Source organism: Shewanella marina JCM 15074 (assembly GCF_000614975.1).
Lineage (GTDB): Bacteria > Pseudomonadota > Gammaproteobacteria > Enterobacterales > Shewanellaceae > Shewanella > Shewanella marina.
This window is the reverse complement of the sequence record NZ_BALM01000002.1, coordinates 1-115,343: the sequence shown is the minus strand read 5'-3', so window position 1 is coordinate 115,343 and position 115,343 is coordinate 1. Positions and strand designations below refer to the sequence as shown.

The window sequence follows — 115,343 nt, the reverse complement described above, 5'->3', positions numbered from 1 at the left end:
AAAGTCGAATTGAGGTCGTCCTATGGGCGGTTGATAATAAAATAACCTTATAAATTAAAGCTAGATTAATCCTTTTCTAAAAAATTATTAGCAATGGCTTCTTGTAATAACGTTTGCTTTCTTTCAGCCCGAATAGCAAAGTACATTACGATCATACAGCTTGCTAATACACCATATAGCAACATAAAACAGGCACTATAAACACCAATAACATCAACTGCGATACCAAATAAAATTGGCAAGGTGCAACCACCTAATGCGCCTACAGCAGCTACAACCCCACCGACACTGCCCATGTGATGTGGATAATAATCATAAATCGTTTTATAAATACTGGCACGGCCAAATCCTTGAGCCAGTCCAATAATCAAGATTAACAATGTGAAAAACCATACATTAACGTTAATCGCAACCGTGACATCTTTATTCACACCATGAACGGTCATCGTCGTTGGCGGATAACTCAAAAAAAATAAACAAACTAAGCAGATCCCAAAAGCACTCCAATTAACGGCTCTAGCCCCATAATTATCAGCAAACCAACCACCAACAGCACGTGCAATGCTTGAGCTAGTTACAAATAATAAAGTTAAGGTTAAAGCTTGAGTTAATGGCAATTGATATGCTGTCATATAATATTGAGGCAGCCATAAAAGTAATGCTAAAAAACTACCAAAAACAAAGTAATAATAAAGCCCAAATCGCCACACTTGTAGATGTTTCAATGGTTTTAAATAATACTCAAGATGTTCTTTTTGCTGCTTTTCTTTATAAAAAGAATTAACTTCAGGTGCGAATAATCGAAATAAAATAGCAATTGCAATCATTCCTCCCCCATAAAATGAACCTATCCACTGCCAGCCGAAGTGCTCAACAATAATTGGAACGAGTACTAAAGTAATAGCTGCACCAGCATTACCCGCACCAAATATCCCTAAGGCTACTCCTTGTTTTTTGGTTTCAAACCAATCGGTAACATAGCGAATACCTATAGTAAACGCGACACCCGAGAATCCAAGTAAGAAACCTGTAACGATATATCCGTTATAACTATCGACATAAAATAGATAAAAAAGAGGTGGGACAGTAAATAACATTTGCCAAAATAAAAAAGAACGGCATGATACTTTTTCAGCTAAAAATCCAACCGGTATTCTTAAAATAGCACCTGTAAATATTGGGGCAGCCAGTAACATACCAAACTCGGTTGTAGTTAAGTTTAGCTGCTCCTTTAATTCTATTCCTAAAATTGAATACAAAGTCCAAACAGAAAAACATGCGGCAAAAGCCAACGTTGCCATAGTAAGAGCCAAATATGAGTTACGCTGCTGAATATTCATTCTTACTCCATTTTAATAGGCCATTAAATGACCTATTTAGAGTAACGAATAATCACAAAAGGATATATCTATATTTCCTTAATCTTAATTATTCCCTGTAAACTTATCTGCGCGATTAAAATAACCGTGTTATTAAAATGACTATAATTTAATAAGCCTTATAAATTAATATCAACACGTCTATTTTGCTGACGCCCCTGTGCAGTGGAGTTCGTGTCTATCGGTTGTAACTCGCCATAACTCTGCGTCTTAATTTGAGTAGGCTCTAATTGCTGCTGAGTCATATAAGTTGCTGATTGCTCAGCCCGTTGCAAGCCTAATACCTGATTATAAGCTTTACGACCTTGTGCATCGGTATGGCCCGCTAATGTAATCACTTGTGGCTGCTGTTTAAGCTGCTGCACTATCTTATCTAAAATAGTCTTTGATTCAGGCGTTAATTCACTGCTATCAAAATTAAAATAGACTCGGGCCAATAGCGCTTTATCCGCTTTCGTCGTGATGAGATTACGGCTGTTAAGGTATTCCATACAATCAAGATCTGTGGCTGACAGTTGCGCTAAGCGTAATAGCGCTTGCTTGACTTGTTCATTATCCACTGTTTGATTAATCTGCAAATAACCATCACGATGATTGGCAATCGCAACCACGTCACCAATTTTTACCGTTTGTTGTAAGTTGTAATCTTGACCCGCACAGAAGGTTTCAATCTGCTGATTAACATCGGCGGCCATCGCGCTATTCACCATCCCCAAGAGCGAGAATAACGCTGCACATAGGCCTGTGGTATTGCTCATTTTATTATTCATTATTTTCAACCTTAATGCTCTAAATGGCGGTAGTGTAAGGTGCTTACGCCTGATGCTGCGCCGTGTTCGTTGTCGAGTTCAAGTAGTGTTTTTATTTGTTTAATAAGTTTATCGAGTGCATCTTTATCATCACTTTCCAATGAAGGAGGATTGACATCATCGTCTAATTCATCATCAAGTTCAGCAAACAAAAATTTTTCATCAAGTTTTTTACCATTCAACTGATAGCCAGCACATTGGTGAATAGCTAAAACACCCAGTTCATCATCGTCATCTTTTTCATATTCCATATCGATACCAACTAACCCGATATGAAGTTGTCCCTCACCAAATTGTTTACGTAAGTTAGAACATAAACCCGCTTCGACTAAATCATAAAAAGCGCAGGCGTTTTGGCTTTCGTCATCATCACGACTCTTATCTTCACCACAGTCATCCTCATCGCCGTCATAATCTTCATCTAATACCATTAGAATCAATTTCACCCGCTCAGAGTCATGACTATCATGTAACATTTGTGCGCCACGAATTAAGCCTTGGTATGCCGCACTGCCCCCTTGTGGCCACATCTCATCAAGTTTGTCGAGCTTCTGTTCTGTAGTTAACCCTTGGTCTAAATCTAAGGTATAGAAGTTAGCACCATAATGATATTCGTGATCATCATCATCACCATCGTCGTCATCTTTATCATCATCACAACGCACATAACCATCTTTAATAACTAAGTCATGGTAATGCTCATCATCACCATATTCATGATCTTCATCGGGCTGACGACAAAAGTTCAAGTATTGACGTTTATCTAATGGATATAAGGCTTTATCTTGTTCATAACTAATCGGTCCAACAATATTAGTTAAATCTGAACCACCTGCCACGTCCAATAAGTGAAATGAAGATTGGTGCTCGGTTAAATAATCGAGATTAGAAATATCAATAGAGGCCGTTACACCAAAATCAATAAAAATACGATCATCAATAAATCCAACATCTTCACTATCTGAATTTTTAGGAAATAGGCCTGATAATTCGTGAGTATTTCCTGCTCGATTATCTCTTTCAGCAAATTCATCAAATTTTAACGCCATTCGAATAAATTTAGCTTCATTTTGATCACCAACAGGGCACTCTCCGCCATCTGCACAGGTTTTTAAACTTGCATAAGATTGATCTGACCAAGCTTGCCAATCGACATCGGCATATTTTAATCCTGAAGCTTTATTAACAACGTCGTTATAAGATAAATAAGTTGGGCACCAAGCTTTATTCGTACTTTCATTTAGCTCACGCACACGTAAGTTAAATGGTACAATTCCTATTTGCGGTAACTCATTTACCACATCACCATTATCGTCTTTCGCTAAACCTTCAACGATATAACGAATTGCCTCTTTTAGAACGTCAATTTCATGCTCATCTTTTTCAGTCCATATATCATCTTCATCAGCCATTGAACTGGAAAAGTCAGCCACAAAAACTAAATCTAAATTTTCTAAGCCATAATGATAATTTCGAGCAATCGCTTTATTAGCAACAGTCACTTGCTCTTCAAAGCTCGGGATCAATGAGCTAGAGAGCCAAGAGAGATGATTGGTATTTGCGACTACCTTGTACTGTACAAATTGCTTATCTCGAGTAATAGCCACTTCTACATTATCAACGGCAGCACCTTGTTGTTGCGGCATATAATGCTGTACATAAGCCCTTGCTAACTTATTACTGTCACCTTGACCGCCACCCACTGAAGCCACAGCCAATGCAGCAGCCTCACTGGCATCAGCTAATCGATTCTGCTGTTGTACATAACGTGTTCCCTCTAATGCTAAAAATACCGTGCCAAATAGAGGCACTAATAACATTGCGGTATAGATGGCTGCTGCGCCACGTTGTTTACGATAACTTTTCATATTAACGGCCCACCATTACAGCAGATGAAGCAATGGTATGCTTATCATCTAAGTTAATTAAACGGCTAAACCAAGAATCGATTTGGTAACATAAACTCACTTGATAAAGAGTATATTCAGACTCTTCAAGATTATTAGGTAACAAAGGAGAATCTGTTTTTAATTTATCATCTGATAGACAACTTAATAATCCAAACTCAACTAAACTTGGATTATTTCTCATTGCACTATTACTTAATGACTCAATCCTAATGCCATAATTGACAGGCTTTTCGTTTGATGAATTAAGTAATCTATCAGCCATGATCTGCATGTCTTTCAAATCATTATCATCAACCTGAAATCGAATAATTTGATGTTTATCTTCATCAATATCAATATAAAAACGGCTTCGCTCTTTAAGCACATTCACTAATGAATAGCTGGCACGCTGTAAGTTAGATTGATGAAAAAGTTGCATGGCAATATCGGCCATAAAAACGATCACGAAGCTAAAAAAAATCAGCACAAATGATAACTCAACTACAAACGATCCTTGTTGTCGCTTTTTCATAATGAGTCCCATCCTTGTTGTTCTTGAACGGCTAATATCTTACGGGTAATTTGATGTTGCCCTATTCCAGTAAAAGCCATGAGAGGCTGGTAATCATAAGTCAAAGTATATTGGGCAAATACACTTTTATCGGCACTGTCACTACAGATACTTTGCTTGCTTTTTACGTCGTCATAACTCTCGAAATAACAGATATCTAAATGAAATAGCTCAGGGTCAATCGCAAGATAACGCCACAGTTGTCCTTGTTGCTTAAACATGTCTGTTAAGCGATCGTTATAATTAACATTACTACCTTCGCCATAGTGCCAATGTACTTTGGTATCACGCGCTGATTCACTAATCGCAGTATTGGTTAAGTTAACCAAATAGATATAACGGCACAGTTCAAACGCGCCAAAACTGACAATAAACAAGATAAAACTGGCCAGTGCAAATTCAACGGTAAATACGCCACCCTGTTTAGATTTGTTCATGATCCACATCCTGTTGCTGATTTGGCACTGGCACATTCCTTGTCAGTGCGGCTTGTAATTGCTCAAGTTGTTGTGCACTTAATTGGCGCCCTAATATGTGCTGCGCCAATTGCTGGTTACCTTGCTTTAATAATGCAATCGCTAAATTAACCTTAATTTTTTCAAGCTTAGGCTGTTGTAAATACAAGGGATAAAGTAAATCAACCGCCACTTGATCTTCGCCCTGCGCGATATACATAACCGCCAGATTATTTTTAACACCAATTTCATCATGTCCCAGTAATCGAGCCTGATTAAATGCTTGTTTAGCAAGTTGATAATCTTGATTATAGGTATATGCAATCCCTAACTTAATAAACAAATCTGAATGCTTATAACCTAATTGTTGTGCCTGCTTTAAGTCAGCGATCGCCTGCTGATAGTGACCACTTTCGCTGGCAATATTAGCCGCTAAGTAATATAACTTGGCGTTTTGATAGTGCTGCTGTTGTAACTGCTCAACATAAAACTGGGCAGATTCAATATCATTGGCTAACCAATAAGACTCCGCTAAATTAAGCATAATCAATGGGTCATTAGCAGATACTTGCAGCGCCTGTTTGTAATGCTTGATTAAGGCGGGGTAATTTTTAATGGCTTTTAAATCTTCCGCAGCCAGCTGATTATTGGGCAAATTTGTGGTGCATGCCGATAACAACAGACAGCCGACTAAACAGGTTAACCGAGTACATTGCGCTACATAATGACGTATCATTGCACACCTCCCACAGAGAGCTGCATAATTCCGGGGCCAAGAATCAACACCACAATGGGCATTAAAATAAATAAAATCAGTGGCACACTCATTTTTGCCGATAACTTACCCATTTTTTCTTCTGCTTCAAGTAGTTGCATCTTTCTCATATCTTTCGCTAATGAACTTAATACATTGGAAATTGAAGTCCCGTATTGCAAATTCTGAATCAAGGTTAATACAAAGCTACGCACTTCTGGCGTAGGCAAGCGTTCACTTAAATTCATTAATGCTTTTTCAAGCCCTTTAACATGAGCATTAGTCGCTGTCTTGCGGATCTGGAAACAAAGATCTTTATCAAATGGCTCAAGCTCTTTGCCAAGGTAAGTTAACGATGCTTCTAGTGTCATGCCGGTTTGCACACAAACTGCCATCATATCCAGCATATAAGGCAGTTGCCGCGAAACTTTAGTAATTAAGGCGCGTTTACGAAGATCTAACAATATGTTCGGCACAATAATAATCGCCACTAAACTGGCACTGGCGACACACACTTTGATCAATGGCGTTAAATTTGACAACACCACCGCAAGGGCCATTACGGTAATCAATCCAAACTTAATGACGAGGTAGTAACGTGCAATAGGAAAATTATAAAAACCCGCCTCGGCAAACTGTTGTGCAAATTCTTGTTGGTGTTTATCCCCAACCTGATTAATCAAAGTTTGCAATCGAGATAATGGCCGCTCTTTTTCAATATTAAGGTAATGCTTAATTTGGGCTTTTATTGCCTGCTGTCGATACCATAGGGTTAATTGCCAAGCTATCAGCCCACTTAACAACACCAATAAAATAGTTAATATGCTCAGTAACATTAGCGAACACCTCGCATCAGAAACGCAATAATCGATAAGCCAAATAACTCACTGCCGATGACGTAATAAAGCAGATAACGGCCATCGGGATCATGCAGCACAAACTCAATATTACCAGGGCTGATATAGCTGATAATGATCATAAAAATTAACGGTAACGCCGCCACAATTTTGGCCGACATACGAGCCTCAGAGGTCATAGACTCTTTCTTTTTCTCTAACGTTCGACTATCAACCAATATTCGAATTAATCGTGCCAGCACCGACTTTAATTGACCACCTCGAGCCATATTGGCGCGAATAGTCACCACAAAGAAAATAAATGCAGGATAGGGATACTGTTCAATGGCACGATTAAAGACTTGTTCAGGTGGCTCACCTAATTTTAAGTGTTCACCCATTTTTTTAAACAATTGCCCAACCGGATTGTCCATGCTGCGCCCCACGTAACTGATGGATTGCATAATACTTTCACCCGCCGTAACGGCACTCATCATAATATTAAGTGCATCAGGAAAGGTTTTTTCAAATTCATTGCGGCGTTTATTCACCAACCATAGCCAGCTCCATAAACAGCCAAAAACGGTAGCAATAATGGGTAACCACAAACTATTAAAGCCTAGGTACTGATTATTAACATAAACGGCAATTGAAAATAGCGACACCATAAATAGCGCAATTTTAAGCAATGCCCGATCACCTAACATCGACAAGCCAGGCGCTAATGCATGAAAAATCCGCTGCCGCCAGCCAAGTTTGTGTAGCGACCGTATATTAAGGGCTTGTGCATTATTAATGGTTTCAACCTTTTCTGGTTTAGCCAAAAAATGCATTTTTAGATTTTGCTGCTTATAACGATACAACAATGCCGCAACGCCAAACAGCAATAGTGAAATCGAAATATAGAGGCTCATCATATTCCCCTAAAAGCGACGGCTAACTCATCCTGTAAGCCATAATAAGCAGCGCGCTTCATTAAAATAGAGCGCTGCATAATTCCCGGTGAAGTAAATTCTCCAACCACTTTTTCTTGCTGGTTACCCTCACGACTCACAAATCTAAACAACTCTTCGAGAACAACGTTGTCACCCTCTAACCCCATTACTTCAGCAATACTCACAATTTTACGCGAACCATCACGTTGGCGGTTAACCTGTACAATCAGATGAATCGCACTGACAATACCGCGGCGAATGGCATATAACGGCTGATTTAAATTTGCCATCATCACCATCGACTCAATACGGGCAATCGCATCGCGAGGGCTATTAGCATGCAAGGTGGTCATCGAGCCATCATGGCCCGTATTCATCGCCTGCAACATTTCAAACGCTTCACTACCACGACACTCACCCACAATAATGCGATCAGGCCGCATCCGCAGTGAGTTAATCACTAAGTCACGTTGGGTCACTTTTCCTGTACTTTCAACGCTCTCAGGTCGAGTTTCTAAGCGCACTACATGCGGTTGTTGTAATCGCAATTCAGCCGCATCTTCAATGGTGATAATACGTTCATCTTGACCAATATAATTTGATAGCGCATTCAGTAAGGTGGTTTTACCTGAACCCGTGCCACCAGCAATCACAATATTTAACCGGCAACGGGCGGCAATCATCAATACTCGCGCCATGCTCATCGATAAACTGTCGTACTTAACTAAATCTTCAAAACTGATTTTTTGCTGTCTAAACTTACGAATAGAGATAGTGGTACCATCAATAGCAATCGGATTAATTACAATATTGACACGGCTACCATCTTCTAATCGTGCATCCACCATAGGTGACGATTCATCCACTCGACGCCCCACGCGGCTAGCGATTCGCTGCGCAATTTCAAAGAGTTGTTGTTCGTTAATAAACACCAGTTCTGAACGGTGAATTTTACCCAACCGTTCATAATAGATTTGGCTACAACCGTTGACCATAATATCGGTAATAGTGTCATCTTCAATTAAGGGTTGCAGAGGCCCTAGCCCCGTTAACTCATCGACCAGGTTTTTAACTAACGTATTTCGCACCATGGTGGGTACGGTATGGCGATAATTCTTGGTTAATACCGATAAGGCGCTGTGCAACTGTTGCTCCAGTTGCTCCCGGCTCATATTGACAATTTCAGGCGCATCCAGTACTTCAAAAATCTTATTTCGAAATGAGAGATACAGCTCTTTATTATTATTGATCATCGAAATAACCCCTTAAGCTTATTTAGCACAGATGGGGCTTGCATTAATGTTTTACCATGCACTAATAACGCTAAATCATTAAATGCAGCCGAGGCAATGGTCTTTACTTTATGCAATCGTTGCCCTTGCAGTAATAATGATGAACAGCGGTTGTCAAAATTAAGGCTGACATCTATATTTTGCTCTAGGTGAGTTTCCACTTCCGCTTGCGTCAGTGAGAATGCCTCTTTAGGGCGATGATAATTAAGAAATAATAAAATGCGGGTTTCTTGCTGATGTTCAAGATTATAACTTTTAATTTGATCCATAAACTGTCTAGCTGCGCGCACTGATGCTACGGTAGGTTCAAGCACTAACACTAAAATATCAAAGGGTTCAACCAGTTGCTCGATATCGACATTGGTACTGATCGCAGCAGAAAAGTCTTCAATAATAAAATTAGCGTTATAAAGCAAAATTGCACTGACACTGCGACTATAACTTAATAAGGTATCTTGAGAATCTTTTCCTTCAACCGCTAATAAACGTAAATGTTTAGTTATATCTATTAGATAATCATTGGCGCTAACCGCATCCATATCATAAAGATGTTGTGCTAAATTAATGCTATTTTGTTTCACCAAGTTTTTATGACCAAGCATAATATCAACACTGCTATAGTGATATTGATGATCCACTAAAATGGTTTCAGCACCACCATCCGCCAAACAAGCAGCAAGCTCAACCCCGACTAATGTCGCGCCAACGCCACCTTTAGTACCAATCACCGCAACTCGTTTGGCCTTTCTATTTTTAAGTACCCCAGAGAAGCGTTGCTGATTGCTGTGTACATGCTTTAAAAAGTCAGTCAGTTCGCTTTTATTTAATGGCCATAATAGATAGTAAAAACCCATATCTTTTAAGGCTCGCATGGTGCTAATAGTGTCTTCTTGGCCGATAATGACGATGCCTTTATGATTTGGCAACTCATGTGCAAACTGCTTCACATCTTCAACAATATCATGGGATTGATTCATCTCAATCACAATAATCTGCTGCAGCTCAGTATCTGCTACCTTAGGGTTTTTGCCATAAGTTTTGAGACTATTAGGTGTTTGCCACCCCTCAAATCGGAATACTTCCAATATCAGTTGTTGGCATTGCTCCGTTTGATAAAAGAGCGAGCATCCACTTGGCCCTTCATTTTTACGGCTTTCATCAGTCTGCTGAGTAATTGCTTGTGCGAGATCAAACATAATCAATACGCCCTATTTAATTAGATTCTTTGGATTATTAACTTGCTTTAATCGCATCGACTCAACGGCGCAGCCCACACGCAATGGCTGACTGTCAAATAGATAGTCTGGACACTTTTCAGTAACCAGTTTATAAACATCAACATTAATACTTAATAACGCATTGAGTTGAGTGACCTGTTGCAGCTGTACTTTACGGCTAACAACGCCTTGTTGTTGCAGCGTTGCCTGCAGTAATTGCGCCGCTTTTTTGCCGGCGCTATTTTTGTAAGATAGCTGCCACTGAGTCGCCGCCATATCGTGATTAAATTGCGCTAACACTCGCTTAAATTGTTGCTGTAATTGCTGTGGATTATGCTTTTTTTGCTCAATCACAAACTGATGCTGCTCTTGGTAAACAAAGGCTTCAACACCACGATGGCTCATTTTAGAGTCAGCGCAAGCCGCCACAGTCAAACAAGCCAATATGATAATTAGGTGACGGATCATTGGATGAATCCCCCATTGTTAATAAACTCAATCACCATCGGGTCATCCGTCTTATAAGCACCATGTTTTGGCGTAATATGAAACAGTCGCTCTAAGGTGGTCGTTTTATGAATTTGCGGTAATCGCACTTCAGTGGGTTTAATCGGTTTAATCAGATTCACAGTCGCTACAATAATCAGCTCAGATTTGTTACGAATGGTGGTCGACTTTCTAAATGCCGCACCAAAATAGGGAATATCCCCAAGCAGTGGGATCTTACTAATTTGCTCCATATCTTCACTGTTCATCAAGCCACCCAACATAAAGCTGTCACCATCTCTTAGCTGAATAGTGGTCATCGCGCGGCGTGACGTTAACTGCGGCACTTCAATACCCGCAGCTTTAATGTATTTTTCAACGCTACTAACTTCAGGTGCCAATTGCAGCTGAATTTTATCGTTTTCAAGCACTTTGGCCGATAGCTCTAACTTAATACCAAACTCTTTAAAACTGATGTTGGTATTATTATCACTGGTGGTCACCACTGGTACTTCACCGCCCACTAAAAAACTGGCTGACTCACCTGACATCACGGTTAAATTAGGTTCAGCTAATACCTGCGCGATATTATCTTTACCAATCGCACTAATCACGGTAGTAATATCTTTGGCTTTAAACTCTAAAAAGGAAAACTCACCGACACTGTTGCCCGCAGACCAGTCCATGCCAATCGTTTCATTAAACTCTTGGCTCACTTGTGCCACCGATATTTTAACGTTAACCTGCTGAATTTTATGTAGTGTCAAGCCTTCAACAATGCCTTCCCAAGTATAGTTATTACTAAAGGTTGCCCAGCTTGCTTGTTCAAACCCTTCGGTTTCAAACGTATGTTCTGAAGTTTCTTCAAAACGCTCAACCGGCTCACGCTGTAATAGCGTTGCCACCATACGGTAAATATCATCACGCTGCTTTTCGGTATGCACCATGCCATTAACCGCCACCTGTTCACCTACCGCAGTTAACTCAATATTTAATTGAGGATAATGCAACTTTAATTGGCGTCTCACTTGCGACAAATTAAGATCCACATAAACCTGTTGGCTTAATAACACATGGTGATCCTTGTTATAAACAATCACTTTGGCTTGCCCAATAGCATTGGCAAATAACACCAATTTGTTATCCGTCACCACTTTATAATCAGCAATACTGGGATTACTGATAAAAATGGTGCCTATTTCATCATTAAACTCTAAGGTAATAGCATCATTTAACGTAACAAAACGTTCACCATCAGTGGCATGCGCAGTCGTCAGGCTCATGATGAACATCACCAATAAACCATAAAAGCCGCAACTTAATTTACGATTCAGGATATTCATTAGAACAGTACCTCGTTATAACTGGCTTGTTTGGCACCGCGTAGTTCAACAATACCTGAGTAGTTTTCAATAATATCGCTCATTTTAACCGCGGGCCGACGACCATAAGCTTGACTAGGGTAGATCTCTAAATAAATCGTACGCTGAGCCAATGACAGTTTGGCAATATCATCAGGTTTGATTTCAATCACAATCGTAGTTTCATGATTATTTTCTTTGGCTTGCTTAGCCTTAGTTTCTGTTTTAGTTAATTGACCTATCGTTGAAGCATCAATAGACACCACCCGAATATGCTGCATTAACAACGAAGCTTTTACCCCTTTAAACTGAGTAATGGCTTTACCTGGATTAGCTAAGCTTTGCTTGGGTGACGTCACCGCCATAATGTCAATTCGATCGCCGGGCTGAATATAATTATTAATCAGGTTTTTAGTGGCAATAGTTAGCGGGTAAAGTACGCGCTCTGGCCGAGTTAAAAACTTAACGTAACTGGCATCACTTGGACTGATTTGGTGCTCGCTAAAGACCAGCTCACCGGTTTTAATATCGCTGGTGAGCAATACTGTCGGGTCGAAATCCAATTTCACATCACGCTTGACGCCAAGTGAAAATGCCTGCTCAGCCTCAACTAACTCTCGGCTTAGTTTATCCAAACTAATGGGTTCACCACGGCGTAAATCTTGTTTGGCCCGCCATACAGTAAAGGATTGTTGCTTTTTAGCTAATATCGGGCTGGACTGCACTGGTGTTTGCAGCTGAGGTGTTGGCGTATTACTGGACAGTAATGTATCCGCAATACCATAGATGCCTATTAATACCGCGACAAACGCAATAATAAAAATAACTTTAGGATTCATGATTAATTCTACTTATAGCGTAATTAACTAAATAAGCACTTAATGACTAAGACTCATATTGAACGCAGCAATATTAAAACGGATAATATTAAGTGTCCGCAATATGACTCATTAGTAATAAGCAGCTAAAATCGGTATATAAAAACCAAATGAGATGGCAACGCCATAAGGTAAACCTCGATGTTGCCTTTTTCTGTTTCGGTTTATCACATAATCTTTAACAAGATAGATAATGGCTAATACACCACCAATCATAGCGGTAAGAAATAAAGGAAGGAGTAATTGTGACGGTACTAAGGTAATAGCTAATGCGCTTGCTAATTTGCCATCACCGGCTGCCATAATATTAAACTTAAACAACAGCAAACTGACACCCAGTACCATTAAACTGCTACACAATCCCTGTAATAACTGACCAGCTCCATATTGGTTAATGCTGATTAATAGCGATGTGAGTAACACCATCGCTACTAATCGATTGGGAATTCGTCGATAACGAGTGTCCCAATAGCTTATAGTTAGGGTTAATATAAATAATAAAATTAGCCCTAACATTTATTTAATCACTAGTCATCGTTAGGCTTTGCACCTGCAAGATCAGTAGCAATATTTGAAAATAATCCTGCTAAACGATCTACCAATGATACACCGGTGTCTGTGCCTGTATATACGAAAACAGCAGACAACATCGCCGCCATTGCCACTGCAATTAAACCGTATTCGATTGCCGTTACACCGCGCTCGTCATTTTTGTAGGTGGCTAGAAAAGCCATCGCTTGAGAATATAATTTGATCATGATTGAGTTCCTTCTTAACAAACCATTAAATAAGATGAATTATTTTTAACCTTCACCATTATGGTAATCAAACGCACTCAAATAAAATATATTTATTTACAATCACAATGATATATTTACTGATTCGTAGAATAAAATCACATTTTCTATTTTTAAAAATTCATGAAACAATATTTTAATTAGCTTAATTAACTTAGTTTCATGCACCTTGCAGGCCTTTATTAGCCTTGTTTATGGAATTATTAAATGCAATATTGCATTAAACAGTTAATGCAATATATAAAACACGCAAAAGCTCAACTATATATTGTCACTATAGAAAAACCATGTACAGCATATTTGGCATTAAATTGAATACTTTATATTACTAATTAACATTATAATGAAAATATATATTACATCACCACACTTAATTTAAATTATTAATAATGTAGCATGAGTTAATATAAAGCTAATGTAAGCCAATAGACCAATTTGAATTTTAGATGAGATAAGCTATAACTAGACGTAGCGATAACACGACTGGAGTTAATATGAGATATGCACTGATAACACTCGGGGTAGTCAGCACACTTGCGCTGACTAGCTGTGCCCAGACAGAAAAAACGACGGTTCCACAAAATTTTCTGACCTATGATGGTAATGTTGCAATTGTTTGGCAAACCCCCGCTAAATACAGTGATATTGAAGCAACGGTAGGATTACAATCTAAATTCGAAAAGTACCTATTTTCAGAACTAACAGACGAATTAGGTCAAATGGCTAATAAATCATTAGCCAATGATCAACAACTGGATCTATTGGTGACTAATGTCGACTTAGCGGGTGATGTGCAACCCACCTTTGGTGGTGCTGTTGATGATGTCCGTATTGTGAGTGACCTCTACCCGCCAAAGATCAGTTTTGAATATGTGTTACGTCAAAATGGTAAAGTAATTAAATCTGGTACAGAAAAGCTAAATAATATGAGCTTCTTATTTGGTATTCAGCCTATTACTAATCAGCCATTCCCCTATGAGCGCGATCTGCTAACTAAGTGGTTTAAACAAACCATCAAACCTGCACTCAAGTAACCAGATAAATATGCATCAGTTTGATTCTATCAAGCTGTTGCGTTATTTAATTCATGTTCAAGTAACCACTTCTTGCGAGCCAGTCCACCAGCATAGCCCACCAACTTACCATCCTTACCGATCACCCGATGACATGGAATAATAATCGCAATTCGATTATGGCCATTCGCAGAAGCAACCGCACGCACGGCCTTAGGGTTACCGATGGCTTCTGCTTGCTGTAAATAACTACGGGTATCGCCATAACCAATGGTTTGCAATATTTGCCACACTTTGTTTTGAAACTCGGTTCCCGGTGTATGAAGTGGCACATCAAAGGCTATTCTATCGCCAGCAAAATACTGCGCTAACTGTTGCTTTGCCTGAATAATATGCGCATTCTCCCCAGTGATAATGCGGGCCTTTAATCTTTTTTGTAAATCGCTAAATTCAGTTTCTAGCATCCGTCTATCAACAAATTCCAGTAAACATACGCCTTGTTCTGTGGCACAAATATACATGGGGCCAATCGGCGTGGTTAACCGACTCATATAAATAATATCTTGTTGTTTACTCATACTGGGACTTTGTCCTATTAACTTTTTAAAAGTGTAGTTAAATCCGCTTAACGAATCATACCCTGCGTCAAAAGCAGCATTGGTTGCAGTTTGATGCTGTTGTAACTCTTGATAAGCAATATTGATACGATACATACGCGCAAAAGTTTGAAATGTCATTTGATAATGATGTTTAAACCAACGTCTAATTTGCTCAGGTTGTAAACCTTGCTGTCGTAACTGAGCATCTGTCACCTTTTGTTTAGGCGATGCGCGAACAAGTGCAATAGCTTGTTCGATATAGTGCGGTGCACTCGCAGCATTTTCTGTAGGCCGGCACACCTTACATGGCCTAAAGCCTGCGTCTAATGCATCTTTAAATTGCGAGTAAAACACCACATTTTGCGGCATAGGTTTACGAGCACGGCAAGTAGCAATACAAAAAATCCCTGTCGTTTTAACCCCAACAAAAAAACTGCCAACATATTGTGGATCTCGTTGCAGTAATGCTTGGTAGTAGCTATCTATTAATTGAGCATCTAAGATTTGCACGCTAGCTCCGTAATCAATAATAATTAATCACTCACTAACATAGTTATCATTAAAAAGAGTCGCAACCGAAAATTTGACAACCATTTTTTCAATCGGCTTTAATCAGTAACGTGCGTGTACATAAATAACGCTTTTAAATAAAAACAGTGATCTATATTCAAACTTTAGTAATTATAAATTCCAATACATTTTGTTACATGAGTTAATGCTTTTGCTGTCTGATTAACCTAAGTGTTATTACATGAAAAAAGAACAACTTGGCCTTATAGGATTAGGCTTTACCATTTTAGGCTGCATTCCTGACAATGCAGTACAATCTAAAATTGTGTTTGATCAAGTTTATCAATATTGTTTAATGGATTTTAACGGAGAAAGGCTCAAATATAGTCCCAAGTTTGATGCAGCAACATCATCAACACTCATTGCAAACCAACAACAATTTGTGGTCATTGATAGTTTTAATATTGTCGACACTAAAGTCGTCGGTGACACTGCACAAGTCACAGTTGATTATTCAGTAGTAGGTCAAATGACAGGCATGCAGTATCAAACATCAGAAGTTGAGCATCAGTTTATTACGTTTAATTTAACGCACACAGAACGCGGTTGGGAAATCATCGACCCACAACTTCCACCGCATGTGTCACTGACTAAAACCAATATCCTTTTGTTATAGCCAATCGGCAATTGAATCTTGTACCGCAAGATTCAATTGGCTTAAATCGCAATAAGCTGGTTACTGCAACAAACCACACAAACTGACAATACTAATTGAGAAATATAATCCCCAGATATAATGCCAATACCCTTGAGGGTCTTGTTTGTTTTGTTCACTAGCAGCAAATATTCGCCATACCGCAAATAAACTAAAATACAAAGCAATAAATAAGGTAATACTAAATGCATACATATACTGCATCTGTTCAAATGCACAGATCACAAAGACAATTGCAGCTAATAGCATAAAGAGACCTTGCATGGTACATGCACCAAGCACCAGTGCAGGTTGTCTACCTAAAGTTTGCTGAATGGATTTATATTCATAGAAATATAGTATTGCGGCGGTTAGCGCAGCACATGCTGCAATCATAAAATAAATATTCATTAAACCTCTTAACTTATTAATTTGAAATTAATTAACTGATTAAATTAAGACAATATTTATTACTGGCTAATATACTTTCATGGTCGCCATTGACCAATAATCTAAGCGAGCTTGAGGATCAGTGATACTGGTTTTACAACTGTCTTTGTAGCGCGCCATCAAATGCCCTAAATCTTTGGCATTTTTCATGGTCGCAATTTGCGCTTGTTTGGCTTGTGCTAATGACTCGGTAAGATTGCTATCTGGTTGATATTGCTGCGCGAGTTCCAGTGCTTTATCAGCATCTTGACTCAAACGTTGTGCTACATTTTTCATTTGTGGGGCATCAAGTTGGCTTAATGCTTGTGAGGTGATTTGGTAGTAAGCACTACAATTTAAAAGTTCATTGACGAATTTATCCGTTGCCTCATTGGCGTAACATAATGGTGTAGTCACCACCACGAACAATGCTGCACTAACTTGTTTAATCATAATCACTTATCCTTACCATTAATGTAAAGATAAGTGTAGATGATTTAACCAATTATGTAACCAGCCATTGCTAATTTAGCTATTCATTAAGCGCTGTTTTAGGTGAGCTTTGACTTCAGGCCATTCAGATTCAATTATTGAATATACAACGGTGTCACGTACTGTGCCGTCATTTAATATACGATGATTACGCAACACGCCATCTTGTTGTGCCCCGAGCCTGCTAATAGCCTCTCTGGCGGCTTCATTATTCCAATGAGTACGATATTCAACGGCCATGACATCTAAGGTTTCAAAAGCATAACTTAACAATAATAATGAAGTTTCAACATTTAGTCCTTTGCGCTGTGCACTTTTAGCATACCAAGTGTAACCAATCTCTAGACGTCGATGCTCTTGTTCCCAATTACAGATACGAGTGGTGCCAACAATAATGCCAGAACTGCGTTCACGCACAACAAAGGCTAACCCTTCTCCCCTATCCTCTTGGTGCAACGCATCACAGATATAATTTTTCATATCTGATGGTCGCGGTATATTGGTATACCACAAGTGCCATAACTCACCATCAGCAACAGCTAATGATAATGCCGCGACATGTTCTAATGTTAATGGCTCTAACACCACTAAATCACCCGGGATACAGCCATCAATATCGGTCAACATTGTATATTTCCTCAACTAGGCAGGTTGCTTTAGGTATTATAAGTATCGAATCTGTTGTGTAATATCTTTGCTTGCTTTGATTGGTGCTGATATAACCTGCGTTCCTAAATATAAAAATCCAACAATATGCTCATTAGATTCAAGCCCTAATGCTTGCTTTACATCATCATTAAAGGCATAACTGCCACTGCGCCACACGGCACCTAACCCTTGTGCAAACGCAGCTTGCTGCATCGCCATTGCGGCACACCCCGCGGTAATCACTTGTTCTATTTCAGGCACTTTATTATGTTTAATCGGTTTGGCACTGATCACAATAACCATTGGCGCACGATGGGGTAATTGCGCAGCTCTGTTAATCACTTCATCTGGTTGACCTTCACGTTTAGCCGCTAATGCAAAAATTTCACCTAATTTAGTGAGTCCCTCTTGCTCAGCGACAATGAATTGATAAGGCTGTAAGCCTAAATGATCGGGAACTCGCGCAGCCGCAGCAAAAATGATATCAAGCTGTTCAGCTGATGGTGCAGGTGCTTGTAATCTTGGACATGATTGTCGATTTAATAATAACGCTACAGCATCCATAAATCGTCCTTATTTATCAACATTGCTATAATGTTGATAACTATATGATCTTTTAGCTAATTAGAACAATAAAAAATAGCAATAAAAAAGGCTCAATATTAGATTGAGCCAATTTAGAAATTCGAACAACTAGCTTTTTATATGTTTACGCGCAATCCAATAATCGATACTAAAGTAACGGCCACCACCATACATAAACAACACCAGTAACATCACAAAATAGGTGATTGAAAACTCGATACCATTATTAAGAATCACAAAATTACCAGAGCTTGTTAACCAATCATAATTACCGTATTGCGCTAAAATTTGTTTCGCCGTCGCCAATTTCTCGGCGGCCTCACTAACACGCTCATTGGCTAACCATGAGCTATTATCCGCAATCGCTAACCAACCATTAGGCCAATGTACTGCAAATGCTGCAACCAACATGGTGATCATCATTGGAATAGCGACCAAGCGAGTCGCAAGTCCTAGTAGCAAGAGAATCGCGCCAAAAAGCTCGGTTCCTGTTGCCAAAGCAGCCATTACTTCAGGGAAAGGTAAACCTAAGCCCCATTCTGAGTTACCAAACCATGCCACAATATCTTCAAAATTGGTCAATTTATTGTAACCTGCTTGCAGTAGCACGGGAGCAAGATAAATTCGGATTGCTAACGGCGCCAAACCATCAAGCTGAGAAAGTTTCGCCACAAGTTTAAAGTAAATAGTACTGATTGACATACAGCATCCTTTATCATCGTTATGTAAATGTTAACAATTAAGACCTGAGTGTGTTCGAGTTTCTTTCAGTCTTGTTGACTTAATTCGTCTAAATCTGTAATTAACTCATTGAGCTTTTGATTAAAATATTGCAATTGCTTTGCACTAAAACTACGGCGTAACTGAATTAACATCTCGCCAAATAACAAACTATTATTCACTAGCTGTTGTTGATATTCAGCGGGTCTAAGTCGCTCTGGTTCTGTCATTAACAGTGTTAATCGCTGTTCTAATAACGCTTTATTATCGCGTTCTTCTAACGCAAACTGCATCTGCCTTACCCACTCTTGTCGGTAATTCAGCCACATCGCCAATGTAGAGACTTTTACTCGATTATAATTAGCAATGATGGCGATTTGCTCGTCCGATACTGAACCAGTCCAATCTTCTAGCTGCTGCTGAATATTATCATTGGCGTCTTCAATCAACTCTTGTTCAGACTTAGGCTCATATTCTTCAACAAGTTCTTGCTGATCTTGATTTAACTTCATCATGATTTGTGACACTTGCGGATCTGAATATGACACGGCCATTGGCAGCAGCTTAGGCAGGCCATATTGAAATAATCGATACCAGTGTGCTTTGGCATCAACAACATGTTGTGACCACATTTCGGCAGAAAGGGTTTGTTGGTTTATTTCGGTGGAAAAACGACGCAGATGTTCGACATACAAAGGTAACTCATGCTGCTTATGCCAAATGAGAAATTCAGTCAGCATCTCTTCAAATTGTTGCTCTTGTTGTGAGTTTAGCTCGACATATTCAGCCATCTCCCACTCAATAGCCCAATCAAGAAAATAATAACTCCATTTAGTTGAGCAGCCCGCTAACATAAGAAAACAACAACCAATAATTAGCTTGCGCATGATTCAACCTTTAAATAACCTATAAAAGTAAAATCAAAGCACATTAACTATTTATTTTCAACTTTAACAAATAATTATCAAACCATTGCAAAAAATCATCAGCTTGCTTTGGCGGACATGCAGCAGCCATTTGCAACGCCCAACAACAACAAAAATACCAATAACAATCGATAGCCGAAGTTAACTGAGCACCACTGTTTGGCGTTAAGTTTGGATGTGACATAAGATAGTTTTCAATCAACCACTGCTGTTGATTAGTGCTTAATTGATGGCTGCAAAGAACCACTGCCAACTCATAAAGTGGATGCGATGCACAAGCATATTCAAAATCGATACAATAGAGTTGTTGTTTACTAAATAACAAATTGTTGCTGTTTAAATCGCGATGACAATATTGCGGTTTGATTAAGCAAGCTTGCAGCCCAGTTAAACCAGCACGTACCTGAGCATCTAGCTCTTGCAACTCTTGATAAGCATGTTGCCAGCGGGAATGCTGATTAAGCACGGCCAGACGCTGTAACTGTTGTTGATATGCTTGAAACTGGCCGAACATGCTAAACACATTATCCGGCAGTGGTAGTTGCTGTAATTTTAGCAACAAATCTAATAATAATCGCTCAGCACCAGGCCAATAATATGGCTCTTGCGACTCACAATTAAGCTTTTTCCAAGGTCGGGTTTGTTTAATAAAACGGCTCACATAATAGTGTTGATGTTCACTCACCCAAACTAATTTAGGTGCAATGCCAACTTGCTCTGCTAATAGCCAATTAGCCACCTCACTGGGCCGATTGCAAATAGTATTACTCGCATCACTATTATGCCGAACAGCCCACCGGCCCTTACGGGTTTCAACCATATAATTATGATTACTTAAGCCGCCAGACATTAACGAAATATCAAGCACCGCCCCCAGTTTTGCCGGAGCAATGGCTTTTGCGAGAGCTTGTTTTTTATAAGCCGTTAATGACATGGTTAATCCTGTATTGCGATTTGATTATCTTGTTGTTGCTCCATATGGCTACGCCATAAGAAATACCCTGCTACGGCCATCCCTACATAAAAAACAAACAAAATAGAGGTTAAAAACAGGCCTTTACTAAAATATAGATAAATTGAAATAAGATCTATCACAACCCAATAAAACCAATTCTCAAGGACTTTTTTTGCCACTAAATACGTCGTCATTACCGCAAAACAACTGGTCGCCGCATCTAAATAGGGGAACGAAGCATGGGTATGATTAGCCATAAAATAGCCCACCGCCAAGGCAATCACAGCGGTCACCACACAGAGCAATAAATGTCGTTGCCATGACCATGAAATGATTTCAACACCATGATGTTGTTTACCACCTCGCGTCCACATCCAAAAACCATAAATCGCCATCACCATATAATATACATTTAGCAATGACTCCATGAGTAGAGCGACATTCCAAAATAAAACAGTATAAATAGCAGTGCTAAATAAAGCTGCAGGCCAACACCAAATACTGGCTTTCATTGCTAGCCACAAATACGCGATAGCCAAAATCACAGCAACAATTTCCCATAGGGTCATTATTGCAATTTCACCAAAAGCACTGTCGACAGTGCCATTTAATAACAGCCAAAAATCAGTCATGAATACCTATACCTGCTGGGCTTAGACTTGATGGATATAATCTAAATCAAGCTCGCGCCCAATAAATTTACAGACAAACACAGCTCGGCCCCATTTTTCATAACCGGCTTTCATCTCTGTCGCAAGCATTGCCATCACTTGATCATAATCGCCGCTCACTTGAGTTGACATCGCATTGGTCACACGTTTGATTTCAGGGTATGCATCTAATCTGGCAATAAACCAATCAATCGGCTCAATATAATCGGTTTTTAACGGATACATACTAATATCTACAGTTAATTTCATCACATTACCTCAGTGCAATTACACAATATGTTTGCCCCATTCCAACTGTTCATCACAACAGCGAGTTTGGGGCGCTAAAAATTATCGCTGGATTAAAAATCGATACTTAACGTCATACCAAACTGGCGTGGATCGCCAAAACGAATATATTGTTTATCCGCCCAATCGATATCGGGTTCGTTGCCAAAATAGAAACCACGTACTCCATAGTGTTTATCAAATAAGTTTCGGCCCCATAAATAAGCAGACCAACGCTCAGTTTCATAACCTAGTTTGGCATTAAATATAGTGTATGACGATGATTGTGAATCATTACTGTCTGAATAGTAAAACGCCGATTTGCCTGCCCCACTCATATTAATAAACCAACCGGAATCAGTCACATAGGTCGTACCTAAACTGTAACTCCAACGTGGTGAATGAGCGAGTTTACGGCCAGATAAATCGATAAAGCCGCCATATTTATCTTGATAGATATAATCACCATAGGCGGTTTCTAACCAGCCTAAGCTACCATACACTTTTAAATTACTATTAAGCTGCCATTGACCATCAATTTCAGCGCCATAATTATGTGAGCTGCCCGCATTCTCGGTATAAAGAATAAACTTTTGAGGCTCAACGGGATCTTGAGTGGATGCTGCCACTTGCTGATCTTGACGCTGCATAAAAAATACCGCCAAGTTAGTCTGAGCATCACCGCCTAACCATGATGATTTTAAACCAATTTCATAGTTATATAATATTTCAGTGTCATACTCTTTCTTATCGCTTAACTCTGTCGGCAGTGACATATTAAAGCCACCCGCTTTATAACCGCGAGCAACACGAATATAGCCCTGCTGTTCAGTGCTAAATTGTTTTGCTAAAGCAATATGACCGCCCCACATATTTTCACTCGGGTCAAAATGATCACCTGCGCTATCTCGATATTCACTTTCACGTTGCTCAAATCGTATGCCAATGGATAAACTAAAATCATGGCCTAAATCACTGTCTAATTGACCAAATACAGCATAGTTTTCAGCTTCATACTTAGCCTCTAACTCATCTGGCCAAGCGTTATACAGCTCGATGGTGTGATTGTCTTCGGTCAGTTTCATGGCATAAATCCCGACCAACCAATCAGTTGAGTCATGCCATATTTTGCCATTTTCATCAGAACTTAAACGCAGCTCTTGTGACAGGGTTTGACGATCACCACGTTTATTCCATGTATAGTCATATTCACAAGGTTCAGCGCCACATAATTTACCCGCCCAATAATCTGGATTAGACCAGTCGCCATCATAGCCATGATGATGTTCGGTCTTAGCAATAGACGTTAAAGACGTTAAGTTAGCGCCATCTATGCCCTGATAACTGACTTTTAAACCCGCACCACTGGTACGTTGGCTATCCTTACCGGGTTCATCTGTTGTGGTTTCAAAACCATTATTATCTAATGTCCATGCATCGTAGCCATTATTGAAATCGGCATGTAACAACGTTAAATCGAATTGTAAATCGTCGCTTGCCAACCAACGAAGCTTAGCGCGTAGTGATAGCTCATCTCGCTCATTAGTATCATCACGATTTAAATAGATATTGTCACGATAACCGTTTTGATTATGTTGCTCTAATGCCACTCGGTATAACAAATTACCAGAGTCAGTTAAAGGACCAGAGCTATAACCGCTAAAGGTCGTCAATTGATCATTACCGACACTGACCTTACCGCCATGTTCAAAATATTCAGTTGGATCGTTACTTTTAAGATAGATAACCCCAGCAAGTGCATTGGCACCAAAACGGGTTCCCTGTGGGCCTCTTAAAACTTCAGCTTGTTGTAAATCATACATGCTGGCAACCATGCCTAGACCAGATAAATCAATATCATCAAAGATATAACCGACTGATGAGTTAGGCGCGCCAAGATATTGTTCTTGCTCACCCACACCACGAATTTGAAAATACTTGGGACGAGAACTGCCACCAGACCAATTTAAATTGGCAAATGAATTGAGAATATCTTCAAAATGTTGCGCCCCTTCATCTTTAATCTGCTGTGCATCAATCACAGAGACACTGGTTGGGGTTTGCGCTAAGGTGGTTTCTCTAAAATCAGAAGTCACCGTAATCACTTCAATATCTTGTTTATCGTCAGCAACAGCTAACATGGGGGTAAATAAGAGCACGGATGAGACTGCGTGAGCAATCGTTGAACGGGTAAAAAGCATATGTTGGACCTCAAATATAATTTTGAGATCCGGCATGATTAGCGAAAAAGAATTGCGCGAATGTTATACCACTTCATTAAAGATGTAACTGATACTAAGCTACTTTATGAAATTGGTACCAAGCCCATTCCTACGCCGGTATTAGCCGGATCAGGTTCTAAGGGTTCGTCAGACGACATCTCAGTCAGTTGCTTAAAATAAGCAAAAGACACCCCTTGGCGGCGCTCATTATAACTAAAATTCAACAAGATAAAACAATATTCATAATAAAAACGCTAATAGTCCTTATTCGATGAGCCATTAGTGTATTTTAAGACATAAAAAACACCACAGAAGGTGGTGTTTATCAAAGCTATTTCAGATTTTACGGTTAATGTTATTCGGAAAAGACTTCACGCACATAGACATCAAAACGATTTGCCATGGCATTAGGCGCAACCGCCATCACTTGTTTACGTTCTTTACCAAATAATGTTGCAGCAACCCATGGACTTGAGTCTTCATCAATGACATAGCCATTAACGTCATACCAAGTAAATTTGTATTGCAGGTTAATTTGAGTTGAATCTTTATTGATTAATAACGCAGAGCCTTGTAAAAAGCCGCCCACAGAACGAGTTTGTACCTGTTCAACAGCAACATCACGCGCCAATGACTTATTATCAACACGAACATCACCAGCCGAAGTGACCGAAATACCACCACTATGGGGAGCACAGGCGGAAAGTGCAACTACTGCTAACATTGCCAACCACTGTTTCATTTTCCTCTCCTTTTTAAATACCACTGCTCAAAAAACTAGCACATTACTCGAGTGTAGGCTATTCAATTAAAAAGTGAGCTCTGGCCGTTGCAATCAATAAATGTCACTCGTTTGCCAACAATTGATGTTCACGTTGGCGACCCGTCGTCCTTGGCGAGTGATTTTACATTCCACAAAACTGTCTTTATGGTAACCCGCCCTTAAATAATCAATCGCAAAATCAACAATTTTAGGCACAGAGTCAGTCTGCATTAATACCATTAATTGTACAATTGCTGACATCTCCATAAACCCAGCAATCACTCCACCATGAATAGCAGGTAACACAGGATTACCAATATTGTTGGGATTCGCGGGTAACTTAAACACCAGTTCATCACCAAAGCTTTCAACTTGCATACCAATAAACTTAGCATATGGCACATGCTGTAATAACCCTGAAAAGTCATTATCAGACTTAGCTTGCTTAATCAGTTGCTTTACTGAAACTGCGGTTGTCATGATTGTTGTCCATCCTTAGCACTCGCTTGAGTATCAACTTGACCAAGTAAAGCTTGTCTAAACTCATCCCCCACCATTTCAGCACTAATTCGCATGAAAGTAGCAACTGCATGGGCAATCGGTTGTTCTACGTCATCTTGATATGCTAATGCCCGTACAAAAGCGATGTTAGAGGTCAGCTTGTAGCATTCAGCTAATCCATAAATGGGCTTGTGCGGTTCAGCTGGTCGCATATAGTCCACACGCAAATCAAGAGTAGGCGAAATCTCTAACGATTGAAATTGCTCAAAAATAGCACAAACAACAGCGCAGCCACAGGCAGTGTCAATCAAGGTTGTGATCACCCCACCGTGCACCACTCCAGTATCGGGATAGCCCACCAAATCAGTACTATAAGGTAGCTTTAATTCAACTTTGTTGGTCTCAATATGGTGTACGGTTAAGCCTAACCGTTGACAATGCGCCAACTGCCCAATAAAACGTGTGGCTAAATCAGGTAAGTCTATTTGCGCTGTTATTGGCATATCTATTTACTCAATAATGGGCCTAAATTATGGCCACCAACAAGGTGCATATGAATATGGAACACCACTTGGCCAGCATCTTGGTTACAGTTCATTATTAGGCGATAACCATCTTCTGCAATGCCTTCTTGTTTAGCGATTTTGGCCGCAACTGTCATCATTCGGCCTAGCGCAGCTTCATCAGAGGCTTTAACATCATTAAGAGTTGGAATTAACTGGTTTGGAATGATTAAGATATGCGTAGGTGCTTGCGGTGAAATATCACGAAATGCGGTCACGAGTTCATCTTGAAACACGATATCAGCAGGTATTTCGCGTCGAATAATTTTACTAAAAATGGTTTCTTCAGCCATGATAAATTCCTTAATATTTAACTAACCTGTCATCTACTTCAGTAATAACCCATTCAAAAAAGACTGTTTTAAATAGGTTTAGTATCTAAGTTCAGGTTAACGACTTAGCAACAAAAAATGATGACGTATATCATAGGCGGCAATAGCTCACTGAGCTAGTAAATTTTGAGCTTAATGGTGCTTTATAAAATAACTATATTAATAATTTTATATGCACTATCTACTTGATGAAACAGTGCTTATTTGGCAGCATAAAGTATCTGCAGTATTTGCGCTTTATATCAGGACTCAAGATGATCCATTATCAGATCTGCCCTATCGATCCTAACGCCCACCTTTTTGATGTCACTATGCATATCCCGAATCCACAACCGATGCAGCAATTACATCTGCCTGCATGGTTGCCTGGTAGCTATATGATTAGAGACTTTGCTAAACATATTATTAGCTTACAAGTTAAATCAGCCAAGGTGAAGCCATTGAGTTATTACAACTTGATAAGCAAACATGGCAAGTCCAGAACCAAGATAATCATGGTTTAGTTATTCGTTATCAAGTATATGCATGGGATTTATCAGTCCGCAGTGCTCACCTTGATAGCACTCATGGTTTCTTCAACGGTAGCAGCGTATTTTTAGCCGCTAAAGGAAAAGAGCAAGATAATCACCAAGTCGACATCATCGAACCTAAAAACCCTGCTTTATCGACATGGCGCGTCGCCACTACATTACCAAGGCTAACAGGCGAACAATATGGATTTGGCCAGTTTAATGCTGATAATTATGCTGAACTGATTGATCACCCAGTCGAAATGGGCGAATTTACCCTCGCCCACTTTAGTGCCGGTGGTGTACCACATGATGTAGTCTTAACCGGTCGCCACTTCGCTAATATGGAGAGACTTTGCCAAGATTTACAGAAAATTTGTGAATACCAAATTAATCTCTTTGGTGGCAAAGCACCGTTCGAACGCTATTTATTTCTAACTACGGTACTGGATAATGGCTTTGGTGGCTTAGAGCATCGTAGCTCAACAGCATTAATGTGTGGCCGTAATGATTTACCCACCAGCATAGATATGCCATTAAATGATCATTACCGTACTTATCTTTCTTTATGTAGTCATGAGTATTTTCATAGTTGGAATGTAAAACGCATTAAGCCCGCTTGCTTTACCCCTTATCAATTAGATAAAGAAACTTATACTCGTCAGCTATGGGCTTATGAAGGCATTACTTCATATTATGACGACCTACTCACCTACCGTAGTGGCGTTGTTGATAACCAAAATTATCTTGATATGTTAAGCCAAACCATGACCCGAGTGTATCGCGGTCAAGGACGCTTTAAACAAAGCCTGAAAGACTCTAGCTTTAATGCTTGGACCAAGTTTTATCAACAAGATGAAAATGCCGCTAATGCCATTGTAAGCTACTACACTAAAGGTGCGCTATTTGCACTATTTTTGGATTTAACCATGCGTCTTGATAGCCACGGACAACTCAGTCTTGATGATGTGATGCAAGTGCTTTGGCAAGAACACGGTGAAACTGAAATAGGCACAAATGAACAGAGTCACCAAGAAATAGCAGAGCGCTTACTAGGCCGAGACATGAGCGAAGAATTCAGTTACTTATCTCGTACTGATGATATCCCGCTTGCGCCTCTATTAGAACGCTTTGGCGTTGAACTCATTTACCGTAGTTCAACTGGCGTCAGTGATGTTGGGGGCAAAGTATCACAAGTTGGTATATGGATTTGGTGCTAAATTTAAAGCAGCGCCTTTAGGCGTTCAAATCGTTTCAGTTAACCATGGTAGTCCAGCTCATTATGCAGGATTAAGTGCTGGCGATATCTTAATTGCAGTTGATAACCTGCAAGCCACAATGCAACTTGAAAAACAGTTAGAACATTATCAATTAGGTGATTTACTCAACCTGCATTGGTTTAGACGCGATATATTAATGCAAGGTCAATTGCAAATTAATGCAGCAGAACTGGATACCATTCAACTCGCCTTAACTGACGAGTTAAAAGCCAAAGCTTGGTTGCATCAATAGCTATCTGACAAAATCAGCAATACTACAAAACTTCAAAGGCCACATAATGTGGCCTTTTACTATCTCAATTCATACTCAGAAGAATGCTAATTTACTGCTGCACTTCGTGCAAATTAACTTGTGCCCATGCAATCGCTTGACCACGGCTAGATACCCCTATTTTTCTAAAGGCCCTATACAGGTGAGTTTTAATGGTGCTTTCACTGACAAATAGTTGATTTGCAATATCAAGGTTAGTGCTTCCTGTGAGCAAGGCTTGCAGCACTTCACGCTCTCGAATCGTTAATTGATCAGAGTCGTCTTGTTCTTCATGGCGCAAACGCGCATCAATTAAACATTGTGGGATAACTTGATTGCCCTTTAACACTTCCACTAATCCTAAGCCTAGCTCGTCGATACTGGTGTTATGCAAAAACACACCGATCGTACTGCTATTATCCAGTAAGAAATTAGCTTCAATTTTTTGAGGGAAGTGAATGTAAACGACTTGGACACCGCGATGCTCTCTTTCTAAGTATCGCTGTAGTTGATAAGCACGCTGCATATCAACAGAGGCTAAATCAATAATGACCATTGAGAATGGTTTATCAAGCATGGTATCTGCTAATTTATCAGGTTCAACGCCTGATAGCTTAACCAAAAACTCTTGTGGCCAACGGCTATCAAGTAAGTCAACCAATAGCTGAGATCGAGACACTACCATCCAATGTATTATTTTAAACATCAAGCTCACTCCTTGAGATGACTTTTTATTCCATTAAACCTTATTAATGACACTGTTACGGTTTAAAGATTAACCGATAATAGCAACATTGCAATCATATTTAGTCATCTTTATGCTTTTTTACTATAAGTAATCCCATAATAAAAAAAACATCAACCAAAGGTAGTATCGGCACCAATAACAGAATACTTTAGCCTTATTTACGGCAATTTAAGTATAAAAATTCAAAAAATATTATCCCCTCAACGGTTGTCACTAAAAATCCCCTTATTTACCTCAAAAAATCGATACAAAACAAATAAAAATAAGCTGTACATCAACAATGACTGAATTAATAAACACATTTTACTGCGATTAAAAGTCATCAAATGGCTCGCTCCGAATAACGTTATTATCAATAATCATAAATCTTAGATAGGCAATATCTATATCCTTAACGATAAAAGACAGAGTAACAACACTAATCATCCCGCTATTTTCACTTGTTAATCTTACCTATTAGCAAATATCCAATATGTATAGAATTTCTCGCATTGTGCAATTTGCAAATTGCAAAACGCTCATAAGTACACATTGTAATTGACTGATATTAAACGATTAAATTCATGGCACGGCTTATGCTTTAACTATATAGAATCTATCAACTTAGGGCGTGTATATGATGAAACCAGTAATCACATTTGGATTGTCACTTCTAATATCGAATATCGCGATTGCAGGGCCTTTCCCTTCGTGTCCGACCGAAGCTTACTTAATCCAAACACCATCAAGCACCCCTAAAGCTTATGGTGTTAATCTTGCGACAGGTAGTTACACCATTCTTTCAAATGATATGGGCACCAGTAAATCATTTAATGGCGTGGGTTATAACTATCACGACAATTATATTTATGGCTGGGATTACCAAGCGGGCACTTTGGCACAAGTTGGTGATGATTACCAAATTACCCCTCTAACCGTCAGCAAAGACAGTGCATCTGCCAGTGCTGGTAATTTCTATGTTGGTGACGTTGCCGTCACAGAAAATGCTTGGTATGGCTATAGAAAACGTAAAGGTTTATTCAAAATTGAGCTGAATGACTTAAACCAACTTTCAATGGTAAAAGTCCCCGGTAGTACAGCCAATGCTTCATACAACATTACCGACATGGCCTTCCACCCAACCGATGGTTATTTATATGCAGTCACTAATGGTTCAACAGGTAAATTACTGCGAATAGACCCAAGTAATGGTAAAGCGACGAGCTTAGGAACGGTTATCCAATCCAGTGGTTCACCAAGACAGAACTTTGTATTTGGTGCACAGTTTTATGATGCCAGCGGTAACTTTTATATGAGCAACAATACCAGTGGCTCGATTTATAAAGTTAAAGTCTCAGAAGCGACATCTGCAGAATTGTTCTCATATGGTCCGTCATCATCAAGTAACGATGGCGCGCGTTGTGCATTAGCCGCAATTCCTGTTGGTGATAATATTGATTTCGGTGATGCACCGGACAGTTACGGAACCTTAATGGACAGTAATGGTGCCAGACACTCGATTACAGAAAACTTTCGTCTAGGTTTGCTAATCGATAACGAATCAGATGGTCAAGCCTATCCTCTCAGTGATGATGCATCAGATAACAATGATGATGATGATGGTATAACGACCCCGACAGGATTTGAAATCGGCGAAACAGCCATTGTATTAGCAACTGTTACCGACCCTTCTGGTGAGGAAAGCTACATTAATGCTTGGTTCGACTGGGATCAAGATGGCAAGTTTTCAATTGAAGAACAAGCACTACTTGCAGAACCTGTTACTGACGGATTAAACACACTCAATATTGATGTACCAAGCTGGGCAACCGAAGGGACAACATGGGCACGCTATCGTCTTAGTAAACAAGCTGATTTAAGTGCCACCGGCGGAATGAATGGGGGGAAGTCGAAGATTATCAGGTTACCTTAACGGAAACGGGTGTTACCGTAAATTACTATCCATCATCATCAGATTACACCACCATTGCATATGAGGATCTCTACCCTGACCTTGGTGATTTCGATATGAATGATGTCATCATGAATTTGCGAATAGCCGAGTTTGTAAAAGATGGTTCAGTGCGCAGAGTGTCCATAGAAGCTAAGCTCGCTGCAATGGGCGCTTATTACCAAAACGGTTTTGGTATTCAACTGCAAGGCGTACCTAGTGACCAAATTAAATCAGACTCCATCAGTTGGAGTTTAGATAGCATCACCCAAACCGATGCGGTTCAAGAAGATAATCAAACGAACGCCGTCTTTATTCTAAGTAATGACGTATCAAGTCAGGTGACTCTACTGCAAGGTTGTAGCTACCTACGTACCGAGCAAGGTTGTGATTCAAACTACCGTACTACTTGGCAGCTATCATTCGCATTTGAAAACCCAATTGCGCAAGCTGATATGCCCGCACCACCATATGATCCATTTATCTTTGCAACGCCATACACTAAACACGGTACTGCAGCTAAAAATGTGGTTGGTGAGCATCCAGGTCGTCAGCTAGAGATCCACCTTAAAAACCAAGCACCGACAGATGCATTTAACACGGCTTACTTTGGCGCAAGAGAAGATGCATCGGATCCCGGTAACAATCAATATTTCATGAATAATAACGGCATGTCATGGGCAATTGAAATCCCAAGCTCATGGAAACATCCTAAAGAGTTAAAACGTTTAGATAATGCCTACCCTCAGTTTGTTAATTTCGCGGCTGATGCCACAGGTAACACTAATAATAATTGGTACGAAACATCAGTCACAGAACTCATCTTTGATAACTAGGGGGAGAATCAATATGACTCACTTAACTTATAAGCAATATCTAGCAATAGCACTAACTAGCCTCTTTATTTATGGCTGTGGCGGAGGCGACGACGAAGAAAGTGCCTACGTACCGCCAACACCGGAGGTAACGCCGCCACCTGTCAGTGAAGACCCAACCAGTTTAGATGACTTAATCGTTGCACCGGAAAACAAACTGGACGCAATTTACATGCTCAACATTGATATAGATTTGAGCCTTGAACAAAGAGCTTATTTTTCACTCTGCGATGACTTTAGTTCGCAACAAGATAGTTATACGGTCAACTATGATTCATGTTTATTTAGAGGTCCATTAGATCAAGGTTATCTCAATACAGATATTAAGATTGCCAACCATCAAACCTCATTAATTGGTGTAGTTTGGTTCTATGATGGCCAAGATCCTGTCTACCAGACGTGGCAACCAACAAACAGTGGCGCCCCTATTTTTAAGATGCGCTAATCCAATAAGGTACAAATACGATTAAATTAGCAGTTCCGTTCCAAAGCCAACCCCTTATGCCCAGTTCGCCTGCGTCCCTCTGCAGCACTGGGCAATTTTTTGCTCTCACAAATCAACCGCAAACAAAGCAACGCTTAGCGTCAAACTCATTAAGAATCATTAAGATGTTAATTGATGTGACCACTGCGCTAATACCGCGTCATAGCGATTAGCGGCAGTAGTACGAATAGCCATTGGAAGTTGTAATGAAGGGCGCGCTAATTGCGTCACTTGTTTATATTGTAATAGTCGAGTTATCGCAGTGACGAGTTCAGCGACTGAATTGGCATTGATTAATTGCAATAACGCTTTTTGGTTATTGGGTAACATCGACTGCATAGGTAACAGTTGTTCGGTTAAACCATCAATATTGGTCGCGATAATCGCTTTACCTGCAACCAAAGCCTCTTGGCAAACTAAACCAAATGGCTCCCACCTTGATGGAATAACAACCACATCAGAGTGTGCCAATAACGGCTCAATTAATTGTAACTCACCAATTAATTCAACATGTACTGACGATTGTGCCAATTGTCCCAAATAACTGGCTTGGGCTCCTGCCCCTGCTAATTTGCATTGCACCTGATCAGGTGAAAATTGGGCAATAGCTTGCAATAAAAGATCGAAGCCTTTTTGTTGATGTAAACGACCATAAGCACCAATCATCAAGGGTTTGGTTAATGTTCTTGGCGCAAGTTCAAGTAGCGTATCAAGCTGTTTAGCCTGACCCACATTAATCAACTTAGCAGAATGTTGAGGGAATAACTGTTGAAGCCATTGTTGCTGCGCAGATGATACAGTGAAAACCTTATCCATCATGCTATACGTCAATGCTAGCATACGATAAAAACGTGTTGGTTGGCTAACGCATTGGCTGACAAAGGCTTGGCAATAATGATGCTCTTGATAAATAAAAACACAGTTTGGATGACGTAATTTTAACGCTGCAAATAAAGGTAATTTAGACCATGAACTCGCAATATGAATACAGATAACATCTGCATCATATTTAGGCACAAGCAATTGATGCGGATCTAATTGCTCAATGGTCATTTGACAAAGTTGAGGATCAAAGGCCACCAGCAAATCCTGTAGTGCTAAATTAACGCCACCAAGCTCCGTTCTTCAACTAAATGAACAACTTTTAGCGCCATATGACTCCACAGATATAATTACAATAACTTAAGCCTAGGAAATATAAACAAAAACGCCAGCATTTTGCTGGCGTTTTTTATAAATCAATTGTAATTACTTACGGCCGTCATCATGACAGTTATCACAAGTTGGTTTGTCACCTACGTTCATCTCATGAACAACATGACAGTCACTACAGTTCAGCATACCATCATGAGCTTTATGCGTTTCACTCATTTCGGCTAAAGAGCCATGACAGCTTTGACACTGCTCATTCTCATATGCACTATCTGCAGATGGTTCACCATTAGCATGACAGCTTTCACATTCACCCATTTCAGCGTGGAAATCGGCTAATACCTGTGGCTCCGCAAATGCAGTAGGCTAAACGCCAATACCGCAAAAGTTGCACCAAATAATGCACTCAGTAATTTATTGCTCACGATAAAAAATCCTCAAAAATAAAGCAATATAGAAGGTAAGTGTTGGGGGGGGTAACTTCCTATTACTTTATTGTCACAATATAAATTTATTTATTGTTGAACAAACTGAGGATGATTTAACTTTTATCCTAAAAGATAATTCAAACCTAATACAGTTTGTCATTTTTTACTTTCTAATAATAACAGTTTGCATTTCTGCAGAATGTGAGCAAACTCATGCAAATGCAACTAACTGATAACAAGCAGTCGCTTTTATTGATACATGCAGTAACAACTATTAAATCTATTGGTATAATGAAACACAAAAAAAGCGGCCTAAGCCGCTTTTTTCAGTTACAACAGAGTATTAGCTGTTACGTAATGCATCAATACGCTTTTCTAATGGTGGATGACTCATCAATAACTCGGTCATTGAACGCTTACCATTAATACCAAATGCAGACATAGATGCCGGCATCGCTTCCATCTCTGGACCTTGGCGTAAACGCTCAAGCGCAGCAATCATCTTCTCTTTACCAGCTAGACGCGCACCGCCTTCATCAGCACGGTATTCGCGAATGCGAGAGTAGTAAGCAACAATCATAGAAGCCAAAATACCAAATAACATATCCAGTACGAATACAACGCCCATATAAGCAAATGTACCTAGACCTTCACCCTCTTCATCATTGCTTGAAATAAAGTTATCAATAAAACCTGCAACAACACGGGCAGCAAAGATCACGAAGGTATTCACTACACCTTGAATTAAGGTTAAAGTCACCATATCGCCATTAGCAACATGACTAACTTCGTGCGCTAATACCGCTTCAATTTCATCCGGTGTCATGCCGTATAATAGGCCGCTACTTACAGCAACCAATGAATTATTCTTACTTGGGCCTGTCGCAAAAGCATTTAGTTCTGGAGATTGATAAATCGCCACTTCCGGCATAGCGATACCAGCTTGTTGAGCCTGACGCGCAACCGTATCAACTAACCAACGCTCCATACCGTCACGAGGTTGAACAATCACCTCACAACCCATAGTCTTTTTAGCCATCCATTTAGAGATAGCCAAACTAATGAATGAACCACCAAAACCAAAAATAGCGGCAAACACTAGCAATCCGCCCATCGTTGAAGTATTGACTCCAAGAATAGACATCACAATTGACGCAACAAGCAATACTGCAAGGTTGGTTGCAATCAATAAAAATACACGCTTCATTTCAGCTCCTATTAGCAAATTCGCGTACCGTAAATACGGCATAAAGACATAATATGTCCGAAAAAGGCAATTTCAAGGGTATTTAGATTATTTTTTCTCAATAAAGCCTTTAGCAAACGTCATTCTATAAAGGGATTATTAAGGCAAACTTAAAAAGACTAAACTTGAGTTAGCTCGTATCTATTCATTTCATAATTTTGATAATATAGTTTCAGACAGTCCAAATTAAGGATAAACAATGACTATAAATGCTTTATTACTGAGCAGCTCTCGTGAAGGAGATACCCCTTATCTTTCCCATGCGATTCCATTAATCGCCCCGCTCACCTCCCATGCCAAAAAATGGCTCTTTATTCCTTATGCGGGAATTGGTACTCACTATGACAACTATCTTGATATGGTGGTTGCAGCGCTAGCAGAATTAGAATTGGATATCTCAAGTATCCACCAGCATCCAGATCCACAGCAAGCAATTAAAGATGCCGATGGCATTATGGTAGGCGGTGGTAATACCTTCCATTTACTGCACCAGTTATACCATTACAATTTGATTAATTTAATTAAAGATGAAGTGAGTAATGGCAAGCCTTATATCGGCTGGAGCGCGGGCTCAAATATTACCGGACTCACCATCCGTACCACTAATGATATGCCGATCATTGAGCCCCCATCGTTTAATGCCTTAGCATTAGTCCCGTTCCAATTGAACCCACATTACAGCAACTTTAAAGTGGCGGGACATAATGGCGAAACACGTGCACAACGGTTATTGGAATTTACCCGCGTTGATCCGAAAACCCCAGTCATTGCCATTCAAGAAGGAAGCGCACTGTGGCGCCAAGGTGAAACACTAACCTTATTAGGTAATAAACCAGCTTATCTATTTGAAGGCGGCACTCAAGAGTTGCCTATCCCAGTTAATAGTGACTTATCGCATTTTTTAAAGCGCTAATGAACCAACTTTGCGAGCAAGACTTCTAGGTCTTGCTCGCAATTGATAAGCCTAACCATCAATCAACCGCAATATCTAATTGATATTGCACCTCAATGTTCCGCCGAGCAAACGCCCTTGGTAACAAGACTCGTAATTGATAATCGCCACTCTCGCTGATGGTGATTTGTTGTCCATTTTGTAAATCAAGATTAATCGGCGAAAATAAAATTACATCTAACTTATCGCTATTAATATAAATCGTTAACTTATCACCTTGCTTTAACTTTAAGGGATATTGATCATACTGATAGCCTAATATCGTACCTTGATGATGTTGCTCATTTAGTTTCGATTTACCAGCTAAGCTGCAACCACTTAAGATGAATAAACTCATCAGCAACACTATTACATTTTTCAAATTTATACCCGATTACATTATTCTGCCGATTCATATGATAATTCATCATATATAGATACTAAACTTAGCACTAATTTATATTTAGCCGACTAAAAAATACAGGAGGTACTAGCTCATGGACGGACCTAGGTTGAATAATGCAAGAGCAATGCTCGAGCTGCCAATACAGAGCTTGTCTACCATGCTATGAATTATCACCTTCTGATGTCATGCCAATTTAAAACCATAAAAAAGGAGCTTTCGCTCCTTTTATGAATCATCCTTCAGTTCGCGTTAAGCAAAACCTAAGTAATGAGCGCCTACTACGGCGATGCTTGATAATACAAATAGCATGACTAAGAATGGCCATACGAATTTGATCCAGCGTCCCCAGTCAACACGGCACACACCTAATGTTGCCATTAATGAAGCCGATGTTGGCACCAAAATATTGGTAAAACCATCACCTAATTGGAACGCTAACACCGCAACTTGACGCGTTACGCCAACAATATCAGCTAATGGTGCCATTAGCGGCATGGTCAGTGCAGCTTGGCCTGAACCAGAGGTCACAAAGAAGTTAAAGGTACCTTGGAACACCAACATAAACCATGCAGAGAACCACGCTGGCAAACTGCCTATTAAGTTACCCGCACTGTGCAGCACGGTATTTAATACACTAGGCTCAGTCGCAGAACTGCCGCCTAACACCAATAAAATACCCGAAGCACAGCCCACTAAAATCGCCGGTTCAATCATGGTGGCAGCGCCTTGTTTAAACTGCTGCGCCACTTTATTTACCGTCATGCCATTGAGTCTAAAAATAACAGCAATGACACCCACCACTAAGCCCATAGTAAAGAATTGGCTCGCTATTTCAGGAATAAACCATGCATGTTCAATTACCCCCCAAATCACCCAAGCAATAGTGGCGGTAATGGTCAGCAATACCAAAATATCCCCTAGATTAAAGCGACTTTTAATATCACTGTCGGTTTGTTTATCTCGGAAATAGGCATCGCTGTCATAGCTGTATGATAGTTTTGGATTGCGATGGATTTTTTGCGCATAATGCATGGTAAATGCAATACCTACTAAGGTGAACATTGCCCATAATGCACCACGTACGCCAGCACCAGAAAGAACGGGGACGCCAGCAATACCTTGTGCAATCGCCACACTAAATGGATTCATCCACGAACTGGCAAAACCGACTTGAGTGGCGACATAAGTTACCATTACCGTGGTAATGCCGTCATAACCTAAGCGGATCATTAACGGACAGATAATCATTGCAAAGGCAATCGCCTCTTCACCCATGCCAAATACAGCGCCGCCTAATGAAAACAGGGCAAAAATAGCAGGGATAAACATTTTCTCATTGCCACGGGTTTTGTCGATTAAGCGTAAGATACCGTTATCAATCGTCCCTGTTGCCATCACAATACCAAATGAGCCACCAATCACTAGCATGAACATAATCACACCAATGGCACTGCCCCATTTAGAGCCGGAGACTAAGCCTTCAAATGCAAAATTAAGAAAGCCAACATCACCACCGCCAGCAAATAGGCTAATGGGTTCAATCACTGATTCGCCATTTTCGTCCACTTTAAATTCGAATGAACTTGGATCGACCACGGCACGTGTTTTTTCAACACCATCCGCTAAATAGGTTACATCTTGGGTTTGGAATGAACCAACAGGAACAAGATAGGTCATGACCGCTGCGAGCAGCGCCACAAAAAAGATAATGACGAGAGTATCGGGCATCTGCCAAGTAGTCGACTTAGCTTGCGCCTCAGGAGGTGATGTATTTTCTACTTCAAGTTGTTGAGAGCTCAAGTTTACTTACTCATTGTTATTATTAGTTTGAGTAATATAAACCAAAGTTTACAAATTGCCATATTGTAACAACCAAACAAGCAACATTTTTGAGAGATTGCGCATAAAAACGCAATCTCTCTGACTAAATAGTTAATTTTTACGTTGGCACAGATAAGCCATATACATGGCTAGCCCAGACAATACCAAGCTGGCACGATTGGATGCACATTAAATGGCAGTGGTTTCACAAACTGTAACCCTAAATAACTCAATAAACCAACAAGCATCGCAATAAACGCCATATTGCCGCTGATTTTAGGCCAAAATAGACCCGCAATAATCGGCCAAAGGAATACGGCTTGTAGTGCCCCAAAAGCCGCTAAATTAAGCCATACAATCATTTTAGGGGGTGAAACCGCCCACCATGCAGCAGCAGCGCAAATAATCACCATAGCCACTCGAGTTAATAGCAGTTGACGATTACCATCTAAATCAGGTTTTACCCGCACTACGGCATCGCGCACCATGGTCACAGCAGATTGTAATAACATAGAATCCACCGATGACATCACCGCAGCAATGGGTGCGGCCAGTAGCAGACCGGCCACCCAAGGCGAAAACAAACCGCTAATAAGGGTTGGCATAATATTGTCTGGTACATCAAGATTAGGATATAAACCACGGCCAAAGAAGCCACATAAATGCGGCACTAAGGTCATGACCAGACTAATCAATGTGCCCCAAATAATGCCACGTCTTAATGCTTGTGGGTTTTTCACTGCAAATAAGCGCACTACCGTATGAGGTAATCCAAGCGTTCCGAAACAGATAAGCACCCAAAATGACAGCATCATTGGCCAACCAAGTTGTTGTTCTACGCCCATGGGGGAAAGCAAGTTCGGTGATTGTTGTTTGATATTGGCCATCAACTGACCAAAATCACCCTGTGCCAAAATAGTCACTAATAGCGTAACGACACCAATTAACATCACCACACCTTGTACGGCATCTGTAGTCGTCACAGCTCTAAAGCCACCGGTTAAGGTATACCCTAATACCGTTAACACAAATATCGCCAGACCAATCTCATAACTGATGCCACTGACCCCAGCAAAAAGACGGGCACCACCAATAAATTGCACCGTAATCATGCGATAAAGCCACAAACAAGACAAACAATAGCTAACATGCTTAAACCTTGATGGTTAAAGCGATGATCTAGCCACTCAATTAAAGTCGCATGTTGCTCTTTTAAGGCTAAAAATTTTGGCCCTAACAGGCCCAAGGTTAACATTGCTACGGGGACTTGGATTACAGCAAGCCACACCCAACCTAAACCAATATGATAAGCCGCACCTGGGCCACCAATAAATGAACTGGCACTGGTATAGGTTGCCACTAACGTTAATGCCAGTAATGGCCCGTTTAAGAAACGGCCACCAATAAAGAATCGCTTGGCTTTGTCCTCATGCATGCCGCCAGAAATCCTATTTCCAATAAAACGGCTGATGACTAAACTGAGTAATAAGTATAAGACGACAGGAATAATACTGCTCATAACACTTTCTTTTTAAACAAAATAAACAACACAACGACTAAAGAGATAGGCGCAGCAATAATTGAAAACCAAAACCATAACGGTAGGTAATAAAAAGTCTGTTGATCATTAAATAGAATGGGGCCAGCACCCCACATGATAAAATAACCAAGTGTGAGTATTAACGTCACTTTTGCTAGCTGGGACATAGGCTGATGTCTAAATTTAAAAATGAGGGCGATTCTATGCAAAAAAGGCGCTGCTGACCAGTTTAATCTCGTCCAACCTCTACGGTTAACTATACTGTTTATGCATTTATAACTGTAAAACCATAAAACAGGCTGTAAATACCGCAAGAATAATCCGCAATTATGTTAAGTTACCGACCCACTAACTAATTGTTAATAGCCTTGTTTTATATAAGGTCAAAATGCATACCAATTATCTGTTTTTTTATATAAAAATTTGCTTTTGATAAGTGGATCACAAAAAATTTGTTTTTCTGAGCGTAGAGCATCACAAATTGATGCTCTATTAAGTTAATTATGTTATATTTATTTGGTAAATTGGTCTTACCAATTTGAATTGAGGATATATGAAGCACACCTATATACCTGGTAAAGATGAAGCGTTAGAAGTTTCTATCGCCATAATGCAACAACGATTAAACAAGCTTGGCTTTGATATTGAAGAGGCATCTTGGTTAAATCCTGTCCCTTATGTTTGGTCAGTACATATCCGTGATCGGAATTGTCCTGCCTGTTTTACTAATGGTAAAGGCGCCAGTAAACAAGCGGCTCTTGCAAGCGCATTAGGTGAGTTCTTTGAACGTCTTGCCTGTAACTATTTCTTTGCTGATTTTTACATGGGCGAAGAGATTGCAAATGGCGAGTTTGTGCATTATCCCAATGAAAAATGGTTTGCTATTGACGGTGACAAGCACCCTGCTGGTTTGATGAATGCTGAACTTTGGGATCACTATGATCCAGAAGGTGAAGTGACACTTAACCAATTAGTTGACATGCAATCAGGTAATCCTGAGCGTGGCGTATGCGCCCTGCCTTTTACTCGTCAAAGCGATCAACAACTGACTTATATTCCAATGAATATCATTGGTAACTTATATGTAAGTAATGGTATGAGCGCAGGTAATACTGCAACTGAAGCTCGCACCCAAGCCTTATCTGAATGTTTCGAGCGTTACGTTAAAAACCGTATTATCGCCGAAAGCATCTCATTGCCTGAAATTCCAAACGAAGTTATTGCTCGTTTTCCCCATATTGTTTCAGCCATTGATGAGTTAGAAAAGCAAGGCTTCCCGATCACGTGTTTTGATGCATCGCTAGGCGGTGATTACCCTGTGATTTGTGTGACTTTATTTAATCCTGATAACGGTGGTTGTTTTGCGTCATTTGGTGCACATCCTCGTTTTGAAGTGGCTTTAGAGCGTACCGTTACTGAATTATTACAAGGTCGCAGCTTAAAAGACCTTGATATCTTCCCTAGCCCATCATTCAATAATGATGAAGTGGCTGAGCACACTAACCTAGAGACTCATTTTATTGACTCATCAGGATTAGTGTCTTGGGATCTATTTAAAACAGATGCTGATTATGATTTTGTTGATTGGAACTTTGAAGGTACCACTGAGCAAGAATATCAACATCTGCTTGAGCAATTTCATGCACTAGGTGCTGAAGTTTACATTGCTGATTATGCACATTTAGAAACTTACGCTTGTCGTGTATTGGTGCCTGGTTTTTCAGAAATCTATCCGATTTATGAATTAACTTGGGTTAACAATAACCGTGCGATGGGGTTACGTAGCTTACTTGAGCAATGGTTAACTCAAGGCAACAACATCTTATTTGCACAGCAGATTATTGCTGAAATTAGCCAGTTAGATGTAGATGAATTCCAGCCATTAGATCAACTGCTTGGTCTAGCGGTTGATGCCAATTCACCATGGTCAACATTACGTGTGGGTGAACTACTTTGTTTGCTGAATCTGAGTGTCGGTGAACATGAAGAAGCGTTTGAATGGGCACAATGGACCGTTGATTTTAATGCGGGTGCAATAAGTAAAGAACAGCAACAACGACTACGTTTTTATCGTGCAGTATTAGCATTATTACAGCTGTCATTGGATGGCACCAATAACGCTCAATACTTACCACAATTAACGCGTATGTTTACCGCGACTGATCTTGAGCTAGCACAAAACCATTTAGCTGGAAAGCTACATGGTTACGATTTAATTAATGTAATTAACTTACAAGACTTTAAAAAACACCGTGCATTAGTAAACGCCTACAAAAAATTACAAAATGCTAAGCAAAGCTATAACGGATGGTTAATTTAAGTTAATTTTGAGCGTGATGTTAATGTTAAAAACATGAGCTAGATCATGAAATAAAATTACACATTACCTATACTGATTGAAAATTAAGAGCCCCTAATTTAACACCCCCTAAAGTTGGGGGCTCGCCTCAAATTCAATAGGCAAAGCCGTACAGATAGAAAAATATGAATACACACTCAGAGTCACTTTTAGCGTTATCACCAGCAGAAACAGCCAAAAAGGTTGAAGATGTTGCGGTAGAAAAAATCAATCGCAATAAGCTATCTACTTTTATGTTAGCTGTAACAGCTGGTATTTTTATTGGTATTGCTTTCGTATTTTACGTTGTTGCTACCTCTGGCGCACATGGCATGTTGCCATACGGATTAACTAAACTGATTGGCGGTTTATGTTTCAGTTTAGGATTAATGTTAGTAGTGATTCTAGGCGGTGAATTATTCACCTCTACCGTACTAACTATTACCGCTCGCGCAAGTAAGCGTATTAGCACTAAACAATTATTAGGTAACTGGGCACTGGTTTATTTTGGCAACTTTGTAGGCGCCATGATTCTAGTCGCATTAATGATTACCGCTAAACATTATATGTCAGGCCACGGTGTTTTTGGCCTAGGTTACATGACTACGGCACAAGCAAAGTTACACCATACATTTAGCCAAGCATTCGCGTTAGGCATCATGTGTAATATTTTAGTGTGTTTGGCCGTTTGGATGAGCTATGCAGCTCGTACCGTAACCGATAAGTTACTTGCTGTTGTATTACCTGTAGCCATGTTTGTTGCGGCAGGTTTTGAACACTGTATTGCCAATATGTTCCTTATTCCAATGGCAATCGTAACCAAGAATGTTGCAGGTCCAGAATTCTGGACTAGCATTGGTGCCAACCCAAGTCAGTTTGCTGACCTGAATTGGCAACAATTTATATTCCATAATCTTGTTCCAGTCACCTTAGGTAATATCGTGGGCGGAGCAATATTTATAGGACTTACCTATTGGTTTGTTTTCCGTCGCCCTTCTCTAAGCCGCGGCTAAAACAGAACCAGTAATCTTATTTTTCAACAAGAAGGTATTAGTACTATGACCGACAAAACTGAATTATTTGCAAGCGCTTGGGAAGGCTTTACTTCTGGCGATTGGAAATCTGAAGTCAATGTACGCGACTTTATCCAAAAGAACTACACTCCGTATGAAGGCGACGAGTCTTTCCTAGCTGGCGCAACCGAAGCTACAGATAAGCTTTGGGACAAAGTTATGGAAGGTATCAAGCTAGAGAACAGCACTCACGCTCCAGTTGATTTTGATACTGATAAAGTATCAACTATCACTTCTCACCCAGCTGGCTACATCATTGAAGACCTAGAAACTATCGTTGGTCTACAAACTGATGCACCTCTAAAGCGTGCGCTTATCCCTAACGGCGGTATCCGCATGATCGAGGGTTCTTGCAAAGCGTACAACCGCACTCTAGACCCACAAATCGACTACATCTACTCTGAGCTTCGTAAGACTCACAACCAAGGTGTATTCGACATCTATACTCCAGAAATTATGGCTTGCCGTAAGTCTGGCGTATTAACTGGTTTACCAGATGCATACGGCCGTGGTCGTATCATTGGTGACTACCGTCGTATCGCGCTATACGGTATCGATTTCCTAATGGCTGACAAGTACGCTCAATTCGGTTCGCTACAGAAGCGTTTCGAAGAAGGTGAAGACTTAACAGCAACAATGCAACTTCGTGAAGAAATTGCAGAGCAACACCGTGCTCTAGGTCAAATCAAGAAGATGGCAGCATCTTATGGTTTCGACATCTCTGGCCCTGCTAAGACAGCTCAAGAAGCTATCCAGTGGACTTACTTCGGCTACCTAGCTGCAGTTAAGAGCCAAAACGGTGCGGCAATGTCTCTAGGTCGTACTTCTACATTCCTAGACATCTTCATCGAACGTGATCTTAAGAGTGGCCTAATCACTGAGCAACAAGCTCAGGAAATGGTTGACCACTTCGTAATGAAGCTACGTATGGTTCGTTTCCTACGTACTCCTGAATACGATGAGTTATTCTCTGGTGACCCAATCTGGGCTACAGAGTCTATCGCTGGTATGGGTCTAGACGGTCGTACTCTTGTAAGTAAGAGCTCTTTCCGTTTCCTAAATACTCTTTACACCATGGGTCCTAGCCCAGAGCCAAACATCACTGTACTTTGGTCTGAGCAACTACCTTCTGGCTTCAAGAAGTATGCAGCTAAAGTGTCTATCGACACTAGCTCAATCCAATACGAAAACGACGACCTAATGCGTCCTGACATGACTTCTGACGACTATGCTATCGCTTGTTGCGTAAGCCCAATGGTTGTTGGTAAGCAAATGCAGTTCTTCGGTGCTCGTGCTAACCTAGCAAAAACTATGCTTTATGCAATCAACGGTGGTGTTGATGAAAAGTCTAAAGCACAAGTTGGTCCTAAGTTCGACGCAATTACTGATGACGTATTAAACTACGACGACGTAATGGCTCGCCTAGACAACATGATGGATTGGTTAGCTACACAATATGTGTCTGCACTAAACGCTATCCACTACATGCACGACAAGTACAGCTACGAAGCTTCTCTAATGGCACTTCATGATCGTGACGTTAAGCGTACTATGGCTTGTGGTATTGCGGGTCTTTCTATCGCTGCTGACTCACTATCTGCTATCAAGTTCGGTACTGTTAAGCCAGTTCGTGATGAGAACGGTATTGCTGTAGACTTCGAAATCTCTGGTGAATATCCTAAGTTCGGTAACAACGATGCACGTGTAGATGATATCGCATGTGACCTAGTTGAGCGCTTCATGAACAAGATCCGTCACATGAAGATGTACCGCAACGCTATTCCTACTCAGTCAATCTTAACTATTACTTCTAACGTAGTATATGGTAAGAAGACTGGTACTACTCCAGATGGTCGTGCTGCAGGCGCTCCATTCGCACCAGGTGCTAACCCAATGCACGGTCGCGATGAGAACGGTGCTGTTGCATCATTAACTTCTGTTGCTAAACTTCCATTTGCTCACGCACAAGACGGTATCTCTTATACTTTCTCTATCGTGCCTAACGCACTTGGTAAAGATGAAGAAGGTCGTCGTGCTAACCTAGCAGCACTTATGGACGGTTACTTCTCTCACACTGAAGGTCATGAGGGTGGTCAACACCTAAACGTTAACGTGATGAACCGTGAAATGTTGGAAGATGCTGTTAAGCACCCAGAAAACTACCCACAGTTAACTATCCGTGTATCTGGTTATGCAGTGCGTTTCAACTCACTAACTCCAGAACAGCAACGTGACGTTATCACACGTACTTTCACTAAGAGCATGTAAGCTTAATTAGTTGAGTCTATATTGGCGGTAACCTTTGGTTACCGCCTTTTTCAGGAGTAATATATGGCAATCACAGGTCGTGTTCATTCAACCGAATCTTTTGGTACAGTTGATGGTCCAGGCATTCGCTTTATCACCTTTATGCAAGGGTGCTTAATGCGTTGTCAATATTGTCATAACCGCGACACTTGGGATCTTGATGGCGGAAAAGAAGTTACTGTTGATGAGTTAATGAAACAAATCATCAGTTATCGTCCTTTTCTTAAAGCAAGCGGCGGTGGTGTAACAGCCAGCGGTGGTGAAGCAATCTTACAAGCTGATTTCGTAGCTGAACTATTTAAAGCCTGTAAAGCACAAGGTATCCATACTTGCTTAGATACAAATGGTTTTGTTAGAAAATACAATCCCATTATTGACGTTTTACTTGATAATACAGATTTGGTATTACTTGATATCAAACAGATGAATGATGCTAAACACATCGATTTAACTAAAGTGAGCAATCAACGTGTACTACAATTTGCAGAGTATCTTGCAAAACGTAATCAAAAAACGTGGATCCGTTATGTTGTAGTTGGTGGTTTTACTGATGATATCGCTTCAGCACAAAAATTAGCTGAGTTCATCAAACCTATGACCAACGTTGAAAAAGTAGAATTATTGCCTTACCACGAATTAGGTAAGCATAAGTGGGAAACGCTAGGTGAAGAGTATAAACTCAGTCATATCTCACCACCAAGCCGTGAAACCATGGAACAAATTAAACAGGTTTTCACTGATATGGGTATCAAAGCAGGCTATTAGCCTAAGCAATGACTACACTATAGTTCATCCCAAAAGCTTGCTTCGAGTTTCTCGAATGCAAGTTTTAGTATTTGTGCCATATCGCCATAGCAGGCTTTGGCACCTAAAGGGCGACAATAAACACCTGCGCTGCTCAATTGTTCAGCTAGTTTATTACCCCAATCAAAGAGCGTTAAAGGTAATGGATGTTGGCTACGCCAGCCCAACCAATATAGCCCCTGTAAAGGCAAGCTAATAAAAAAACAAGCTAATGTAATCGCTTGTGGCAACACATTGAGACCATTTAGCCAAAGTTGACTGGCAGCCGCCAAAATGGCCACTAACGGGCAACTAAAAAGAGCAATACGAGTCGCGCGAATAACGCGATATTCGGTAAAATAAAAACTGAGTTTTTTATCCATTGGCCAAGTTTTCATATAACGATAACCAATGGCGAATGTTTTAAAAAATGAAAGGTTCAACTGCAATACCTTGAACTAAAAACGCTAGGCTTTAACGATAGCATATTGATGTCTCCTGCGACATATAGCGATCGCTAAATCGTAACGTTTTGCTCTAAAGAGCACTTTTTCGAGCTTATGTTTACCCAACTAAGCTCACAATCAGTAACGACAACCATTTCATAAATGGCAGAAGGTTTTATCATGTCTAACAATCTAGTATTGGTACTTAACTGTGGCAGTTCTTCATTAAAGTTTGCAATCATTGACGCTGCAACAGGTGAAGACTTTGTTTCAGGTTTAGCTGAATGCTTCGGTCTAGAAGACTCACGCATCAAGTGGAAAGCAAACGGTGAGAAATTCTCAGCTGATCTAGGTGCATTTACTGCCCACCGTGAAGCGGTTGAGTACATCGTAAACAACATCCTAGCTGATCACCCAGAATTAGCTGCTAAGATCCAAGCTGTTGGTCACCGTATCGTTCACGGTGGTGAGAAATATACTCAATCTATGATCATCGATGACGCTGTACTACAAGGCATCGAAGACAGCGCAGTATTCGCTCCACTACACAACCCAGCTCACCTAATCGGTATTCGTGCTGCTATGGCATCATTCCCAGAGCTACCACAGGTTGCTGTATTCGATACTGCATTCCACCAGACTATGCCTGAGCATGCTTATATCTATGCGCTTCCATACAAGCTATACCGTGAACACGGTATCCGTCGCTATGGCGCTCACGGTACTAGCCACCTATTCGTTAGCCGTGAAGCTGCAAAAGTATTAAACAAAGATCTATCTGACACTAACGTAATCTGTGCTCACCTAGGTAACGGCGCTTCAGTTTCTGCTGTTAAAGGCGGCAAGTGTGTTGATACTTCTATGGGTCTTACTCCACTTGAAGGCCTAGTAATGGGTACTCGTTGTGGTGATATGGATCCATCAATCGTGTACCACCTAATTCACCAATTAGGTTACACAGCTGACGAAGTTAACAACCTAATGAACAAGCAATCTGGTTTACTAGGTATTTCTGAGCTTACTAACGACTGTCGTGGTATCGAAGAAGGTTACGCTGAAGGTCATAAAGGCGCTACGCTAGCATTAGACGTATTCTGCTACCGTCTAGCTAAGTACATCGCTTCTTACACTGTTGCTTTAGGTCGTTTAGACGCAGTTGTATTCACTGGCGGTATCGGTGAAAACTCTGACCTAATCCGTGCTAAAGTACTTAACATGCTTGAAATCTTCAAGTTTGAAGTTGATGCAGAGCGTAACGCTGCTGCTCGCTTCGGTAACGGCGGTATCATCACTGCTGACAACAGCCCTGTTGCTGTTGTAATTCCTACTAACGAAGAGTGGGTAATTGCTGAAGATTCAATGAAGTTAATCACTAAGTAATTAGTGGATAAACCGCCTAGTCTGCTAGGCGGTTTATTTTTGCGATGCGACTATCGTCGTATTTGTTGGAAAAACCATCGTATTTAAGAGGTTTTTATGTCTCGCAACATTATGTTAGTGCCTATTGGTACTGGAGTTGGTCTAACTTCAGTTAGCCTTGGTATGGTACGTGCTCTTGAGCGTCGTGGCGTTAAAGTTCAATTCTTTAAGCCTATTTCTCAGCTTCGTCCAAATGATATTGGCCCTGAGCGTTCAACCACTATTTTAAGCAAATCTCCAACAGTTAATCCGCTTGAACCATTTGACATGGAACATGCTGAAGCATTAATTCGTGGCGATCAAACTGACGTGTTAATGGAGCAAATCATTGCTCGTACTGCTGAAGTTGCAGATAACACTGAAACCTTAATTGTTGAAGGTCTAGTGCCTACTCGCAGCCACCCATTTGCTGACGATGTAAACTATGCCATTGCTAAAGCATTAGATGCTGACGTGATTTTCGTTGCTACCCCAGGTTCAGACTCATCAACTAGCTTGATGAACCGTCTTGAGATTGCACACAACTCTTGGGGTGGCCACAAAAATAAACGTTTGATCGGCGCGATCATCAACAAAATTGGTGCGCCAGTTGATAACGAAGGTCGTACTCGTCCTGATTTATCTGAAATGTTTGATCACCAAAACATTCAGCATGCTAACACAACTGGCATGTTCCAATTACCAGCTAAGAGCCCACTACGTATTCTTGGTAGCATTCCATACAATGTTGACCTAGTGGCACCTCGTGCATCTGATCTTGCTAAGCACTTAAGTGCTCGTATCATCAGCGCTGGTGAAATGAACTCTCGTCGTCTACGTAAAGTGACTTTCTGTGCTCGTAGCTTACCTAACATGGTAAACCACCTACAGACTGATTCTTTATTGGTGACTTCTGGTGATCGTTCAGACGTTATCGTTTCAGCTTGTTTAGCTGCAATGAATGGCGTAAAAATTGGTGCATTACTACTAACAGGTAGTTATGAGCCAGAGCCAGAAATCATGAAGCTTTGTGAACAAGCTTTTGACACTGGCCTACCTGTATTCTTAATCGATACTAATACTTGGCAGACTTCATTAAATATCCAGCGTTTCGACCACGAAGTGCCAGTTGATGATGCTGTACGTATTGAACTTGTTCAAGAATATGTTGCAGGTCATATCGAGAAGACTTGGGTTGAGAGTGTGACTCAAAACCTACCTCGTGAACACCGTCTATCGCCACCAGCATTCCGTTACAAGCTAACTGAACTTGCTCGTGCTGCACACAAGACTGTGGTATTACCTGAAGGTGAAGAGCCTCGTACTATTAAAGCGGCTGCTATCTGTGCTGAGCGCGGTATTGCTCGCTGTGTATTATTAGGTAACCCTGATGATATCCAACGTATTGCAGAGCAAGAAGGCGTTGTTTTAGGCGCTGGTATCGACATCATCAACCCTGATGAAGTTCGTGATCGTTATGTTGCTCCAATGGTTGAGCTACGTAAAGGTAAGGGTCTAACTGAAGTTGTTGCTCGTGAGCAGTTACAAGACAACATGGTACTAGGTACTATGATGGTTGCTCAGGGTGAAGTAGATGGTATCGTATCAGGCGCGGTTAACACCACGGCTAATACTATCCGTCCTCCACTTCAGTTAATCAAAACTGCACCAGGTTCAAACATTGTATCTTCAATCTTCTTTATGTTGATGCCAGATCAAGTACTTGTTTATGGTGACTGTGCGATTAACCCAGATCCAACGGCTGAACAATTAGCTGAGATTGCTATTCAATCTGCTGAATCAGCACAAGCATTTGGTATCGACCCTCGCGTTGCGATGATCAGCTACTCAACTGGTACTTCAGGTGCTGGTAGTGATGTTGAAAAAGTACGTGAAGCAACTCGTATTGCGAAAGAAAGACGTCCAGATCTAATGATCGACGGTCCTCTACAGTATGATGCTGCGGTAATGCCTAACGTTGCACGTTCTAAAGCGCCGAACAGCCCTGTTGCGGGTCAAGCAACTGTATTCGTATTCCCAGATCTAAACACTGGTAATACAACATACAAAGCGGTACAGCGTAGTGCGGACCTAATCAGTATTGGTCCTATGCTACAAGGTATGCGTAAGCCAGTTAACGACCTATCTCGTGGTGCGTTAGTTGACGATATCGTATACACAATCGCGCTTACTGCGATTCAAGCAACTCAACAATAATCATTATTGATTGAGCTAAAAAGCACTGACTTGTCAGTGCTTTTTTTATACTTGTAATTCCCTACCACTTGACGCTTTTCCCTTTAACAGTGTCGCGGCTTGAATGTCTTTAATTGCCAAAAAAGTGCATGTTTGGATTGTAATTGGTATCAAATACTAGCGATGAGGGTAAGCGAATGGCAAAAGACAATCTGCAATCTCGCGCAGGCTCGGCGAGACATAACACAAGTGTTGACCAATCTGACCGACGAGTCCCTATCAATCTTCGACAATCGGGCCCTACCCCCGTTGAGATGCTAATTTCAACCCGTGTTAGAAAATCACCCTATTGGCACCTATCAGTTGAAGCTGGTTGTTGGCGTGCCACTGTTTATAATCGAATTTATCATCCACGAGGCTATATCCGCCCAGAAGATGGCGGCGCATGGTGGAATATAATGCTCTCGTTAATCATGTCACCATGTGGAATGTTGCGGTAGAGCGGCAAATACAAGTCAAAGGACCAGATGCGGAAAAATTAGTCGATTATGTCATCACCCGAGATGCCAGTTTAATTAAACCCATGCACGGTAAATACGTGATCTTATGTAATGAAGATGGCGGTATTCTGAATGATCCGGTATTACTGCGCCCCGCAGAAGATGAGTTTTGGTTTTCAATTTCAGATAGCGATATCGAATGGTGGATTCGAGGCGTCAATATTGGCAAAAAATTTGATGTTACGATTGCTGAAATTGATGTGGCTCCAGTACAGATCCAAGGCCCAAAATCTGAAGCATTAATGCGCGATCTCTTTGGTGAGGAAGTGAGTCATATCCCCTATTACGGTTTAATGAACGCTCAACTAGATGGTGCTGACGTTCTCATTTCGCAAACTGGATTTACCGGAGAGAAAGGCTACGAAATCTATTGTAAAGACGCAACGCTGAATGCAGAAAAAGTCTGGTATGGTGTGCTAGAAGCGGGTAAAGCACATAATCTGATGGTTATAGCTCCAGCACACCACCGCCGTATTGCAGCGGGTATATTATCTTGGGGGCAAGATATTGATCAGGAAGTATCACCATTTCAATGTAACCTCGCTTACCAAGTACCACGTAATAAGCAAGGTGATTATATCGGTAAAACTGCACTAGAAGATGCTAGAGCTAAAATCGATGCAAATAACTCACCTTATAAACTCGGCATGGTTGGTTTAGTTTTTGGTGGAGAACAAATTACAGATTATGCGAATGACTTTTGGCTAGTCCATAGTTCAGATGGAAATAATGCTCTTGGATATATCACCTCCCCTTGGTATAGCCCAGAACTGCAAACCAATATTGCATTAGCTCACGTTCCATGGGATATGCGCAGTGTTGGTACTAAGTTCAAAATCAGTTTACCTGAAGAATATGGCGGCCAAATGGTTGATGCTGAAGTGGTTAGCGTACCATTCCGACCTTCTGTAAACCCTAATTCACGTGAAGTTGCCAAATCTAAAGGCAGTGACTACGTCGCATAACATCTGCGCAGTGACAGACTAACGATGCTCTAGTTCAAAACTAGGGCGTCGACATTCCTTAACATGTTTATAAGAGGTAGATAGATGAATGAATCTGCCACTGATTTCAAAATTTCAGGTTTGATAGAAACAGCGTCAATTGAAGCTACGCCTACACAAATAGCAAAATTTACCACTAGACCACAATGGTTAAACCCAGCCACAAAGGTCTATGTGCCATTTCTACCAAACAGTAATTTTGAACATACAATACAAGCCTGTAAAACATTAAGCTCATGGGGAATGGAAGCGGTGCCTCACTTACCCGCGAGAGCTATTCCCTCTATCACAGTGTTACATCAATGGTGTGAAGCCATTGTCACCAACAATATAAATCAATTGCTATTAATTGCTGGCGATATCAAATCACCCGCTGGCTCAATTACGGACACCTTAGCGGTTCTTGATTCAGGTGTGCTCGAACAATACCCAATAACAAGTATTGGCGTCGCAGGTCACCCAGAAGGACACCCTATTGCCAATCAGCAAACATTACAGCGTGCTTTAGCAAAGAAAATCGACTATACGCAGAAGTCAGGTATAAAACTATGGGTGGTCACTCAATTTAGTTTTGAAGCTCAAACCGTTATAAATTGGCTTAATGAATACCGCCCCATATTGGCAAATACTCCGGTTATTGCAGGGATAGCAGGACCAACAAAACTCAAAAACCTACTGGTTTACGCTAACCAATGTGGTGTGATGGCCTCGGCTCAAATGCTAACAAAACATATGTCTGCAATGCGGCTATTGCGACCTTGGCTTCCCGATACGTTATTAACGGAATTAGGACAATTTAAAGCGTCGCAACCACACACTAATTTAGCCGGTATCCATCTGTTCCCTTTCGGTGGATTGCAGCAATCAGCCAATTGGTTAACAGACCATACAAATCAGTCAAACGGCTGAATTTTGGTTGTTTTTCATTCTAAAATAGCGCTGAAGAAAGGAAGTAATATTGAGGGGTGTTTTTTAACCAACGATTAAAAACACTAATAATCAATAGATTAGAGAGTAAAGAAGAATTAGTTAACATACTTATCCACAGTTTTTGTGGATAAACATTCAAAACTAGTCTATTAGATATCCCAAAAATTTGAGCTGCTGTCAATTACTTTTTAGCACTAATTCAGTATTTTTAATCTTCTTGCTTAAAATCAGTAAAATAGCGATAATTATTAACATCTATTTATCATAGTGTTAAACAAAAATGAGAGTACTATATTTATTTTTATTCGCTTTACTAACAGGATGTGGTGACGGAGATGATAAATTATCCCCAGAACAAGTGACCCTCAACTTCTTTAACGCCGTCTATGTTGATCGGGATGTCAATAAAGCCAAGCAATTTGTCAATAAGCCTATGAAAGAGCTTATTAACCATTATTACATTGCGTCATCAGTACAACGCCAACTCGTTGGTGTATCAATGACTAATGCTAAATTTGAAATACTTGAAGTCGATATCGACTTCCTGCGTAAATTTGCTTCAGATGTCACCATCTTAGTCAAAATGGAAGGCATGAAAGGCAGTCAAAAGTGGATTGATGATAGAACCATTACCCTAGAAAAAACAGATGGCCAATGGTTAGTCGCCAAAATTAGCGCTGATTATAAAACTAATTGACTCTCCCGCTCCTTATCTCAATTTAGACTAACAAAAAAGAGCAACCCAAGGTTGCTCTTTTATTTTCTCTCAACACAAGTGATTAGTCTTGCTCTGAGTCATCATCCATAGGGAAAGGTAAATTTTCTTTAACGTCATCTTTCAGCTGATAATATGCATCTTGATATTCATTTGTTTCCATAATGACTCCACATAACACGTTGGTACAGAGATTAACCTTATACTGGTAATGCTCAATAATGATAGGTTTACCCTAATCCAGTAATTATACGAGCTCATAGCAATAAATTACAGAATACTTTCAGTTTTGTATGTCCAAAAAATGAAAAACAATATCTTAGTTTCAGTACAAGTACAGATTCTGTAATAAATTACATAAAACATCCCAACATTGATACCACGATCAACCGAGTGTTTTATTATCGAAAGTCTAATGAGCTGATGAGATTTTAAGTGAAATACTCTCGTCCAAATCACAGCAAAAGGTATGTGATATGTACTGTAACGACAGGTTGTTTTAGATAGATAAAGAGACGAAATGTGGTACCACTAAAAAGGCCACATATGCGGCCTTTTACCATACAAATGCTCAACTATTACGATAAAGCAATACTTTCAATGATTTCTGTTCATCAATATCTTTATACACTGGCGGATTATCTAAGCGTTCAATAAAGGTCAATTGCGGCACTTCAGTCGCAACTTGAGCCATTAAGAAATCACAATCCAGCTCAGGTGCATTTAAACAAAGTAGGACATCCCCCCCCTGCGCAACTAGCTCAGGTAAACGACGAATTAAACGCTCGTAGTCTTTGGTCGCAACAAAGCTGCCTTTTTGATTACTTGGCGGATCTGCAATCACTAAATCATAAGGCCCCATTTTTTTAAGTTTGCCCCATGATTTAAAAATATCATGCCCTAAAAATCGTGCGCCACTATTAAATTGGTTTGCCACATGATTCTGCTTACCAATCGCTAACGCACCTTTACTCATATCAATATTGACCACTTCATCAGCGCCGCCCTGCAATGCTGCAACAGAAAAGCCACAGGTATAAGCAAACATGTTTAACACTTTCTTGTGTTGAGTATGTTCACGTACCCATTGACGCCCATTGCGCATATCAAGGAACAAGCCATGATTTTGGCCACGCATTAAATGCACGATAAAGTTAGCCCCATTCTCTGACACAATGTGAGGTTCAGGCACATGACCAGCAATTAGCTCTGTTAACGTTTGACCACCACTACGGTATTGGTAAACCAAATTTAAGGGTTTATCACTGTGTTGCTGCTGCCACCACGTACTGATCTGTGTAATACAGTTTTCGCGCTCACTATCATCGAGCTCTTTAAAAGAAGTTAATAATAAAACCGGTTCAAACCAATCAACACAAATATGCTCCGCACCAGCAAAACAGCCTCCACGACCGTGAAATAAGCGTTGGCATTGATCTTCTAACTGCCATTGTTCAATATTGCTAAAAATAGTCGTCATTTACATTCTCTATTACTGCGTTGCTCAACGCCTTATGCGCGTATCATATCATGCTATTTCACACTAATTGGTTATGATATAAGCGATTGTCCATAAATGATTTGTCATATTGCAGATTTCTAGATTAGAGTTATTAGCAACTGAGTCGTTACTAAAGGAACTGGTTAATATGGATCCCTCAATAGCAATAATTCGTGTCAAGAATCTACGCCTTCGTACCTATATTGGCATTAAAGAAGATGAAATTAATAATAAACAGGATGTGATTATTAATTTAGTGATTCATTACTGTGCTGAATCAGCACGTAATAGCGATAATATGGATGATGCGCTTAATTACCGTACTATCACTAAAAAGATTATTCATCTCGTTGAGAATAACCGCTTCTCATTGTTAGAGCATTTCACCAATGAGGTTTTGGTCATTGCAAGTGAACACCCTTGGGTTAAATTTGCCAGCGCCGAAATAGATAAACCTCATGCACTTAGATTTGCAGACTCAGTCTCTTTACAGCTCTGTTATCAAAAGCCTGAGTAATCGTGTTGGACTATAATAATACCCAAACTATTTGGGTATTAATCCATATGGGGTACGATGATGAAAATTCTTATTACAGGTGCGACAGGCTTTATCGGCCAGCAACTCATCACACAACTGAAACAACATCAATTACTAATCCTGACTAGGAATATTAGCAAAGCCACTCAACTACTTGGAGCTCAACACCAGTATATTGAACAGCTAAATCATCTCAACCAATTAAATGATATTGATGTCGTCATTAACCTTGCAGGCGAGCCGATTGTAGGTAAGCGTTGGAGTGACAAGCAAAAGCAATTACTTGAGCAAAGCCGTTTTCAAATCACCAACCAATTAAGCCAACTAATTCAACAAAGTGTAACGCCGCCGCACACTTTTATTAGTGGCTCAGCTATCGGCTACTATGGCATGCGACGGGATACTCAAATCCTTGATGAAGATTCTGCTGCAATCAATGACTTCAGCCATCAGCTTTGCCGACAATGGGAACAATTAGCCTTAACCAGTCAAACAGAACAAACTCGAGTTGTCATTATTCGTATTGGTATTGTATTAGGTAAAAATGGCGGTGCCTTAGCAAAAATGCTACCCGCATTTAAGATGGCTGCAGGCGGTAAAATTGCATCAGGTCAACAAGGATTCAGTTGGATCCATCAGCAAGATTTAATCGATATTATACTTTTTTTGATTAACCACCCTACCTGTCAGGGCATTTATAATGCCACGGCACCAAAGCCTGTAAGCAATCAGGCTTTCAGTCAAACACTCGCCCAAGTATTACACCGGCCTGCTGTTGTTCCGATGCCAGAATTTGTGCTTAATTTAGCGATGGGAGAAATGGCTCAATTATTAACGAAGGGACAATATGTTTACCCTAAACATATTCTACAAGCAGGCTTTAATTTCAAATTTCATCAATTAAAACCTGCTTTAGAACAACTCTTATGCTAATGATTTTGCAGCAATTCCTTACATGATAGCGTCAATAGTTGCCAGCATTTTACAAATCCAAGACTGGCAACGATGATGGCTCCAAGCAATGGCGCTAAAATCCACCATGGCCAATGCCAATTCACTACCAGCTCAAATATCTGAGTTTTTAGCAAGTACAGAGCAAATTCAGCCACAATTACGGCTAAAAGCCCTGCTATCGCGCCCAACAAAGCAAACTCATAAGCCGTTGCTCGTTTTAATAAACTCGCTGTTGCACCAAATGTCCGTAATACGGCTAACTCTCGTCGTCTAACCGCCATTCCCGCTTCTGTTTGTGCAATCATCACCAAACTGCTTGCTAATAACACCAACACCATCACTAAGGTTAATGCCACTGAAACTTGATCAACAATCTGCTTAAGTTGGGTAACAATAGCGCCAACATCAATGACGGATACCGTAGGAAATTGCTTAATTAAATCAACCACCAGATCTTTTTGGCTGTTATCCAAATAAAAGCTAGCCATAGAGGTATAGGCAAAAGGTGCTAAAGTTTGTTGATTAAAAATAAAGAAGAAATTAGGTTGTAGGCTCTCCCATTGTACCTGTCGAATACTATCAACTACGACAGTCACAGCTTGCTGATCAATCACAAAGGTTAAGCTATCGCCTAATTCAAGATCCAAACGTTCCGCGACACCAGACTCTACGGAAACACTGTTGGCTGACGGATTAAATTGCCCCTGAGTAATCGCATTATTAGCGGGTAATTTATCATGCCAAGTTAGGTTGAGTTCGCGTGAAATCCCGACTCGACCTTGATCCCCCTGCTTTTCTTGTTCAGCTGATATCAATTGTTCACCATTAATCATGCTTAAGCGTGCACGGATCACCGGATAAATATCAGTTGATTGAATTTGATGCTGATTAAAAAATTGCGTTATGGATGATAATTCGGAGGGAGCAATATTCACTAAAAAGTAATTAGGTGACTTTTCAGGTAATTGTGCCTGCCATTCATTTAATAGATCTTGTCTCAACGCAAAAATCGTTAGTAACAGAACTAATGCACTACTAAAACCAACCAGTTGAATGGCATTTTGACGAGAACGACGTCTTAACCCTGCTAATGCTAATTGTAATGGGGTCGCTGTACGTAGACCAATCCCCTTACTGGCATTAATCATAAAGTAGCCAACAATTGCCAGCAGCAATGCCATCAACACCACCGCCGCAATAACAATCACCGTCAGCTTAAGCGATCCGGAATAGAGATACCCTAAAATAGACATCGCCAATAAACTCAGTAACACATGCAACCATGATCCCAATGTCACACCTTGCAAATCACGGTTAATTACCCGTAATGGCGGAATCGATAATAGTTTAAGTAGCGGATATGCAGAAAACATAATGGCACTAATGATCCCTGTTGCGATACCCAATAAAATTGGCCGTAACATTGGCGCAGGATATTGCTGCATCTCAATCGGCAATAGAAAACTCAGACCAAAATCTAAACACACCCCGCCTAATAAGCCGAATAACACACCAACGAATGTCACTAAACCTAAATGCAGCGCAAATATCTGTCTAATTTGTTTAGCTGATGCGCCAAAGGTTTTGAGCATAGCAACCACATCATAATGACGCTCGCTATAACGCTGCGCAGCAATACCTATCGCCGCACAAGCCAATGCAATACCTAATAGACTGGCTAATAACAGGAACTGTTCTGCACGGTTAATAGCATTCGCAATCGGCGTATCACCAGATTGCGGTGAAGTCCAACGTTGGGTGGTCGTTAACAATGGCTTTATGGTCTGCTCAAATTGCGCCATATCAGCATTTGCACCAACAAAGTGATACAGGTAAGTGACACGAGAACCAGGCTGAATAATCTCAGTTTTAGCGACATCATCAAGACGCATCAACACCAGTGGTGAAGAGGCAAATGGATTAAAACCGCCATCAGGTAAACGGGCTAAAGACTCTGCTAACTTAAATTGAGCCATGCCCAATTCAACCGATTCTGTTGGCCCAAGTAGGCTCACCAAACGAGGTTCAAACCATAATGAATTAGCCGCAGGAATCGTATCAACAGGTCCCGAGGTTAACTCAATTTGCCCTTTTAATGGGTATCCAGTCTCAACGGCTCTCACTGTCACCAGTTGCAATTTGTCATTAGCAAAAAGCATCGAATTAAATTGTAAATTACTGACATATTGGATATTAGCTGCGTCAGCTTTAGCTAGAATCGTAGGATCGATTGCTTGCGGTGAAGATAAAACTCTATCTGCAGCAATAAACTTAGTCGCCTCACCAGCAATCGCATTTTGCATGCGGCCACTGACACTCGCAAGCCCTGTTACCGACAACACAGCTAAGGTAATGGCTAAAATAATGAGTAACAGTTGCCCTTGTTGCAACTCTCTTACAAATAATCGCCAACCGATTGCTGCAGTCATTGAACAGGCTCCTTAGCAACATCTATTACGGTTTCACTTAACTCACCAGCATTCATCACCAATTGTCGCTGACATAAATGCGCTAACTCATTATCATGCGTGACCAAAATTAAAGTTGTATGCTGCTCGGCATTCAGCTCAAACAACATATCGGCAATCATAGTACCATTAGCATGATCCAAGTTACCTGTTGGCTCATCGGCAAATAATACTTTGGGGTTAGCAATAAATGCTCTCGCAATCGCAACCCGCTGCTGTTCACCACCAGAAAGCTGGCTCGGTAAATGTGACAAACGATGGCTTAAACCTACTTTATCTAGCATGGCTAATGCTTTTTGTTTCGCATCTGCAATCCCCGCTAACTCTGCAGGTAACATCACATTTTCTAAAGCGGTTAGCGTTTCAACCAGCATAAAGGATTGAAAGATAAAACTAAGTTTCTGCTTACGAATATCCGCTTTTTGTTCTTCGCTTAATCCAGTTAACGACACACCATCAAGTAGAATCTCTCCTGAGGTAGGCGAGTCTAATGCTGCCAGCAAACCTAATAAGGTCGACTTGCCAGAACCAGAAGGCCCTAATATCGCAACAGTTTCACCAGACTTGACTTCTAAGTTAATGCCCTTGAGGATAGTCAACTGGCCTGCTTGGGTACTTACTGTTTTGGTTAAATTGGAGACAACAATGGCGCTAGCACTATTCATAAAATCCCTATCATATTTAAGTAAACTGACATTAGTGACATTTACCTTGGCAATGCTTACGCTCGCGAATGCCAAAGCGGATACTGTATTAATCTATGGTGATAGTTTAAGCGCAAGTTATGGAATGCCCCAAGCCCAAGGTTGGGTAAATTTGTTGCAAAAGATGTTACCGCAACATCAAATTATCAATGCATCCGTCAGTGGTGAGACAACTGCTGGTGGTTTACAACGTTTACCCGCGCTATTAAACGACATCAAACCAGACCTTATTTTTATTGAATTAGGCGGTAATGATGGCCTACGCGGTTTCCCCATCAAACAATTGACACAAAATGTAACATCCATGGTTCAGCTCGCCCAAGCAAGTGGTACAAAAGTGTTATTGAGTGAAGTCATGGTGCCCCCTAATTATGGCCCCCGTTATGCTAAGCAGTTTAATCAGGTATTTCAAAAGATTAGCGATAAAGAATCGGTTATTTTGGTGCCATTTTTTATGACACAAATAGCCACTAATTCGAGTCTAATGCAAGCTGATGGCATCCATCCAAATACTGATGCGCAGGCACATATTCAACGTTTTATGCAGCCATGGATAGTGAATAATCTCAATTAATTAGCGATATACAATTTGTTAATCTAGTCACAAGCCATTAGAATACGCCGCTTTTTAATCGTCCCGATATTAGGAAGCTTGTATGACTCAGGGCAAACTCTCTTTATTTAGCATCACGCCTATTGCTAGCGCTATTTTAGGCTTATCACTGTCTTTTAATGCTTTAGCAAACACCAATCAACCAGACGCTATGGCTGGTATGACTTTGCCACAAGATAATAAATATGATTGGTTGCAGCTAACGTCATTAGAAGTCCTTAAGGGCGAACTTAAAAATTTGTATGATGACAAATTAGAGTTTGATAGTGATAACCTTGATACCATCTCAATCGATTGGGAAGACATCAAACAACTTAAAACAGCACAACCCGTAAGTATTGGTTTTACTGATTTAAGCACTAAAACAGGGATATTGGTTGTTAAAGACGGTCAAGCATTCTTAGATGGTCAAGCATTTGATCCTAAAAATATTATGACCATCATTCTGGCGAACAAAAAGAAGCTAACTACTGGTCAAATAAGATTACGCTGGGTGCTAACTTTAGAAGTGGTAACACAGATCAAATTGATTATAGTGCTATTAGCCATAACACTCGACGTACTACAGAATCACGTTTTAACTTAGATTATTTAGGTAACTACACCAAAACAGATAATCAAAGTACAACGAATAATCATCGTATTAACAGTAACTTCGACTGGTTTATCTCAAAGCAATTCTATTTGCGTCCTATTTTTGCTGAAGTTTATATCGATCCTTTTTTAAACTTAGATTATAAAGCCACGCTAGGTTCTGGTTTGGGTTATAACATTATCGATACCTCAAAAACTGAATGGAGCATCAGTGGTGGTCCTGCTTATACTTACAGCAAATATAAACAAGTAGAGCAAGATCAACGTCAATCTGATGGTAGTGCTTCATTTGTACTTGAAACCAGTTATGAGACTGAGATTAATAAAACAATTGATTTCAACACAAAATATCGTGGTCAATTTGCAAGTAGTGATGCCGGCGGATATAGCATCATGCAATCGCTTCATTCGAAGTAGAGTTAACTGACATTTTTGATTTAGATCTATCGTTTGTTTGGGATCACACCAATAGCCCACAAGCTAATTCACAAGGCTTGATTCCCGAACAAAATGACTATCAATTTATTGTAGGTTTTGGCATCGATTTATAATGCCCTAGCCTTTGCTCCAGCTAATTTAATCAACAAAAATTAGCTGGAAATTATTTACATAAAAATATCAAAACCTTGTTTGCGCGCAACATTTTTGCAGCATTTTTAAGTTAGAGTCTTTAAAAGAGATTAATTACTTACAAGGAGCGAGTAATGTCTGTTAGTCATCAACAGAAAGTCTATCTGCCACAGGATGCTAGAACCAATCAATATATTTGTGCTGAATTAAAAATCACTGACGAACTGATTAATCAGTATGAAGATATCAATCAATGCTATCGTCAATTAGCTAATCAAGTTTTTGAACTCGCAGAGCAACTTAATCTAACCAACTTACACGTTATCGCTAATGATAAAGTGCCCGTAGTTCGCTTTCATACTGAAGCTTATTGCATTCAATCAATTCGCAAAATCATCTTCTTTTACAATGCCAAGTATCACCAAGCTCAAAACTTATTTTTCACCCCAGATTACCGCGCTAAAAAAGTCAGATTACTGTTTTTAGCAACAGGTGAAGATATTCGTATGAACTCGGCAGCATTTCACGGCAAAGTACAAACGCTGGTTGATAAATTAAGTCAAACCATCCCAGATGACGTCACCATTAAGATCCGTGACCATCAACATATTACCTATGATCTATTTGCTAAAAGCAAAGGCAATAAAGCTAGCCACAGCTACAAACTACGTGGCGTGATCCCTCGTTATAAAGCCAGAGAATGTGAGTTACCAGACACCATTAATGCAATTAACTTCGTAGTCGCAAGCTTACCGATTAGTCGTCATTTGAAACAACTCCATACGCCCAAAGGTACTTATAACTACCAAGAGCTATATCAGTTTTTACAAGATAAGTTCACCACTGCGGCTGACATTCACCATTTTAATCGCATCGCCATGGTAGCCAATGGTCGCGTACCATTGGTACGTAACAGTAAGTTTGAAAAACCTAATAATAATGAGAATATTGATCTATTAGGATTTAAACCTAACGTCACTACACCGCAAATTATCAGCCTATGGCAGCCTGATAATTTAGTTGAATCGGCTTACTTCGTTATTGTTGCAGGCGATGAAAACTGCTCAAGTGAAGGCTATGGTCGCTTTATGAACCGTGTTGAAACCATGCTAAAGAGCTTTGCTAAAGAGATAGGTATGGATAAGGCGCATGAAGATTTAATGATCCGCTTCCACCAGCATCTAAGCTATCCAAAATAAATCCATCAGTCATAAAAAAGCCAGTAAAATGCCGCTCACTTAAGGTGAACGGCATTATTATTTTGGCATATCGTTAAGGCCTAGGTTTTACTGTTCTATCAGCGATATCAAGTTAACCAACAAAATCTTTCATTGGGCTATCATTACAAGTCGCCATATCAACAAGTCACCATACAGTGGACTTCAAGGCTGACTTGCGTTTACGCATAGTTTTCAATCAGAGAATATGCTTCATCAATTAGCTCAAGAGGGCGTAAATCAGCCAAATGTTCAATATCATTAGGCTTCCAATCATTGATGATATTAAGGGCTTGAGAAACGTTAATAAAAAATCAGAGTGTTAAAAACATCCGAATGTTGCCATCTTATAAAGATCAGTCAACGGCTAAATGATTGGCATTAGAACCTTAGAGTTCCTTTTAATACAGCTCCCTTTTTACAATAAAGTATAAAATTCAACCAACCAAACAATCACTTAGCTAGATTATTGATAAACAGTTGAATATTTAAGTATTTACTGATAATACTGTATAAATCAACAGCCATTTATCATTTTTTATTTATAGAGTTTAGCTTGTGGCCAATTTTTCGACTCACTTTACTGTTGCTGCAGTCACCTCAGGCCTTGCTGCCACAGCCCTCTTATCTGCACATCATATTTTACCCATTACCGCATTATGGTTAACCTTTATTGGCACCATGGGCGGATTATTACCCGATATCGACTCTGATCATTCAACCTCAATGAAAACCCTGTTTAATGTATTGGCGGGATTTTGCTGCTTTGTCGTCGTGTGTCATTTTTATACAAAAGTCACTATGGTCGAGCTTATCTGCTATTTAATTGCCACCTTTAGCTTTGTACGATTGGTGGTGAAGTCATGGTTTCAGGTGCTCACGGTGCACAGAGGCAGCTGCCATTCAATCGCTTTTGTTAGTCTACTTGGCATGATTACTGTGTGTATTAGTCATATTCTTGGCTATCAAGCAACAACGTCTTGGCTCACTGGCGGCTTTGTACTACTTGGCGGGCTAGTTCATCTTTTACTCGATGAAATTTATAGTGTCGACCTTTCTAATAAAAAGATTAAATCCTCATTTGGTACCGCACTAAAACCGATTTCACTGACCTATCCAGTGATCAGTTTTGCACAAGTGGTCGCGATTGTGGCACTCATTAGTTTTGCGCCTCAAATCCACTCTACCGTACAATTACTATCACATTGGCAACAGTTTCAATTCAAACCACATTGGCTGACACTGCATAATATTGAACGCTGGAGCGACAACTTAATCAAGTCAGCCGCTACAACCTTACAGGGTCAGCCGAACCACCTTTAGATAGACTTGTTGCCTGCAAATGATGACGCTGGATCTGCGTCATCATATAATCAAAAAAAGGATTCCATTTCTGCCTTAACATATCGTCAGCATGAACACTAAATATGCCTTTCTCCCCTAGCGCTGTCGCAATCCCTATCTGAATATGATCAACATCAGCAACTTGACCGCCATACAAGGGATCATCAATAGGGAAAGGCAAAGCAACATGGGATAGAGAATAAACATTCGCAGGCCATTTCAGATCTAATGCTTGCGCTCTATTACCTCGACTAAAAGCAAATGGCTTCGCTTGTACCGTTCGGGTTTTAGGTGAAACATTTTCAATTAGTACCCCTTTAAACTGATATTTCTTATCAGTTAACACCGGAATAAATTGAGTGATCGGATCATGACCGACCAGATCTTGATTAATCCAAGTCCGATTAATATCAAACAACACCAACTTATGTTTTTCATTTAAATGCGCATATAACCCATCCACTACGGCAATACTGGATACCGTCGCATCAGCCATAGATTGAAATGTTAATAATGGTGGAATGCGCTGCATCTGCCTTGCCGATAAAACGCTCAGCAATTGTTGATTTTCAGCCGCTAATTGATAAACCACATCGCCAGCATTGACAGCAAAACTGATATATTTAAATGGATCATACTCCATTTTGATACTGTTCCACTGCAGCTTATCCAGCCCTAATACACTACCAATACGAGATTGCCATTTCGCCCCAACAGCAATAGGAGGTAACCCCACGGCAGGTGAAATAAAACTCATGGCAGTAAAATCAGTAGGCCTATGTTGAGTGATATTAATAAGCTCATGATTAAGTGCTAATGCAGCACCTGTAGAATACCCCACAACAAATAGTGGTTTACCTGCTAATTGCTGCTTCATATGCCGAACGGTTAATCTGACTGCAGCAGTCAAATCTTGTGGTTCTAGCGATAATAAACCAGCCGGGATAGAGCCATGCCCCGGTAGTCTTAAGCCAACAATATAGGCATTTTTCGGCAATTGCTGCGCAATATTAGACATCGCATAGGGAGAGTCAGACATGCCATGCAATAACAGCACACCATATTCAGCATTATTGGGCGTTATCTCAAATGTTCGGTTCCAGTTCAGTGACCATATTGTAGGGTCCGATAAACTGCCATGATTATAGCGATTGATCGATTGCGGTGTTTTGGCTTGGCCTGCTTGATAGACGAGTTGTTCAAACTCATCAAATAACAGTGTTTCTTTGGCGATATAATCCTGAAAGTTGTTAACACCATTATCGGCTTTAAATTGATGTTGTAACTCTGAGGTATGCCATATTGCGAGATCGGTGCGGGAATTTAATAACCACACAGCAACAAGTAGCAGTGTAATAACGACACCACTGACACCGTAAATCAGTGCCAGTAGTATATGTTTTGATGGCGTTCCAATCCTTGTTCGCATTTTGCTCCCTGCAGAATGCAACGACTGATATTATCGTCGCAATAATTTAGTCATAAATCGTCACAATAGGCTGACGCTTATGTTGAGTTCGTTTGTAAATCGCAATAAGGCGTTCACTGACATAATCATCGACTACTTTGCCTTCAAGAAAGTCATCAATTTGATCATAGGTTAATCCAAGTGCGACTTCATCTTCAAGACCTGGCTTATCGTCTTCTAAATCAGCCGTAGGTGCTTTATGAACTAATATACTTGGTGCATCTAAAAATGCGCCTAACTGACGCACTTGACGCTTGTTTAAGCCAAATAATGGTGCAAAGTCACAGGCACCGTCACCCCATTTGGTAAAGAAACCAGTAATATTTTCAGCACTATGATCAGTTCCGGCAACTAAACCCCCCACAAGACCTGCCACTTCATATTGCGCAATCATTCGCATTCTGGCTTTAACATTGCCTTTAACAAAATCACTATTAATTGAATCAGGTACGCTAATATCTGCGTGTGTTAGAGCCTGACTCACTTGGTTGTGTATGCCTGTCACACCCGCTTCAATATTGATCGTGACCAACTTTGATGGCTGGATAAATTGGCAAGCTAACTGTGCTTCGTCTTCATCTTGCTGCACGCCATACGGCAGTCTAACTGCGATAAATTGATATTGTTTATCTGGGTATTGTTGATTTAACTGTTCAACGGCAAGCTGACATAAGCGACCGGTTACTGATGAATCAACCCCACCACTAATACCTAATACGATACTGTTACTATGCGACTCAAGAAGTTTAGTTTTAATAAAAGCAATACGTCGCTCTGCTTCATAAGCAGGCTCAATCGCCTTTAATACTTTCATTTCTCGTAATATCTGTCCTTTCACAATATTCTCCTAAACATACCTTACTAATTGCTTGATAGAAGTTATCAATCTAATGCGTGGCAGTTTAACAATAGTAAAGTGGTGCGCCCAGTTAAGATTTGATAATCATCACATAGTTTTAATCTAACTAGCTACTTTTGTAAGCATATGCCGTACCATATTTCAGTCATAGCTTATTAAGGTGAAGAAAATGTGGTGGCGTTATCTAATTATTTGTTTAGCTTGCTTACTTATCGGCGCACATTTTTTGCGCTTTAATCAACTCATATTTTGTGGCTTATCCGTTATCGCCCCCGTATTACTCGTGATCCGTCATAAAATCAGCTTTGCCATCTTGAAATATGGATTAGTCGTCGCTGCATTTGGTATTTGGGGGCTGAGTAGCTATCAATTCATGAGCTTTAGAATTGAGGCTGACCAACCATGGATACGACTCGCTTTAATCATGACCATGGTAATACTCTTTACGCTTTGGTCTGCATGGCAAGTACAAGTAATCGGTGAAAAAAAACTTACTTTAACTGACCGTAAAGCTGTTCTGCACGATTAAACATCAACCATGATGTGGCGATATATTTATCGCCACTTAGCGGCACATTGCCACGATGACTATGAGTAAAACCGGCGGGAGCAATCACCATGGTTCCCTGCTTAGGCTGGATCTTACGCTGTTGATAATAAAACTCCGTTTCACCACCTTGCTCAACATCATTTAAATAGACCATATAAAGCAATACTCGATGCAATGCTTCATTATTGGGTTGCTGAGGAAATTGCTCAGAATGCCAATGTGGATAGCCTCCCACACTTTGCTGATAATGTTGTAAGTTTATATTACCGCTACGGTAAAGGTACTTAACTAATGCTGCGGCTTTTTGAGTACCATGTTCTTGATAGTTATCTGGATTTAAAATAATCGTATTGCCTTGACCATCATCCACTCCAACCGATACCGCCCCCATTAGCGTTAACGCATATTTATTAAAATAATCCACCATATTGGTAAAACATTGCTGCAGTAATTGGTTTTTTAAAGGCGTTAACTCAACGTGGGCATCTAACATAATATCAATGCTATTTTTTTTGGCAGGATCCACACCATTCCCAGTTTGACCGGGTTGGCGAGCGGGATGAGTATTTAAGGTATTAATAAGTTGCTGACAGAACTCAGCAGACAAGGTATTAGGGTAAACTTCAATAAAATCCATTTCTCAGTCCAAAAAATAAGCGATTATTTTATGCTTACATATTTGGACTGAAAAATCATTAGTTGCGTTAATGTACTCGTCGAACTACAACCATCCTTTACGCTTAAAGAACAAATAGGTACCTACCGCACTACCAATCATCATCACAATCGCCATAGGATAACCATAATGCCAATCTAACTCCGGCATATATTTAAAGTTCATACCATAGCCACTGGCAATCACGGTCGGTGGCAGGAACATTACCGCAGCAACCGAGAAAATTTTAATGATTTTATTTTGCTGTAATCCGGTAAAACCCATTGCAGCATCAAGTAAGAAGTTTAATTTATCAAAAATAAACTGACTGTGTGGCATCAAAGATTCAATATCCGAAAGCATTTCACGCAGATCTTTTAAATCTTCTTCAGTTAACTGACCACGATAATAGCGCTGCATATAACGTAAAGAACGTTGCGTATCGAGCAAACTTAATCGAATTTTACCGTTCGAGTCTTCCTGAATCGTAATTAACTTGAATACATCATCAAGTTCACTACTTTCAAATACTTGCTGACCAACCTCTTCAAGTACGGTATACACGTCCTCAATCAAGTCAGATAAATAATCGACTTTTAAATTAAAAAGCTCTAAAAACAGTGCTTGCGGTGTAGTGACTTCAATGCGCCCTAAACGTAAGTAGTTTCGTAATAGGCGAATAAGTCCCACATCTTCTTCACGAATCGTCAGCAAAAAATTGGCACGTAAGTTAAATGATACGTTAACGCCTCTAACTTCCTGCCCTACTCGCTGCGGAAACAATGAGTTAATATGCAAACCGTCACTATTTTGATAAAAACGTGCCGATGCCTCAATCTCATTAATATCTTCTTCGTCAGGTACTTCTTCAACAGAAAATGAACTTAACCAATCACGCTCTTCATCATCTGGTTTATATAAATCCAACCAGATGGTCCCTCGGGGAAGAGTATCCTGTATATTCAGTTCAGTTATCGTAAGCTTACGATCTTCTATAACATATGCAGTAATCATTCTTCCTCCCAAAATCAAATAAGATTTCGCCTGTTTTATCGGTAGGATGCTAAAATTTGTGGCTAGTTTACCTGAACACTCAGTAATGAACAGAGTAAATGCGATCTAACGTTCAAATAACACGCTATTTTGCAATCATAATCCGCTCTTCAGACGAGAGCCTGATCTGAATACCGTCAATCGTGGTAATTTGATCCGCTAATATATCTTTTTTACGAACTTGGTAAACTTCAGCAACATCGGTAATCGGGTTGATAATACTGACTTGCACAACTTTATTATTGTCATACCAATTCCAACCAAATGCAGTCAGACCGATAAGTAAAAACAAAATCATCACAGCAGTAAAAATATAGCGGCGTAGCATGAGCTGACCTAATGACTGAGTAGTCACTTGTTTTGTTGATGTCGGCGCGGCATTACCTCTTTTAAACAAAAAAAAGCTAATCACCATAACCAGCAAAGTAACAACTATTTTAGTTAACACAGAAAACGCTCTAAAGTGATGAATATTCAAATTATATCATTCATCTTAGCATTAAGCGTACTGCCTCAGCTAACCAAGCCTTAATTTTGCGAACTCGGTATTAATTAGCTCGCTTGTTGAAGCGATTTAGTTTGCCAATGGGTAGAACTAACTACATTAGTACATGGCATTTGATGCGCTAAAAAATCAAGCTGGCCCATGCTGAGTAATTGACGCCCAACATCTTTACCAGCCAAATAATCATGCTCTAATTCTAAATCAGAGCTACCAATCAGCTTACTGGCCAAATTAACCTTAGGGAAAATCTGAATAATCTCAACGTCTTCTGGTGGATTTTCGATAAACCGCAGCGAACGACGATACACATTCTCGTGATGTACATAGTAATTAACCGCCTTAACGCATTGCTTACGGCTACGTAACCAAGATCTAAGTCGATGAAGCCACGGAGTCATCGCCTGCGAACCTTCAGGAATCGTCCGGATCACAACAATTTTTTTAGCTCCACGATTATAAGCTTCCTCAACCGGCAGTGGCGCTGACAAGCCACCATCAACATGATAATCACCCGCAATATTAACGCCTTTTTTATATAAAAAAGGTAATGCACTTGAGGCTTTCAATAAGGTTAACCAGTTATCATTGTTAGGACGGAAAAAATGCGCTTTATAATCGGTCACATTCGTTGTCGTAAATAACAGATCACGATCCTGAATCGCATTAATACCAGCTTTAACATTTAGCTGATATTTGGATTGTTTTACTTGATTAAAAAACCAATCAAGATCAACAGTATGACCACCAATAAATGAGCGTTTTAAATTAAAGAAGTGCTTATCTTGTGACAGCTCCATAATCGATTTATGGGCAAAACCCGCTTGCTTAGTCACATAGCTTGAAAGGTTTTGAGCCCCCGCAGAGGTGCCAATCAAAATTTCGAATGGATTAAAATTTACATCTAACCAGCTATCGAGTACACCCGCAGTAAAAATACCGCGTTGGCCACCACCTTCAGCAACTAAAGCAGTACCTTTAATTACAGAGGAATAGCGAGGGTCAACAGATGGTGTAGCAACAATGCTCATTAATAAGAGTTCCGGCTGAAGTAAAATTCGAGCCGCTACTCTAAAGTTTTTGTATCAAAATGTATAATTAGAAAAAGTAATCATAACGATAGAAAAACTTTATATTGCTTAAATATTCAACTTAGCTTCAATTTTATTGATGATAAACTCAAGTAAAATTGAATCAAAAAAAATTAAATTATTATTTTTCAACTAGATAAGATGTAACAGTAACAAGATAAATCCAAATTAACGATTAAAACTTAATTGTTCTATCAGATTAAACTTAGTTAATTTGCTCATTTTCGATTAAAAGTTTGAAGCAACCAATCACATAATTGAAATTTATATGCTTGCTAAATAGACCAAATAGCTATATCTCGCCATTACTCAACTTATTATACTAATTTACAAATATGCCAAGAACTTCTCATTGCTCCACCAAAAGGTTTGGGGAGCTAATAAGCATAAAACCTCAATATTTCAACCAATAACCATAATTCTAACGTACTACTTTTTGCGATTAATAGTGCCTATATGCACAAAAAGGATTTTTATGTTCTCAAGGATTGAGCTAACGACATCATTACAACATTGCAAATTCATTTTAGTGACGCTTTTGGCACTACTACTTAGCGCTTGTGACAGTCGCGGTTTTACCGAACAACCACTCAGCCGTGACGCTAAATTGCACATTATCCCCATTACCCAAGTTGATGGTACTCCAAATATTCTGACCCAAATCGGATTACCATTTCAATTTATTGCCGTAGATGAGATAGATGGCGAATACCGAGATGTATCCAATCAAGTCACTTGGCATTCATCCCAACCAAGCATAGCGACTATTGCTCAAACTCAAGCTGTTGGTATCACTAAGGGGGTGACCTTAATCCATGCTCAAATGGGTAAACGCATGAGTAATCAAGTCGAACTTACCGTCAAAGATGAGCCAATGTTGGTATTACAGATCAACACTAACGAAGATGATCATCCAATTGGTACCTTATACAATCAATTACCTGCAGGTGCTAAACAAAATCTCAAGGCTATTGCAACCTATGCCGACCGCACCAGTTTTGACGTCAGCCAGCAAGTTGAGTGGTTCTCAAGCGATAACGATATTCTTCAAGTGACTGATGCGACGGCGAATATGCTTGCGAAAGGTAATACTAATGTACACGCAACTTATTTAGGTTATGAAAGTAATACTCTACCCTTCATCGTCACCGATGCCACGCTTGAATTTTTAAAAGTCAGTCCGGCGATAGCATCAACTGCCGCACACAGTCATCAACAATTCACAGCAATCGCTACCTATTCCGATTACACCAGTCAAGATGTGACCTCGCATGTGACTTGGCACAGTACAAATACTGACATCGCCAGCATTATGCAAGGTGAAGCAGAAGCCTTAATGCCGGGATCTGCGCAAATTACTGCGTCATTGCAAACGATGACCAGTACAGCTGCAAATTTAACCGTCACAGACGCAAAATTGATTAAGCTGCAAATCACACCAACGGAACCAGAACTTAACTTAGGTGATGAACTCTTTTATAAAGTCAAAGCCATTTATGACGATGGTTCAACCGACGATATTAGCGACCATGTGTTATGGAAAAGCAGTAATAGTGATGTTAGCAAGGTTGTCGCCGCTTATGCTAAAGCCACAGCAGCAGGTCAAACCCAAATTAAAGCGCATTTTAATGGTATTGAAAGTAACACCTCAACATTAACTGTATCCGACCATCAATTAGTCTCATTACAATTGACGCCATCATTAGTGGAACTGGCACAAGGTACTCAAACAGAGCTTAAAGTTATCGCCACCTATGATGATGAGGCCACGTTAGATATTACCGACAAAGTGACGTGGCAAACTCATGATCCCGAAGTTGCGTTAATTAATCACGGTCATGTCTCCGCACTCAACGTTGGTCATGCCACTATTCATGCGGTATTTAATGAAATTGAAAGTAATGATGCGCAAATTACGGTTATCGACTCGACTGTTACAGCATTGCAAATTACCCCAGCAATTGAAACCGTTCCCATTAATAGCGCCGTTAATTATGTCGCCCAAGCTACCTTTAGTGACGGCAATATTACCACGACTCAAGATGTCTCTCATTTAGTTGCATGGAAAAGTTTGCATCATGATATTGCCACCCTTGCCCACGGTTCTGCTGTCGGCGTCAAACAAGGCGAGGCGAAAATTTTAGCGGTGTTAAATGAAACCTACCAAACTGCACACTTGACTGTCAGCGATAAGAAAATCACCGCACTACAAGTTACCCCTGCACAACACACCTTGGCTCAAGGTAACCGCAGCCAATATAGCGCCATTGCAACTTATGATGATAACAGCAGCGAAGATGTCACTGATTTAGCCAACTGGAGCATCAGTGACAACAACATTGCGACACTTTATTCAGGTGAAGTCGAAGCGGTTAGTGCGGGACAAGTGTCTATCAGCGCCAATTACCAAGATGTGAACAGTAACCAAGCAAGCTTAGTCGTTGAAGATATTTATCTCACTGCCATTCAAGTTACACCGGCGAATACTGAACTACAAATTGGTACGAATCAGACTTACCAACACTAGGTATTTATTCCAATAACACCAGTCAAGACATAACGAATTTAGTACATTGGAAAAGTAGTAATACCGACATCGCCACCATTATTCTCAACCAAACGACCATTGAGGCAGCAGAGCAAAATACTCAACAAATTGACGATACACCATTAAGTACGGATGGTAGTGATACTGACATTCTCGCCATTGCCACAGGAATTACTGCGGGCACTGTAAGTATTTCTGCAGATTATCAAGGCATAGAAAGTAATCAAGCAGCTCTCGTCGTCAATGCCGCCACCTTACAAAGTTTACAAATCACCCCTGCAAGCATTGAACTTGCAATGGGAACGAGTGCGCAATATCAAGTAATGGGGCATTATTCTGATGGCACCAGTATTGATGTTACCGATAGCGTTAACTGGATTAACAGTCAGCCTAAAATTGCCACGATCATTGATGGTGAAGCCGTCGCAATTAGCCAAGGGGCGACGCAAATTAAGGCCAGTTTACAAGCAATCAATAGTAATCCTGCTAGCTTAACGGTTACAGCTGCAACCTTAACCGCGCTACAAATTACCCCAGCCAATAGCAGTATTGCCAATGGTACTGACGTACAATATCACGCGATTGCTACCTATTCGGATAATTCTTCCCAAGATGTCACCGAGTCAGTCGCTTGGCAATCAAGTAAAATCAATATCGCCACCATTGACAATGGTTTAGCCTATGCAGCAAATATAGGTCAGACGCAAATTAGCGCACACTTAGGCGCTCAGAGCAGTAATATAGCTGTTCTTAATGTTTCTGATGCTGTGCTGCAAGAATTGGTTTTGACGCCAAGCGAGTCTACTATAGCCAAAGGTACAGATCAGGATTATGTCGTTACCGCCCACTACAGTGATGGCACAACTAAAGCCGTCACTCATCAGGTGCATTGGCATAACAGTAATCCCAATAGCGTGATATTTGAAGGTAACCATGCTCATACGCTAGCACCGGGTAACAGTACTATTTATGCCAGTGTAAATAACATTAATAGTAACCAAGCAACGCTGACCGTGACAGCAGCGGTAATAAAAGCGATTCAGGTCACTCCTGCCAATAGTCAACAAGCCAGTGGCACCGATGTGCAATATCAGGCAATTGCTAGATACAGCGATAATTCCACTCAAGATGTCAGTGAGCATGTCAGCTGGATAAGTAGTCATCCAATCACGGCGGCAATTGATAGTAATGGTACCGCGCATACACAACAACCAGGTACCACGCAAATCACAGCAAAGCTCGATGATATTAACAGTAATCCGGCACAACTTGAGGTTACTGCAGCTACCATTACGAGTATTCAGGTCACACCTGCACAGCAAACAGTATCGTTAGGTATTGAGCAACAATACATCGCTATGGCCACGTATACAGATAACACGGTACAAAATATTACTGACCAAGCGGCATGGCATAGTAGCAGTACTGCTAATGCCACTATTGTGAATGGTCTTACGACCACACTGCTAAAAGGCAATGCCAATATCCGTGCCAGCCTTGATGCTATTACGAGTAATCTGGCAGAACTGACCATTAGTGATAAAAAGGTGACTAAGCTACAGCTAACACCAACCAATATGGAATTAGCTAAAGGCACCTCAGAAACACTGCAAGTGCAAGCGACGTATACAGACGGCACCAGTCATGATGTCACTGATAATGTCACTTGGCAGTTATCTGATAATACGGTAGCGTCCATAGATACTGCCATCCAGTCATTAACGGCCATCAAACAAGGCAATGTCAGCCTGAAAGCATTGTGGCCACAAGACAATATCAGCAGCAATACTGCATTAATTTCAGTATCGGCTGCGCAATTAGTTTCTTTGCATATTACCCCTGAATTACATGAGATTATTGCTCATAACAGCGCTAATTTTGAAGCTTTTGGCCGTTACTCTGATGACAGTTACCAAGACTTAACCACACAAGTTAATTGGAGCAGCAGTGATCCAATTAAAGCCACTGTCTTAAAGGGATTGGTCGATGCTCATCAACCCGGAAGCGTTAACATTAGCGCCAACTTCGATGGCATCACTGCCAATATCGCAGATGTCACTATTCTAGATGACACCTTACAATCAATAAATGTGAGCCCAGCCAATATTGATATTGCTAAAGCGACGACGCAACAATTTATAGCTGAGGGACATTATTTGAGTGGTAAAACGGTAGATTTAAGTCAAAACCACGGCGTGGCATGGAGTAGCAATTCAGCCAATATTACAATTGATGAAAATGGGTTAGCGACAGCGATTAATCAACAAAATGGTATCACCATTTCTGCAACTAAATCAGGTATTACCGGACAAGTCACGGTCAATACCACGGCTGCAATTGCGGTGGCGCTTCAGATTAATAAGTATGTGGCGCAACATCCGGGTATTTTAACATCAGGGACACAGTATGATTTACAAGCACTTGCTACAATGAGTGATGACACAATTAAAAATGTCACCTCTACCGCGAATTGGCATGAAGACTCTAATTCAGTCCATGCCACCATTTCCAGTGGCGGCCGTATTACAGCTAAAACACCAGGTGTAACCAATATTACAGCTCAATACCAAGGTGTTAACTCATCAAATAGCATACAAATTACGACTATTGCCGCCGCCAATTACACTTGCCATATCCCTGAAATCACGATTGTTCATGAAGGTAAATCACTGACATTCTTCTGCCCAGTAACCACCGACGAATATCCAACAAGCACTTTTTTAACCGCAACAGGTGCTCGTGCACCAGGCGGTAGAACAGTACCATTAGTCAACTACTATGAGGCTCGAGATTATTGCGCAGCCAAAGGGTTACGATTGCCGTTTGGACAAGAATTGCATGCACTAGTGGTACACGTTAATCAGCCAAATCTCAAAGGTTGGGATATATACACCGTTTATGATTGGCATAATCTACGCAATTATTGGAGCCAATCTCCTGAAGCTGGAGGACGTTATTGGACAGTAAATATGGCCTCCCGTTATAACTGGTTAACGGGTGCAGATGATGGCAATGACCATTCATTTTCATGCGTAAGAGATAACTAAGTCTTTATTTACTAAAAAATTATCAGCCTTATACTATCAATATTTGATGGGGTATTTTTTTATCGAAGCTTAATAACTAAGTCATAATTAACCTAATTTACTATGGAAATCACATTTATGACTCTCTAAACTAACGCATTAGTACTAGTTACTGAATAAAGATAATTATATTTATTCAGTAACTTAAAGTTTTATTTAGTGAGAAAAGGATTTCTTATGAGCTCAAAGATTAAGAGCCCCCTATTATGGCCTTTATACCAATCTATAATCATCGCTTGTATTGCATTAATGATTAACGGCTGTGATAGCCGCGGCTTTATGGGACAAGAAACGCCATCAGCCAGTATTGACGACACGTTACAGATAATTCCTATCACCCAAGTAGCGGGTACCGATGCAATAATGACCCAAATTGGACTGCCGTTTCAATTCATTGCTGTAGATATTATTGATGGTGAATACCAAGTCGTGTCTGACAAAGTGACTTGGTACAGTAGCGACACAAAGATCGCAACAGTTCAGCAAGGACGAGCAACTGCCTTGACTAAGGGGCATACCAAAATTCAAGTTCAGCTTGGTCAGCGTTTGAGTAACACAATCGAACTTGAAGTTCGTGATGAGCCCATGCTAGTACTGCAAATCAAGACAGGTGAAGAGGATCATCCTATTGGTACGCTTTACAATCAATTACCTATCAATGCTAAACAAAGCTTAGTCGCGATTGCAACCTATGCCGACCACACCAGCTTTAATGTGAGTCAGCATGTTGAATGGTTCTCAACTCAAGCTAATATTGTCAATATTGAGCGTGCGGTGGCACATATGCGGGCTAAAGGAAAGAGTGATATTTATGCCGTCTATTTAAATGAGTATAAAAGTAATACTCTGCCTTTTATTGTGACTGATGCCACCCTTGAATTTCTAAAGATCAGCCCAGCAACCGCCACAACAGCCGCCCATAGTCATAGAAACTTCACCGCGATTGCTACTTATTCTGATTACACCAGCCAAAACGTCACCCAATATGTCGATTGGCATAGTAGCCAAAACAACATTGCCACGATCACCCGAGGCGAAGCCGAAGCTCTTACCCCTGGTCGTAGTCAAATTACGGCATCATTACTCGGGATGACAAGTAGCCCATCCACCCTCACAGTTACAGACGCACAATTAGTCAGACTGCAAATTACGCCAAGTGAGCCCGCGCTTGATTTAGGTGAAAGTTTATTTTTTAACGTTAAAGCGATTTACGATGATGGGTCAACTGATGATGTAACCAATCATGCACTATGGCAAAGTAGCCAACCTAACGTCAGTAATGTCGCCGCGGGCTACACCAAAGCCAACAATGTTGGTCATACTGAAATTAGCGCAAGTTTACATAATATAAAAAGTAATAAAGCCACTTTAACGGTAAATGATCACCAACTCACTGCGTTACAAGTTACCCCTGCTCTCGTTGAACTCGCACAAGGCACACAAGCTGAATTAAAAGTGATCGCCCGTTACGATGATAACACTACGCGCGATATTACCGATAAAGTGACATGGCAAAGTCACTCACCAGAAGTCGCACTCATAGATCATGGCCATATATCGGCCATTACTGTCGGGAATACCCATATTCATGCTGTTTTTGATGGTATTAAGAGTAATGATGCTGAAATTACGGTGATTGATGCCAATGTAACCGCGCTGCAAATTACCCCAGCTATTGAAACCGTGCCGGTTAATGGCGTTGTTGATTATGTCGCACAAGCGACCTTTAGCGATGGGCAACTCACAACCACCCAAGATGTATCGCATCTTGTCGCATGGAAAAGCCAACACCATGATATTGCGACACTTGCACATGGTGCCGCAATCGGCGTTCAGCCGGGTGAAGCAAAAATTTTAGCCGTACTCAATGAGACTTATCAAACTGCAAATTTGAAGGTAATCGATAAGCACATTACAGCACTACAGGTGACGCCAGCAGTACAAACCATCGCTAAAGGAACAATGAGTCAATATCGCGCAATCGCGACTTATGATGATAATAGCAGTGAAGATGTGACCGATTTAGTAAATTGGAGCTCAAGTGACAGTAATATTGCGACCTTATATTCAGGAGCATTAGAAGCGGTTGATGTAGGTCAAGTCACTATTAATGCTAATTATCTTAATGTGAGCAGTAATCAGGCTCAATTAACTATTGAAGATATTCAACTTACAGCGATTCAAATCACCCCTCCAAATGAAGAAATTCAGGTGGGTACCAGCACTAGCTATAAAGCAACTGGCTTATACTCCAACGACACAAGTCGCGATATTACCGATCTCGTGCATTGGAATAGTAGCGATACTGATGTCACTACTATTCTACTTAATCAAGTTACTTTGAATACTGAACAAGCTCAATTAGCATCAGTAACTGAAGATATTTCAAAGGTTGCAAGTGAGACTCAAGATTCAGATAATATTTTTGCTATCGCATCAGGTATTAGTGCTGGTTCAGCATTTATCTCTGCAGATTTAAATGGTATAGAAAGTAACCAAGCACAACTAACCGTCAATGCAGCCAGTTTACAGAGCTTACAAATCACCCCTGCAATATAGAACTGGCAAATGGCAATTCAATTCAATATCAAGTCGTTGGTCATTACTCTGATGGTACAAATACCGATTTAACTGATCGCGTACATTGGCAAAATAGTCAGCCACAAGTTGCCACGATAATTAACGGAGAAGCAGTTGCAACAAGCCAAGGGCAAACTCAAATTATTGCAACTATCCAAGGCATTCAAAGTAATCCAGCAAGCCTAACGGTAACTGCGGCAACAGTGACCAACTTACAGATTACGCCTGCAGCTGCTCAAGCTGCATTAGGCAGTGATGTCGAATACCATGTCATTGCAATTTACTCTGATAATTCAACTCAAGATGTCAGCCAACAGGTCGCGTGGAGCATAAACAACAATCAACTGGCAACCATTGAACAAGGTATTGTTCATACTAGTGCCATTGGTGAAGTGACGATACAAGCCCACTTAAATGAATATTCAAGTAATCTTGCCAAACTGAGTATTACCGATGCTAAGTTAACACGTTTAGTGTTATCACCGATGAATAGTACTGTCGCTAATGGCTCTGACATTCATTACCAAATAATGGGCTTTTACTCTGATGGTAGTAGCAAAGACCTTAGTCATAGTGCTCACTTACAAAGCAGCAGTCCGAATCTAGTGGTTTTTGCAGATAATGAAGCCCATACACTAAACAAAGGTCAGGCTGAAATTAGTGCTCATTTAAATGGCATAAGCAGTAATACCGCCAAGCTGAATATTAGTGAAGCTAAGGTCACTGAATTACAAATTACCCCGGCTAATTTGCAATTAGCAAATGGCACAGATGCACAATACCAAGCCATTGCTCGCTATAGTGATGGAACAACACAAGTCATCACTGAGTCAATCAATTGGAAAACCAGTGACACCAATATTGCGACTATTGATGCTAATGGTGAAGCCCATGCGCTGGCGCAAGGGCAAACGCATGTGACTGCCAATTACCAAGATATCAACAGTAATACTGCGCTATTAAATATAACTGCCGCAAAACTGACAAGTCTCCAAATCACACCTGCGATAAATACTATCCCGAATGGTACTGATATCAAATTGCATGCTATCGCTACCTACAGTGATAACACCACCCAAGAGGTGAGTCACGCAGTAACATGGAAAGCCAGTAATAACCAACTCGCAACGATCAATCAAGGGCTCGTACATGCCTTGCAGCAAGGTCCAGTACAATTTAGTGCTCATATTGATGAAATCAGTAGCAATATCGCTACCGTTAATATTACCGATGCCACGCTTATTTCATTACAATTGACGCCTTCGCAATCAACTATTGCTAATGGTAATCAGCAACATTATCAAGTAATAGGCCATTATTCTGATCACAGCACTAAAGATTTAAGTCATGAAGCCAACATAAGTAGCAGCAATGCTAATGTGGCGGTGATCGTCAATGCAAAAGCAGAAACTTCCGCACCAGGAACAAGCCTGATAACAGCGGAATTAAATGGAATAAAGAGTAACCAAGCTGAATTAACGGTAACGGCTGCAACAATAACGGCGATTCAAGTCACGCCTACAACAACCCAAATCGCCAAGGGAAGTGAATTACAATATCACGCTCTCGCAAGTTATACCGATGGTACAACTCAAGATATTAGTGACAAAGTTGATTGGCGTAGTAGCCAAGTCAATATTGCCACGATCAACCAAGGACTCGCGCATGCAGACCAACAGGGACAAACTCAGATAAGCGCAAGTCATAACGGTATAAATAGCAATACTGCAACGTTAAATGTAACAGAGGCGATCATTACAGCAATTCAAGTGACACCAGCCGTCAGCAGCATCGCTCTTGGTTTTGAGCAGCAATATACTGCTATCGCGACGTATAGCGATAATTCAGTACAGAACATCACAACTCAAGCTGATTGGTCGAGTAGCCAAACAACTATTGCCACTATCGTCAATGGTTTAGCGGCCACCAATAACATCGGCAACATCAATGTTATTGCGAGTTACCAAGGGATAAACAGTAATACAGCACAACTTAGTATCACTGATAAAAAAGTAGTGCAACTGCAATTAACCCCAACCAATATTGAACTAGCTCTTGGCACATCAATGCCAATTCATGTACAAGCCAGCTATAGTGATGGCACGAGTGCGGAGGTGACAGACAAAGTCAGTTGGCAATTGACTAATAACAGTGTTGTTGCTATTGATGGTTCGGCACAAACCGTGAGTGCCGTCAATCAAGGGCAAACCAATATCCAAGCACATTGGCAAGCAGATAACATTAACAGTAACTTAATTACGGCCAATGTGAGTGCTGCGACCCTCTCTCAAATTCTGTTAAATCCAGATGAGATCACCATAAAAGTTGGCAGTCATACCACAATTTCAGCTTATGGCTTATACAGTGATGACAGTTATCAATCAATTACAGAACAAGTCGATTGGATCAGTTCAAATACCAATATTGCAACCGTGCTAAAAGGCGAGCTTGATGGTATTAACATTGGTGAAATCACTGTTTCGGCAACAATGGATAATATCTCGGCTCAAGCAAAAGTCATGGTTGAAGAAGATAAACTCACGGCACTTCGTATTGAACCTGCACAAGCTGATATCCCTATCGGCACAGACTTACAACTTAAGGTCATCGGCATTTATCAAAGCGGTACTGAACAAGATATTGGTTCAAGTAATGACATCCAATGGAGCAGTAATTCAAACAATTTAACCATTGACGCAACAGGTGTTGCTTACGGTGTTAATCAGCAAAATGGGATTACGGTTACCGTCCGTAAAGATCAACTTTCGCAAACAAAGCAAATTAACGTAACTGATGCAGTGGTTAAGAAAGTCGAGGTCAAGCAGGAATTTGATCATCTAAATACCGTTTTCACAGCCACCAGTAAACGTCAGTTAAAAGCAATTGCAACCATGACGGATAACACTAAGATTGATGTCACTCGCTCGGCGGCATGGCAAGAGTCCACCAGCTCAACCAAAGCAACCGTCGTAAAAGGACTGGTGACCACCAGTCACTCTGGTGGTAGTGAAATCACCGCAATTTATAGAGGCATATCGTCAGCGCCATTTACTGTCACAATAATTGCGCCGAGTAATCGTTCGTGTTCTTCAAATAAAATCACCATCCCATATGCCGGAGGTACACGCACCTTTACTTGCCCTCTCACGACAACGGAGTATGGTAAGAGCACGCCTAGACGAGCGGGTAATGGCACAACCTCACCACGGGGAATGTTAATTCCAATGGCCAATTACTGGGAAGCTAGCAACAACTGTAAAGCGAGAAATATGCGCCTACCAACAGTAAATGAATTAAGAGCGTTACATAATGCTGCAGATGTCGTATCAAGCCTTGATTACCAAGTCTATACCCGTTTTGGCTGGCCGATTGAAGTCTCCTATTGGACCAATGAAAAAGTTGATAGATTCCACCATCGCATAGTCAATATGGTTGGCGGTGCTAAACACAGTAAGAAAAATAAATTCGACTATTATTGGACTTGTGTAAAATAAAGCAGTCATAAGTATTATAAAGCCCTTAATTTAATTAAGGGCTTTATTTTTTATTATTAGCAATTAATACATTTAATCACTCTTGCGATTGAAAATCATGCTTTAACCCCATATTATAAAAGCCATATATCAAGCCATTATTTTATAAGTTTCAACTATTTATAATACTTTACTACTAGATTTGTAATGGTAGTATTAAAAAGGAATTATTATGTACTCAAGGATTGAGAACAACCGTGTTATCCCCTTTAATCTCTTACTCATATTTTTATTTTGTTTATTCATCACAGCATGTAATGACAATGATGATGAATTACTCTCGCCACCAGTAAGTGAAATTGATCAAACCTTACAAATTATTCCAATCACTCAAGCTGATGGCACCAATGAAACACTGACTCATATTGGTTTACCATTTCAATTTATTGCCGTTGATGAAATCGATGGCGAATATCAAATTGTGTCAGACAAAGTCACTTGGCATTCATCAAATAGGGATGTAGCAACCATTCAACACGGTCGAGCTGTAGGCATAAAACAGGGCATCACCAACATACATGTAACTCTCAATAACCGTATCAGCCAAGCCTTACCGCTTAATGTGAGTAATAGTCCCATTATTGCATTACAAATTAAAGCTGGAGAGTACGATCACCCAACAGGCACTTTAGCTAATCAACTCCCCGTCGGTAGTCAACAATCATTAAAAGCAATTGCAACTTATGCAGACCACTCCAGTTTTGATGTATCCCATGTCATTAATTGGAGCAGTAGTCACAATGATATAGTGCAAATAAACAACGCAACAGCACAGATGCTAAAGCCAGGTAACAGTAATATTCAAGCGAGTTTTGCAGGAGTACAAAGTAATGTTCTGCCTTTTATCGTCAGTGATGCAACGCTCAAATATTTAAAGGTCAGTCCCGCCACTGCATCAACAGCACCACATAGTCACCAACAATTTAAGGCTATCGCAACCTACTCTGATTACACCAGTCAAGATGTCACTAACCAGGTTAGTTGGCATAGTTCTGATAGCAATATTGCCACTGTCGATGCAGGAGAAGCCGAAGCACTCATTACCGGTCAAGTACAGCTCAGCGCCAGTATAAATAATATAACCAGTGCTCCAGCAAACTTAACGGTCTCAGATGCCAAACTAGTACAGTTACAAATTAGTCCTAGTACACCTACGGTAAATTTAGGTGAAAGTATATTTTACCAAGTTAAAGCGATTTACGATGATGGCTCAACCGATGATATAACCGACCATGTCCTTTGGCAAAGTAGCGATAGTAGTATCACCAATGTGGTTGCAGGTTATGCAAAAACCAATAGCGTCGGCGTTACCAAAGTGACTGCATCATTAGATGGTATCGAAAGTAATACATCGACTTTTACAGGTACTGATCATCAACTCATATCCTTACAAGTTACCCCATCTGTAGTTGAGCTAGCCAAAGGCACACAAACAGATCTTACTGTGATGGCAACTTACGATGATGATACCGTTATCGACATTACAGATAGAGTCACGTGGGCAACTCATACACCTGAAGTTGCATGATAACCCATGGTCATGTCGCTGCACTCAATATCGGCAAAGCTGAAATTCATGCGGTGTTTAATGGGGTTGAAAGTAACGATGTGCATGTCACTGTTATTGACTCAGTGATTACCGCACTACAAATTACCCCAGCAATAAGCAATATTGCCATCAATTCAGCAGTAGATTACGTCGCACAAGCAACATTCTCTGATGGGAACATTACCACGACCCAAGACGTATCTCACCTAGTGGCATGGAAAAGTCTACATCATGATATTGCCACCCTCACCCATGGTAGTGCCATTGGCGTTAAGCAAGGCGATGCCGAAATCCTAGCTGTACTCAATAAACAACACATTATCGCCCAGTTATCAGTGAGTAATAAACAGCTAAAATCATTGCAGGTTACCCCTGCAAATCAAACCATTGCCGTCGGTAGTGCCACCGAATATAAAGCTACGGCTATTTATGACGACAATAGTAGTGAGGATGTGAGTGAACTTGTCAATTGGAACAGCAGTGATAGTAATCTAGTGACGTTATATTCTGGAGTGTTAGAAGCAGTAGCAGCAGGAAATGTCACCATTCACGCAAATTATAAAGGCATTAATAGCAATCAAGCACAACTGAGTGTTGATGATATTTACTTAACTTCAATTCAAGTTACCCCTGCGGCTATCGATATTCAAATAGGTACTAACGAAAAATATCGTGCTATTGGTTTTTATTCTGATAACAGTAGTCAAGATATCACCCACCAAGTAAATTGGGGCAGTAGTAATACCTATATTGCCACTATTGTCATCAATCAAATTTCAAATATTCAAGAATTTGAAAATCATCAAGAGACTCAAGCTTACCAAGGGGAGCAAACCTCAAGTAATACTCAGCACGAAGATCAAGTACATGCTTTTGCGTCAGGCATCAACAGTGGTAATGCTTTCATTACCGCAGATTTTGCCGATATCAGTAGTAATCCAGCGCAGCTAAGAGTGACTGAAGCTAGCCTGCAATCACTGCAAATCACCCCAGCTCAATCTGAAATCAGCATTGGTTCAGAAATTGAATTTGATGTTATTGGTTATTTTTCAGATGGTAGCAGTAAAGCGGTTACTGAATCTGTCCATTGGATAAATAGTCGCCCTGATATCATCACGATTATTGATGGTACTGCTGAAACGATTAGTGCTGGCCAAGTGACCTTGCAAGCAAGTATTCAAGAAATCATCAGTAATACGGCCACAATTAATGTCTCAGCAGCAACAATAACCAGCATTCAAGTGACCCCTGCTAACGCCAGTATCGCCAGTGGTACAGATATCAATTATCGCGCTATCGCAACTTATTCAGACAATTCGCAACAAGATGTGACTGAAATTGCTGATTGGCAAAGTAGTCATACCGCGATTGCCACAGCCAGTGTAGGAGATGTTCATAGTATGATGAAAGGCAGCGCCAAAATTACTGCCCATATTGATAATATGACCAGTAACGCTGCTAATCTAACGGTCACTGACGCGAAGTTAACCCAATTACAACTGTCACCGACTGTCAGTACGGTTGCCAAGGGCAATCACCAGCATTATCAAGTTACAGGCTATTTTAGCGATGGCAGTAGCAAGCTGATGACGCAAGATGTCCATTGGCAAAATAGTGCTCCACATATTGCCACCTTGATAGAGGGTGAAGCCGATGCCTTTAATCAAGGTAGAACTCAAATTACGGTGAATATGGATGGAATTGTGAGTAACGTTGCCACTCTCAACGTCTCTTCCGCAGTCATTAGGGCATTACAAATTAGCCCAGCTAATAGCAATATTGCGCTAGGAACAGATCAGCATTACCAAGCAATTGCGACTTACAGCGATCAAACTACGCTCGATGTAACAGAACAAGCTAATTGGCAAAGTCAGCAATTGAATATTGCCACGATTAAACAGGGTGAGGCTCATTCAATTGCCTCCGGCAATACTATGATTATGGCGAATATTGATGGTATTGTCAGTAATCATGCAAATTTAACAGTGACCAACGCACAACTTGCAGCCATCCAAGTGACGCCCGCCAATATAACACTCGCCAATGGCAGTCACATTCATTACCAAGCCAATGGCATATATTCCGATGGCAGCAGTCGTGATATTACCCATTTAGTGACATGGAAAAGTCAGCAACCTAATATTGCCATGTTTGCTGAGGATGAACTGGAAACACTCAGTCAGGGGAATACGGTTATAACGGCAAACATGGATGGCATGACCAGTAATGCAGCTCAACTATCTGTCACAGCGGCCCAAATAACTGAACTACAAATCACGACCAATGATGAGCAAATTGCCAAAGGGACTTATACACAATTCCAAGCATTAGCCACTTATACGGATAAAACGGTTCAAGATGTCACCGATTCGGCCACATGGACGAGCTCAAACTTAAATATTGCCACCATCAACTCAGGTAAAGCTCATGCAGAGCAACAAGGTAGTGTCATCATCTCTGCGCGTTACGATGGAATATCCAGTAACCAACGAGAACTTGAAGTTAAGCAAGCCAATATTCGCTCAATTCAAGTCTCACCCGCAATGCAAGATATCGCATTAGGCTTAGCGCAACAATTCATTGCAACAGCGGTTTATACTGATGACTCTATTCATGATATTACCAGTCTAGCGGCGTGGAATAGCGACAATACTAATGTGGCCACCATCGTTAAAGGGCATGTTTCCAGCAATAATATCGGCAATGTGAAACTCTCTGCCCACTATCAAGGGGTGATGAGTAATCAAGCCCAGTTAAATATCACCGAAAAAGTGATCAGTAAATTGCAGCTTACACCAACGGAAATCAACCTCGCGAAAGGAACCACTGAGGATATCCACGTTAAAGCCACATATACAGATGGTAGCACCCGCAATGTAACCGACAGTATTAATTGGTATGCCAATAACCCGAACATTGGTTCATTAACCGATACCACAATTACTGGAGTGAACCAAGGTTCAAGTATTCTATATGCTTATGTACCAACAACTAGCGGTTTACTTAAGAGTAATATTATTAACGTAAATGTATCGGCCGCAGAATTGACCCACCTCTACATATCACCAGAAGGAACTCAAACGGCACCATCACAATTAAAAGTACATCAATCTAATCAATTTTTAGCATACGGTGTATATAGTGATAGCTCGTTACAGGATCTAACCCAACAGGTTAACTGGAATTCAAGTGATACCAACAAAGCAACGGTCAATAAAGGTAATGTGCATACTGAACAAGCTGGTATGGTAACTATTTCAGCAACTGTTAATGACAAAATATCAGCCCAAACCTTAGTTAATGTTGAGCAAGACCAATTAGTTCGTATCGACGTCAGTGCTGAAAATAGCAACATACCATTGGGAATGCAGATGCAGTTCACAGCAAAGCTGATCTATGAGAGTGGCTTAACAGAAGAGATAACTAATACAAATGAGTTATCATGGAGCTCATCTTCAGCAAACTTAACCATTGATCAAGCGGGTGTGGCAACGGCCAATCAAATCACTACAGGTATTATTGTCAGCGCCATTAAAAATGACATAAAAGGCCAAGCCACTATTAATGTCACCGATGCAACTGTAAAAGAATTTTATTTACAGTTTATCAAACCTGAAATCACCCACGACATCACTCCGCAATCTAAACGACAAATCCAAGCTGTAGCAGTCATGACTGATGATACTAAAAATTGGGTTTCATGGAATGATGCCACTAACTGGTATGAGGATTCAAATGGTCGCGTTACCACAGTTGTTAATGGTGTTGTGACCGGGGTAGCCCCCGGAACAAGCAAAATTACTGCAGAATATCGCGGCGTGACCACCGCTCCGTTTACCATTAATGTGCTTCAGCCTGGTAGCTATTCATGCCAAGAGCATGAAATCACGGTCTGGGATGGTCGAAGGTTAACTTTTACTTGCCCGATTACAACAGAAGAGTTTCTTGAGCAAGGTTATAAAGATCGCTATAACAACCGAGTTGGAGATGGTCGTACAGCACCAACAGGCATGAATGTGCCTATGGTCAATTGGGATACCGCTAATAAATATTGTACCGATAATGGTTGGCGCTTACCCACTATCGCAGAGTTAGAGTATTTACAATCAAGAGCTAATACTAAAAATCCAAAAGGCTTTGGTGTTTATACCCGCTTCGGCTGGCCTATTAATGCTCACTTTTGGAGTAGCGATGCAGAACCAGGCACAAAACATTGGTTACTGAATATGTATAGCCGTAATCCTATTTTGCGCTATGACAAAACCCAGTATCACTACTTTTCATGTTTTAAGCCCAAATAATCCAAAACATCAACACCAAAAGAGCCAGTGAATGACTGGCTCTTTTTATCAGTGTAATAAGTTAACCCATGTAAAAGAACACCAGCTTATTCCCATCAAGATCACGAAAATAACCGCCATAGAAGCTATCACCTCTTGGGCCAACCTCACCTTCATCAATTGCGCCTAAAGATAAGGATTTTGCGTGTAATTCATCGACCTGTTCAGTGGAGTCACACATTAACGCAATCATGGTACCGTTACCTACTGAGGCTGGTTTACCATCAAACGGTTTAATAATACCGAACATAGGCGCTTTATTATTTCGTCCCCATAACACTAACCGTTCATCTTCCATTATCCGATTCGCGCCCATTAATGCCATTAATGGTTCATAGAACGCCGCAGATTTGGCTAAATTATCAGTGCCTAATGTGGTATATCCAATCATAAATGCTCCTATTAAAAGTGTTCAAAAAACAACATTAAGTTAACAAAAGTCGAATCACTTTAATAGTTTACTCATAAGAGTTCTATATTGGCTTATTCTGTCACTTCCCCAGCCGTTTTCTCATTGGGGATCAACGCATTCATCAATACCGCTAAAATGGCACCAATGGCAATACCAGAGCTTAATAAATAACTGGCCAACTGAGGCATGCTATACAAAATCTCACGTGGCATCACAGCAGTACCCAAACTCACCAAAATAGGAATACCGATCACTAACATATTACGTTCATTTAACTGAATGTGTTGAATAACACGAAAACCATTCATTGCAATAATCACACAAATAATCGCAAATACGCCCGAAATAACAGGATGTGGAATAGAAGCAATGACGTACATCAATTTAGGCATAAAACCAAATAGCAATAATACACCGCCGCCAGCCATAATGGCCCGACGAGAAGCAACCCCCGTGACCGCAATAATGCCAGCATTAGTTGAATAGCCAGTAACAGCTTCCGCCAAATAATGAACAAATAAAATAACCAATGCCCTCACCGTTAGCGCCTGCATTCACTTTTTCATCGGTTAATTCAGCACCTGTTACCGCACTCACTGCACACCAAGTTCCCGTAGTTTCAATCAATACAATTAGCGCAATAAACATCATGGTAGCAATAGGCACCAAATGAAACTCTGGGGTACCAAATGGCATTAATTCAGGTAGGGCAAACCATGGCGCATCTGCAACTGAGCTAAAATCAACCATGCCATATTGGCTCGCTACCAAGGTACCAAACACCATAGAAAGTAATACCGACGTTAACCGCATCCAATGGGCCGCTTTAATAAAACAACCAATTAATATAAACCCAGTTAATAATGCGGCACTTGCCCCTGCAACAGCCATGTTATCAAGCGGCGTAGGCCCAGTATAAATACCACTAAAAGCAACAGGAATAAGTGAAATACCGACAATGACAATCACGGTTCCACCAACAATAGGAGGCACAAACTTACGTACCAACTGACTAAATTTATTGAGTGGCTTACCTAATAGAAAAATAGCAATGCCAACGGGAATTAATGCTCCATAAACGGCTGCCATTCCATAGCTTTTACCCAGTGCACCAATCGCCCCAAGAGGAATATATGATGGCCCCTGCATAACGGGCAATTTAAGTGAGAATCCAGATTGGATCAGTGTTGCAATGCCCGCCACAATAAATGTCATTTGAATTAATGCTGCGGAATCTTGGGTATTAAAGGCTAATATTCCCGCAAGAATAATCGGCACAATATACAAGTCCATCGCTAACACATGTTGAATACCTAAGTAGATTGCTTTTTGTAATGGAATTTTCTCGTTGATGTCGCCTAAATTTAACTTGGTCACGCAATTAGCCCGTAATTCAAAACGCGCTATTGTAGGGATTAATCATTTCGTAAAATTGATAGGTATCAATTAATTAAATCTATATTGAGCATTGAATAGGAAATTCAATACTCAATTTAGAACAATAGAATATTGACGTTACTGTGAAGTTAATGTCGCCAATGCCTGAGTCATTTGAGCCACTAATTCAGGCTCGGTTAACTTACCCGCAGTCATATCAAAATTATCATAGAAACTTGGCACTGAAACATTCGCTTTTACATCAGCAGCAAAATAAGGGGCCGAGTTCACAGCAGCGGCTAACACACTCGCTGCGCCGCCAGGGCCTGGAGATGTTGCAAGCATCACAACAGGTTTATTTTGAAACACCTTCATATCAATTCTAGATGTCCAATCAAATAGGTTCTTATACGCAGCGGTATAAGAGCCATTGTGCTCAGCAAACGAGATAATTAATGCATCAGCAGCACCCATTTTTTGATAAAAAGTCTGGGCTAATTCTGGCTGACCAAGCTCTTGTTCTTTATCAACACTGAATAACGGTAACTCATAATCATTTAAGTCAATCAACTCAAACTCAACATCCGCTAACAAAGAACCTGCATATTGCAATAACTGCTTATTGATTGATGTGCGGCTGTTAGTGGCTGCAAAAGCTAATATTTTCATCATCTACCCCCTGTTTAATAGCAAACTTTAAAATCACTTTGTGACTCACCTCATATGAAACAGTGTATATTGATTAAATTTAGCTTTTAATACCTCAGAAAAAGGCACACTATTTCCATATGACTATTAATACTCTATTCGATGGTATTGTGATTTTTGTTGAAGTAGTGAAACAAGGAAGTTTTGCGGCAACGGCACAAGCACTTGGGCATTCCAATTCACACATTAGCAAAGAAATTAATAAACTTGAGGCCAGATTAGGCGTACGCTTACTGCACCGCACCACCCGCTCGATTAGCACAACGCCTGAAGCGATGCCTATTTTAATGAATGTTTACAACTCATTAATGATGCAGAGCAGGCGGTTGATTTAATCACTCAGCATCAGCAATCTCCCAAAGGAACCCTAAAAATCAGCTGTGCTATTGGGTTTTGCCATCACTACTTAACCCCAATCATCTCTGAATATTGCCAGTTATATCCCAATGTCAATTTAGATTTAGAACTCACAGATAAAAGTGTTGATGTCATCGCTGATGGTTATGACTTAGTCATTAGAGCCACCACAAATTTGAACGACTCTTATCTTATCTGTAAAAAGATTTATACCAGTTATATTTATACTGTTGCCAGCAAAGAATATTTACTCAAACATGGCACACCACACCATCCACACCAATTAACTCAACATGATTGCCTCACCTACTCTAATTTAAAACACCCCGACAAATGGCAATTTATTGATCAACAACAGCAAACATTTACCGTCAATGTGCGCGAAAAAATGCGCTGTAATAATGCCAATATGCACCTCAGTATGGTGCAAGCTGGACACGGTATTTGCCGGTTACCAGGGTTTTATTTAGATGAATTACTTAAACACAATCGAGTTGAAACGCTATTTATGCAACTGCCAATGCAGCAAGTTGATGTTTTTGCTTTATATCCAAGCCGCAAACATCTCTCAGCAAAAGTTAGACGTTTTATTGATTTAGTTTCAAATAGATTACAGTCAAATTAAACTTATGCTGGGTCATTAACGCCAAAAAGCGAGCTATTGCTCGCTTTTCATTAGCCAATATATAAATTAGAAGTTGTAACGAATGCCACCAGCAAACACATCCGCATCGCTATAATTCAAGTATCCCAACTCTAATGCAAAATTGTTTTTAAATTGATACCCCATTCCTGCACCAACACCAGTCTGAGTATCATCACTAGAGTATCCTTCCAAACTTAATTCAAAATTAGTACTCGTTACATTACCAAATAAGTAAATACCATTAGAAAATTGATATTGAATCTTACCTCCTAATTCAAAATATCGATCTAATTCTGTTTTAATATTATAAGTAGTATAAGTCGCGTTGCCATAGACATCGTAATAATAACTATCCAATTTTGTATTGTCATCTGAGATCCCAACGCCATATTTAATGTAAGGTGTAATTGAAAACGCATCATTGATATTGAATTGATAACCCGCATGGATTGCAATTGCGCCTAACGAAATATCAGATACATTTGATATTCCAGAATCCAACTCAACATCTAAATAATCAGCACCTAATTGCCAGCCTGCATGTACAGGGGCAGAACAAGCTAAAATCACAGCTGCAAGTAATGTTTTTTTCATATTAATATCCTTGTTATTTACTTTGCGAATATGACTTAAGCTACTGACTTTAATAAAAAACACATCCATCACTGTTGATTTTTATTAACACAAACTTTAAAGCCCGTTATATAACATCATGATAATTAATACTTTAATTTTAATAACCTTACTTTATGTAAGCAATTGCTTACATAAGCACTTAAAAACAACTGACAATTTATTTATTAAACTACTATTTCCGCAGTCACCAAATAGCGTAATTCAGTCCCCGCCGCAATCGCGTTAAATGGATAACAGGTCATTAAATAAAGCTTGGCACTATTTTCATATAAAAAATAATCTTCAGATTGATGAATAACATCTATTTGACTTACGCGGTATTTAAGCACCTGTCCTTGTTGATTTTGTAGCTCAAACTCATCCCCCACAGCTACCTGTTTTAAAAAGGAAAAATGGGTATCATTATGGCCGGCAATTAAACTGGGGCCACTTGCATCAAACTCATGGGTCGACAATAAATGCGCAGGACCAAAAGCCAGATTGCGACCACTCGCGCCTGACAACACATATTGCTCAATCCCATATTGCGCAAAACTGAGTTTCGCTTTCGGCCAAGTATCAGCATAAAACCAAGGCTTAACAGGTCGCTGCAACAGCATGCTTTGCTGCCATGAGTCAGCAATTAAAAACTGAGCTAGCTGAGCCTTTAATTGCATATAACTGCCTTTAACCACTAACCCTGCTCCCACAAGCAAGATCACAGTTATCATTAGCCAAGCTAATTTTCTCCTCATTAATCGAGTCGAAACAAAGTGAGTCTTCACTAGCATTGATGACAGAGCAATATCAGACATATTGACGTCTCTTAAGTAATACCCCACAACCCATTGCCAAACTCAGCAGCAATAATCCCAATAAGATATGTAACTGACTTTGCCCATCCGTTTGCGGTAACCCCATCGTCCAGCCAGCAGGACGCATACCATTGATGCGAACCGTTTTTACTGCAATTTGAGCTTCATTGGGTTCGCTCTCTTTTATATCTTGCTCTTGTTCAATCGCAACAAATGCAGTGTAAGGGCTCATTAACTGATACTTGAGCGCCGTACTAAGTACCTCTGCTTTAATATTTGTTTGATCACCATATTTGTTAAGTAATAACGATTTAATCTTTTGTCTCGCCCATAATCTGGCAATGGCATCGCCCTCTTCAGTTTGAGGCCGCTTAAAACTGGCATTAAATTTATGTCCTACTGACTCGCCAGAAACCGTGTATTGTTGTGCATCTTGATTAAATTTAAATGCCAACAGCAACGGCTCACCAAAATAAAGATCGGGGATTTGCTTTGGCCAATAACTTAGCGGTTGCAGACCATCATTAGTGAGTGACAACTGCTTTATTACAGGATGGGCTAACTGTTTAAATAACGATGTCATCTGTTGTTGAACCTGACTCACATGACTAATATAACGTGTATTACCTCGCCCCACTTCCGCACTGCGATTCATAAAATAATGATTAGGGGCACTGCCAATACCAATGGTAAAGAGTCGATTATCGGCAATATTATGCTTAATAAATTCAACCACTTGTTGCTCATTACTCACACTGCCATCCGTTAAAAACACAATTTGTCGTAAATAATTAGTATCGCCTTGAGCAGCTAACACATGTGCAAAAGCATCAAAAATCTCAGTGCCGCCATTAGCGCGTAGATTATTCACAAATTGTTTAGCAAGCTGCAAGTTAGCTTCTGTCGCAGCTAAAGCTTGTGTTGAAAAGCCGTTCACCATGGAGTTGAACTCAATAATATTAAAATTATCTTGGCTATCGAGATTATCCAACGCATACAGCAATGCTTGCTTTGCTTGAGATAACGAGCGACCTTCCATTGATCCTGACGTATCAATCACAAACACTAACTCTCGCGCTAATCTTTGTTGTCTAACAAACAATCTTGCTGGCGGCACCAGCATCAGCAAACCATACTCTTCACCGTCAAACCGCTCACTAAAAAGAGCCGCCTTAACTTCACTACTCACTTTAGCTTGATAACGTAATTCAAAATCTTGATTAGCTAGACCGGTGTCTTCTTGCGCCAGCTTAATTTGGTAATGGCCCAGCTCTTCCGAAAGAACATCAATTTGATGGTTAATGGCATGAATATTCGCTAATTCAAAGCCAGAATTGAGCTCAATATTAAGACTAAATCGGTGCGTAGGGGCTTTGGTGGCGATGTGTGATGATTGAGTTACCGCAATAACATCACTCGACATCGCCCAACCCGAAGTTAAATCAACATCGAAAGTTTGTATCTCTGCTTGATAACGCGGTGCAACCACCGTAGGAAGTACAATGGCAAATTGATCATGTTCAAATTTGACTTTATCAATATAAACCAGCTCAACAGAAATGCTCTGTCCAGCTCAATATTGGCCACTTGACTGATAAAGACATTAGCCCGTTTCTGCGTCATTAACGCGGCTTTTTTACCTTGTTGCTGAGCTTGTTGATATAACTGCTGCGCTTGTTGCTTCTCTTTAATTTGGCCATTAATAATACGCTCTCCAATCCGCATTCGCATTTGATAAACTGCGCTCTCATCTGGCAATGGAAACACATATTTAGCATTCACCACTTGCTTATGCGTGTTTTTAAACACTTGCGTTATTTTGACTTTATTGAGCAAGCCTTGCACTTGCATATCAACTTGCGTATCCAGTAATAAACCGCTAGTTAATGGTTTGCCATTAAGGGAGTCTAATTGTAGCTCTGCTTGCTCTGATGCCGCGGCATAAGAGACAAAAAAGCAACTCAATAGCAAACTACAACACCATAACCATTTGCTGCGCTTAAGCTCTTGCATAGTTAAGCTCCTTACCGCCAAAGTAACCTCTGACGGTATAACTGATACCAAGTTGATTAATTGTTTGCAGTTGTTAGTAGTGCTGAATCATCGGTTGCTATCTCTGCCATCATCGTTTGCGGCTCAGTGAGTACGGCAATACTGACGCGGCGATCAAAACGGCGCCCTTCAATGTCATCAATGGCAGCAAGTGCTTGCGTTTCACCGTGGGCTTGCTCTGTTAATCTTGCGCCGTCAACACCTAGATCAATTAAGAATCGTTTCACACTGGCAACACGCTGCTTTGATAGCGCTAAATTAAAATCAGTCGTGCCCGCTTTATCTGCAAAGCCGGTTAAATCAATTTGGGCTTGAGGGTATTCAATCAATTGCTGTGCTAATGTTTGTAATTGGCTGGCAAATAGTGGTGCAATTTCACTGGTACCTAACGCAAATTGAACATTCATATCGGTGATCCCTTGTTGTTGTAACAATTGCTCATGCTGCTCCTGAACATTAACCAGTTGCTGCTCCAACTTCATATTTTGTTGAGCGACTTGCTGTAAATGTTGCTGCTCTTCTTTTGCCTGCACTATCTGCTGCTGTTGCAGTTCTAATTGATTCTTTTGCGCTTCAGTCTCACCAATAAAACCGCCCAATACACCACCGATAAAACCACCTAGAGGACCGCCGACAATCACACCAACGACGGCGCCGACACCAAAGCCTATGGCGGGTTCGTGATGAGTTTGCTCAGTATTCATTTCGGTTGCTAATGCTGATTGTGAAACCAGTACCAATGTTAATGCCGTTGCTAAGATTGTTTTTTTCATCATCATTTCCTTGTTAATCATGTTTTAATTATTAATTCATCACAGACATAGATAATTGGGCTGTGATTTGCTTGAGTTAATTAAAACCGATTAGCGTGGCATTTTTAGGGATGAAAAAAGGCAATGTGATGAGCAATTATGACCAATTATGGCAATTGCCTCCTCGCCATAGCTATGCTGAAAATTTTAGGTATAGTGAACAACAATCAATAAGATCAACAACAACCTAGTCGCAATGAATAAACATATCGCCATTATTGAAGATGAAACTGCTATTAGAGAAAACTACTGTGACATGCTCAGCAAACAAGGCTATCGAGTCTCAGGCTATGCTGATCGTCATTCAGCTGAGCTTGCATTTAAACAACAGCTACCTGACTTAGCCATTATTGATATCGGCTTAGGCAATGAAATTGATGGTGGTTTTGCCCTATGTCAAATGCTCCGCTCAGCATCCCAAACCTTACCCATCATTTTTTTAACCGCCCGCGATAATGAAATTGATACTGTTTGTGGCCTTAGAATGGGAGCCGATGATTATCTAACCAAAGATATTAGCTTGCCCCACTTGGCCGCTCGAATTGCCGCTATTTTTAGGCGAATTGAGGCTATGGCTGCCCCAGTGCAACAAGAAAGCATGATCCAATGTGGACCGCTAAAAATCGATACCAACCGCATGCAGGTCAGTTGGAACAACCAACTTATCGATCTTACTATCACTGAATATTGGATGGTACATTCGCTAGCGCAGCGCCCCGGACATGTAAAAAGCCGTAATGACTTAATGAGTGATGCCAAAATTTATGTTGATGACAGCACCATCACCTCACATATCAAGCGCATCCGCAAAAAGTTTATTAAAGTCGATAGCCAATTTAACTGCGTAGATACCGTCTACGGCATGGGTTATCGCTGGGATCCACAATAATGAGATTTGGCTTAGGGCTTCGTAGTAAATTTATTTTACTTTCCAGTTTCTTACTACTGCTACCATGGCTGGGCTATGAATATGTCTGGGAAATGGAGAAGTACCTGCGCCTAGGCCAAGAAAAAACACTAGTCGGTACCACCAGAGCGCTAGCCACAGCATTACATGAGCGGCCAAAGCTATTTGATCAACAAGCCAGCTTTCTTCAACAAGTAGTCAAAGGTCGTGATCTGTACGCCTATAAATTACATAACCCTATTAGGCTCGATGGCAAATTAAATGACTGGCAAGAGTATCGGCCACTGTTTTGGTTCTACGATAAACAATATTTGCAGCAACAAGATGAGCAGCATACAGATGCCGATCTATCATTCAGCCATATGGTCGGTAAATATGACAAATACCTATACGCTGCATTTGAAGTTAACGATCAAGATCTTGTCTATCGCCCAAAAAATAGCTTAAGTATTACAGGTAACGATCATCTTCGAATTGCGATGAAAAGTCCGACCGGAGCATTAACTTCGTACCTTATTGCCACCAGCCAAGAAGGTTGGATTAATGCATTTGAAGAATCAAGCTTAACCCCATTTGCCCCCATTCAAGGCTACTTTAAGCAAACAGAGCAAGGATACAATATTGAACTACGTATCCCATTAGCCATGCTGGGTAACAAACTGGGCTTTGCCATTATTGATAAAGATAATCAGAGCAAGCAGCTAACAACAATATCTACCTCTAATTTGAAAACCTTAAATGAATTGGGTTCGGTACTACTGCCGTCACCTGAAATCGAGCGCATAGTTAAAGGCATGCGCCATAGTGGTAGCAAAATTTGGGTTGTTGATAATCATCACCGTGTATTAGCCCAAGCAGGTTCAATTCAAGAAGCTGATGGCGTTTGGGGTAACAGTATTATTGAAGATGACGAACAAAAATCATGGTGGCAATCATTCGAACAAGATTACTTACACAGTCTCTACTACCAAATTTTAACCAAACCAACCAATGATTTTATTGATTCGCTTCATGATGTCGCCGCACTGCAAGGCAGCCATATTGAAGCCGCTTTGGCAGGTAAAGCCACCTCCACATGGCGTCTTACTCCAGATAATAAAGCCCTTATTTTATCAGCGGCTTACCCTATCTGGATTGGCAATAAAGTGATGGGAGCCGTGATTGCCGAAGAAACCACCAATGGTGTACGCACACTGCGTAACAAAGCCCTAGAAAAACTATTTAATGTCATTTTAGCGGTGCTTACCATCGGCACTTTTGTACTATTTTTCTTTGCATCACGTATTTCATCCCGAGTCCGAAAGTTAAGAGATGCGGCTGAAAATGCGATTGATCCACAAGGCCGGGTACTAGGACAAATAGAAAGCTCAAATGCTAGAGATGAAATCGGCGATCTGTCCCGCAGCTTTGCCAACATAGTTGGTCGTCTTGGTGGCTATACCCATTATTTAGAAAATATGTCATCAAGGTTATCCCATGAACTGCGAACCCCTGTAGCAGTAGTGCGTTCATCCCTAGAAAGCTTACAAATGGAAAACTTAGATGCGGACAGTCAAAAGTACCTAGCTCGAGCAACTGAGGGGGTAAATCGTCTTAACAAAATCATCACCACCATGAGTGAAGCAACTCGATTAGAACAAAGTATTGCCAATGCTGAAACGGAAAGCTTTAACCTGAGCCAAGTCATTTCAGGTTGTATGCAGGGCTATCAAATGGCTTACCCACAGCAAAAGTTTAACGTTGAACTGGCAACAGAACCTTTAATAATTAACGGTGTACCTGAATTCATTGCACAGTGTTTAGATAAACTTATCAATAATGCCATGGAATTTGCGGTTCAGGATAGCGCGATAGCAGTGTCATTAATCAAACAACATAAACAAGCCATATTAACCATTAGCAACCAAGGCCCATTATTGCCCGCTAATATTGGCGATCATATATTTGATTCTATGGTGTCGGTGCGTAGCCAAGCGCTGCAGCAACAACCCCATCTCGGGCTCGGGTTATATATTGTCAGACTTATTGCTCAGTTCCACCATGGCAAAATTCAAGCGGCGAATAATGCCAATCAAGATGGTGTAATATTTACCATCAGTTTACCACTGGAGCATTAACCAATATTGACGGTACCGCTGCCAATCACCACGCCGCCACAGCTAATGGCATCGCCTGCTCGGGCAGCGGGTTTACCATCAATAAATACACTGCTTGAACCTGCTGCAATAGCGCGGTCATGATTCGGCGCACTCGGTTTATCATGTGGCGCAAGCGCATCCCCCATTCTTGCTGCTGGCTTACCTTCTATGATGACTGTTGCTGAACCTTCAATAATCGGCGTAGCGGGATAACCATCATGGTCACTGCCCATATCACCCAATTTTGCTGCCAGTGCCATAAACACTCCTTATATATCGCAACGGATATTTTTCGCTGCGGTTCCCATATCTAAATTCATGTCTTAATCACTATGCCACCATAAACATAATGGCGAGGTGACTTTATCAACCCAAACATAACCGAGCCCATAGCCTCTTGCTAATGGACATTGCCTTTGCTGTTCATTACAACGCTTGCCCGCATCATACTCTTTTTTAGATTGAGGACTACAAGACAACAGACTACCACTGTATAGCGTTGAAACCGTACCACCTTTTTCATAGTATAAGGTCATATCAACCACATTACTGTCATAGAATTTTAAACTAGCAAACCTCTTCTCTGCATTCATGACTTTATGTTTTGCGAGAGGACTTAAATCAGAAACAGAAGTTTCACTTATATCTAAGCTTTCTAAATTTTTTAAATAAACTAAGGGCTTAATACTACTAACCCCCTTATTCCCTGATATAGATAAATGTTCTAGACTATTAACTGAAGATATTTTATAAAGATATTTATTCTGCAAGTTAACATCTATTAAGTTTAACCTATTTAATCCTGTTAACCGTTCAACACCATCTATATTTACATCATTAAAGTATGAAATAGTTAATATTTTTAATTTATTAAGATCAGAAATATTGTCAATATAAATTAAAGAAGAATCCATTTCAGAAGTATAAACTGTTTCATTTCCATTTAACGATAATGATGTCAAACTCTCCAGTTTACCTATTACCTGTTGCTGTTCTTTAGTTAGCTTTACATTATATAATGAGAAACTCGATAGTTTTAGTAAACTTAATATAGAATCAAAATTCAACAATCTTCCACTCTTTAATCTTAATAATTTTATGTTGGAAAATTGCTCTAACAACCTTAAATCTAATGGCCTATAATTAAAATCATCTAAAGTCACATACTCAACCAAGTGTTTATTTTGAATGCAATTTAATACATCCCAATCATCAATTGCACTCAGACGAAGAGTCTCAGGTTTAGATGCTAAACAAGCTAAAGATAAATCAAATGTTCTTTGCTCTTTTGGTGTATCATCACTAGGATCGTTTAGATCATTTCCATAAAAAATGTCAGCATTTGAGTTTTGATTAAGTGACAACTCTGTAATATCGCCCAATATCATTTTTTGCACAATAACCTCACACTGGTATTGTGTATAATGGGGTAAATCATTTTCAAACAAATCTTTTTTATCAATCTGTGCCCGAATAAGGTAGCGCTTTTTGATATTGGTTTTAAAATCTTGGCAATATAACTTTGCCTCATCAGATATTTTAATGTCACCAAAAGCAAAAACTGGTTGACTAAACCCGATCAATATAAACAATACCACCGTTATTATTTTTATAAGCATGCAATAAATGCCTCTTCGATATTAGGTTCTGCTGAGTATAGTTGCTGTCGACTAATACTATGAGATGTTATCGCTAAATAAGCGACAGAGCCACGTATCGATTCTTGCTTAAGCAACTTAGATTTATCATCCATTATATATTGGTGCTGAGGGTAAGTGGCTTGAATGCTCTTGATTAATTGCTTAACCGTAGTCACACGATACTGTTTTAAAGTTGTGATGATACGTTGTTGTTCAACCAATACATGAGTTTCTAACCAGTCTTCAAACTGCTTTATTCGATAATCATTCTGTTTATCTTGCCCTTTTTCTGCCCTTTGCTGCTGATATATAATGGCATAATGTAACAATAAATCATCAGCAACTTGTAAAGGAAAATGTCGAGAATTAAGCTCATTCAACACCCAATCTAAGTTTTTTCTTAACTTAGTGATGCTCGTATCTAAATCACCAAAAGTAACCCATTCTGATAAATTTAATTGATTGCGTATTTTGACTAATTTTGAATAATCCATTTGTGCCAATAACAAAAGTATAAATTCTTTTCTTAACTTCTTTTGTTGCTTCACATTACCACTGTCATAAGCACTTTGATAACTCGCTTGATTAACAGCCATTTTAGATAAAAAATCGGGATATACCTCTTTACCGTAATTGTGGTAAGGATCTTTTTCTGTTACATCAAACTCTATATTGTTATTGATAGCCGCGGGTATCTGATGTGGTCTTAGTTTAGTATCATCAAACACACTGACTATTTTAACGGTAATGTCATCAATCACATTAAACAGTGTTGAATTCGCTAGATTTTCACCTAACAACTCAGATGCAATATTAATCAATCCAGTAATAGACACTGCATCATAAAATGCACTTGGATTAAAATAATCAACTAAAGCACGCTTAACACTGCCTGCATTTTGATACTGTGTCACTCTTAGCTTTAATAATCTATTCGCTTTTTGTGCCCACAATTTGTATTGCGTGATTACTTGAAAAAATAAGCTAAAAAGAGATTCAGGAATGACATCTGAGTATAGAATCAATGATTCTGACAGTCTTTTGTATTTCTCTGCTATGTGTTCATTAAGACTAAGTAATTCATCACCTAAAGCAGACCATCTCGCTGCTGAGCTATCACTGTCATAAAACAAAGCAAGACCGCTACCAAAGTTATAAAACTTATCTAAGCTGGTACTAAAAAGTTCTATTAGTTCATCTATATAGCGTTGCAATAAAGGTAATATGTCATGAATTTGATGCAATGATACGACGGTAAAATTAGCAATAGTATGCTGGGTGATATCATATTGGTTATAGACATTTATCAAGGTGGCATCAGGGTGAAATTGGCTGCTATCAATTGGATGCATCGTCTTAAAAAATGGGGTTGATAAATAAGTTAAACTCTTAATATTCCACTTTTCTGGAAAATCGTTTTTTATCGCTTGAGTAAATTCATTGATAACATTACCACCATGGGAATGACCAATTAAATGAAAATTTAAAGGCCTATCTAACCAACCTTCATAAAAAGGCTTATTTGGTCTTGCATACAATAATTTTTTTAAACGCAAACCAGCCCCCTCGGCTAACGCTTGAGCCCCTAACTTACTGCTCGTCCCTCTTGCTTCGGCGCGGTTATCACCACTCCAAGAATAAAACTCATAATTAAGTTCACAATTAATATGCTCATTTTTTATATCGGTCAATTGCTTAATTAATATTGGATTTGTATCCCAATAAGTAATGTCAGCATCATAATTGTGCGTCTTAGCCAAAGGACTCATATTCACAGGATCAGTCGTTCCTGGTACCAGTAAAATAATATTAATCGGAACTTCAACTGTTTTAGGTCTTACTACGTATGAATTTAATGCCGCTAAGTTATCTACCGAAACAATGATAGATTCTTTATCATCATTATTTTGATTGCCATTTGATAAAACACTTATCTCTAAATCCGAATATTCATGAGCAATATATTGCCAAGTATCCTCATTTTTATTGGTATTATCGCCTGCCCATATTTCAGGTGGTTGCATAAGTTCTGCATAAATTGAACGTTGAATATCAAGTAGTTCAATACCCTTTACTTCTAACGAAAAATGAGTATCAACCACATCTTGATGAAAAATATAGCCTGATGATGATGTTGTTCCTTCAAATGTTTGTCCTTGTGAGCCTATTAATTTATAGGGAACATTCGCATAAGGTTTATTATGTTCATCAACTAGCTTTAATTCAATCCATTTGCCATCACGGCACTCAAGACACGGCATTGATTAACTCCCTATTTCCTCGTTCCATCAAATCTAACCATGCTTGATGGTCATGCGATTTTGCTTTAAACGCCTCACAATCTTTATCTGATAATTGATACTTTAAACGAGCGAGGCAATAGCGCTCCAGTAAGGTTTCATCGACCAAATCATATGTATAAGCAACATCAATCATATTTTTGACAATAACGGTTAAATCTTGATAATCACGCAACCAAAGGGAAAATAACCTTGGCTCCAGCTTGACCCATTTTTCAAAAAAGTTACTGGTAAGTAAAAAACGATAATTCTGAGTTTTTCGATAATAAGCCAATTGCTTGTTATCAAGACGCCAAGGTCTTATTAACTCAGTAGCAGCATTGACGATATTATGTACGTACAGCTGTTTTCCTGAATATTTAAAGCTAATGGCTGAAATCTCACCAAAACATTGGGCAAATGTATCTTCACTCCATGATTGAATCACACCATATAACACTTGCGGATCATGCCACCTAAAAATAACCTTATCTTGCTGATAATGTGCGACCGTTAAACCACTTAATGCTGCGTGTAAAAGCTCCATGGGTAATCTTGAAAAAACCAAGATAGATACTTGTTCATATAAAGCAGAAATCACTAATAATTCTTGTAATTGACCGCGTAAAAGTAATAACCGAGGGCCATCATCTTGAATTGAATCTAGTTCGGTATCTCGGTATAAAGGCCAATCCGCTACAACGATATCTTGTTGGTATAATTCTTGTCTTAGCTCAAGTTCATGTTCACTTAGCACTAAATATAAATTGAGGTCAGTCGTATCCAGCAAATCGCTTAACTCTGTCTCAATTTTCATTTTTTACCTTCAACGGTACATAGTTTGACTATTGGCGCAGCAAGCAGCTTAGCTTGTTTCAATTGAGCAACGGTTGCACTACTCAGAATGGGTTCTGCTTCTGCAATTTCTCTGGCATCAGCCATTAATGTTGAGAGTTCAGGTAACTTGCCTCCATAACCACTGCCGCTACCTGCGCCGCCCCCCGCATTAAGATTAACGGCGGCGCCAACAAGGCTTACACCTGCGGCATCTAATTTAATTAAACTGCCACCAGCAGATAAGGTCAGCTCATTGCCAGCATCTAATACCACTTTGCTACCCGATTTAAGATGCACCTCTTTACCCGCATCGACCGCTAAACTTTGTTTTTGCCGCATATGCAAACTGCCATCAATCTGCAAGGTTTTATCTTGCTTAATATGTTGGCGTAACTCGCTATTAACCGTTAAATGCTCATTGCCTTTAATATGATTAACACTATCGTTGCTGACCTCTAAATGTTGATCATGCTTGATATGATCGATACGGTCATTTTCAACCAATAACGCTATATCTTTTTGCGCATGCAAATAGATCTCTTGCTGATCAGCTTGATCTTCAAAGCTCAGCTCATTGTAGCCTTCCCCCTGATGGGTTTCTGTGCGGATCACAGTACGGGTTTTATTATCAGGTAAGAGATATGGCGGTTGATTCACCGCGTGATAGGTACGACCTGTAATAATGGGTTGATCGGGATCGCCCTCTAAAAAACTCACAATCACTTCATGGCCAATCCGAGGCAGGGCGAACATGCCATATTGACTGCCTGCCCAGCCTTGTGACACTCGCACCCAACAACTGGCTAAATCATCGCTATTGCCATAACGATCCCACGGGAACTGTAATTTGACTCGTCCAAACTCATCACAAAAAATCTCTTCGCCCTCTGGGCCAACTACAGTGGCAATTTGTGGACCATCTACAGTCGGTTTGACACTCGGTGTTGGTCGCCACGGTAAGTGAGCTGGGATCATGCTAAATTGGTTATTAAAGGTCGTTGCGCCTTCTCCGCCCTCTTCCTCTAATGCTTGTGGCTGTCTGCCTTGGCAAGTTAATTGAGTAATTAACCAGTCACGATTTTGTTGGCTGTCTGGATGATCTTGTAAGTCGAAAAGGAGCCCTGCCTGTAATGGCGCAATATTACTTTTGGCTTTGGCGGTATGGGCATTACGACGAAGATACTCAAGTCTAATACGTGTAAAAGCTTTACCAGAATCATCATCTTTATAACGTCCTGGATAATCAAAATGCTGATAGTGCTGCTGTTGATAATCCATTTCAACACCTTGATGCTGATTTAAAAAGCTAAATGCGGGTTTCTTAAAGCTGTAATCTTTTAGCTCGCAACTGTCGCTGGCTATCTGTTTTGTTGCTGCAAACCCATAGATAAATGGACTGTCGCTTAATCCTCCGGATATTGCATTATAAGGCTGAGGCGTAGGATGTTTAACTAAGGTTTGGTTATCATCACTAAACAATACGGTGTGTTTGTCTTGTTCATATAAAAAACTGTAAAAAATGCCCTCTTCAGCAGCAATACGCGCAATAAACTCAAGATCGGTTTCACGATATTGCACGCAATATTCACGGCTTTGCATCACTCTTGATAATGAGAAGGCATAATCATCAATATTCATCTCTTGCAGCAAAACACTGATGATTTCAGGTATAGATAATTGTTGGAAAATCCGGCTATTTTGACGTAACTCAAGCCTTGCGATAGCAGGCACAAGCTCAAGTTGATAACGACTAAAATGATAACCCGTATCACCACGGCCAAATCGTTTTACAATGCCACTAATTTGATGGCTAGCTTCTCCTTGTTCATAAATAGTTAGGCAAGCATGGCGATCCACCGTCATATTGGCATCAATGTCGGCATCACGACTAGCAAGTTGGATTTGAAAATTATAGGGAGTGGATAATGCTTCTGTACCTGTAAACTCAACGACTTTTAATTTATCTGGTGCGAGTCCCTCAACCGTCAAACTAAAATGTAATTGCTTATGTGCGGCCATCATAATTACCACCAAAGATTACTAAGATGAAAAAGACCCGTACACCACAATCGGTTAAAGTGCACGAGCCAAAAAGGTTGGACGCTTAATGACGTACTTAAGTACAACGATTAGTTAAACAGTTATATTTAAGCACTTAGCTATTAAGCGATTGGCGCACGCCAATCATCAGCACCAGAAGTACCAGCTACTGTATGCTCCCAATCGATCTTACGGTAAGCTAGCGATACCTTAACTAGCTGAGTAAATTCTTTTTTATCACCATCTTGGCAATGTGGCATTTGGCAATCGATATCAACAATAACGGCATCAGTCAAAATGGTGGAGAAGAAGTGCTCTTGCTTACCATCTGTAGAGGTGCGATACCAGTTTAATGTTACTTTTGGCAGCATTTCACCTGATGATAGTGCGTTATAAAGGAGTGGTACTGATTTATTTAATGCCACAGTAAATTGGAATGGCTTGTGTACACGTTGCCCTGCTGGCTGACCACTTTGTGGATCGGTTGGCACTGTCACAATATGATCAAATGCTTGTACTAACATCTCATCTTCATGACCTTCTACATAAATATTACCCACAGAATCCGCGGTGAATGCACCTGCTGTAATGTTTCCTTGGGTTTTACCTTCAATGGCGATATAACACGGTGTTGGCATAGTCTTATCCTTAAACAAGTAGTTGATGTTGTACTACTTAATGATTAACAAGCTTTATGCCAAAAATAACACATTGATTTTATTGGAAATTAATTTATCATTAACAAACTGAGCAAAACATTGCTCGGTTTTCAGGCAATAACTTGCCCACTAGGCAAGATTTCGCTCAATTTATTGTGTTTGTGTCGCAGCGATTTTAACGTCCAGAATATTAAGTAACCATTGCGGTGAATTCTGTTTAATTGCTTGCTGCCTCGCTTGTCGATAATAATCATGTGCTAAGGCGAGGTTATCGGTTTTCTCATATGCACTGGCGATCGCTTGCTGATAACTAATGAGCGTCTTAAATTGCTGCTGATGTATTAGTAATAATGCTAATTCTGCTTCAACCGACTGACTATAACCAAGATAACTGGCCTGCATCATAATCAATGCGCCGGCTGAAGCCGGTAATTGTTGCACGGCTTTATCTACAAACTCATTAACTTCATCTACTCGCTGCTGCCGATAAAAATATCGAATTAACGCTTTAATGACGGGTGTCGGGATCGCCTGATTAATCTGCCATTGTTGCATTAATTTAACGTAATGATTAACCAGCATATGTGGATCTTGCAGCTGATTTAACTCAGATTCTGTAATAGACCACGGTGCAAAAAGCTGACTTAAATTATCTCTAAGTGCCACCATACCCACTGAATTATGATTTTCATTCGGATAGCGTTTAAAAGACCATGTTAGTTGCTTAGGTTGCACATCATCTAATACTTCTACAAAACCATATACACCCATTCGGGTTTCATCGCCCAGTGATAGATATAAATTTGCATTAAGATTTGACGACTGACTCAACAATTGGCGAGTATGCTGACTAAAAGCATGTTGATTAAGCCATAACGCAGGGCTGACGGCCAAAAACGTAGTAAATGATTGAGGTTGATTGATCAGAGTATTTAAAACGAATAAACCACCAATAGATTGACCAAACAGGATATCGTTATTAGCAGTACGATAATGCTGTTGCATATAGGGTTTTAACTCTTGATTAATAAACGCCAAAAATGGCTCGGCTTTGCCTTGAGGTTTTTCTTTAAAAGGTGCGGTTAACACTTCTGGCGTCATATTTTGACGGTAAGTATCAGTGCCTTTATCTGCTATGCCGACAACAATCATATCAGGTATTAATTGTGCTCTATTACCCATAAAATCAAGCATAGCTGCAACGCTATTAATATTATAATCACCGTCTAATACATATAAGACTGGATAATTTGTATGCTTATCTGCGCTATAGTTTTCCGGTAATACCACTTGAATATCACGTGTTTGCTGCAGAATAGATGAGTTGATTTGAACTCGTTCACCCAACAATTGTGCCATTGCAGATGTACTCAATAATAAACTACAACAAGTCACGATAAACCAACTAATATGGAATAAAAAAGTATGTTTCATTCGTTCTCCCAATAACACTATATCCATGCGGTGTAGTTGATATTTACCACATTGTAAGAAAGAAATGAGAAAACACACTGCTTATCTAAATATGACTCATTCCTGTTACTTTTCAAAAACTACTTAATTCGTATAAGCTAATGTTAATAACAGAATAATTCAATACAAATAGATATACTTTCAAAGGTAACTGCGAAAGATAATGATGTTAGTTAAGTGTGTTATTGATGTGAGGCATAATAGAATTGATAACATTAATATAATTTATATTATAATGAGTCACTTAGGATTGTATAAATACAATCCTAAGTATTAAAAATATCAAATTCAAAATAATAATTTTATATTTACTGATGGCATTAAATAGAAATTATGCCAATGAGAATATTTGTTTCTGTAATTGTGATTTAACCGTTTTAGCTGACACAATATCATGCTTCATATCGGTATGACTATTTCGATATTGTTTAGGTGTTTGTTTTAATAACTCTTTAAATTTACTATTAAAACTAGAAATTGAGGTAAAACCTACTTCGGCACAAATATAAGAGATAGAGTGCTCTGTTTTTACCAACAATCTCGCAGCTTGACGCACCCGCTGTTCAATCACATATTGCCAAAAAGTCACGCCCATATTGGCATGAAAAAAACGCGAAAAAGTACTTTCAGCCATGTACACTTGGCTCGCAATCATTGCCACTGTTAATGGTTCATAAAGATGTTCTTGAATATATTTAAGGCTTGAATTCAATTTATCTTCAGTACGCTTCACATGAGAAATAGCAATACAGTTCTCAAGTAAACATTGCTTAGGTTCTTCTCTAGAAAGTGAATCTAACACCCCTAAAATATGCAATACCTGCCTGAAATCAAATGAATTTTCCATTAATTCAAATGTTTTACCAATCTCTAGAATTTGATCACCTTCATACAATAATGCATGTCTGGCATTATCCAGCATGGTCATCACACTACTAAACTGCTGGCTATCTACCAAGGTTTGGCCAAGCCCATTAAGTCTAAAGTGTAATGCATCACAATCAGGTGTAATATTACGTTCTGAGGCACTGGTATCAAGTGATAATCTAAACGGATTAAATGGTGCTAATAAAACGATTTGGTTTACGCTAAGACGATAATGCGTATCAGCAAGGTATAGGGTACAACCCGTAGTTTTTGGTCTGATCAGTACATAGTCTGCACCAAAAATCATATGCTGAGTTGCAGACAGTTTCTGCAAATCAAATACTACGAATTTTGCAGTATTTGCCACTATTCTTGTCGGCATAACATTCCTCCATAAATAATAGAGCCATGTTAATCAATTTTATAAGAGAAGCTATTTAATCAATTAAAAAATGTGATCGGCACATCTGAAATATATTCATCAGTCTCCGCATAATTATTATTAAATATTCCAACAAAAATACAACAACTTTTAATTATGAGATAGCTATCATAATTATTGACTGCATACATCAATAACTTAGATGCCAACTCGCAAATAAACTAAAAAATAAATCCTCATAGAAATACAAATGCTACTTATTATTGAATAAGTAGCATTTAATTTATTTCATCAATTGCCTATTTAACCAGATGTCAATCTGATTAATATTCGTATTTAATGCTATTACCTTTGCTAATTTAAACTTTATTGCTTTATTAGACTTGCTCAAATGCTAATAAACGCTTTTCGAATAAGCGCATAAAAACAGTGATAATCAAATTTAATAATAAATAGAGTAAACCTGCAGCACCAAAAACCATCAAGGTGTCATAAGTTTGCGCATTAATTCGTTGCGACCAGCCCATAATATCCATGATCGTAATTGTTGATGCCAAAGATGAGCCTTTAAGCAATAACACTACTTCATTTGAATAGGCAGGATAAGCGCGCTTCAGCGCATAAGGCATCAATACCTTTAATGTCTGACTGTGACTCATACCAAGCGATTGGCAAGACTCCCATTGACCGCGATTAATACTGCTTAATGCGCCATGAAACAACAAGGTGGTATATGCACCACAATTAAGTGATAAAGCTAATACAGCGCAAAACCAAGGTTCAGATAATAATACCCATGCTCGACTCTCTTTTAGCCATTCAAATTGTCCTGAACCATAATAAATTAGGAAAATCTGTACTAATAATGGTGTCCCTGTAAATAACGTTAAATAGCACTTTACCAACCAATAAACAGATTTATACTTAACAGTTAATAATAAAGTACCAATGACCGCAATTATCGTTCCCACCAGCAATGATGAAAAAGTCAAACTCAGGGTCATCAACACCCCTTCGGATAAATCAGCAATATATCCATATAAGCCAGCCAACATTTAGTGCCCTCCTCGTTCAAAACGGGTGACATATAAACTTGCCTTTTTTAAGCCATATTGACTCACTAAGGTAATCACAAGATAAATTAATGCTGCAGCTAAAAACCAATTAAATGGCTCCCAAGTTGCTGCAGCCGCTAATTGTGCTTGCTTCATAATGTCATTTACACCAATTAAGGAAACCAATGCCGTGTCCTTTAATAGCACCAACCACTGATTACCTAACGCAGGTAATGCGTGGCGCCACACTTGCGGTAAGATCAATCGAAAGAAAATGGTCAACTGCCCCATTCCTAATGCTTGACCGGCCTCCCATTGCCCAGGAGAGATTGCTTGTAAAGCACCGCGTAGAATTTGCGACACATAGGCAGCAAAAATAGTACTAAGCGCCAAAACACCACAAAAAAATGCACTAATTTCAACAAATTGACCAGTAATTATAAATATCAGCTGACTTAACCCAAAGTAAACCAGTAATACCACCAGCAACTCGGGCAACCCTCGCAATAACATAATAAAGAGTTTGGTCAGGTGATTAACCCACTTGATCGCCGTAGATTCTAATAACGCTAAAATGATCGCTAGTACCATGCCAACTAACGCAGAAGTAACCGCCAAACCAATCGTGATAGTTGACGCTAGCAGTAATGACTCAACTATGGCATTCATCAGTTATCTCTCAATTAAACCAGCGTTGATGAATTTGTTGATAAACACCATTCACTTTAATTTGATCTAACGCTTGATTGAGCTGATCTCTTAATTCGACATTCTGGCGATTAACAGCAATACCATAACCACGACCAAAATAGTTAACATCTTTGACTAAATCCCCTAAAGGCGCATATTCAGGACTCTTAACGAGCCACTGATTGATCACCGCCGTATCACCAAACACCGCATCAATTCGACCATTCTCTAAATCAATGAATGCATGTTGTACGCTGGTGTAAGGTACAGTCGCTTGCTTAGGGAAATTATCGTGGATATATTTTTGATGAGTAGAACCATTCTGAATGCCAATTTTAAGTTTGGCTAATTGTTCAAATGAGCTGAACTTGCCCTTTTCCGTCACAAATACTGCAGCGTTCTCATAATACGGTTGACTAAATAACACCTGTTTTTCACGTTCTGGGGTGATATCCATCCCCGAAATAGCCGCATCAAAACGTCTGAATTTTAAACTGGCAATTAAGCTGTCAAAAGACTGAATATGAAAACTGCATTTCTTTTGTAACTGTTCGCACAATGCTTTGGCCAAATCAACATCAAATCCCACCACTTGATTATTACTATCAGTAAACTCAAATGGTGGATAAGTTGCCTCCATTGCAAATCGAATTTCTTTTGCTTGAGCTAGACTAGATACCGATAACAACATCACTAAAATCAATAATATTCCTTTGTTCATAACAAAATCCTTTAATGTAATAAGAAGTGTTTAAGCTCATTGGTTGCGGGATGTTCTAGTATTGATTTATCTCCTTGCTCAATAATGCGTCCACCTTCCATATACACCACTTTACTGGCGACTTTTTCGGCTAATGCAATTTCATGAGTCACGATAATTTGAGTAATACCCAGTTCACTTAACTCGGCAATAATTTCTGAAAATTGTGCGGTAATTTGAGGGTCAAGCGCAGCAGTAGGTTCATCATATAACATCACTTTAGGCGACATCATTAGTGCTCTTGCAATAGCGACTCGCTGCTGCTGACCACCAGAAAGCTGTGCAGGATAACGATGCTCAAGATCATGTAAACGCAACCTTGCTATTAGTCCCATCGCCTTTTCAATCGCTTGCTCTTTTGCCATTTTTAACACTTTACAAGGTGCCTCAATCAAATTTTCAAGCACGGTAAAGTGTGGCCATAAATGGTATTGCTGAAACACCATGCCAACCTCAGTGCGCAGACCTCTAACGTCATCGCTCTTAGGCGGTTTAGTAAAATCAAAATAATATTGCCCCATGCTTAAATCACCACTTACAGGGGTTTGCATCAAATTAAACACGCGCATTAAAGAACTTTTGCCTGCGCCACTTGGCCCAAGTAATACAACGGTATCGCCCGTTGTTGTACTAAAGTTGATATCAAACAGTGATTGCGATGCGCCATAAAAACAGTTAATACTGTTAAGTTGAATGTCAGCCATAATGTGCCACTTTTCTAAATATAAATTCTGCTATATACCCAAGCCACATCACATGATTAATGCTAGCGGCTTGGGTAATCATTCACCCGTTGCGAGGGTTGTTCTACTTATACCGCGGCTTTAGCGGCCATTTTTACACGGTACTTCTGCTTCACTTTTTGTAATCCACCCACAGCCATTTCGCTGGTGCCACCGACAATAATTAATAATCCACCCATCATTTGCATAGCTGAAAGTGGTTCATTAAAAATTAAAATACCAATGATTGATGCCACCACACATTCCCAATATGAAATAGTGGCAAATTCAACAGCAAGCAGATTTTTAGTGGCGATAGTACATAGTGATAACGCACCAAAACCACAAACTACGCCAATGCCAATCCACCAATACCAATCAGTTGGTGTCATTTGGGCAATTGAAGGCTTACTAAAAATAAACAACATACAAATTGCGATTAGCGCAAAAAAGAAATTCCAAAAAGAACGCACATCACCAGGCACATCTTGACGGAAGCGACCTAAAAACAGGAATAAACCAAAGCCAATACCAGAGGTTAATGCCAGCATGTCACCAACAAAGGTTTCAGCGGCGAATGTCATACCAAATGACAAACCTTCAGGGGTAATTTTGACTAAACCAACAATCAGCATCATGCCAATAAATACAATACTGATGGCAAACATAGTGATGGGTTTAAAAGGTTCTTTTAAAAAGATGATAGCGAGCAATGTTGAAATAATTGGGCCAACGTAAATAAAAAATACGGCGTTAGCAATTGATGTCATTTGCGTTGCGGCAATATAGGCTGATAAACATGCGCCCATAAATAAACCACTAAAAATCATTGCAGGAGATAAACGATAACGTTTTAGATCTTTGATACGGCCTAAGCCAAGTAAAATAAAGAAGAATAATACTGCACCACAGAACATACGAGAAAAAGCAATCACGTCGCCTTGGGCATTGATTTGACGAGCAAATAAACCCACCAGACCCATTAATGTTGCTGCGCCAAAGGCAGCGATAAACCCTATTGTTTTTGTTTTGTCCATTTTTCTAATCCCTAGCACATCGAAGCTAGGTCAAAAACAATGAATTCGCTCCAATCTACTTATTCATCCACAAATCACGATAAAAGTAGCGTTAGTGCAGCCTGAATTTACTGCACTAACGCTTAACAACTACTATGAACCTAAAGTCGCCACCATAACTGCTTTGATGGTGTGCATACGGTTTTCAGCTTCATCGAATACGATTGAATGACGAGATTCAAATACTTCGTCAGTCACTTCTAGACCCTTCATGCCATAAGCTTCTTCGATCTCTTTACCCATCGTTGTGTTTTCATCATGGAATGCAGGTAAGCAATGTAGGAACTTAACGTTAGTGTTACCCGTTTGCTTGATTACATCCATGTTCACTTGGTAAGGAGTCATCACGCGTACACGCTCTGCCCAAGCTTCTTTTGGCTCGCCCATTGATACCCAAACGTCGGTATAAATGAAGTCAACACCTTCAACACCAGCTTTCACATCTTCAGTAAGAATGATCTTAGCACCAGTCTCTTCAGCAACATCTAAACACTGACGTACTAATGCTTCATCAGGCCAGTAAGCTTTAGGAGCAACTAGGCGAATTTCCATGCCCATCTTGCTGCGCCAACCATTAATGAGTTACCCATGTTGAAACGAGCATCACCCATATAAGCAAACTTAATCTTGTTTAATGGCGTGCCAGGTAGGTGCTCAATCATAGTCATAAAATCAGCTAGAATTTGAGTTGGGTGGAACTCGTCAGTTAAGCCGTTCCATACTGGTACGCCAGCATATTGACCTAGCTCTTCAACGATCTCTTGACCGAAACCGCGGTACTCAATACCGTCATACATGCGGCCTAAAACGCGAGCAGTATCTTTCATTGATTCTTTGTGGCCAATTTGAGAACCGCTTGGGCCTAAGTAAGTCACTAACGCGCCTTGGTCGAATGCTGCAACTTCGAATGCACAACGAGTACGAGTAGATGTCTTTTCAAAAATTAGGGCAATGTTCTTACCCACTAATTTCTTTTGCTCAACGCCAGCATATTTAGCTTTCTTTAGGTCGATAGATAGATCTAATAAGAATTGGATTTCAGCTGGAGTGTAGTCTAGTAATTTTAGAAAGTTACGGTTTCTTAGGTTAAAAGCCATGATAAATATCCTTAATAATTTTTATTTTTCCAGCGCGACAAATACCGATTTGTCGCGTTAATTTTATTTTTAAACGTTAGATAGCTGCATCTTGTTCAATCGGTGTTGCAGTAATCAGTGTGCCCTTTAATCCCTGTAGGATTTGTGCACCGTCAACTAAACAACCAATACCTACGCGGCCTTGAGTTGCGTTAACGAATTCACATGCTGCACTGATTTTTGGTCCCATAGAGCCCGCATCAAACTCGATTTGAGCAAGCTGTTCTGGTTGCGCATTCTTTAATGCATATTGATCTTCTTGACCCCAATTTAGATAAACTGCATCAGCGTCAGTTAGAATTAATAGTGCATCAGCATTGATTTGCTTAGCTAAGAAAGCCGCAGATAAATCTTTATCAATAACCGCTTCGATACCCACTAACTTGTTGTCCTTACGCACAACTGGAATTCCGCCACCGCCAGTACAAATAACCAAGTTGCCATGATTAATTAACTGCTTAATAGAATCAGATTCAATAATGTTTAATGGCTGTGGTGATGGCACTACGCGGCGAATATACTTACCGTCGTTCTTGAACTCCCAGCCTTTTTCTAGTGACAATGCATCAGCTTCAGCTTTGTCATAAACAGGACCGATATATTTAGTTGGGTTTAAGAATGCTGGGTCGCCACCATCAACTTCAACTTGAGTCAGTAATGTTGTTACTGCAG

The 115,343-nt window shown here is 40.1% G+C and carries 105 protein-coding genes, 6 pseudogenes and 1 riboswitch (1 of these 112 running past the window's edge); of the genes and pseudogenes, 38 read left to right on the top strand and 73 right to left on the bottom strand.

Annotated features, from left to right (window positions below; translation table 11 throughout):
* Positions 1-53 carry the 3' end of a two-component system response regulator NarL gene (narL, locus tag JCM15074_RS02490; protein WP_025819740.1) on the top strand. 589 nt of this gene lie to the left of the window's left edge, so 53 of the gene's 642 nt are visible here — the last part of the coding sequence; the start codon falls outside the window, past its left edge; its stop codon occupies positions 51-53.
* A 12-nt stretch (positions 54-65) separates the two neighbouring features.
* Here narL and JCM15074_RS02485 read toward each other — a convergent pair whose 3' ends face one another.
* The 15 genes from JCM15074_RS02485 to JCM15074_RS02415 all read right to left on the bottom strand — a co-directional run bounded on the left by JCM15074_RS02485 (position 66) and on the right by JCM15074_RS02415 (position 13,620).
* Positions 66-1,340, bottom strand: a complete 1,275-nt coding sequence (locus tag JCM15074_RS02485; RefSeq protein ID WP_025819738.1) for an MFS transporter — start codon at positions 1,338-1,340, stop codon at positions 66-68.
* A gap of 158 nt (positions 1,341-1,498) precedes the next feature.
* Positions 1,499-2,149: an OmpA family protein gene (locus JCM15074_RS02480; protein WP_025819736.1), complete on the bottom strand. Its 651-nt coding sequence runs from the start codon at positions 2,147-2,149 to the stop codon at positions 1,499-1,501.
* 11 nt (positions 2,150-2,160) lie between these two features.
* Positions 2,161-4,056 (bottom strand): pilus assembly protein, encoded by a 1,896-nt coding sequence (locus JCM15074_RS02475; protein ID WP_025819734.1) that lies wholly within the window; start codon positions 4,054-4,056, stop codon positions 2,161-2,163.
* Between the two features lies 1 nt (position 4,057).
* The gene (tadF, locus tag JCM15074_RS02470) at positions 4,058-4,609 is read right to left on the bottom strand and encodes a tight adherence pilus pseudopilin TadF (protein WP_025819733.1); all 552 of its coding nucleotides are present in this window, start codon (positions 4,607-4,609) and stop codon (positions 4,058-4,060) included.
* Positions 4,606-5,085, bottom strand: coding sequence for a TadE family protein (locus JCM15074_RS02465; RefSeq protein ID WP_025819731.1), 480 nt, complete (start codon positions 5,083-5,085; stop codon positions 4,606-4,608). The genes tadF and JCM15074_RS02465 overlap by 4 nt, the downstream gene beginning before the upstream one ends.
* Positions 5,072-5,839, bottom strand: a complete 768-nt coding sequence (locus JCM15074_RS02460; protein ID WP_025819729.1) for a tetratricopeptide repeat protein — start codon at positions 5,837-5,839, stop codon at positions 5,072-5,074. The genes JCM15074_RS02465 and JCM15074_RS02460 overlap by 14 nt, the downstream gene beginning before the upstream one ends.
* Positions 5,836-6,693 (bottom strand): type II secretion system F family protein, encoded by an 858-nt coding sequence (locus JCM15074_RS02455; protein WP_037468950.1) that lies wholly within the window; start codon positions 6,691-6,693, stop codon positions 5,836-5,838. Before JCM15074_RS02455 ends, JCM15074_RS02460 begins: the two co-directional genes overlap by 4 nt.
* Positions 6,693-7,607, bottom strand: a complete 915-nt coding sequence (locus JCM15074_RS02450) for a type II secretion system F family protein (protein WP_037468938.1) — start codon at positions 7,605-7,607, stop codon at positions 6,693-6,695. The genes JCM15074_RS02455 and JCM15074_RS02450 overlap by 1 nt, the downstream gene beginning before the upstream one ends.
* Positions 7,607-8,881 (bottom strand): TadA family conjugal transfer-associated ATPase, encoded by a 1,275-nt coding sequence (locus tag JCM15074_RS02445; RefSeq protein ID WP_199899767.1) that lies wholly within the window; start codon positions 8,879-8,881, stop codon positions 7,607-7,609. The genes JCM15074_RS02450 and JCM15074_RS02445 overlap by 1 nt, the downstream gene beginning before the upstream one ends.
* Complete coding sequence (locus tag JCM15074_RS02440; RefSeq protein WP_025819725.1) at positions 8,878-10,116, bottom strand: CpaE/TadZ family protein; 1,239 nt, start codon at positions 10,114-10,116, stop codon at positions 8,878-8,880. The genes JCM15074_RS02445 and JCM15074_RS02440 overlap by 4 nt, the downstream gene beginning before the upstream one ends.
* A 12-nt stretch (positions 10,117-10,128) precedes the next feature.
* Positions 10,129-10,605 (bottom strand): CpaD family pilus assembly lipoprotein, encoded by a 477-nt coding sequence (locus tag JCM15074_RS02435; protein ID WP_025819724.1) that lies wholly within the window; start codon positions 10,603-10,605, stop codon positions 10,129-10,131.
* Complete coding sequence (locus JCM15074_RS02430; RefSeq protein WP_025819723.1) at positions 10,602-11,966, bottom strand: type II and III secretion system protein family protein; 1,365 nt, start codon at positions 11,964-11,966, stop codon at positions 10,602-10,604. The genes JCM15074_RS02435 and JCM15074_RS02430 overlap by 4 nt, the downstream gene beginning before the upstream one ends.
* Positions 11,966-12,823, bottom strand: coding sequence for an RcpC/CpaB family pilus assembly protein (locus tag JCM15074_RS02425; protein ID WP_025819722.1), 858 nt, complete (start codon positions 12,821-12,823; stop codon positions 11,966-11,968). Before JCM15074_RS02425 ends, JCM15074_RS02430 begins: the two co-directional genes overlap by 1 nt.
* A 111-nt stretch (positions 12,824-12,934) precedes the next feature.
* On the bottom strand, positions 12,935-13,378 hold the full coding sequence (locus JCM15074_RS02420) for an A24 family peptidase (protein ID WP_025819721.1): 444 nt from the start codon (positions 13,376-13,378) through the stop codon (positions 12,935-12,937).
* Positions 13,379-13,389: 11 nt separating this feature from the next.
* Positions 13,390-13,620, bottom strand: coding sequence for a Flp family type IVb pilin (locus tag JCM15074_RS02415; protein ID WP_084266935.1), 231 nt, complete (start codon positions 13,618-13,620; stop codon positions 13,390-13,392).
* Between the two features lie 533 nt (positions 13,621-14,153).
* Between JCM15074_RS02415 and JCM15074_RS02410 the strand changes: the two genes are divergently transcribed.
* Positions 14,154-14,693, top strand: a complete 540-nt coding sequence (locus tag JCM15074_RS02410) for a DUF3016 domain-containing protein (RefSeq protein ID WP_025819719.1) — start codon at positions 14,154-14,156, stop codon at positions 14,691-14,693.
* Positions 14,694-14,722: 29 nt separating this feature from the next.
* Here JCM15074_RS02410 and JCM15074_RS02405 read toward each other — a convergent pair whose 3' ends face one another.
* Positions 14,723-15,781 carry a bifunctional transcriptional activator/DNA repair enzyme AdaA gene (locus JCM15074_RS02405; RefSeq protein WP_025819718.1) on the bottom strand — a complete coding sequence of 353 codons (1,059 nt, stop codon included), beginning with the start codon at positions 15,779-15,781 and terminating at the stop codon, positions 14,723-14,725.
* Between the two features lie 241 nt (positions 15,782-16,022).
* On the opposite strand from JCM15074_RS02405, the gene JCM15074_RS02400 reads away from it, so the two are divergent.
* Positions 16,023-16,457, top strand: coding sequence for a hypothetical protein (locus JCM15074_RS02400; RefSeq protein WP_025819717.1), 435 nt, complete (start codon positions 16,023-16,025; stop codon positions 16,455-16,457).
* 60 nt (positions 16,458-16,517) lie between these two features.
* Here JCM15074_RS02400 and JCM15074_RS02395 read toward each other — a convergent pair whose 3' ends face one another.
* The 14 genes and pseudogenes from JCM15074_RS02395 to hinT form a co-directional block, all read right to left on the bottom strand.
* Positions 16,518-16,886, bottom strand: a complete 369-nt coding sequence (locus tag JCM15074_RS02395; RefSeq protein WP_025819716.1) for a hypothetical protein — start codon at positions 16,884-16,886, stop codon at positions 16,518-16,520.
* 66 nt (positions 16,887-16,952) lie between these two features.
* Complete coding sequence (locus JCM15074_RS02390; protein ID WP_025819715.1) at positions 16,953-17,357, bottom strand: hypothetical protein; 405 nt, start codon at positions 17,355-17,357, stop codon at positions 16,953-16,955.
* Positions 17,358-17,432: 75 nt separating this feature from the next.
* Positions 17,433-18,023 (bottom strand): GNAT family N-acetyltransferase, encoded by a 591-nt coding sequence (locus JCM15074_RS02385; RefSeq protein WP_025819714.1) that lies wholly within the window; start codon positions 18,021-18,023, stop codon positions 17,433-17,435.
* Between the two features lie 36 nt (positions 18,024-18,059).
* Entirely contained in the window at positions 18,060-18,608 is a 549-nt protein-coding gene (locus JCM15074_RS02380) for an NAD(P)H nitroreductase (protein ID WP_025819713.1), read from the bottom strand.
* Between the two features lie 129 nt (positions 18,609-18,737).
* Positions 18,738-19,331 carry an HvfX family Cu-binding RiPP maturation protein gene (locus tag JCM15074_RS02375; RefSeq protein ID WP_025819712.1) on the bottom strand — a complete coding sequence of 198 codons (594 nt, stop codon included), beginning with the start codon at positions 19,329-19,331 and terminating at the stop codon, positions 18,738-18,740.
* Between the two features lie 65 nt (positions 19,332-19,396).
* The gene (locus tag JCM15074_RS20545; RefSeq protein ID WP_037468935.1) at positions 19,397-20,236 is read right to left on the bottom strand and encodes a DUF6279 family lipoprotein; all 840 of its coding nucleotides are present in this window, start codon (positions 20,234-20,236) and stop codon (positions 19,397-19,399) included.
* 43 nt (positions 20,237-20,279) lie between these two features.
* The gene (locus JCM15074_RS02365; RefSeq protein WP_025819711.1) at positions 20,280-21,209 is read right to left on the bottom strand and encodes a phosphotransferase; all 930 of its coding nucleotides are present in this window, start codon (positions 21,207-21,209) and stop codon (positions 20,280-20,282) included.
* A 2-nt stretch (positions 21,210-21,211) separates the two neighbouring features.
* Positions 21,212-21,862, bottom strand: a complete 651-nt coding sequence (gene pnuC, locus JCM15074_RS02360; protein ID WP_025819710.1) for a nicotinamide riboside transporter PnuC — start codon at positions 21,860-21,862, stop codon at positions 21,212-21,214.
* Between the two features lie 21 nt (positions 21,863-21,883).
* Complete coding sequence (locus JCM15074_RS02355; protein WP_025819709.1) at positions 21,884-22,150, bottom strand: hypothetical protein; 267 nt, start codon at positions 22,148-22,150, stop codon at positions 21,884-21,886.
* A 92-nt stretch (positions 22,151-22,242) separates the two neighbouring features.
* A complete protein-coding gene (locus tag JCM15074_RS02350) occupies positions 22,243-24,369 on the bottom strand; it encodes a TonB-dependent receptor (protein WP_025819708.1) in 2,127 nt (708 codons plus the stop codon).
* Positions 24,370-24,479: 110 nt separating this feature from the next.
* A riboswitch (TPP riboswitch) is annotated at positions 24,480-24,595 on the bottom strand.
* Between the two features lie 150 nt (positions 24,596-24,745).
* Positions 24,746-25,132 carry a YcfL family putative periplasmic lipoprotein gene (locus JCM15074_RS02340; RefSeq protein WP_025819707.1) on the bottom strand — a complete coding sequence of 129 codons (387 nt, stop codon included), beginning with the start codon at positions 25,130-25,132 and terminating at the stop codon, positions 24,746-24,748.
* A gap of 58 nt (positions 25,133-25,190) precedes the next feature.
* A pseudogene (locus JCM15074_RS20540) lies at positions 25,191-25,633 on the bottom strand (PaaI family thioesterase).
* Positions 25,630-26,157 carry a PaaI family thioesterase gene (locus JCM15074_RS02330; protein WP_025819706.1) on the bottom strand — a complete coding sequence of 176 codons (528 nt, stop codon included), beginning with the start codon at positions 26,155-26,157 and terminating at the stop codon, positions 25,630-25,632. The pseudogene JCM15074_RS20540 and the gene JCM15074_RS02330 overlap by 4 nt, the downstream one beginning before the upstream one ends.
* 2 nt (positions 26,158-26,159) lie before the next feature.
* Positions 26,160-26,510, bottom strand: a complete 351-nt coding sequence (gene hinT / locus JCM15074_RS02325) for a purine nucleoside phosphoramidase (protein ID WP_025819705.1) — start codon at positions 26,508-26,510, stop codon at positions 26,160-26,162.
* Positions 26,511-26,737: 227 nt separating this feature from the next.
* Between hinT and JCM15074_RS25550 the strand changes: the two are divergent.
* From JCM15074_RS25550 to JCM15074_RS25190, 3 genes and pseudogenes are all read left to right on the top strand, one after another.
* Positions 26,738-27,270 (top strand): annotated as a pseudogene (locus JCM15074_RS25550) (M61 family metallopeptidase); the annotation flags it as partial.
* A gap of 51 nt (positions 27,271-27,321) precedes the next feature.
* Positions 27,322-28,278: a M61 family metallopeptidase gene (locus JCM15074_RS25195; protein ID WP_267880163.1), complete on the top strand. Its 957-nt coding sequence runs from the start codon at positions 27,322-27,324 to the stop codon at positions 28,276-28,278.
* Positions 28,232-28,570: a PDZ domain-containing protein gene (locus JCM15074_RS25190; RefSeq protein ID WP_267880162.1), complete on the top strand. Its 339-nt coding sequence runs from the start codon at positions 28,232-28,234 to the stop codon at positions 28,568-28,570. Before JCM15074_RS25195 ends, JCM15074_RS25190 begins: the two co-directional genes overlap by 47 nt.
* Positions 28,571-28,661: 91 nt before the next feature.
* Here JCM15074_RS25190 and JCM15074_RS02315 read toward each other — a convergent pair whose 3' ends face one another.
* On the bottom strand, positions 28,662-29,294 hold the full coding sequence (locus tag JCM15074_RS02315) for a LuxR C-terminal-related transcriptional regulator (RefSeq protein ID WP_025819704.1): 633 nt from the start codon (positions 29,292-29,294) through the stop codon (positions 28,662-28,664).
* A gap of 658 nt (positions 29,295-29,952) precedes the next feature.
* Here JCM15074_RS02315 and JCM15074_RS24700 point away from each other — a divergent pair.
* From JCM15074_RS24700 to JCM15074_RS02305, 3 genes are all read left to right on the top strand, one after another.
* Positions 29,953-31,248, top strand: a complete 1,296-nt coding sequence (locus JCM15074_RS24700; RefSeq protein ID WP_234400144.1) for a DUF6923 family protein — start codon at positions 29,953-29,955, stop codon at positions 31,246-31,248.
* Positions 31,249-31,343: 95 nt separating this feature from the next.
* Complete coding sequence (locus tag JCM15074_RS24695) at positions 31,344-32,102, top strand: LruC domain-containing protein (protein ID WP_234400143.1); 759 nt, start codon at positions 31,344-31,346, stop codon at positions 32,100-32,102.
* 13 nt (positions 32,103-32,115) lie between these two features.
* Positions 32,116-32,586 carry a hypothetical protein gene (locus tag JCM15074_RS02305; protein ID WP_025819703.1) on the top strand — a complete coding sequence of 157 codons (471 nt, stop codon included), beginning with the start codon at positions 32,116-32,118 and terminating at the stop codon, positions 32,584-32,586.
* Between the two features lie 159 nt (positions 32,587-32,745).
* Here the strand turns inward: JCM15074_RS02305 and JCM15074_RS20525 are convergent, their stop codons facing one another.
* From JCM15074_RS20525 to htpX, 3 genes and pseudogenes are all read right to left on the bottom strand, one after another.
* Positions 32,746-33,705 carry a glycosyltransferase family 4 protein gene (locus JCM15074_RS20525; protein ID WP_025819701.1) on the bottom strand — a complete coding sequence of 320 codons (960 nt, stop codon included), beginning with the start codon at positions 33,703-33,705 and terminating at the stop codon, positions 32,746-32,748.
* A gap of 168 nt (positions 33,706-33,873) precedes the next feature.
* Positions 33,874-34,202: pseudogene (locus JCM15074_RS20520) on the bottom strand (cytochrome c3 family protein).
* 346 nt (positions 34,203-34,548) lie between these two features.
* The gene (gene htpX / locus JCM15074_RS02290) at positions 34,549-35,412 is read right to left on the bottom strand and encodes a protease HtpX (protein ID WP_025819700.1); all 864 of its coding nucleotides are present in this window, start codon (positions 35,410-35,412) and stop codon (positions 34,549-34,551) included.
* Between the two features lie 238 nt (positions 35,413-35,650).
* Here htpX and pepE point away from each other — a divergent pair, with 238 nt between their 5' ends.
* Complete coding sequence (gene pepE / locus JCM15074_RS02285) at positions 35,651-36,364, top strand: dipeptidase PepE (protein ID WP_025819699.1); 714 nt, start codon at positions 35,651-35,653, stop codon at positions 36,362-36,364.
* A gap of 58 nt (positions 36,365-36,422) precedes the next feature.
* Here pepE and JCM15074_RS02280 read toward each other — a convergent pair whose 3' ends face one another.
* The 4 genes and pseudogenes from JCM15074_RS02280 to JCM15074_RS02265 form a co-directional block, all read right to left on the bottom strand.
* Positions 36,423-36,740, bottom strand: a complete 318-nt coding sequence (locus JCM15074_RS02280; RefSeq protein WP_025819698.1) for a hypothetical protein — start codon at positions 36,738-36,740, stop codon at positions 36,423-36,425.
* 297 nt (positions 36,741-37,037) lie between these two features.
* Positions 37,038-38,516: a putative basic amino acid antiporter YfcC gene (gene yfcC, locus JCM15074_RS02275; RefSeq protein ID WP_025819697.1), complete on the bottom strand. Its 1,479-nt coding sequence runs from the start codon at positions 38,514-38,516 to the stop codon at positions 37,038-37,040.
* A 242-nt stretch (positions 38,517-38,758) separates the two neighbouring features.
* Positions 38,759-40,044 (bottom strand): annotated as a pseudogene (gene panF / locus JCM15074_RS20515) (sodium/pantothenate symporter).
* An 80-nt stretch (positions 40,045-40,124) separates the two neighbouring features.
* Positions 40,125-40,316 (bottom strand): DUF997 family protein, encoded by a 192-nt coding sequence (locus JCM15074_RS02265; protein WP_025819695.1) that lies wholly within the window; start codon positions 40,314-40,316, stop codon positions 40,125-40,127.
* A 386-nt stretch (positions 40,317-40,702) separates the two neighbouring features.
* Between JCM15074_RS02265 and ycaO the strand changes: the two genes are divergently transcribed.
* From ycaO to pflA, 4 genes are all read left to right on the top strand, one after another.
* Positions 40,703-42,469, top strand: a complete 1,767-nt coding sequence (gene ycaO / locus JCM15074_RS02255; RefSeq protein WP_025819691.1) for a 30S ribosomal protein S12 methylthiotransferase accessory factor YcaO — start codon at positions 40,703-40,705, stop codon at positions 42,467-42,469.
* 164 nt (positions 42,470-42,633) lie between these two features.
* Positions 42,634-43,500 (top strand): formate transporter FocA, encoded by an 867-nt coding sequence (gene focA / locus JCM15074_RS02250; RefSeq protein WP_025819690.1) that lies wholly within the window; start codon positions 42,634-42,636, stop codon positions 43,498-43,500.
* 45 nt (positions 43,501-43,545) lie between these two features.
* Positions 43,546-45,828 (top strand): formate C-acetyltransferase, encoded by a 2,283-nt coding sequence (pflB, locus tag JCM15074_RS02245; RefSeq protein WP_025819689.1) that lies wholly within the window; start codon positions 43,546-43,548, stop codon positions 45,826-45,828.
* Between the two features lie 63 nt (positions 45,829-45,891).
* On the top strand, positions 45,892-46,632 hold the full coding sequence (gene pflA / locus JCM15074_RS02240; RefSeq protein WP_025819688.1) for a pyruvate formate lyase 1-activating protein: 741 nt from the start codon (positions 45,892-45,894) through the stop codon (positions 46,630-46,632).
* Between the two features lie 17 nt (positions 46,633-46,649).
* Here pflA and yfbV read toward each other — a convergent pair whose 3' ends face one another.
* Positions 46,650-47,093 (bottom strand): terminus macrodomain insulation protein YfbV, encoded by a 444-nt coding sequence (gene yfbV, locus JCM15074_RS02235; RefSeq protein ID WP_025819687.1) that lies wholly within the window; start codon positions 47,091-47,093, stop codon positions 46,650-46,652.
* 183 nt (positions 47,094-47,276) lie between these two features.
* Between yfbV and ackA the strand changes: the two genes are divergently transcribed.
* The 6 genes from ackA (at position 47,277) to JCM15074_RS02210 (ending at position 53,881) form a co-directional block, all read left to right on the top strand.
* The gene (gene ackA, locus JCM15074_RS02230) at positions 47,277-48,476 is read left to right on the top strand and encodes an acetate kinase (protein WP_025819686.1); all 1,200 of its coding nucleotides are present in this window, start codon (positions 47,277-47,279) and stop codon (positions 48,474-48,476) included.
* A gap of 96 nt (positions 48,477-48,572) precedes the next feature.
* The gene (gene pta / locus JCM15074_RS02225) at positions 48,573-50,711 is read left to right on the top strand and encodes a phosphate acetyltransferase (RefSeq protein WP_025819685.1); all 2,139 of its coding nucleotides are present in this window, start codon (positions 48,573-48,575) and stop codon (positions 50,709-50,711) included.
* 176 nt (positions 50,712-50,887) lie between these two features.
* Positions 50,888-51,190, top strand: a complete 303-nt coding sequence (locus tag JCM15074_RS24690; RefSeq protein WP_234400142.1) for a hypothetical protein — start codon at positions 50,888-50,890, stop codon at positions 51,188-51,190.
* Complete coding sequence (locus tag JCM15074_RS20510; RefSeq protein WP_234400141.1) at positions 51,136-52,215, top strand: glycine cleavage T C-terminal barrel domain-containing protein; 1,080 nt, start codon at positions 51,136-51,138, stop codon at positions 52,213-52,215. Before JCM15074_RS24690 ends, JCM15074_RS20510 begins: the two co-directional genes overlap by 55 nt.
* A gap of 84 nt (positions 52,216-52,299) precedes the next feature.
* The gene (locus tag JCM15074_RS02215) at positions 52,300-53,163 is read left to right on the top strand and encodes a methylenetetrahydrofolate reductase (RefSeq protein WP_025819684.1); all 864 of its coding nucleotides are present in this window, start codon (positions 52,300-52,302) and stop codon (positions 53,161-53,163) included.
* Between the two features lie 301 nt (positions 53,164-53,464).
* The gene (locus JCM15074_RS02210) at positions 53,465-53,881 is read left to right on the top strand and encodes a nuclear transport factor 2 family protein (RefSeq protein ID WP_025819682.1); all 417 of its coding nucleotides are present in this window, start codon (positions 53,465-53,467) and stop codon (positions 53,879-53,881) included.
* Positions 53,882-54,470: 589 nt separating this feature from the next.
* Here the strand turns inward: JCM15074_RS02210 and JCM15074_RS02200 are convergent.
* Complete coding sequence (locus JCM15074_RS02200) at positions 54,471-55,379, bottom strand: class I SAM-dependent methyltransferase (RefSeq protein ID WP_025819681.1); 909 nt, start codon at positions 55,377-55,379, stop codon at positions 54,471-54,473.
* Positions 55,380-55,548: 169 nt separating this feature from the next.
* Here JCM15074_RS02200 and folX point away from each other — a divergent pair, with 169 nt between their 5' ends.
* Both folX and JCM15074_RS02190 read left to right on the top strand, forming a co-directional pair.
* Positions 55,549-55,917 (top strand): dihydroneopterin triphosphate 2'-epimerase, encoded by a 369-nt coding sequence (gene folX / locus JCM15074_RS02195; RefSeq protein ID WP_025819680.1) that lies wholly within the window; start codon positions 55,549-55,551, stop codon positions 55,915-55,917.
* Between the two features lie 60 nt (positions 55,918-55,977).
* A complete protein-coding gene (locus tag JCM15074_RS02190; protein ID WP_025819679.1) occupies positions 55,978-56,871 on the top strand; it encodes a TIGR01777 family oxidoreductase in 894 nt (297 codons plus the stop codon).
* Here the strand turns inward: JCM15074_RS02190 and JCM15074_RS02185 are convergent.
* Both JCM15074_RS02185 and JCM15074_RS02180 read right to left on the bottom strand, forming a co-directional pair.
* A complete protein-coding gene (locus JCM15074_RS02185) occupies positions 56,868-59,321 on the bottom strand; it encodes an ABC transporter permease (protein ID WP_025819677.1) in 2,454 nt (817 codons plus the stop codon). The genes JCM15074_RS02190 and JCM15074_RS02185 overlap by 4 nt on opposite strands.
* Positions 59,318-60,025: an ABC transporter ATP-binding protein gene (locus JCM15074_RS02180; protein ID WP_025819676.1), complete on the bottom strand. Its 708-nt coding sequence runs from the start codon at positions 60,023-60,025 to the stop codon at positions 59,318-59,320. Before JCM15074_RS02180 ends, JCM15074_RS02185 begins: the two co-directional genes overlap by 4 nt.
* A 52-nt stretch (positions 60,026-60,077) precedes the next feature.
* Here JCM15074_RS02180 and JCM15074_RS02175 point away from each other — a divergent pair, with 52 nt between their 5' ends.
* The 4 genes from JCM15074_RS02175 to JCM15074_RS02160 all read left to right on the top strand — a co-directional run bounded on the left by JCM15074_RS02175 (position 60,078) and on the right by JCM15074_RS02160 (position 63,040).
* Positions 60,078-60,638 carry an arylesterase gene (locus tag JCM15074_RS02175; RefSeq protein ID WP_025819675.1) on the top strand — a complete coding sequence of 187 codons (561 nt, stop codon included), beginning with the start codon at positions 60,078-60,080 and terminating at the stop codon, positions 60,636-60,638.
* An 82-nt stretch (positions 60,639-60,720) separates the two neighbouring features.
* Positions 60,721-61,263, top strand: coding sequence for a hypothetical protein (locus JCM15074_RS24685; RefSeq protein WP_025819673.1), 543 nt, complete (start codon positions 60,721-60,723; stop codon positions 61,261-61,263).
* Positions 61,161-61,688 carry a DUF481 domain-containing protein gene (locus tag JCM15074_RS24680; protein WP_306302210.1) on the top strand — a complete coding sequence of 176 codons (528 nt, stop codon included), beginning with the start codon at positions 61,161-61,163 and terminating at the stop codon, positions 61,686-61,688. Before JCM15074_RS24685 ends, JCM15074_RS24680 begins: the two co-directional genes overlap by 103 nt.
* Positions 61,689-61,975: 287 nt before the next feature.
* Entirely contained in the window at positions 61,976-63,040 is a 1,065-nt protein-coding gene (locus tag JCM15074_RS02160; protein WP_025819671.1) for a DUF3083 family protein, read from the top strand.
* A gap of 115 nt (positions 63,041-63,155) precedes the next feature.
* Here the strand turns inward: JCM15074_RS02160 and JCM15074_RS24675 are convergent.
* A pseudogene (locus tag JCM15074_RS24675) lies at positions 63,156-63,366 on the bottom strand (transposase domain-containing protein); the annotation flags it as partial.
* Between the two features lie 250 nt (positions 63,367-63,616).
* Between JCM15074_RS24675 and JCM15074_RS02155 the strand changes: the two are divergent.
* Positions 63,617-64,381, top strand: coding sequence for a metal-dependent hydrolase (locus tag JCM15074_RS02155; RefSeq protein WP_025819670.1), 765 nt, complete (start codon positions 63,617-63,619; stop codon positions 64,379-64,381).
* Here JCM15074_RS02155 and JCM15074_RS02150 read toward each other — a convergent pair.
* Together JCM15074_RS02150 and nadE are read right to left on the bottom strand one after the other, a co-directional pair.
* Positions 64,347-65,831: an alpha/beta hydrolase gene (locus tag JCM15074_RS02150; RefSeq protein WP_025819669.1), complete on the bottom strand. Its 1,485-nt coding sequence runs from the start codon at positions 65,829-65,831 to the stop codon at positions 64,347-64,349. The two genes, JCM15074_RS02155 and JCM15074_RS02150, sit on opposite strands and share 35 nt — an antisense overlap.
* Before the next feature lie 46 nt (positions 65,832-65,877).
* On the bottom strand, positions 65,878-66,708 hold the full coding sequence (gene nadE / locus JCM15074_RS02145) for an NAD(+) synthase (RefSeq protein WP_025819668.1): 831 nt from the start codon (positions 66,706-66,708) through the stop codon (positions 65,878-65,880).
* Positions 66,709-66,898: 190 nt separating this feature from the next.
* Between nadE and JCM15074_RS02140 the strand changes: the two genes are divergently transcribed.
* A complete protein-coding gene (locus tag JCM15074_RS02140; RefSeq protein ID WP_025819667.1) occupies positions 66,899-67,258 on the top strand; it encodes a hypothetical protein in 360 nt (119 codons plus the stop codon).
* Here the strand turns inward: JCM15074_RS02140 and JCM15074_RS02135 are convergent.
* The 4 genes from JCM15074_RS02135 to JCM15074_RS02120 all read right to left on the bottom strand — a co-directional run bounded on the left by JCM15074_RS02135 (position 67,221) and on the right by JCM15074_RS02120 (position 70,520).
* Entirely contained in the window at positions 67,221-67,916 is a 696-nt protein-coding gene (locus JCM15074_RS02135; RefSeq protein WP_025819666.1) for a 2OG-Fe(II) oxygenase, read from the bottom strand. The two genes, JCM15074_RS02140 and JCM15074_RS02135, sit on opposite strands and share 38 nt — an antisense overlap.
* Positions 67,917-68,000: 84 nt before the next feature.
* Positions 68,001-68,948 (bottom strand): magnesium/cobalt transporter CorA, encoded by a 948-nt coding sequence (gene corA, locus JCM15074_RS02130; protein WP_025819664.1) that lies wholly within the window; start codon positions 68,946-68,948, stop codon positions 68,001-68,003.
* Between the two features lie 124 nt (positions 68,949-69,072).
* The gene (locus JCM15074_RS02125; RefSeq protein WP_148300716.1) at positions 69,073-69,384 is read right to left on the bottom strand and encodes a hypothetical protein; all 312 of its coding nucleotides are present in this window, start codon (positions 69,382-69,384) and stop codon (positions 69,073-69,075) included.
* A 155-nt stretch (positions 69,385-69,539) separates the two neighbouring features.
* On the bottom strand, positions 69,540-70,520 hold the full coding sequence (locus tag JCM15074_RS02120; protein WP_025819662.1) for a patatin-like phospholipase family protein: 981 nt from the start codon (positions 70,518-70,520) through the stop codon (positions 69,540-69,542).
* 535 nt (positions 70,521-71,055) lie between these two features.
* Here JCM15074_RS02120 and JCM15074_RS02115 point away from each other — a divergent pair.
* The 6 genes from JCM15074_RS02115 to JCM15074_RS02090 all read left to right on the top strand — a co-directional run bounded on the left by JCM15074_RS02115 (position 71,056) and on the right by JCM15074_RS02090 (position 88,177).
* Positions 71,056-73,107: an Ig-like domain-containing protein gene (locus tag JCM15074_RS02115; RefSeq protein WP_025819661.1), complete on the top strand. Its 2,052-nt coding sequence runs from the start codon at positions 71,056-71,058 to the stop codon at positions 73,105-73,107.
* Positions 73,108-73,424: 317 nt separating this feature from the next.
* Positions 73,425-76,175 carry an Ig-like domain-containing protein gene (locus JCM15074_RS02110; RefSeq protein ID WP_025819660.1) on the top strand — a complete coding sequence of 917 codons (2,751 nt, stop codon included), beginning with the start codon at positions 73,425-73,427 and terminating at the stop codon, positions 76,173-76,175.
* A gap of 216 nt (positions 76,176-76,391) precedes the next feature.
* Positions 76,392-78,773, top strand: coding sequence for an Ig-like domain-containing protein (locus tag JCM15074_RS02105; protein ID WP_025819659.1), 2,382 nt, complete (start codon positions 76,392-76,394; stop codon positions 78,771-78,773).
* A 224-nt stretch (positions 78,774-78,997) separates the two neighbouring features.
* Entirely contained in the window at positions 78,998-82,288 is a 3,291-nt protein-coding gene (locus tag JCM15074_RS02100) for an Ig-like domain-containing protein (protein WP_025819657.1), read from the top strand.
* A gap of 211 nt (positions 82,289-82,499) precedes the next feature.
* Entirely contained in the window at positions 82,500-83,855 is a 1,356-nt protein-coding gene (locus tag JCM15074_RS02095; RefSeq protein WP_025819656.1) for an Ig-like domain-containing protein, read from the top strand.
* Positions 83,852-88,177, top strand: a complete 4,326-nt coding sequence (locus tag JCM15074_RS02090; protein ID WP_025819654.1) for an Ig-like domain-containing protein — start codon at positions 83,852-83,854, stop codon at positions 88,175-88,177. Before JCM15074_RS02095 ends, JCM15074_RS02090 begins: the two co-directional genes overlap by 4 nt.
* A gap of 61 nt (positions 88,178-88,238) precedes the next feature.
* On the opposite strand, the gene JCM15074_RS02085 is transcribed toward JCM15074_RS02090, so the two are convergent.
* The 3 genes and pseudogenes from JCM15074_RS02085 to JCM15074_RS02075 all read right to left on the bottom strand — a co-directional run bounded on the left by JCM15074_RS02085 (position 88,239) and on the right by JCM15074_RS02075 (position 90,674).
* Entirely contained in the window at positions 88,239-88,607 is a 369-nt protein-coding gene (locus tag JCM15074_RS02085; RefSeq protein ID WP_025819653.1) for a VOC family protein, read from the bottom strand.
* Positions 88,608-88,804: 197 nt separating this feature from the next.
* Positions 88,805-89,921, bottom strand: a pseudogene (locus tag JCM15074_RS25180) (solute carrier family 23 protein); the annotation flags it as partial.
* A gap of 222 nt (positions 89,922-90,143) precedes the next feature.
* A complete protein-coding gene (locus JCM15074_RS02075; RefSeq protein ID WP_025819652.1) occupies positions 90,144-90,674 on the bottom strand; it encodes an NADPH-dependent FMN reductase in 531 nt (176 codons plus the stop codon).
* 119 nt (positions 90,675-90,793) lie between these two features.
* Between JCM15074_RS02075 and JCM15074_RS25455 the strand changes: the two genes are divergently transcribed.
* Positions 90,794-91,048, top strand: coding sequence for a helix-turn-helix domain-containing protein (locus JCM15074_RS25455; RefSeq protein WP_306302208.1), 255 nt, complete (start codon positions 90,794-90,796; stop codon positions 91,046-91,048).
* Entirely contained in the window at positions 91,018-91,695 is a 678-nt protein-coding gene (locus JCM15074_RS20495) for a substrate binding domain-containing protein (RefSeq protein WP_306302209.1), read from the top strand. Before JCM15074_RS25455 ends, JCM15074_RS20495 begins: the two co-directional genes overlap by 31 nt.
* Before the next feature lie 66 nt (positions 91,696-91,761).
* On the opposite strand, the gene JCM15074_RS02065 is transcribed toward JCM15074_RS20495, so the two are convergent.
* The 5 genes from JCM15074_RS02065 to pdsO all read right to left on the bottom strand — a co-directional run bounded on the left by JCM15074_RS02065 (position 91,762) and on the right by pdsO (position 95,971).
* Positions 91,762-92,310, bottom strand: a complete 549-nt coding sequence (locus tag JCM15074_RS02065) for an outer membrane protein (protein ID WP_025819651.1) — start codon at positions 92,308-92,310, stop codon at positions 91,762-91,764.
* 206 nt (positions 92,311-92,516) lie between these two features.
* On the bottom strand, positions 92,517-93,146 hold the full coding sequence (locus JCM15074_RS02060) for a class GN sortase (protein WP_234400140.1): 630 nt from the start codon (positions 93,144-93,146) through the stop codon (positions 92,517-92,519).
* A complete protein-coding gene (locus JCM15074_RS20490) occupies positions 93,139-94,635 on the bottom strand; it encodes a vWA domain-containing protein (RefSeq protein ID WP_051536804.1) in 1,497 nt (498 codons plus the stop codon). Before JCM15074_RS20490 ends, JCM15074_RS02060 begins: the two co-directional genes overlap by 8 nt.
* A complete protein-coding gene (locus tag JCM15074_RS23380; RefSeq protein ID WP_051536803.1) occupies positions 94,584-95,159 on the bottom strand; it encodes a VIT domain-containing protein in 576 nt (191 codons plus the stop codon). The genes JCM15074_RS20490 and JCM15074_RS23380 overlap by 52 nt, the downstream gene beginning before the upstream one ends.
* Positions 95,160-95,215: 56 nt before the next feature.
* On the bottom strand, positions 95,216-95,971 hold the full coding sequence (gene pdsO / locus JCM15074_RS02050) for a sortase-associated OmpA-like protein PdsO (RefSeq protein ID WP_025819649.1): 756 nt from the start codon (positions 95,969-95,971) through the stop codon (positions 95,216-95,218).
* Positions 95,972-96,206: 235 nt separating this feature from the next.
* Between pdsO and pdsR the strand changes: the two genes are divergently transcribed.
* Together pdsR and pdsS are read left to right on the top strand one after the other, a co-directional pair.
* Positions 96,207-96,899 (top strand): proteobacterial dedicated sortase system response regulator, encoded by a 693-nt coding sequence (gene pdsR / locus JCM15074_RS02045; RefSeq protein ID WP_025819648.1) that lies wholly within the window; start codon positions 96,207-96,209, stop codon positions 96,897-96,899.
* A complete protein-coding gene (gene pdsS, locus JCM15074_RS02040) occupies positions 96,896-99,034 on the top strand; it encodes a proteobacterial dedicated sortase system histidine kinase (protein WP_025819646.1) in 2,139 nt (712 codons plus the stop codon). The genes pdsR and pdsS overlap by 4 nt, the downstream gene beginning before the upstream one ends.
* Here pdsS and JCM15074_RS02035 read toward each other — a convergent pair.
* The 16 genes from JCM15074_RS02035 to JCM15074_RS01965 all read right to left on the bottom strand — a co-directional run.
* The gene (locus tag JCM15074_RS02035; protein WP_025819645.1) at positions 99,031-99,315 is read right to left on the bottom strand and encodes a type VI secretion system PAAR protein; all 285 of its coding nucleotides are present in this window, start codon (positions 99,313-99,315) and stop codon (positions 99,031-99,033) included. The genes pdsS and JCM15074_RS02035 overlap by 4 nt on opposite strands.
* A gap of 63 nt (positions 99,316-99,378) precedes the next feature.
* Positions 99,379-100,674, bottom strand: coding sequence for a leucine-rich repeat domain-containing protein (locus JCM15074_RS02030; protein ID WP_025819644.1), 1,296 nt, complete (start codon positions 100,672-100,674; stop codon positions 99,379-99,381).
* Entirely contained in the window at positions 100,665-102,956 is a 2,292-nt protein-coding gene (locus tag JCM15074_RS02025) for a hypothetical protein (protein ID WP_025819643.1), read from the bottom strand. The genes JCM15074_RS02030 and JCM15074_RS02025 overlap by 10 nt, the downstream gene beginning before the upstream one ends.
* Positions 102,943-103,791 (bottom strand): DUF4123 domain-containing protein, encoded by an 849-nt coding sequence (locus tag JCM15074_RS02020; RefSeq protein ID WP_025819641.1) that lies wholly within the window; start codon positions 103,789-103,791, stop codon positions 102,943-102,945. Before JCM15074_RS02020 ends, JCM15074_RS02025 begins: the two co-directional genes overlap by 14 nt.
* Positions 103,788-105,833, bottom strand: a complete 2,046-nt coding sequence (locus tag JCM15074_RS02015; RefSeq protein WP_234400139.1) for a type VI secretion system Vgr family protein — start codon at positions 105,831-105,833, stop codon at positions 103,788-103,790. The genes JCM15074_RS02020 and JCM15074_RS02015 overlap by 4 nt, the downstream gene beginning before the upstream one ends.
* Positions 105,834-105,973: 140 nt before the next feature.
* Complete coding sequence (locus JCM15074_RS02010) at positions 105,974-106,489, bottom strand: Hcp family type VI secretion system effector (protein ID WP_025819639.1); 516 nt, start codon at positions 106,487-106,489, stop codon at positions 105,974-105,976.
* A gap of 171 nt (positions 106,490-106,660) precedes the next feature.
* Positions 106,661-107,944 (bottom strand): alpha/beta hydrolase, encoded by a 1,284-nt coding sequence (locus JCM15074_RS02005; protein ID WP_025819638.1) that lies wholly within the window; start codon positions 107,942-107,944, stop codon positions 106,661-106,663.
* 370 nt (positions 107,945-108,314) lie between these two features.
* Positions 108,315-109,232, bottom strand: coding sequence for a helix-turn-helix transcriptional regulator (locus tag JCM15074_RS02000; protein ID WP_025819637.1), 918 nt, complete (start codon positions 109,230-109,232; stop codon positions 108,315-108,317).
* A 377-nt stretch (positions 109,233-109,609) separates the two neighbouring features.
* Positions 109,610-110,287, bottom strand: coding sequence for an arginine ABC transporter permease ArtM (gene artM / locus JCM15074_RS01995; protein WP_025819636.1), 678 nt, complete (start codon positions 110,285-110,287; stop codon positions 109,610-109,612).
* Positions 110,288-110,956: an arginine ABC transporter permease ArtQ gene (gene artQ, locus JCM15074_RS01990; RefSeq protein WP_037468929.1), complete on the bottom strand. Its 669-nt coding sequence runs from the start codon at positions 110,954-110,956 to the stop codon at positions 110,288-110,290.
* Positions 110,957-110,966: 10 nt separating this feature from the next.
* Entirely contained in the window at positions 110,967-111,698 is a 732-nt protein-coding gene (locus tag JCM15074_RS01985; RefSeq protein ID WP_025819634.1) for an arginine ABC transporter substrate-binding protein, read from the bottom strand.
* 11 nt (positions 111,699-111,709) lie between these two features.
* Positions 111,710-112,441 (bottom strand): arginine ABC transporter ATP-binding protein ArtP, encoded by a 732-nt coding sequence (artP, locus tag JCM15074_RS01980; RefSeq protein ID WP_025819633.1) that lies wholly within the window; start codon positions 112,439-112,441, stop codon positions 111,710-111,712.
* A 107-nt stretch (positions 112,442-112,548) separates the two neighbouring features.
* Positions 112,549-113,496, bottom strand: a complete 948-nt coding sequence (locus JCM15074_RS01975; RefSeq protein ID WP_025819632.1) for a DMT family transporter — start codon at positions 113,494-113,496, stop codon at positions 112,549-112,551.
* Positions 113,497-113,628: 132 nt separating this feature from the next.
* Positions 113,629-114,087 (bottom strand): Rossmann-fold NAD(P)-binding domain-containing protein, encoded by a 459-nt coding sequence (locus JCM15074_RS25740; RefSeq protein WP_444544576.1) that lies wholly within the window; start codon positions 114,085-114,087, stop codon positions 113,629-113,631.
* Positions 114,072-114,632, bottom strand: coding sequence for a Rossmann-fold NAD(P)-binding domain-containing protein (locus JCM15074_RS25735; protein ID WP_444544575.1), 561 nt, complete (start codon positions 114,630-114,632; stop codon positions 114,072-114,074). Before JCM15074_RS25735 ends, JCM15074_RS25740 begins: the two co-directional genes overlap by 16 nt.
* A 76-nt stretch (positions 114,633-114,708) precedes the next feature.
* Positions 114,709-115,343, bottom strand: a 635-nt coding sequence (locus JCM15074_RS01965) for an amino acid kinase family protein (RefSeq protein ID WP_025819631.1), incomplete at its 5' end; no start/stop codon positions are given.

Coding starts and splice junctions, on each gene's coding strand:
- JCM15074_RS02485 (WP_025819738.1), bottom strand. CDS start 1,340: ATGAATATTCAGCAGCGTAACTCATATTTGGCTCTTACTATGGCAACG.
- JCM15074_RS02480 (WP_025819736.1), bottom strand. CDS start 2,149: ATGAATAATAAAATGAGCAATACCACAGGCCTATGTGCAGCGTTATTC.
- JCM15074_RS02475 (WP_025819734.1), bottom strand. CDS start 4,056: ATGAAAAGTTATCGTAAACAACGTGGCGCAGCAGCCATCTATACCGCA.
- tadF (WP_025819733.1), bottom strand. CDS start 4,609: ATGAAAAAGCGACAACAAGGATCGTTTGTAGTTGAGTTATCATTTGTG.
- JCM15074_RS02465 (WP_025819731.1), bottom strand. CDS start 5,085: ATGAACAAATCTAAACAGGGTGGCGTATTTACCGTTGAATTTGCACTG.
- JCM15074_RS02460 (WP_025819729.1), bottom strand. CDS start 5,839: ATGATACGTCATTATGTAGCGCAATGTACTCGGTTAACCTGTTTAGTC.
- JCM15074_RS02455 (WP_037468950.1), bottom strand. CDS start 6,693: ATGTTACTGAGCATATTAACTATTTTATTGGTGTTGTTAAGTGGGCTG.
- JCM15074_RS02450 (WP_037468938.1), bottom strand. CDS start 7,607: ATGAGCCTCTATATTTCGATTTCACTATTGCTGTTTGGCGTTGCGGCA.
- JCM15074_RS02445 (WP_199899767.1), bottom strand. CDS start 8,881: ATGATCAATAATAATAAAGAGCTGTATCTCTCATTTCGAAATAAGATT.
- JCM15074_RS02440 (WP_025819725.1), bottom strand. CDS start 10,116: ATGTTTGATCTCGCACAAGCAATTACTCAGCAGACTGATGAAAGCCGT.
- JCM15074_RS02435 (WP_025819724.1), bottom strand. CDS start 10,605: ATGATCCGTCACCTAATTATCATATTGGCTTGTTTGACTGTGGCGGCT.
- JCM15074_RS02430 (WP_025819723.1), bottom strand. CDS start 11,966: ATGAATATCCTGAATCGTAAATTAAGTTGCGGCTTTTATGGTTTATTG.
- JCM15074_RS02425 (WP_025819722.1), bottom strand. CDS start 12,823: ATGAATCCTAAAGTTATTTTTATTATTGCGTTTGTCGCGGTATTAATA.
- JCM15074_RS02420 (WP_025819721.1), bottom strand. CDS start 13,378: ATGTTAGGGCTAATTTTATTATTTATATTAACCCTAACTATAAGCTAT.
- JCM15074_RS02415 (WP_084266935.1), bottom strand. CDS start 13,620: ATGATCAAATTATATTCTCAAGCGATGGCTTTTCTAGCCACCTACAAA.
- JCM15074_RS02410 (WP_025819719.1), top strand. CDS start 14,154: ATGAGATATGCACTGATAACACTCGGGGTAGTCAGCACACTTGCGCTG.
- JCM15074_RS02400 (WP_025819717.1), top strand. CDS start 16,023: ATGAAAAAAGAACAACTTGGCCTTATAGGATTAGGCTTTACCATTTTA.
- JCM15074_RS02395 (WP_025819716.1), bottom strand. CDS start 16,886: ATGAATATTTATTTTATGATTGCAGCATGTGCTGCGCTAACCGCCGCA.
- JCM15074_RS02390 (WP_025819715.1), bottom strand. CDS start 17,357: ATGATTAAACAAGTTAGTGCAGCATTGTTCGTGGTGGTGACTACACCA.
- JCM15074_RS02385 (WP_025819714.1), bottom strand. CDS start 18,023: ATGTTGACCGATATTGATGGCTGTATCCCGGGTGATTTAGTGGTGTTA.
- JCM15074_RS02380 (WP_025819713.1), bottom strand. CDS start 18,608: ATGGATGCTGTAGCGTTATTATTAAATCGACAATCATGTCCAAGATTA.
- JCM15074_RS02375 (WP_025819712.1), bottom strand. CDS start 19,331: ATGTCAATCAGTACTATTTACTTTAAACTTGTGGCGAAACTTTCTCAG.
- JCM15074_RS20545 (WP_037468935.1), bottom strand. CDS start 20,236: ATGCGCAAGCTAATTATTGGTTGTTGTTTTCTTATGTTAGCGGGCTGC.
- JCM15074_RS02365 (WP_025819711.1), bottom strand. CDS start 21,209: ATGTCATTAACGGCTTATAAAAAACAAGCTCTCGCAAAAGCCATTGCT.
- pnuC (WP_025819710.1), bottom strand. CDS start 21,862: ATGACTGATTTTTGGCTGTTATTAAATGGCACTGTCGACAGTGCTTTT.
- JCM15074_RS02355 (WP_025819709.1), bottom strand. CDS start 22,150: ATGAAATTAACTGTAGATATTAGTATGTATCCGTTAAAAACCGATTAT.
- JCM15074_RS02350 (WP_025819708.1), bottom strand. CDS start 24,369: ATGCTTTTTACCCGTTCAACGATTGCTCACGCAGTCTCATCCGTGCTC.
- JCM15074_RS02340 (WP_025819707.1), bottom strand. CDS start 25,132: ATGAAACAGTGGTTGGCAATGTTAGCAGTAGTTGCACTTTCCGCCTGT.
- JCM15074_RS02330 (WP_025819706.1), bottom strand. CDS start 26,157: ATGCCAATAACAGCGCAAATAGACTTACCTGATTTAGCCACACGTTTT.
- hinT (WP_025819705.1), bottom strand. CDS start 26,510: ATGGCTGAAGAAACCATTTTTAGTAAAATTATTCGACGCGAAATACCT.
- JCM15074_RS25195 (WP_267880163.1), top strand. CDS start 27,322: ATGGGCGAATTTACCCTCGCCCACTTTAGTGCCGGTGGTGTACCACAT.
- JCM15074_RS25190 (WP_267880162.1), top strand. CDS start 28,232: ATGTTGGGGGCAAAGTATCACAAGTTGGTATATGGATTTGGTGCTAAA.
- JCM15074_RS02315 (WP_025819704.1), bottom strand. CDS start 29,294: ATGTTTAAAATAATACATTGGATGGTAGTGTCTCGATCTCAGCTATTG.
- JCM15074_RS24700 (WP_234400144.1), top strand. CDS start 29,953: ATGATGAAACCAGTAATCACATTTGGATTGTCACTTCTAATATCGAAT.
- JCM15074_RS24695 (WP_234400143.1), top strand. CDS start 31,344: ATGAATGATGTCATCATGAATTTGCGAATAGCCGAGTTTGTAAAAGAT.
- JCM15074_RS02305 (WP_025819703.1), top strand. CDS start 32,116: ATGACTCACTTAACTTATAAGCAATATCTAGCAATAGCACTAACTAGC.
- htpX (WP_025819700.1), bottom strand. CDS start 35,412: ATGAAGCGTGTATTTTTATTGATTGCAACCAACCTTGCAGTATTGCTT.
- pepE (WP_025819699.1), top strand. CDS start 35,651: ATGACTATAAATGCTTTATTACTGAGCAGCTCTCGTGAAGGAGATACC.
- JCM15074_RS02280 (WP_025819698.1), bottom strand. CDS start 36,740: ATGAGTTTATTCATCTTAAGTGGTTGCAGCTTAGCTGGTAAATCGAAA.
- yfcC (WP_025819697.1), bottom strand. CDS start 38,516: ATGCCCGATACTCTCGTCATTATCTTTTTTGTGGCGCTGCTCGCAGCG.
- JCM15074_RS02265 (WP_025819695.1), bottom strand. CDS start 40,316: ATGTCCCAGCTAGCAAAAGTGACGTTAATACTCACACTTGGTTATTTT.
- ycaO (WP_025819691.1), top strand. CDS start 40,703: ATGAAGCACACCTATATACCTGGTAAAGATGAAGCGTTAGAAGTTTCT.
- focA (WP_025819690.1), top strand. CDS start 42,634: ATGAATACACACTCAGAGTCACTTTTAGCGTTATCACCAGCAGAAACA.
- pflB (WP_025819689.1), top strand. CDS start 43,546: ATGACCGACAAAACTGAATTATTTGCAAGCGCTTGGGAAGGCTTTACT.
- pflA (WP_025819688.1), top strand. CDS start 45,892: ATGGCAATCACAGGTCGTGTTCATTCAACCGAATCTTTTGGTACAGTT.
- ackA (WP_025819686.1), top strand. CDS start 47,277: ATGTCTAACAATCTAGTATTGGTACTTAACTGTGGCAGTTCTTCATTA.
- pta (WP_025819685.1), top strand. CDS start 48,573: ATGTCTCGCAACATTATGTTAGTGCCTATTGGTACTGGAGTTGGTCTA.
- JCM15074_RS24690 (WP_234400142.1), top strand. CDS start 50,888: ATGGCAAAAGACAATCTGCAATCTCGCGCAGGCTCGGCGAGACATAAC.
- JCM15074_RS20510 (WP_234400141.1), top strand. CDS start 51,136: ATGGTGGAATATAATGCTCTCGTTAATCATGTCACCATGTGGAATGTT.
- JCM15074_RS02215 (WP_025819684.1), top strand. CDS start 52,300: ATGAATGAATCTGCCACTGATTTCAAAATTTCAGGTTTGATAGAAACA.
- JCM15074_RS02210 (WP_025819682.1), top strand. CDS start 53,465: ATGAGAGTACTATATTTATTTTTATTCGCTTTACTAACAGGATGTGGT.
- JCM15074_RS02200 (WP_025819681.1), bottom strand. CDS start 55,379: ATGACGACTATTTTTAGCAATATTGAACAATGGCAGTTAGAAGATCAA.
- folX (WP_025819680.1), top strand. CDS start 55,549: ATGGATCCCTCAATAGCAATAATTCGTGTCAAGAATCTACGCCTTCGT.
- JCM15074_RS02190 (WP_025819679.1), top strand. CDS start 55,978: ATGAAAATTCTTATTACAGGTGCGACAGGCTTTATCGGCCAGCAACTC.
- JCM15074_RS02185 (WP_025819677.1), bottom strand. CDS start 59,321: ATGACTGCAGCAATCGGTTGGCGATTATTTGTAAGAGAGTTGCAACAA.
- JCM15074_RS02180 (WP_025819676.1), bottom strand. CDS start 60,025: ATGAATAGTGCTAGCGCCATTGTTGTCTCCAATTTAACCAAAACAGTA.
- JCM15074_RS02175 (WP_025819675.1), top strand. CDS start 60,078: ATGCTTACGCTCGCGAATGCCAAAGCGGATACTGTATTAATCTATGGT.
- JCM15074_RS24685 (WP_025819673.1), top strand. CDS start 60,721: ATGACTCAGGGCAAACTCTCTTTATTTAGCATCACGCCTATTGCTAGC.
- JCM15074_RS02160 (WP_025819671.1), top strand. CDS start 61,976: ATGTCTGTTAGTCATCAACAGAAAGTCTATCTGCCACAGGATGCTAGA.
- JCM15074_RS02150 (WP_025819669.1), bottom strand. CDS start 65,831: ATGCGAACAAGGATTGGAACGCCATCAAAACATATACTACTGGCACTG.
- JCM15074_RS02140 (WP_025819667.1), top strand. CDS start 66,899: ATGTGGTGGCGTTATCTAATTATTTGTTTAGCTTGCTTACTTATCGGC.
- JCM15074_RS02135 (WP_025819666.1), bottom strand. CDS start 67,916: ATGGATTTTATTGAAGTTTACCCTAATACCTTGTCTGCTGAGTTCTGT.
- corA (WP_025819664.1), bottom strand. CDS start 68,948: ATGATTACTGCATATGTTATAGAAGATCGTAAGCTTACGATAACTGAA.
- JCM15074_RS02120 (WP_025819662.1), bottom strand. CDS start 70,520: ATGAGCATTGTTGCTACACCATCTGTTGACCCTCGCTATTCCTCTGTA.
- JCM15074_RS02115 (WP_025819661.1), top strand. CDS start 71,056: ATGTTCTCAAGGATTGAGCTAACGACATCATTACAACATTGCAAATTC.
- JCM15074_RS02110 (WP_025819660.1), top strand. CDS start 73,425: ATGGGAACGAGTGCGCAATATCAAGTAATGGGGCATTATTCTGATGGC.
- JCM15074_RS02105 (WP_025819659.1), top strand. CDS start 76,392: ATGAGCTCAAAGATTAAGAGCCCCCTATTATGGCCTTTATACCAATCT.
- JCM15074_RS02095 (WP_025819656.1), top strand. CDS start 82,500: ATGTACTCAAGGATTGAGAACAACCGTGTTATCCCCTTTAATCTCTTA.
- JCM15074_RS02090 (WP_025819654.1), top strand. CDS start 83,852: ATGATAACCCATGGTCATGTCGCTGCACTCAATATCGGCAAAGCTGAA.
- JCM15074_RS02085 (WP_025819653.1), bottom strand. CDS start 88,607: ATGATTGGATATACCACATTAGGCACTGATAATTTAGCCAAATCTGCG.
- JCM15074_RS02075 (WP_025819652.1), bottom strand. CDS start 90,674: ATGAAAATATTAGCTTTTGCAGCCACTAACAGCCGCACATCAATCAAT.
- JCM15074_RS25455 (WP_306302208.1), top strand. CDS start 90,794: ATGACTATTAATACTCTATTCGATGGTATTGTGATTTTTGTTGAAGTA.
- JCM15074_RS02065 (WP_025819651.1), bottom strand. CDS start 92,310: ATGAAAAAAACATTACTTGCAGCTGTGATTTTAGCTTGTTCTGCCCCT.
- JCM15074_RS02060 (WP_234400140.1), bottom strand. CDS start 93,146: ATGTCTGATATTGCTCTGTCATCAATGCTAGTGAAGACTCACTTTGTT.
- JCM15074_RS23380 (WP_051536803.1), bottom strand. CDS start 95,159: ATGCAAGAGCTTAAGCGCAGCAAATGGTTATGGTGTTGTAGTTTGCTA.
- pdsO (WP_025819649.1), bottom strand. CDS start 95,971: ATGAAAAAAACAATCTTAGCAACGGCATTAACATTGGTACTGGTTTCA.
- pdsR (WP_025819648.1), top strand. CDS start 96,207: ATGAATAAACATATCGCCATTATTGAAGATGAAACTGCTATTAGAGAA.
- JCM15074_RS02035 (WP_025819645.1), bottom strand. CDS start 99,315: ATGGCACTGGCAGCAAAATTGGGTGATATGGGCAGTGACCATGATGGT.
- JCM15074_RS02030 (WP_025819644.1), bottom strand. CDS start 100,674: ATGCTTATAAAAATAATAACGGTGGTATTGTTTATATTGATCGGGTTT.
- JCM15074_RS02025 (WP_025819643.1), bottom strand. CDS start 102,956: ATGCCGTGTCTTGAGTGCCGTGATGGCAAATGGATTGAATTAAAGCTA.
- JCM15074_RS02020 (WP_025819641.1), bottom strand. CDS start 103,791: ATGAAAATTGAGACAGAGTTAAGCGATTTGCTGGATACGACTGACCTC.
- JCM15074_RS02015 (WP_234400139.1), bottom strand. CDS start 105,833: ATGATGGCCGCACATAAGCAATTACATTTTAGTTTGACGGTTGAGGGA.
- JCM15074_RS02010 (WP_025819639.1), bottom strand. CDS start 106,489: ATGCCAACACCGTGTTATATCGCCATTGAAGGTAAAACCCAAGGAAAC.
- JCM15074_RS02005 (WP_025819638.1), bottom strand. CDS start 107,944: ATGAAACATACTTTTTTATTCCATATTAGTTGGTTTATCGTGACTTGT.
- JCM15074_RS02000 (WP_025819637.1), bottom strand. CDS start 109,232: ATGCCGACAAGAATAGTGGCAAATACTGCAAAATTCGTAGTATTTGAT.
- artM (WP_025819636.1), bottom strand. CDS start 110,287: ATGTTGGCTGGCTTATATGGATATATTGCTGATTTATCCGAAGGGGTG.
- artQ (WP_037468929.1), bottom strand. CDS start 110,956: ATGAATGCCATAGTTGAGTCATTACTGCTAGCGTCAACTATCACGATT.
- JCM15074_RS01985 (WP_025819634.1), bottom strand. CDS start 111,698: ATGAACAAAGGAATATTATTGATTTTAGTGATGTTGTTATCGGTATCT.
- artP (WP_025819633.1), bottom strand. CDS start 112,441: ATGGCTGACATTCAACTTAACAGTATTAACTGTTTTTATGGCGCATCG.
- JCM15074_RS01975 (WP_025819632.1), bottom strand. CDS start 113,496: ATGGACAAAACAAAAACAATAGGGTTTATCGCTGCCTTTGGCGCAGCA.
- JCM15074_RS25740 (WP_444544576.1), bottom strand. CDS start 114,087: ATGGAAATTCGCCTAGTTGCTCCTAAAGCTTACTGGCCTGATGAAGCA.
- JCM15074_RS25735 (WP_444544575.1), bottom strand. CDS start 114,632: ATGGCTTTTAACCTAAGAAACCGTAACTTTCTAAAATTACTAGACTAC.